Genomic DNA, 113,531 nt, shown 5'->3' on the forward strand with positions numbered 1-113,531 from the left:
GTGTCGAAGGAGGCGGGCGCCAACCTGCGGCCGATGTTCGCGACCCTCGGCACCACGCTGCGGCTGTTCACCGTCGTGGTCGAGCGGATGGGCTTCGCCGAGGAGCGGATGCGCGAGGCGGCCGAGCGGGAGTTCCTCGGCGGCCTCACCCTCGCCAACGAGCTCACCCTGCGGGAGTCGGTGCCGTGGCGCCGGGCCCAGGTCATCGCCGGCCGGTACGTGCTGGCCGCGCACGCCGCCGGACTGCGCCCCCGGCAGACCTCCCCGGACCTGCTGAGCGCGGCGGCCGGCGAACAGGGCGTCACCCTGCGGGCTCCGGCGGAGCTGCTGGCCGCGGCCTTCGACGGTGCCGGCGAGCTGTACCGCAAGACCACCGCCGGGTCGGCGAACCCCGAATCCGTCCGGGCCCTGCTCGCCGAGCAGCACACCGAGTACGAGCGGCTCGCCGGGGCCTGGACCGGGCACCGCGCGCGGGTCGACGCGGGGCTGGCCCGCATCGACGAGCTGCTGGGCCTCTCCGCTCCGGGGAGCCCCGCGTGACCCGTGCCGACGCGGCCGCCGGTACCGCGACGGCGGCCGTCCTGCACGGCACGGGCAGCGCCCCGGGCACCTTCGGCGAACTGCTCCAGGGCGTCACGGCCGAGGAGCGGCTCGACTTCCTGGTGACCCTGCCGATCGACGCCGGGGCGACCGCGACCTTCACCGCCGAACCCGGTGCCGGCACCGTCACCGTGCACCCGCCGCACAAGCACCGCGCCGCGCGGCTGGTGCGGCTGATGCTGGACGCGTACGGGTTCGCCGGCGGCGGGCGGCTGCGGCTGAGCGGCGGACTCCCCGAGGGCCGGGGCCTGGCCAGTTCCTCCGCCGACCTGGTCGCCACCGCCCGCGCGGTGGGGGAGGCCCTCGGGGTGCCGGTCGGCCCCGCCGTGATCGAGGACTTCCTGCGCCGGATCGAACCGACCGACGGAGTGATGTACGACGGGGTGGTCTCCTTCTACCACCGGCAGGTGCGGCTGCGGGAGCTCCTCGGACCGCTCTCCCCGATGGTGATCGTCGGGGTCGAGGAGGGCGGCGCGATCGACACCCTCGGGTTCAACCGGCGGCCCAAGCCCTTCACCCGCGCCCACCGGCTGGAGTACGACGAGCTGCTGGAACGCGTCTCGGAGGCCGTCCGCACCGACGACCTGCCCACCGTCGGACGGGTCGCCACCCGCAGTGCGCTGCTGAACGAGCACCTCCAGCCCAAGCGGCTGCTGCACCGGATGATCGGCCTCTCCGAGGAGTTCGACGCCCTCGGGGTGGCCGTCGCGCACAGCGGCACCGCCCTCGGGGTGCTGGTCGCCGAGTCCGACCCCGAGTGCGCGCGCAAGGTCGCCGAACTGCGGACGCGGGCGGCCGCGCTGGCCGGCCACACCACGCTCTACCGCTCCTGGCGCGGTCCGGGCCGCTGAGGCCCCGCGGCCGCCGTGCGGCCCCACCGGCCACCCCGCTGCGGCGGCCCCCTCGCCGCCCACCTCTCTCCGCCCACCCCTCTCCGAACCGGATGTGATCATGCGTTACGAGAGCGTCGTCGACGCCATCGGACACACCCCGCTGGTCAGACTCGCCTTGGACCCGGCCGCCCCGGTCGAGGTCTACGGGAAGCTGGAGCTGCAGAACCTCTACGGGATGAAGGACCGGGTCGCCCGGCAGGCCGTCCTGGAGGCCCGCCGCACCGGCGCGCTGGCCGAGGGGGCGCCCATCATCGAGAGCTCCTCCGGCACGATGGCCCTCGGCCTCGCCCTGGTCGGCGCGCACCTGGGCCACCCCGTGCACATCGTCACCGACCCGCGGATCGACCCGATCACCCTCGCCAAGCTCCGCGGCCTGGGGTGCCGGGTGCACGTCGTGGAGGCGATGAGCGGCGCGGGCTGGCAGAGCGCCCGGCTGGAACGGCTCGCCGAGCTGATCCGCGACCTCCCGGGCGCCTTCTGGCCGCGCCAGTACAGCAACCCGGACAATCCCGCCGCCTACCGCGCGCTCGCCGACGAACTGCTGGCCGACCTCGGCCACATCGACGTCCTGGTGGCCGCCGTCGGCAGCGGGGGATCGCTGTCCGGGACGGCCCGGATGCTCCGCCGCGCGCTCCCGGACCTGCGGGTCGTCGGCGTGGACTGCGTGGGCAGCGTGCTCTTCGACCAGCCGGACCGCCCGACCCGGCTCCAGGGCGGGCTGGGCAACAGCCTCGTCCCGGCGAACCTGGACCGCACCCTGATCGACGAGGTGCACTGGCTCAACGACCGCGAGGCCTTCCAGTCGACCCGTGAACTCGCCCTGGAACAGGGGCTGTTCGCCGGGAACACGGCCGGCTCGGTGTACCGGGTGCTCAAGGACGTCGCCCGCCGCGCCGCCCCGGGCGCCCGGATCGTCGGCATCTTCCCCGACCGCGGGGACCGCTACGCGGACAACGTCTACGACGACGGGTACTGGGAGCGGCACGCACTCGGCGCGATGCCCGCCGCGGACACCCCGGCCGAGGTCGCCGCCGGCGCCGAGGTCGCCACCTGGTCCTACGCCGCGCAGCACGGCGCGGTCCGGCCCCCGCGCCGGCTGCTCTTCGTCGAGGCGAACACCTCGGGCACCGGCGTGCTCGCCCTCGACCTGACCCGCCGGCTCGGCCTGGAACCCGTCCTGCTGACGGACACCCCGGAGCGCTACGCCGGGGCCGAGGAGAGCGGCTGCGAGATCGTGGTGTGCGACACCTCGACCGAGCGCGCCCTGCGCGAGGTGATCGGCGAGCGGTTCGCCCGCCAGGAGCTCGCGGGGATCACCACCACCAGCGACTTCTACGTCCCCGTGGTCGCCCGGCTGGCCGACTGGCTGGGGCTGCCGGGCAACCCCGTCCAGGCGATGGCCGACACCCGGAACAAGGCCCGGGTGCGCGAGCTGCTGGACGCCGCCGGCGTGGACCAGCCGCGGTTCGCGGCCGTCCGGACGGTGGCGCAGGCCGACGCGGCGGTGGAGCGGGTCGGGCTGCCCTGCGTGGTCAAGCCGGCCGACGACTCCGGCTCCAACGACGTCCTGCTCTGCCACACCCGGGAGCAGGTCCTGGCCCACGTCGAGCACGTGCTCTCCGTGGAGCTGAACGTGCGGGGCCTGCCCACCGCGCGCACCGCCCTGCTGGAGGAGTTCGTCGAGGGGCCCGAGTACAGCGTCGAGATGTTCGGCGAGGGCGGCCGGCAGGTCTGCGTCGGCATCACCGCCAAGACCGTCTCGGACGGGCCGTACTTCGTCGAGCGCCGGCACCTCTTCCCGGCCCCGCTCGCCGACGCGGACGCGGCGGCGCTGCGCGGGACGGTCGGCACCGCGCTGACCGCGCTGGGCGTCGAACTCGGTGCCACCCACACGGAGGTGCGGCTCTCCGCCCGCGGTCCGCTGATCGTCGAGGTCAACGCCCGGCTGGCCGGCGGCATGATCCCCGAACTGATCCGGCTCGCCACCGGCGTCGACCTGCTGGAGCAGCAGCTGCGCGCCGCCTGCGGCCGGCCCGTCGAACTCGCCGGCGAGCGGGAGGGCTTCGCCGGCATCCGGTTCCTGGCCGCGGACCGCGAGGGCGTCCTCACCGGGATCGGCGGCGTCGCGGAGGGCGAGCGCGTCCCCGGCGTCCGCCGGATCGTGCTCACCGCCGCCCCCGGGCGGGCCGTCCGCCCGCCGCGCAACGCCTACGACCGGCTGGGCTACGTGATCGCCGAGGGCGCCACCCCGGAGGCCGTCGTGAAGAGCCTGGACGAGGCCGAGCGGGCCCTGACCGTCGAACTCGGCCCCGCATGACCGCGCCGACGGACCCCGACCACCACCGCCCGAGAGAAAGGAGGAGCGCCATGCCGCCGCAGTCCCCGTCCCCCCGCACCGTCTCGGCCTCCATGGAGCAGATCCGCCAGGACTACGCGGAGCGGTTCCCCGGCTGGACCCAGCAGCTCATCACGCTGTTCTCCGGCAAGGCCGCGGCCGGGCAGCGGCCGCCGTGGTGGGTCACCCCGCCGATCGTCAACTGGTTCCTGACGCTCCTCCAGCTGGCCCTCGCCGTCCTCGGCAGCGCGTACGCGGTGCGGCTGCTCGGCTGGGCCTCCCTCGCCGTGCTGCCGCTCACCTGGCTGACGACCGTCAACGCCGTGCGCAAGCTCCAGATCACCTGGAGCCACCACGCGGTGCACAAGGAGGTCTCGGGCAACCGGCACGTGGACAAGGTGGTCCAGGTGGTCTCCAGCGCCGTCGCGCTGACCTCCAACTACGAGGACATCTTCGAGGACCACGTCCGCAAGCACCACAGCCGCAAGGTCTTCACCACGCTCACCGACCCCGACGCCGGCTACCTCGTCTACATGGGTTTCCGCCCCGGCACCCCGGTCGAGGAGATGCGCGCGCGGCTGCGCTGGATGCCGCTGTCGCCCCGGCTCCACCTGCCCTCGCTGCTCTACCGCGTCCGGACGAACTTCGTCACCGCCACCTGGACCAGGCGGATCGCCTCGACGGTCTGGGTCGCCCTGCTGGTCGCCCTCGGCGTCCTGATGGACGGGGCCGAGTTCACCGCCGCGTTCGTCATCCCGTGGTTCGTGCTGTTCCACTGGTCGGCGCTGTTCCAGACCATCTCCGAGCACCCCTACCTGGCCTTCGACGGGCCGCCCGCCAGCCGCGCCGACTACGTGGCCCGCACCTGGGGCCGGTTCTGCCTGGAGCCGCTGCCCGAACGCGACGCGCCCGCCCTGCGGCGGCTCGGCCAGTGGGGGCGCTGGCTGCTCCGCACGGCCCTCGTCCAGACCCCGGCCCGCTTCGGCGTCCTCGCCTCCGACCTGCCGGCGCACGACCTGCACCACGTCGTCCCCGCCGACCACGCCTGGCACCTGGCCTTCTGGCACCGGCAGACGCACATCGACGACGCCCACGAGAGCCGGATGGAGAAGCGCGAGCTGACCCTCGCCGGAGCGATCCGGCACGTGCTGCACGGCATCAGCGAGTCCCCGCTGGCCCCCGCCGAACCGCCCGCCCGAGCCGCCTGATGAGCCTGCGACAGCTCATCGCCCTGATGCCCCGCACCGACCAGCCGGAGGACCACCCCATGCACGACGCCCACGCACGGCCCGAGCCCGCCCCCGCGGGGCGGCTGCTGGTGCTCGAACCGATGTCCTCCGGGCTGACCCTGCTCGCCACCGCCCGCGAACTCGGCCTCGCCACCCTGGTGTTCTCGCACGACGCCGGTGACCGGGTGGTCCCCGAGGCGGCCCGCCAGGACGTCGACCTGCTCGTCGCCGTGGACACCAACGACCCCGAGGCGCTCGCCGAGGCCGCCGCCCGGGAGCACGCGCGGTCGCCGCTGAGCGGCGTCATCTCCGGCTCGGAGTTCTACACCGACGCGGCCGCCCGGATCGCCCACCTGCTCGGCCTGCCCGGCCTTCCGCTGGACACCGCGGAGGCCGTCCGGGACAAGACCAGGATGCGGGCGATCCTGGAGAAGGCCGGACTGCGCATCCCGCGCTACGCGCCGGTGTCCGACGCCGCCGAACTCGCGGGCGCGGCCGCCGCGGTGGGCTACCCCTGCGTCCTCAAGCCGGCCGCCGGATCCGGCAGCATCCAGGTCAGCCGGGTCGACGACGACGAGCAGCTGCGCGCCGCCTACCGGGCGATCGCCGAGGACGCCCAGTACGTCTTCGACCAGCCGGAGGACGGCCGGGCCCTGCTGGAGGAGTACCTCGACGGGCCGGAGTACTCGGTCGAGGGGTACGTCCACCGCGGCGAGGTCACCGTCGTCTCGGTGACCCGTAAACTGCTCGGCGCGGAACCGTACTTCGTCGAACTCGGCCACGTCGTCCAGGCGGACCTCGCGCCCGCCGCCCGGGCCGCGGTCGTCGCCTACACGGCGGACGCCGTCACCGCCCTCGGCATCAACCTGGGCCTCTTCCACGCCGAGGTGCGGATCACCGCGGACGGGCCCGTCCTGATCGAGGTCGGCGCCCGGCTCGCCGGCGACCGGATCGCCGAACTCATCCACCTCGCCACCGGCGTGTCGATGCGGCACATCGTCGTCGCCGCGCACGCCGGCCTCGACCGGGAGCCGGCCGACGCCACCGGGCAGCCCGTCGCGCGCTACGCCGGGGTGCACTTCCTCACCGAGCCCGGCCTGGAGGTCTTCCACCGGGCCGACGGCCTGGAGGAGGTGGAACGGCACCCCCGGGTGGTCGAACTGCGGACGTACTACCAGCCCGGTACCCCCGTCCCCCCGGCCCGCGACCTCCGCTGCCGGCTGGGCCACGTGATCTTCACGGCGGACTCGCCGGAGGAGGAGGCCGAGCTGCGGTCCTGGATCGCGGCGACCGTCCGCTCCACCTGACGGACCGACGGACCGGCGCATCGACGGACGGGCCGCCCGCGTGGGCGGCCCGTCCGGGCAACGACAAGGAGGAGCAATGGAACTGGTACTGCACGAGGTGGACCTGCCGCTGCGGCATCCGTTCGGCACCGTGCACGCCACCGTCGCCGTGCAGCAGAGCCTGATCGTCGAACTGCGGGACGGCGAGCACCGCGGCTTCGGGGAGGCCGCCGGCTTCACCTTCTTCGGGTTGTCGCTGGCCGAGGTGCGGGAGCCGCTGGAGCGGGCCCGGCGGGTGATCGAGGCGGACCGGATCGACGATCCGGCGGACTTCTGGGACCGGATGTCGAAGCTGCTCGGCAACAGCTTCTCGCTCTGCGCCCTGGACCAGGCCGCCCACGACCTGTGGGGCAAGCGCCTCGGCGAGCCGGTCTGGCGCCTCTGGGGACTGACCGCGGACCGGCTCCCGACCAGCGACTACTCGATAGGCATCGACACCGTCGAGCGCATGATCGCCAAGATGGAGGAGTTCTCCGGCTGGCCGATCTACAAGATCAAGCTCGGGACGCCCGACGACATCGAGGTGGTCCGAGCCCTGCGCCGCCACTCCGACGCGGTCTTCCGGGTCGACGCCAACACCGGTTGGACAGCCGACCAGGCCATCCGGAACGCGGCACAACTCGGCCCTCTGGGAGTGGAGTTCATCGAACAGCCGCTCCCGGTCGGCCGGTGGGAGGACCAGCGCCGGGTCCACCGGGAGTCCGAACTCCCGGTGATCGCGGACGAGAGCTGCCTCACCGAGGACGACGTCGAGCGCTGCGCCGGGGCCTTCCACGGGGTGAACATCAAGCTGACCAAGTGCGGCGGACTGACGCCCGCCCGCCGGATGATCGCGAAGGCGCGCGAGTGCGGCCTCACGGTCATGGCCGGCTGCATGGTCGAATCGACCGTCGGCATCTCCGCCATCGCCCAACTGCTGCCCCTGCTCGACCACGTCGACCTGGACGGCGCGCTCCTGCTGGACCGTGACGTCGCCCGGGGCGTCCGGGTGGAGCTCGGGCGCCCCGTCCTGCCGCGGGAGAACGGCACCGGCGTCACCTGGCTCGGCGACGGGACGCCGCGTTGACCCGAACCGCCGGGGGCGCCCCCGCCGCCGGGGCCGCCGCCGGCCGCCCGGGCCGCTGGGGCCTGCCGTCGATCGCCGGGCACGGCCGGCTGCTCGCCGCCGCGGCCGCGGACAGCACGGGGAACGGGCTGTTCCTGGCCTTCGAGGTGCTCTACTTCCTGGACCGGACCGGCCTCCCCCTGGGCCGGGTGGGCCTGGCGCTGACCCTGACGCACGTCCTCGCCCTCCCGGTGCCGGCCCTGGTCGGCACGCTGGTGGACACCTTCGACCCGCGCCGCGTGGCGGTGCTCGGGAACTGCGTCTCGGCGCTCGGCTTCGCCGGGTGCCTGGCCGCGCACTCGTTCTGGCAGGTCGTCGCGGCCGGCCTCGTCGTCCAGACCGGCATCAACACCTACTGGACCTGCAGCGGTTCGCTCGTCGCACTGGCGGCCGGACCGGGCGAGCGCACCCGCTGGTTCGGCCTGGTCCGGGCGCTGCGCAACGCGGGGATCGGCCTGGGCGGAGCCGTGTCGGCCTTCGCCGTCGGGCTCGGCGGGGTCGGCTCCGTACGGTGGCTGGTGGTGGCGAACATCGCCAGCTTCCTGGCCTCGGCGGCCCTCATCGCCACCTGGCGGCCCCCGCGGGGCGAGCGGCCGGCCGAGCCGGTCACCGACCCGGTCAGCGAGCCGGTCTGCGAGCCGGCCGCGACGGGCGGCTACCTGACGGTCCTCCGGGACGGGCGCTTCCTGCGCCTGGTGGCGGTCAACCTGGTCTTCGTGCTCGCCGCGCTGGTCCTGAACGTGCTCCTCGCCGTCTTCCTCGTCGAGGCGCTGCACCAGTCCGCCTGGACGGCGGGTCTGCTGCTGACCTGCAACACCGTCGGCATCACCGTGCTGCAGACCGCCGTGACGGGATGGGCCGAGCGCTTCGCGCGGACCCGGGTGATCGGCTGCGCCGCGCTGCTGTACGCCCTGGCGTTCGGCGTCTGCGGCGCCCTGGTCGCCGCGCCCGAAGGGGCGGTGCTGCCCGGCCTCCTGCTGGCCGTCCTGGTCTACACGCTGGCGGAGATGCTGCAGTCCCCGCTCATGGCGGACGCCGCCGTGGCCGTGGCGCCGGAGCGGCTCCGCGGGCGGTACCTGGCCCTGATCCAGTCGTCCTGGAGCCTCGGCGGAGCCACGGCTCCCGTCCTGTTCTCCACCCTGATGGCCCGCGGGCCGGTGTGGCCCTGGGTGTGCCTGGTGGCCCTCAACCTGCTGGTGCCGGCGGCCCTGATCGGCCTCGACCCGCGCGTCCCCCCGCTCCCCGCCCGAACCCCGAAGGAAGGCCGACCATGAAGAGGCTGCTGCTGATCGAAGGCAACGGAGTGGCGGGTGAGGACCTCATCGACGCCGCCCGGGAACACGGTGCGGAGGTCCACGTCGCGACGCACGAGGACCTCTACGAGAAGTACCGGCCCGAGCTGGTGGCGAAGATCGCGGGCGTGGTGCTGACGGACTTCTCGGCGCCGGACGCGGCCGTCGCCCAGCTGGCCGGCTACTGCGCCGACAACGGCGTCTCGGGCGTCATCTGCGGCTGGGAGTTCCTCTCGCCGGTCGCGACCAGGGTGGCGGCCGAAGCCGGGCTGCCCGGCAACGACCCGGCACTCGCCGACGCCTGCCGCAACAAGCGCCTGATGAGCCTCGCCTTCGAGGCGGGCGGCGTGCCCGCACCCCGCACCCTGGTGGTCGACTCGCTCGACACCGTGCTCGACCGCATCGCCGACCTGGGGCTCGCCTTCCCGCTGGTGGTGAAGCCCGCGGAGAACGCCGGATCGGTGGGCGTCACCGTCGTCGCGGCCGCCGACGGCCTCGCCGAGGCCTTCCGGCTGGCCCGGAGCCAGCCGTACGAGATCCCGCACCGCATCGCCCTCGAAACCACCGTGGTCATCCAGGAGTACGTCGAGGGGCGGGAGTTCAGCGTCGAGACGATCGTCTTCGAAGGGCGGTTCCACCACCTCGCCGTCACCGAGAAGTTCACCACCACCGGTGCCACCCGCGCCGAGACCGGACACACCACACCGGCCGACCTCGACGAGACCTCCCGCGGCGCCCTCGTCGGCGCCGCCGAACGGGCGCTCGTCGCGCTCGGATTCCGCAACGGCGTCGCCCACGCGGAACTCAAGCTCCTGCCCGGCGGCGGAGCCAAGGTCATCGAGGTCGGGGCCCGGCCGCCGGGCGACCACATCCTCAAGCTGGTCCGCCACGCCACCGGCGTCAGCGAGGCCCGCGCCTACGTCCAGGTCGCGCTGGGCGAGGAGCCCACCGTCGTCGGCGAGCGCTCCGGGGCCGCGGCGATCCGCTTCCTGGCCCCCGACCGCGCCGGCACCGTCACGCGGATCGGCGAGGTGCCGGACTCTCCCGCGGTGATCGGCAGCACCTGGTTCGTCGCCCCGGGCGACGAGGTCGAGAGCGCGCTGGACAACGCGACCCGGCTCGGCTTCGTGATGCTGGCCGCGTCCAGCGCCGCCGAGGTCAACGCGATCGCCGACGAGGTCGTCGGCGCCCTCCGGGTGGACATCGCATGACCGGCCGGTGAGCCGCGCCCCCGGGCCGGATCCCGTCCGCCCCACCCCTACCCCCCGATTTCCCCGCATCCCCAAGGAGCAACCCATGTCCTCAGCACCGCAGTTCTCCGTCATCGGCGGCGACGTCGTCAACGAGGTCCTCGACGACCCGCAGGCGATCGTCGACCTGGTGCGCCGTGCCTACGTCGCCCACGGCGAGCAGCAGAGCGTCAACCCGCCGAGCTACTTCCTGCGCTTCCCCGACCGGCCCGACTCCCGGATCATCGCCCTCCCGGCCTCGCTCGGCGGCGACTTCGGCGTCGACGGCATCAAGTGGATCTCCAGCTTCCCCGGCAACATCACCACCGGCCTGCCGCGCGCCTCCGCCGTGCTCATCCTCAACGACCACGAGACCGGCTACCCGTTCGCCTGCCTGGAGAGCTCCATCATCTCCGCGACCCGCACCGCCGCCTCGGCCGCGCTGGCCGCCGCGGAGCTGCACGCCGGACGCACCCGCCCCCGCACCGTGACCTTCTTCGGCACCGGCCTGATCGCCCGGTACATCGAGAAGTACCTGAACGGCACCGGGTTCGAGTTCGACCGGATCAGCATCTTCGACACCGACGAGCGCTACGCCGAGGGCTTCCGGTCCTACCTGGCCGGCCAGGGCCGTACCGCGGAGATCGTCGTCGTCCCGACCGCCGAGGAGGCGATCCGCAGCTCCGACCTGGTCGTCTTCGCCACCACGGCCGGCACCCCGCACGTCCAGGAGCTCTCCTGGTTCGCGCACAACCCCACAGTGCTGCACATCTCGCTGCGCGACCTGTCGCCCGAGATCATCCTCGGCTCCACCAACATCGTGGACGACGTCGAGCACTGCCTGAAGGCCGACACCTCCCCGCACCTGGCCGAACAGCGCACCGGCAACCGCGAGTTCATCGACGGCACGCTGTACGACGTGCTGACCGGCAAGGTCCGGCCGGGCACCGACCGGCCACTGGTGTTCTCCCCGTTCGGCCTCGGCGTCCTCGACCTCGCGGTCGGCAGCACCGTGTACCGCGAGGCCCGGCAGCGCGGCCTCGTCGCCCCGGTCGAGAACTTCTTCCACGACCTCGCCCGCCACGCCTGACCGATCGGAGAACCGAACACCGTGGACCAGCCCGTCGTCCTCATCGCCGACCCCCTGCCCGCCGAGACCGTCGCCGGGCTGGGCCCCGGGTTCGACGTCCGGCACTGCGTCGGGGCGGACCGCGCTGCCCTGCTCGCGGCCGTCCCGGCCGCCGACGCCCTGATCATCCGCAGCGCCACCCGGGTCGACCGGGAGGTGATCGAGGCCGCACCCCGGCTGCGGATCGTCGCCCGGGCGGGAGTCGGGCTCGACAACGTCGACACCGCGGCCGCGGCCGCGGCCGGCGTGGCCGTCGCCAACGCGCCGGAGTCCAACACCACCAGCGTGGCCGAGCTCGTCGTCGGCCTGATCATCGCCTCGCTGCGCCGGATCCCGGCGGCGACCGCCTCGGTCCGGGCCGGCGAGTGGCAGCGGGCCGCGTTCGGCGGGACCGAACTCGCCGGCAAGACCGTCGGCATCCTCGGGTTCGGCCGGATCGGCCGCCTGGTGGCCCGCCGGCTGGCCGCCTTCGACATGCGGATCGAGTGCCACGACCCCTACGTGAGCGCCGAGGCCGCCGCCGAACACGGCGCGCACGCCGTCCCGCTGGACGAGCTGATGCGCAACGCCGACGTCCTCACCGTCCACCTGCCGCGTACCCCGGAGACGGTGGGCATCGTCGGCGACGCCGAACTGCGCCTGGCCAAGCCCGGGTTGCTGGTGGTGAACACCTCGCGCGGCGGCATCGTCGACGAGGCCGCGCTCGCCCTGGCCCTCAAGGAGCAGCGGATCGCGGGCGCCGCCCTGGACGTCTTCGAGATCGAACCGCCGCTCGGCTCGCCCCTGGTGGGCCTCGACACCGTGCTGGCCACCCCCCACATCGGGGCCGGGACGAGGGAGGCGCAACTGCGGGCCGGCCAGGACGCCGTCCGCGCCGTCCGCGCGGCCCTGTCCGGCGGGCCAGGAGCCGCCGGCCGCTGACCGCGGCGAGCCGCGGGCCCCGGTGCGGGCTCGGGCTCGTTGCGGGATCAGGCCCGGTGCGCGGGCACCTTGAGCAGGTCGCGCACCGAGGCCGAGGGGAGGTAGCAGCGCAGCAGGGACAGGCCGATCCGGGGCAGGTCCGCCTCGTCGCGGTAGAGCAGGTACATCGGCTCGTAGCGGGGCTGGAACTTCGCCTTGAAGGCGTGCAGGGAGCGGAAGCCGTAGTAGGGCTCCATGGCGCCGCCCAGCTGGTCGAGGATCCGGTCCAGGACGGTGGGGCTGTCGGCGGTGCCGGTGCGGGCCAGCGGAGCGCCGGACAGCGAGAGGAAGCGGGCGCCGTCCTCGCGCAGGGCCAGGCAGCTGGAGGCGATCATGAACTCGACGACCGGGCGGAAGCCGTCCCGGCGGCGCATCATGTCCAGCGTCCAACCGCGCGGCGAGGCGTCCTCCCCGTACACGGGCATCCAGGACGTCACGCCGTGGATGTGGTCGTCGGCGTCCATCGCGAGGCCGACCCGCATCCGGGGGTCCAGCGCCTCCTCCACCCCGCCGAGGGTGAAGCCCATCTCCGGCAGGCCCTTGTCGCCGACCCACTCCTCGGAGATCCCCCGGACCTGGGACTGGATCTGCCGGGGCTGGTCGGCCAGGGCGACCAGGCGGAACTCGACGCCCTCCTTCCGGGCCCGGTTGAGCGCGGTGCGCACGTCCTGCCAGGCCTTGCCGCGGAACTCCAGGTCCGGCAGCTCGATCACGGTGTCCTCGGCCACCTGGGCGGCCCGCCAGCCCAGGCGGTCGGTGACGGCCGCGGTCTCCTCGCCGGCCGAGAACAGGCAGGGCACCAGGCCCGCGCGGTCGCACATCTCGGCGAAGCCGGTGATCGTCGCGGCCCGGCCCGGCGCGGCGCCGACCGGGTCGCCGAGCGCCACCGCCACGCCCGCGTGCGTCCGGTAGGCGATGTACCCCTCACCGTCGCCGTCGGTCCCGGCCGGGGCGCCCCCGGCGGGTGCGTTCCCGGGGGACGCGCCCCCGGCGGGGCCGGTCCAGGACGGGACGTCCCGGGGCGGTCCGTTCCCGGACGGGCCGCCGCCCCGGGTGAAGAAGTAGGAGTTGTCCGGCCAGGTGGTCATCCAGGACAGGTTGCCGCCGCCCCGGCGCATCAGCAGGTCCGCGGCCTGCTCCTGCGGAGCGGCCTCCGCCGCGGGGGCCGGCCGGCCGGCGCCGGGGGAGCCGCCCGCCGCGGTGCCGCCCGCCGCGGTGCGGCCGGCCCCGGAACGGTGCGGCAGCCAGCGGTGCGGCCGCCGCGCCTGGAACGCCTCCCGGCCGACGAGCAGGACCAGCAGCTCCGCCGTCCACAACACGGCGGTGGGGACGAAGACGGCCGCACCGGTGACGGTCACCTGCTCGCCGAGGATCTTCCCGATCACGTACACCACGGCCACGACCAGGCCCAGCAGGGCGTTGACCAGACAGAGCAGCACCGTCCACTGCCAGGAGAGCCGGCGCCCCTGGCGCAGCCCGTTGACCAGCAGTGCGATCAGGGCCACCGAGATCAGGACGTTCCAGGCCGATCCGCCCTGCCCCGCGGTGTCGCCGAGCGGGCCGCGGCTCGGCGACAGCCGGACCACCACCAGGATCGTCGCGATCAGCACCAGGCCGGCCACCGCCAGCAGCCGCCACTCCCGGCGGCTGAGGTGCCCGGAGGTCGGATGCGCGCCGGGCACCCTCAGCCAGTGCGTGGCCAGCAGGCCGCCGGCGACGGCGAGCGCGTGCTCCAGCTCGACCAGACCGCCGACGTAGAGCAGCCACACCCCGACGTAGGCGATCAGGCCCAGGCGCAGTCGCTGGCGCCACGGCGAGGCCAGGGCCGCCGACACCACCGCCCCGGCGCACAGCGCACCCGCCGAGAGGCCGACGTCCAGGGCGTGCGACTGCTCGACGGCCCAGGACCAGCCGGTCCGGCGCAGCACCAGCAGGAGCAGCGCGGCCAGCAGGACGGCGCCGAGCTGGCCGGCGACGGTGACCGCCGCGGCCCACCGCGTGCCGAGCCGCGACTCCGCCAGCCCGACCAGCAGCGCCGCCCCGAGCAGTACCAGCAGGTAGTCGACGGGGGTGGCGCACAGTACGGCGCCGGTCACCGGGGTCCACCAGCGGCCCGCCTCGAACGACGGCAGTCCGTAGGCCACGTCCGGGTACCAGGAGCGGTCGGACACCGAGTGCCACAGGCCGCCGACCGCCAGTCCGGTCACCAGGATCACCGCGCACACGGCGACGGTGAAGGGGAACCGCCGGACCGTGGCGGCCGCGGCGGTGCGGGCGGCACGGACCCGCTGCGGTTTCGTCTCTCCGGGCACCTCGCACCTCCGCAACGGCGGGGCCGGTCCGGTCCGGGCCCCGCTCGGGGAGGGCCCCGGAACCTCCCGGCCAGTCTATGGGGATTCGGTGGCCGGGGCCGGGCGGCGGCTCCCGGGTGCCGGTGGGCCCGCCACTCCGATGTTGTCATTGACAACATCGGGGTGGGGTGGCAGCCTGGCGACATGAGCACACGCCCCCGGGCCTGGACCGCCGCGGACCTCCCTCCGCAGACCGGCCGCACGATCGCCGTCACCGGCGCCACCAGCGGAATCGGCGCCGTCACCGCACGGGAACTCGCCGCGGCGGGCGCCCACGTGGTGCTGGCCGTCCGGGACACCGGCCGGGGCGAGGCGCTCGCCCGGACCCTGCCCGGGAGCACCGAGGTGCGGCGGCTCGACCTCGCGGACCTCTCCTCGGTGCGCGCGTTCGCCGCCGGCTGGCAGGGCCCGCTCGACGTCCTGGTGAACAACGCCGGCGTCATGGCGATCCCCGAGGCCCGCACCGTCGACGGCTTCGAGATGCAGTTCGGGACCAACCACCTCGGCCCGTTCGCCCTGACCAACCTGCTGCTGCCGCACATCACCGGACGCGTCGTCACCGTGGCCTCCAACGCGCACCGCAGGCCGGGGGTCGACATCGACTTCGACGACCTCGACTCCCGGAACTCCTACCGCCCCTGGCGGGCTTACCAGCAGTCCAAGCTGGCCAACCTGCTGTTCACCCGCGAGCTCCAGCGGCGGCTCACCGCGGCCGGATCCCCGGTGACCGCGCACGCCGCCCACCCCGGCTACGCCGCCACCAACCTCCAGAGCGGTGCCGCCGGTTCCGGACAGCGCCTGATGATGGCGATCGCCAACCGCGTGATCGCCCAGTCCGAGCAGCAGGGTGCGCTGCCCTCCCTGTACGCGGCCACCCAGCCGCTGCCCGGCGCCAGCTACACCGGCCCCGACGGGCGCGGCGAGCTGCGCGGCTACCCGGCCCCGGCCCGGCTCAGCCCGCGCGCCCTCGACGACGCCGCGGCCCGCCGGCTGTGGGACGTCTCGGAGGAGCTCACCGGTGTGCACTTCCCCGACCTCGCGGGTCGCTGACCGGGGTGCACGCCCCCGGCCTCGCGGGTCGCCGACCGGCCGCTCAGTCGTTCTGCCCGCCGTCGCTGCCGGGCACGGCGGGCTTGGGGAGGTTCCGCTGACCGGTGACGCCGGTGGCCGGAACGCCACCTCCTGCCCGGATCGGTCGGGTTCCGACACCGTGCGCACAGGTTCGGACGATTCGGTGCCAGTACGCGACACCCTGTCTCGAAACAGCCGGAAGTGCGGTGGGATTGCCCGAAATTACCACCACCACTGAGGCAGCTGAGGTCGGCATGACACAGGCGGGCGGGACGGCGGACGATCCGGCCAGAACCGGCAGGGGCACATCGGAGATCGCCGAGGAACGGTGCCGGGGGCTGCTGGAGGCCGCGCCCGACGCCATGGTCATCGTCGACGACACCGGGACGATCAGGCTCGTCAACGCCCAGACGGAGGCGCTGTTCGGCTACCGGCGCGAGGAGCTCCTCGGGCGGCCGGTCGAACTGCTGGTGCCCGGCCGGTTCCACGCGCACCACGTCCGGCACCGCGAGCACTACGCCGCCAACCGCCAACTGAGGCCCATGGGCGCCGGGTTGGAACTGCACGGACTGCGCAAGGACGGCACCGAGTTCCCCGTCGAGATCAGCCTCAGCCCGCTGGAGACCGTCGACGGCCCGCTGGTCTCCGCCGCCGTCCGCGACGTCAGCGAACGGAAGGCCGCGGAGCAGCGGATCAACGAACTGGCCGGGCTGGTCGAGTCCTCCCAGGACGCCATCCTCGCCATCACCCTCGACGGCGACATCACCTACTGGAACGCCGCCGCCCACCGGCTCTACGGGTACACGTCCGCCGAGGCCGTCGGCTGCCACGTCAGCCTGCTGGCGCCGCCGAACCGGCGCGACGAGGTCGGTGCCGTCCTCGACCGGCTGCGCGGCGGGGAGAAGGCCGAGCACTTCGGCACCCTGCGGGCCACCCGGCTGGGCCGGCTGCTGGACGTCGACGTCACGCTCTGGCCCACCCGCAGCGCCGACGGCCTCGTCACCGGTGCGTGCGCCATCATCCGCGACATCAGCGACCTCAAGCGGGTGGAGGCCGAACTCACCGCGCTCTACGAACAGCAGCGGCACATCGCGCTCACCCTCCAGCGCAGCCTGATGGGCACGCCCCCCGCCATCCCCGGCCTCGCCACCGCCCACCGGTACCGGCCCGCCACCCAGGGCGCCGGCGTGGGCGGCGACTGGTTCGACCTCATCCCGCTCGGCGCCGGCCGGGTGGGGATCATGATCGGTGACGTGATGGGCCGCGGCCTTGAGGCGGCCGCCGTCATGGGCCAACTGCGCTCCGCCGCCCACGCGCTGGCCGCGGTCGGGCTGGAGCCGTGGCGGCTGATGCAGGCCCTGGACACCTTCGTCGCCGGCCTGGACGTCCCCGACCAGATCGTCACCTGCTGCTACCTCGTCATCGCCCCGGACACCCGGGAGGTGACGGTCTGTTCGGCCGGCCACCTGCCCGTGCTGGTCACCGCCCCCGGCGAACCGGTCCGGGGGCTGGACGCCCCCGTGAGCGCCCCGCTCGGCGTCGGCGGCGTGCCGCACCAGCAGAACTCCGTCGTCCTGCCGCCCGGCACCACGCTCGCCCTCTACACCGACGGCCTGATCGAGACCCCCGGAAGCGACATCGAGCAGCGCCTGACCGACCTGACCGCGATCCTGGGCGGCGCCCTCACCGGCGGCGACGACCTGGAGGCCGCCGCCGACCACGTCCTCGGCCTCGTGCTCCCGGACGCCGCCCAGCACGACGACGACGTCACCCTGCTGTTGGCCCGGCTGCCGAGGGCGCCCCTCGCCTCCGCCGCGATCGACCTGCCGGCCATCACCGCCTCCGTGCCCGAGGCCCGGTCCTTCGTCGGCAAGGTGATCGCCTCCTGGGGCGGGTCCGACCGGGCCGCGGACGCCCAACTCCTCACCTCCGAGCTGGTGGCCAACGCCGTCCAGCACGCCGAGGGCCCCGTCCGGCTGAGCCTCTACCGGCACACCTGCGAACTCGCCGTGGAGATCGCCGACCGCAGCCCGCAGGTGCCGCACCCCCGGCTGGCCGAGAAGGACGCCGAGTCCGGCCGCGGCCTGTTCCTGGTCAACGCCCTCGCCGACAGCTGGGGCGTGCGCCCCGCCGTCGAGGGCAAGACGACCTGGTTCACCCTCTCCCAGACCCCGACGGACACGCCGCCGAACGGCTAGGGCGCCGCGGACCTAGCGCGAGCCGGGCCGGACCTCCCGATTCCAACCGGCCGGTTGGGTGCTCCGTATCCTGGCCGCATGGCATGGGACACCGCTAGGACGAAGGCGCTGCTGCTCGACGCCGCCGTGGACGAGTTCGCCGCGTACGGGCCCGAGGGCGCGCGGATCGATCGCATCGCGGCCGCGGCCGGGATCAACAAGGAACGGATCTACCCCTACTTCGGCGGCAAGCGGCAGCTCTTCGCCGCCGTCGTCCAGCGCGAGTTGGAGCAGCTCGCGGCGGCGGTGCCGATGGAGGACGAGGCGACCGGCCGGGCGCCGGACCTGCCGGAGTACGCGGGGCGGGTGTTCGACTACCACCTCGCCCATCCGCACCTGCTGCGCCTGCTGCAGTGGGAGGCCCTGTGCGGCGACGCCGCCTCGCCGGTCGCGGGTGAGGAGCTGCGGGCCGCCCACTACGCCGAGAAGGTCGCCGCCGTCTCCCGTGCGCGCGGGGAGGGGGCGCGATCCGCGGGTGCCCCGCTGCCGCCCGAGGAGCTGCTGTACGCCGTCGTGGCGCTGGCCGGCTGGCAGTTCACCGCGCCGCAGCTGGTCCGGATGATCACCGGCCGGACGGCCGACGAGGACCCGGCCGGCCGGCGGGCCGCCGTCGTGGACATGGTGCGCCGGCTCGCGCTCTGATCCCGCTGCAGGGCTCTGATCCTGCACGCCCCGTCTCGCGCGCCGGTCCCGCGCGCTTCGATCCCTCGCGACCCGATTCCAACTGACTGGTTGGAAACGGGTCGCGTTCGCGCTAATCTCCAACTCGTCAGTTGGAGATTTCTGTGCAAGGAGCCCGACCATGACGGTCACGTCCGCACGCCCGAACGCCGCCCTCGTCCTCATCGAGTTCCAGCGCGAGTGGCTCGACCCCGAGCACGGCCGCCTCAACCACCTCGTCGAGGACCGCGACCTGCTCGACACCGCGGTGCGCGGCGCCGCCGCCGCGCTGGCCGCCGCCCGTGCGCACGGCGTGCCCGTCGTGCACGTGCCGCTCCTCCTCGCCCCCGGCGCGCCGGAGCTGCAGAGCTGGACCCCGGCGCGCCTCGGCCTGCGCGCGGCGATCCCCGCGGCCGGCACCTGGATCCAGGGCAGCCCCGGCGTGGAGTTCGCCGACGGCTTCCACCCGGCTCCCGGTGAGCCGGTGGTGCGCGGCCGCGCGGGCGCCAGCGCCTTCGCCGGATCCTCCGACCTCGACCTGATCCTGCGCCGCCTCGGCGTCACCGACCTCTACCTGGCGGGCTTCGCCACCCACGTGTGCGTGGAGTCGACCCTGCGCGAAGCCCACGACCGCGGCTACGGCGCCCACGTCATCCACGACGCGTGCGCGGCCTTCACCCGCGTCCAGCAGGACCACGTCCGCGCCCACGTGATCCACCACTTCGGCGCCGAGACCGACGCCGCCGCCTTCGCCGCACACCTCGGCACCCCGGTCGCCGGCCCCTGCCGGTGAGACGCCCGACTAAGCGGTCCCCGCCGGCAGGGTCGCGGGTGCGGCGTCCTGGGGCGCTCCGGTCGGGCGGACGGCCCTCGTCATGGGGCGGGATCGACGAGGCGGGCAAAGGTCTGATCGATCCCCGACTCCCTGCAGCTGTTCAGGACGGCCAGATGAGTGTGCACGGCCTGCCTCGCCTTCTCGTCGGGAACGCTCCCGCCGAACCAGATCTGGGGATCGTCCTCGGTCATCGCCAGGACCTCGAAGGCCATCGGCTTCAACAGCTCGTTCTCGTTCTCCCTGACGACCTGGCGGGCCTGCCCCCAGTCCGGCGTGGAGAGAAATCGGCGGAATGCGATCATGGTGTCGTCGATCCATTCTATGGACATCTGAAAAATCTCCCAACGGCCGAGGTTGTGGGAACGTTTCCCATCGTTGCGGATCAGCCCCGATCCAGCTCGACGGGGTGCCTATTCATGACGTTGTTGGTGTGACCATCGGCGTCGATTATTTCATCGGTCTGGAGGATATCTGCCGATCTTATTGAACGGTCGGCGTTATTGCGGTCGAGGTATCTCTTGATCCATTCGGAGGCGATATTGACGGTGATTCCCGCCGGTATCGTCAGTGCTATGGTCAACAACTGGACGCCGTCGCCTCTGTGTTCGATCTTCGACGCGCTCAGGCCCACGCCGTTATCGGATACGGGCGCGCGCGTGTCGCCCGCCGCGCCGGCATCCTTCTCGATGGCGGCTTTGAGGCGCTCCGCGGCTTGCGTATCCGAGAGTTTCACCTTGAGTCGGTAGCTCATCGTTCTTCCTCATCGCTCAGGCGGACCGCCGCCCGGTCGTTTTCGCCTTCGGGTCGCCCACGACGAACCAGGGGGACCACCAGGCGGGGTCCGTCGGGTACGCCTCATCGCTCCCCGGGATGAGGGCTTCGACGTCGCGCTCGCGCACCCTGCGACGCATCGTCTGTTGCGCCCAGGCGACCGCCGGACCGACCGTGAGCGGCCGGTCGGGTGCCGGCCACGGACGGTTCGGGCCCGTCCCGCAGAGAGCGGAAACGAAGAGGTCTGCGAAGAGCAGGCCGGCTTCGTCCGGAACGGGGGCCAGACTGACGACGGCGGCCCGGGCCCCGGTCGCGACGATGAGCTGGCGGACGACTCCGAGGAACTCGTTGTTCTCCCTCTGGGAGAAGTCGCCCGTGCTGCATCCGGTCAGGAGGACGACGTCAGCGCCGAACCTGCGTCCGGGAACGCTGAGCAGGTCCGTGGGCCGGGTCCAGGTGCCGTCTAGGGAGAGCAGTAGTCCGTGGGGCTCGGCATGGCATGCCAGATGGAGGAGGCCGACGTCGCAGCCGCCAGTCAGGAACTGTTCACAGTGCGCGGTCACGAAGCAGGCGGACCCGGGCTCGTCGGAGAAGAAATCGCGCCTGGTGATCTCCACTTCCCGGTCGACGAGGCCGAGGGGTTTGTAGTCCCCTCCGTTGCACGCCACGCCGAGGTAGGCGGCCTTCCGCTCGACCTGCATCGCGTACGGGGCGTGGGTGCGCAGATGGCGCAGGACGCCGGCTGCCGGAACGACCGACACGGTGTAGCGCTCGCCGAGCGTGCGGTCGGGCGCGGAGGGAGCGGGGGCGGGCAGCAGGTGCCACGGAAGGCCGATGAGGAGGGAATCGGGGGAGATGATCAGTGTGTCGATCCTGTCCGTGAGCGGACCGATCAACTGCTCTGTGGGGGGAAACCCTCTGCCGTGCAGATCGTCGCCCTCGCGGCCGGCAGCCACGGCCGCATCGACGGCAGCCGTGGTGATGCCTGCCGCGACCTCGACGGTCACGCCGGTGCGGGTCACGGTGGAGCGCAGGGGAGTTCCGTCGTGCCACCGGTAACTGAGGTAGGCCTCCCCCGGGGTCAGGAGCGCCTGGAGCTCATCGGGGCCCACGGGAGGTGAACTGAGCAGCTCAACCCGCTCCGGCTCGTCGTGGTAGAGGCGTTGGAACCGATCGGCGACCTGGTGGTCGAGCGCGTTCAGGCCGTCCTGCTGCAGCTGCAGTTCCTCCTCCATCGCTGGCAGCCGACTGGAGAAGTGCCCTCCGATCAGTGCTCCGGCGATCACCAGCTCGAGATCGTCGCGTTCCCGTGTCAGGTTCTGCCGGCGCGTCATCAGCTCCGACAGCGTGACGTCGTCCGCCGCGACGGAGGTCCAGGTCTCGTCCTGAAGGTGCTGGTCCTGGAACGAGCGCGCCTTCGGAGCCTCGCTGAGCAGCCAGACCAGCTCGTCCCACACCCGGCGGTCACTCACGGACGCAGCCGATCTGATCGCCTTGCCGGCGAGGATGCGAGCACCGTCGGCCACGACGGTCCGGTCGTTGATCTCGCGCTCACTAGGCGCTCGCAGGCTAGGCCGAGCCTGCTCGTACCTCTTCAGGGCCTCGACGGCCGTGTACATCCACTCGTCGCCGCCGGCCTGTGCCAGCGTGACCGCCAGCCCGAAGCTGGCTGCCGCCGCCTCTACGGGGCGGTCTGCATGAGTGAAGGACTCCGCCGCCCGACGGAGCAGGGGGAGGCGGCGCGGATCCGGTGCGCCGCCGGGCCTCTGCGGCCGTAGTACCTGTCCCGCCACGAATTCCGCCATGCCGGCCCCCCACCAGTCGCCGGCGGCTTCGAGATCCTCAACGGCTTTCAGGCACGTCGAATAGCACGTCTCGCGGTACTCCGGACGCGCCAAGCCGAGGAGGCTGTACTCGTACGCGGCCTGGTACCTGGACCGCCCTGCCTCGCCCACCTGGCCGACGGCCTCGAACAGCCCGGCCGCGCGCTCGTACTCCCTCGCGCGTTCGATCCGCAGGTCGAGCAGGGCAGTCAAACCTCCGGACCGCACGGCGCTCTCGTCGGCGTTCTGGCCAAGACTCCGGGCCCGCTGATACCGGCACTGCGCCTCCATGCGGGTGTCTCCGGCATCCGCGTACTCGTTCGCGATCTCGAGGAACCTGTCCGCACAGCCGCCGAGAGTGACGCGCAGTCCGTCCAGGGCCTGTCGTGCGAGGTCTTCGGAGGCCGGAAGGCTACGGGCCAGGGTGAGCGCGATGTCGTACTCGTGGGCGGCTTCGCCGAACTCGCGCAGAATCCGAAGATTGTGCGCGAGAGCAAGCCTGAAGGTCGCCTCGGTGTCCCGGTCGCCCAACTGTCCGACGACGGCTGCGGCCCGCCGCGCCGGATCGACGGCTCCCGTGGGATCCCCCGCCGCCAGCCTTTCCTGCGTCTGGTACCGAAGCGCCACGAGCCGGAGCTTCAGCAGCTGTGGGCTGACTGTGTCCTCGGTTGCGGCAATGAGCCCATCGCTGAGTTCGGTTCCAGTCCATTGGCCGATGTCGGCCAAGACCTCGAGCTTGGCCGCGGAGGCTTCGAGCGCGCCGAACTTGTCTCCGCACGAGGAGAATCGTCTGATGGCCCGGTCGAACCACCAGAGGCTGTCCTCGTGCCGGTCCCCGATGGTCAGCGCGTGCCCGCAGCCGAGAAGTGCTTGGGCTGCAGGGGATGCGAGCCCTTCCTGCTCCAGAATCTCGGCCGCACGGCTGAGCTGTTCGAATGCGGCACTACCGCGCCCCAGCTGGAGCAGGAGTCCGCCCAGCTCGAATCGCGCCGCAGCTTCCGCACCCCGGTTGCCTGCCTCAGTAAAACCCTGGGCGACTTCCGAAAGATCTCGAAGTAATTGATCCGCATGCATAGTATGCGCACTTACATGTGTATCCGTGGAAGGTCGGTGAATCTGGACCGATCGCGACCGTGGGAGGGGATCGGCCATCGGAGGTTTCACCGCAATTCTTACCTTCTCAGGCTATCCACATGTGCCACAACAATCCAGATCCTTCCCGGCAGCTCAGCGGCAACTCGAGGGGCTAAGGCCTTGTCCTATGTGGTGATCTTCGGCAGTCGTCTGTGGCAGGTGATTGACGGCGGCGAGGTCACAGAAGGCCGGGTAGCGTAGGTGGTCGCGTTCGTAGCGGCGGGCGATGCGGCGGTAGCCGGTGAGCCAGGCCATGATCCGCTTGATCACCCAACGGGGGCGGCCCAGGGTCTGGCTCGACTCGACGCCCTTGCGGCGATCCGGGGCAGGATCTGCTGCCTGCGGAGCCATCTCCGCAGTTCGGGGCTGTCATAGGCTTTGACTGCGCGGACCTTGCGGGGGCGGTAGTGCCGGCCCCGTTCCGGGACGTGTTTCATTTGGAGGGCTTGGACCAGCGGCATCAGACCGTGCTGGTCGTGGACGTTGCCGGCGGAGATGCCGACGACGGGGGGGGCGGGCCGCCACGGTCAGACAGGACGTGCACCTTGGAGCCGGGTTTGCCCCGGTCGACGGGGCTGGGACCGGTGTGGTCACCCCTTTTCGCGCGGACGTGCACCGAGTCGACGATCACCCGCGACATGTCGAGCAACTCGAGTTCGAGGCCGTAGACTCGGCCGGGTGATCTTCTGGCGGGGCACGTTTTCGCCACCGGGGAGTGGGTGCGGCTGCAGGGCGGGCCTGCCCGGTAGGAGCGCGCTGGTCGCTCTCGGTAGGCCGACGGCTTCTCGCCGTCCTGCCGCAGCGGAGCGGGGCGGTGGGTTGGTGGGGTGCCGGGCCCGGTGAATAGGGTGGGGGCGATGCTGTCGGCCCGTACCCGTGGAGAATGCGATGACTTCGAGCCCCGCCCCCGACGACGGCCTCCTTCCGATCGGGGTCATCGGGCTCGGTGACATCGCGCAGAAGGCGTACCTGCCGGTGCTGGGCAGGCTGCCGGGGCTGGACCTGCGGTTGATGACCCGGGACGGCGCGAAGCTGGACCGGATCGGTGACGAGTACCGAGTGCCGGCGCAGGCGCGGTTCACCGGTCTGGACGAGCTGATCGGCAGCGGGATCCGGGCCGCCTTCGTGCACGCCGCCACCGACCAGCACGTGCCGATCGTCGAGCAGCTGCTCACGGCCGGCGTCGACGTCTACGTCGACAAGCCGCTCGACTACACCCTCGACGGCGCCCGCCGGCTGGTCGACCTCGCCGACCGGACGGGCCGCTCGCTGATGGTCGGCTTCAACCGGCGCCACGCGCCCGGCTACTCCCAGGCCCTGGAGCGCCCGCGCGACCTGATCGTGCTGCGGAAGAACCGCGAGGGCCTCCCGGAGGCCGCCCGTACGCTCGTCTTCGACGACTTCATCCACGTCGTCGACACCCTGCGCTTCCTCCTCCCCGGCGAGATCGAGCACGTCGACGTCCGCTCCCGCGTGCGCGACGGCCTGGTCGACCACGTCGTCCTCACCCTCGCCGGGGACGGCTTCACCGCGCTCGGCATCATGAACCGCCGCTCCGGCTCCACAGAGGAGGTCCTGGAGGTCTCCGGCGGCGACTCCCTGCGCGAGGTCCACAACCTCGCCGAGGTGGTCGACCACCGCGGCCAGCCCACCGTCCGCCGCCGCGGCGACTGGGTCCCGGTGGCCCGCCAGCGCGGCATCGAGCAGGTCGTCCTCGCCTTCCTGGACGCCGTCCGCACCGGCAAGACCCTCGACGCCCACGACGCGCTGCGCACCCACGAGCTGTGCGAGCACGTCGTGGCCTGCATCGAGGCGGCCTGACGGGGAGGTGTGCGGTCAGGGTCGGCTCAGCGCTGCGTCAGGTGGGGGCCGATGTAGCCGATGTAGATGCGCCCGGATCCCGAGCAGTCGTCGTAGAAGTAGATCCGGAAGCCGTTCGCCCCGGTACCGAGCCTGAGGTGGGCCATCGGCGCGTGGCCCTCCGGGAGGACGTCCCGGGGGAGGGGGAGCAGCCTGCCGAGGTAGGTCTTCTCGGAGACGCCCATGGTGATGCGCCGGTCGGCACGGGCCACCTTCCCCGGGGGGAAGGCCTGACTGCCGGGCGGGGTGTGCTCGCACCACCAGGTGAAGTCGCCGGGCACCCGGCCGCGGACGGCTTCCTCGGCGTACTCCTGAAGGGCCACCAGGCCGTCCCAGCCGGTCCGGACCGGCTTCAGGGATCGGCCGGTGCGGTCGAGGGCCTCGGTGGCGCGCCGGTCTCCGGTGAACTCGATCAGCGGCAGCTCGTCGAGCCTGTCCAGGAGCTCGGTGAACGTCTTCGGGGGCTCCGGGTCGTTCGTGGCCCGCGGCGGCGGGAGCGTCCAGAGGAGGAGGTCCTCTCCGTGCTTGGTGGTGAACGGCACCGATCGGAGCTGACCGAAGGACCGACGGGACCTGTGATCGGCCGCCGCCTCGACGAACGCGTCCTCCGAGAGCCCGAATTCGAACGCCCGTGGTTCGGCGCCGTGCACGGCCGGCCGGCCGACCTGATCGAGGATCCGGGCGGCGGTGATCAGGCCCTCGCCGCTCATGCCCGACGAGGAGAGCGTGACCGCACCGACGTGGACGGCCAGGCGGAGGGAGAGGAAGTGCCGGGGTGAGCGCCGGTTGTGGCTGGCGAGGATGCTGTCGAAGCCCTCGACGACTCCCGCCACGAGCCGACCGGGCGGGAGGTCGCCGGTCAGCAGGATGATGAAGCCGTCGCCGGTGTTTTCGATGATCAGCTCGTCGAGGGGGACTCCGAGCGTCGTGAGCACCTGGTCGGTGATCGAGGCGGTCGTCCGGTGAGCCGACACCTGCCGGGTCGCCTCCATCCCGCCCAAGCCGCGGATGTTGAGCGCGAGGATGAGGATCTCCGGGAGCTCGTCCGCATCCTCCCCGGCCGCCGCGCTCGCGGGCGTCGTCTGCCCGAACGGGAGCTCGTCGGGGTCGACGGGGCGGGTCCCGGTGTCCTCCGGGTCCACCTGGCGGGTCCCGGTGGCCTCGGGGTCGACGGGATCCGGCTCCGGGGCGTCCGGGCGGACCTCGACGGCGGGGAACTCGCCCACCACGACGGGGGACCGGTCGAGGTACGCCGACACCTCCCGCCGGACCAGCTCCTGCACCGCCGTGATGTCCTGGCGGCTCTGGCCGCCGATGAGGGCCTCCCGGACGCCGGGGCGGAACCGGAACGCGTACCCGGTCAGGTCGGTGCCGGGCGGCAGGTCGGCCCAGGGGAGGAAGAGGCCGCCGAGTGCCACCTCGGCCAGGTGCCCGTGGTCGGAGCCCGGGAGCATGGCCCGCCGCACCAGGGTCATCACGGGCAGGGTGAGGGGTACGGCGGCCAGGTAGCCGGCCAGCTGCCGGGCGACGGGGGAGGCCGCGGAGTCGAAGCGCCGCAGCGCGTCGTCCGCGGTGGGCGGCCACCGGTCCCCGGGCGGGGGCGCGGGGTCGGTGGTGCCGTCCGGCCGCCCGACGAGCAGGCAGGCGGTCCGGGTCCACCGGCCGCTGCCGGCGACGAGCGAGGCCAGTGCCGCGACGGAGGACGGCGTCGGGGAGACGACGGGGACGGGCACCCGGTCGTCCGGCCCGGTCCGGCGGCCGGTGACCCGGCGGCGGCCCTGTTCGGCCTTCTGCCAGGTGCGGTTGGGGGCGCCCGGGCGGGGGGTGCGGACGAGGCGGCCCTCGGGGCGGACGGCGCCGCGGTCCCAGAGCCGGCGGGGCAGGACGTCCACGATCGCGACCGGGCCGCCGGCCGCCCAGCGGCTCAGCACCGCGGCCAGGCCGGGACCGGTCCAGCCCGGGCCCGTCAGGTCGGAGAGGACCAGGATCAGTCGGCGTCCGGAGGGGTCCGTGACGAGGGCGGGGCTGCTCGGCGGGCCGCCGGGTGTCCGGGCGACGGTCGGTGCCCCGTCGGCGCCGGTTCCGCCGAGGTGCCAGGTGCGGACGGTGCGGAAGACCCCGGTCTGCCGGAAGGCCCGGACGAGTTCGGTCACCACGTCGTGCCAGAGCACCATGGTGGGGTGGCCGTCCACGACGACGGCGAGGTCCAGCCACCGCTCCCGGGCCGGGCGCAGGACGGGCGTCGGCACCCGCCGTTCGACGGTGGCGTCGACGGTGGCCGGCTCGTCGAGGTCGGGCCGGCCCGAGTGGACCGTCCCGCGGGCGAGCGGTCGCAGGGCCCGCATCACGCCGAGGGCGTCGTCCAGCGCGGGGGCCCGGCGGACCAGGACCGACTCGCCGGCGAGCTCCACCCCGGTACGGGCCCGGTTCTCCGGATCGTCGCGGTAGAGGAGTCCGGCGGGCGCCGCGGTCCGCTCCCGGCCCCGGTGCCGCGGCTCGTCCGTCGCGGTGGCGGCGGCGCCGCCGGGGGCGGCGTCCGGGAGGCCGGTCACGGTGCCGTCGATCATCGTGGCGAGCCAGAGGACGTCGGCCAGCTCCTCGGGGCCGGCCTCGGCCCCCGCCGCCCGGAGCGCCCGGAGCAGACCGTCGATCACGAGGCGCCCGTCACGGCGTCACGGGCCCGTTCAGCCGCTGGAGCACGGTGTCGAGGAAGCGCGAGCGGTCCTCGGGGCTGGTCCAGGCGCCGCTGAGGCGGAGTTGGACGGCGTTGAGCAGCTGGTCGGTGGCGAGGTCGCCGCCGCGCCGCCGGGTGAGGAACTCCCGGACCAGGTCGGCGTGTTCCTGGCCCTCGGCCGGTGCCAGGCCGAGCCGTTCGCAGAGGATGCGGGTGAGCTTGTCCTCGTCCGGCGGCTCCAGGTGGAGCTGGATGCAGCGGCGCAGGAACGGCGGCGGGAAGTCCCGCTCGCCGTTGCTGGTGAAGAGGACGACCGGGAACGCGCGGCAGCGCACCCGCCCGTTCTCGACCAGCGCGGTGACCGTGGGGTCGTCGTGGGTGCCGACGCGTGCCCGCGGCCGGTCGGCGGCGACCCGGGCGAGCTCGGGGATCTCGAACGACCCCTCCTCGAGGACGGTGAGGAGGTCGCCCGGCAGGTCGATGTCGCTCTTGTCGATCTCGTCGACGAGCAGGACCCGTGGCGTGTCCGCCGGGAGGAGGGCCGTCCCCAGCGGGCCGAGGCGCAGGTACCGGGCGATGTCGCCCGCTCCGGGCGCGGTGGCGCCGCCCGGGTCCGGCGCCCGCTCCGGGCCGCCCGCGGCCAGGTGGCGCAGGTTGGCGTCGTGCAGCCGACCGATCGCGTCGTAGTGGTAGAGGCCGTCGCGCAGGCTGCTCCGGCTGGTCACCGGCCAGTGCAGGACGGGGCCGAGGCCCAGGTCGGCGGCGATGCTGTGCGCCAGCGTCGACTTGCCGACGCCCGGCTTCCCGGTGACCAGGAGCGGCCGGCGCAGGTAGAGCGCGGTGTTGACGGCCTCGGTCTCGGCGCGCTCCGGCACGTAGCCGGCCCCGCGGCGCACGGTGTCCCGCCAGGCCTCGCCCGTGGTGTCCGGCGGGGGCCGGTCGGGGTCGGGGACGCCGCTGTAGGTCCGCCACGGGGGCTGCCGCCCGGCCAGCCGGTCGAGCCTGTCCCGGGCCGTCCCCTCGCCCTGGTAGATCCACCAGTCGTTCACCGCTCGCTCGTCCTCTCGTCCGCGCGGGGCGTCACGCCCGCGAACCGCTGTTCGGGTATCCGGTCCGGGTCGTCCCACAGGAGGGCGAGCGGGCGGCCGTCCGGCCACCGGCGCCGCCTGCGGACGGTCAGGGGGAGCTCGCGGACGTCGCGGCAGGCCAGCGAGGTGCCGGTGTCGGTGGCGCCGCTGCCGGTGGCGGCTCCGGTGGTGGCGGGGCCGGTGGTGTCGGTGGCGGGGCCGGTGGTGGCGGGGCGGGCCGCCGGTCGCGGCCAGACGGCGATGGGCACCCCCGCGTCGAGGACGGCCTCCAGGGTGCCGTCGACGTACGGCTCGGAGACCTCGGCGAGCACGGCGACCGGCGACGACTCCTTCTGGAGGAGCAGTCCGAGCTCCTCGCAGACGTCCTGGTCGCGGACCCGGTGGACCGCGGCCGACTGCTCGCCGCCGTGGACCTTGAACCAGCGCCACTTCTGCCGCCACGACTCGGCGGAGGTCCCCACCCGCTCGTCCGGGCAGCGCAGGACGACCTCGTAGTGGTCGCCGAGTTCGCGGGCCGGCCGGCCGGGGCGGCCGAGCGGCAGTCGCCAGGACTCGAAGGCCTCGCCGAGCAGCGGATAGGGGACGTCGAACTCGATCCGGCCGAGCGGGGCGCCCGCCCGGCCCGGGGAGGCGATCAGCGATCGGAGCTGCTCGGTGAGGTGGTCGCGGACCTCCGCCAGGGGCAACGGGCGGTCGGACTCCCAGAGGCTGCGGAACCCGGCCGCGGCCTCGTGGAACCACATCCGGACCCAGTAGCGGTCACCGGCCAGGCTGTCCTCGGTCAGCTTCACGTGCAGCTCCGGCCCCTCGGTGGGCCGTGGCGGCGCGGGCGGGACCGCCGGGGTGCGCGTCCTCGTCACGGTGCCGTCGATCCAGGAGTCGGCGCGCCGGGCCCACGGCCGGTCGTCGCTCCAGGCCGCCAGGTGCCGGAGGAAGGCCGGCACCAGGTGCGGGCGGGCGGGGTTGCCGTGGCGTTGGTCGAGGTCGCGGACGATGTCGAGCAGCTGGGTGGAGGGCAGGGCCCGGGACGGCGGGGCGGCGCAGCCCCCGACCTCGAAGGCCCAGCGGTAGGCGTCGTAGGTGTGGTCGGGGAGCCGGCGCCCCGCGAGCAGGGCGCCGAGTCCGTTCCAGGCCTGCTGGTCGAGGCGGGCGGCCTCGGCGGACGGGCGGGGGGCCGTCCAGCGGTCGCCGAGGACCGGGGACCCGTCCCATCCGCGGTCGACCAGGAACTCGGGGTGCTGCCCGCCGGCGCCGGCCGCCCGGCTCAGCGCGAAGTCGGCCTGGACGGCGCGGGCGATGCCGGGCAGCCCGTGGACGACCTCGCCGAGGCCGCGGCCGGCGAACTTCCCGAGCAGGCTATCGGTGAACCGTCCGGCGCCCCGTTCGGCGTCGTTCCGCGCCTGCTCGGCGGCCCGGCTCGCGTACAGCACGAACTGGCGCCGGTCGGGGTCGGTGGTCGCGCCGCCGTACTCCGTGGTCCCGAAGGTGTACGCGGACAGCGGCCGTTCGTCGATCCGGCAGGCGTCGGCGATCGCGACCTGGTGGCGGAAGCGGCCCGGGGGCGCGCTGCCGGACCGCCACCAGCGGAGCGCGGAACCGAGGTTGAGGTGGCTCGTCCGCTGCTCGGTGGCGTCGGTGTAGGGGAGCATCAGCCGGTCCGTGCCGTCCAGGAACCCGTGGCCGGCCCAGTAGATCCACAGCAGGTCGCCGTCCCGGGCGGGGAGTTCACGGAAGAGCACGCGCAGGACGTTGGCCTCCGTGGCGGCCTCGACGGGGAGTGCGCCGTCTACGGGGTTCGGTGCCCCGGCGGGGTGCGCGCCGCCGGCGGGAAACGGCGCCCCGGCGGGGTACGCGCCTGCGGCGGGCGCGTGGCGGCCGGCCGGGGCCGACAGCAGCAGCCGGACGTTGGCGGCCGGCAGGCCAGCGCACCGGGTGAGCCAGTCGGCGATCCGGGCGGCGTCCCGCCCCGCGCCCGGAAGGTCCCAGTCGGGGCCGGTGTCATAGGTCTCGACGCCCACGACGAGGGCGTGCACCCGGTGCGGCGGGAACTCCGGCAGTGCGTCGAACGGTCCGGTCACCGCAGGGCCTTGGTCTCCTCGGCGATCCGGTCGTACACGTCGTCGATCTTCCAGTAGGCGCTGTGGCAGACCGGGAACGGCTGGCGGCTGTCGATCTCGTGGTCGACGACCTGGTCCGCCCCGGCGAAGACCGGCCGCGCCCGGAAGGCGAGCAGGTCGTTCCGGTCGAAGACGTTCAGCCAGCGGGGGAAGCCGGCCGGCAGGGGAGCGCCCGTGGGCAGCCCGGTGAGGGCGCCGAGCTCGTGCAGGAACGGGGCCTGCGAGCCGACCGTCACCAGCAGGCGGACGTCGCCCAGCGGCTTCCCGCGGAGGGCGGCGAGGGCGAGCAGGTCGACGAGGGCGACACCGCCCAGGCTGTGGCCGATCAGCACGGTGGGACCGTCGGAGGCGGTGACGTGCGCGGCCAGGGTGTCGCGCAGCGGTCCGCCCTTGGCCTGGTAGCGCAGGATGTCGCCCAGCACCGGGACGGAGCCCGCGGTGAGGCGGCCCCGGCCGTGGTCGAGCCACGGTTGCGGGGTCATCCGCAGCGCCGTCGCGCCGAGGAGCCTGGCCGCCCTGCCGACCACTCCGCGGCCGGTGCCGCCGAGGGCGCTCGTCAGGAGCTCGACGAGGCGGTCCCGCTCGGCTCCGGTGCAGAGGGTCGACTCCGCGTGCAGGGAGAGCAGTCGGGCGACGACGGCCCGGCCGGCGGCCGTGACCAGATCGCCGGCGGCGGCCGCGGTGGTGGCCTCGCACGCGCCCCGGAACTCCTCCGACGCGCCCACGGTGTCCAGTGCGGACGGGTACGAGCCGTCGAGGCCGGTGGCGTGCAGGAGCAGGGCGAGTTCGCTCCCGGCCTCCGGGTGCCGGGGGAGTGCGGCGAGCAGGTCGGCGGTCTGGAAGCCGGCCGCGCGGACGCCGGGCATCCCCCGGCCGGCCTGCTCCGGTCCGAGCGCGGCGATCAGGCGCAGCTCGTACAGCGGGTCGACGAGCAGCAACTGCCACTCGGCCGTCGCGCGGTCGGGCGGGGTGGCCGTGGTGCCCGGGTGTCCGGCCGGGCCGGACGGCGGGAAGCCGGGCACCGAGGCGCCGGCGTGGGCGAGGCTCGCCCCGTGTTCGTCGCCCCAGTAACAGGAGTCGACGGCCGCCGTCGGGAACCGCCGGCCCAGTCGCTCGGCGACGAGGCCGAACAGGAGGTCGTGGCGCTCGCGCCGGACGCCAGTGCCGTGAACGAAAACGAACCGCACGTGTGTCTTCCCCTCAGTTCCGCCCCCGGGGACCGAGGGTAGCGGCTCGGGGCGGGTGCTGATCGGTGGTCAGGAAATCCCGGCCGGCCGGTGGCCGGGGCCGGGCGGCCGGGGCCATCGCGGTGGCGTCCGGATCGTCACAGGAGGCCGGATTGTCCCGATCGGCCGCTGTGAGGAGTGCGAAAGTTCACCGTCAAGGTCTTGTCGCGTCATTTTCTACGCGCGTATCTTTGGGTCGCTGCGGGGGGCGGGTGACCGACTCCTGCTCTCTCTACGCGGGTAGCGCACGTTTTGCGCGCATCCGCCCGACCCTCCGTCACGAACCGGCGGCCCCACGCGCGCCGGCCCCCGTGCCACCCCCGACCGTCGCGCCGAACCCACATGCCGCGCGACGAGCTAGGAGTCATGCTCCGGTGACCACCGCCGCTCCCGCCCCCCGTCCCCGCCGGGCCCTGCTGCGCGCCGCGATCCTGCCGGCCGGTCTGGCCGCCTCGCTGGTGCTCGTCCCGCTCCCGGCCGCCTTCGCCGCCGGCCCGGCCGCGCCGACCGAGGCCGGGCCGCTGCGCATCCACGACGTCCAGGGCACCACCCGGATATCCCCGCAGGCCGGCAAGCCCGTCACCGGCGTGCCCGGCATCGTCACCGGCGTGCGCGCGTACGGCAGTTCCAAGGGCTTCTGGATCCAGGACCCGAACCCCGACGCCGACCCGGCCACCAGCGAGGGCGTCTTCGTCTTCACCGGCGGCAACCCGACCGTGAAGGTCGGCGACTCCGTCCTCGTCAGCGGCAAGGTCACCGAGTACTACCCGAGCTTCTCGGGCGGCTCGCAGTCCGTCACCGAGATCACCGGCCCCGCCGTCACCGTGGTCTCCTCCGGCAACCCGCTGCCGGCCCCGGTGGTCGTGGACACCCGCAACATCCCCGGCACCTACGCCCCCACGGCCGGCGCCGACGGCAGCATCGACCAGGTGGCGCTCAACCCGGAGAAGTACGCGCTGGACTTCTACGAGTCGCTCGAGGGCATGCTCGTCGAGGTCAAGGACGTCCGGGTCGTCCAGGCCACGGACAAGTACAACGAGCTGTGGGTCGCCGCCGACAAGCAGGACCAGCGCAGCAAGCGCGGCGGCGTGCTCTACGAGTCGTACGCCGAGCCCAACGTCGGCCGGCTGATGGTGCAGCAGCAGGCCGCCGTCTCCCAGCAGCCCTTCCCGGTCGCCAACGTGGGCGACGTGCTGACGGGCACCACCAGCGGCCCGCTGGACTACAACCAGTTCGGCGGCTACACCCTCGTCGCCGGCACGATGGGCGCGCTGCAGGACAACCACCTCCAGCGCGAGGTCACCGCGAAGGCGAGCGACCGCGAACTCACCCTCGCCACCTACAACGTGGAGAACCTGGCCCCCGGCAACCCGGACTCCAAGTTCGCCGAGCTCGCCCAGGGCGTCGTCACCAACCTGCGCTCGCCCGACGTCGTCGCCCTGGAGGAGATCCAGGACGACAACGGCAGCAAGAGCGACGGCACGGTCAACGCGAGCCAGACCGTCGCCAAGTTCATCGCCGCGATCAAGGCGGCCGGCGGCCCGGCCTACGACTGGCGCTCGATCGACCCGCAGGACGGCAAGGACGGCGGCGAGCCCGGCGGCAACATCCGTCAGGTCTTCCTCTTCAACCCGCAGCGGGTCTCCTTCACGGACATCGCCGGCGGCACCGCCACCACCGCCGTCGGCGTGGCCGGCACCGGCGCCGACACCGCGCTGACCGCCTCGCCCGGCCGGATCGAGCCGAACGACGAGGCGTGGACGAACAGCCGCAAGCCGCTGGTCGGGCAGTTCAGCTTCCGCGGCCAGAAGGTCTTCGTGATCGCCAACCACTTCAACAGCAAGGGCGGCGACCAGGGCATCGACAGCCGCTTCCAGGCCCCGGCCCGCAGCTCCGAGGTGCAGCGCGTCAAGCAGGCCACCATCGAGCAGGCCTTCGTCGCCAAGCTGCTGGCCGCCGACAAGGAAGCGCGCGTCGTCTCCCTCGGCGACTTCAACGACTACCAGTTCTCGCCCGCGCTGGCCGCCCTCACCAAGGACGGCGTGCTGCGCGACCTGGTCAACGAGCTGCCGGAGACCGAGCAGTACTCCTACGTCTACCAGGGCAACTCGCAGGTGCTCGACCACATCCTGGTCAGCCCCGAGGTCGGCTACGCCAAGTACGACGTGGTGCACATCAACGCCGAGTTCGCCGAGCAGGCGAGCGACCACGACCCGCAGGTGGTCCGCATCAAGCCCTGACCGGGCACCCCGCCCGGCCCGCCGTGACCGGGCACCCCTTCCCGGCAGGCCCGGGATGACCCCGGGCTATCCTGCCGTGGTCGGCGGCGACCACCGCCGACCACGGCAACGGGCCACGGGGGATCGAGCGGATGCGGTACCGGATCGAACGGATCGGGGTCGAGGACTGGCAGCGCCTGCGGGAGGTGCGGCTGGCCCAGCTGCTCGACTTCCCGATGGCCTTCGGCGAGACCCACGAGGCCGCCCTCTCGCTGGGCGAGGCCGACTGGCGGGCCCGCGCGGCGGGGCTGGCGCAACTGGACCGGGTCGGCCTGGTCGCGGTGGACACCGACGGCGCGTGGGTCGGCACGATGCTGGCCGTCCCCGAGGAGGATCAGCCCGCCACCGTCGTCCTGATCGGCGTCTGGACGGCGCCCGCGCACCGCGGCCGCGAGCACGGCGTCACCGACGCCCTCCTGGACGCGATCATCGACTGGGCCCGCACCGAGGGCGGCGCGAAGCGGATGCTGCTCGGCGTCCATGAGACGAACGACCGCGCCGCGGCCTTCTACCTGCGCCGCGGATTCACCCACACCGGTGGCGCGAAACCCTACACGCTGGACCCGCGGGCCCGGATCCTGGAGATGGTCCTCCCGCTGGACTGACCGCCGGCGGCCGCGCCGCGCCCCGGGAAGACCCGGTGGCGGACGCCGTGGGCACCGGCGATCATGGCGCGCATGAGCGACGACGCACCCGAGCGGTGGACCAGGGCGACGATCCACCCCGACATGTGGGCCGACCCGGACGACGACCCCCGCGACAACGGCGGGGCCGGTGAGATCGAAGGCGAAGCCGCCACCCTGCAGGGCTTCCTGACGAACTACCGGATCACCCTGCGGATGAAGTGCGAGGGCCTGGACGCGGAGCAGCTGGCCCGCCGGGCGGTGCCGCCGTCCACGATGTCCCTGCTCGGCCTGGTCCGCCACCTCGCCGAGGTGGAGCGGGACTGGCGGACCTGGCTGGACGACGCCGAGCCGCTGCCGAAGCTCTACGGCGCGCGTGACGCGGACTTCGACGGCGCGGTCGGCGACCGGGCCGTGGTCGACGCCGCGTTCGCCGACCTGGAGCGCGAACAGGCGGCGACCGACGCGGCGTTGGCCCCGTTCGACGACCTGGGTGCGCGACTGGTGAAGGACGGCATCGCGGTGCGCGAGCTGCTGGTGCACCGGATCGACGAGTACGCCCGCCACTGCGGCCACGCCGACCTGCTGCGCGAATGCGTCGACGGCCGCGTCGGCCAGTGAGACCGCCCGGCGGCCGCTGAGCCGTGAGGGCGGGCCCTGCCCCCACGGACCAGCGGCCCGCCCCGCCCGCGGTGTCAGAACCAGTGCAGGCAGTGCGGCGGGCGCTCGGCGCGGAAGAGGGCGTCGGCGAGGTCGGCGGCGCCCGGCCGGTGTTCGAGCACGTGCCCGGCGCGCACCAGGGTGCTGGGGGCGGTGCCGCCGAGGTAGACCGCGCCCAGGTCGCGGACGTCCAGGGACAGGTCGGGCTCGCGGTCGGTCGGCACGCACGTGGCCCGGCCGCCGCGGACGGTGAGCAGGTGGCGGCCGTGCTCGCCCAGGAACGGGTCGTCGACGTCGAGGACGAGCTCGCCGTCGGTCGGCCAGCCGCGGGCGGTCAGGGCGCGCGGCACGTCCAGCAGCCGCACCCAGAGCCAGTCGGTGTGCTTGCCCGGCTGGCCGGCGGCGTAGTCCGCGAGCTGCCAGCGCAGCGGGTGCGCGGGCGGGACGTGCTTGAACACGACCTCGGACACCAGGTCGTGCCCGAGCACGAACCGGGCCAGCGCCGTGTGGACGGCGTCGTCGGCGGCGATCGTCTCGTCGACCGTCAGGACGCGGCCGTCGCCGACCAGGTAGCTGGCGTAGCCGTCCGGGACGCCGTCCGCATCGCGGTGGACGGCGACGTGGCGCTTCGCCGGGGCGATCGGGGGCTTCCCCGCGCCCAGCTGCCACCAGCGGTGCGGCCGGGACAGCGCGCCGGGCTGCGCGCGGCGGTAGCGGTCGTACACCGCCTCCAGGACGTCCCCGCAGGCGGAGCGCGGCAGCACCTCGACGGATCCGGCGTCCGCGCCGCCCGCCGCGCCGCCGGCCCGGCCGCGCGCCCTGGACGGGGCGAGGACGGCCCGGTGGTGCGGCACCGTCAGCTGTTCCGTGTACGTCGCGCAGCCGTAGCCGAACCTGCCGTAGATGGTGGCCTCGGAGGCCGTCAGGACCGACAGGACCTCCCCGCGGGCCCGCAGGTCGGCGAGCTGGCGGCGCATCATCGCGGTGAGCACGCCGCGGCGCCGGTGCGAGGGCAGCACGCCGACGGCCGTCACCCCGGAGACGGGGACGATGGCGCCGCCGGGCAGGGTGAGTTCGAAGGAGTACGCGCCGGCGGTGGCGACGGGGCGACCGTCCGCCTCCACCGCGAACAGGCCGCGGTCCATCTCGTACGCCGCCCACCAGCCCCCGTGCCCGGGCTCGACGGGGGGCTCGGGGAAGAACCCGAACGCGGCGTGGAGCGTGTCGACGAAGACGTCGCGGTCCTGTTCGGTGGTGGGACGGATCTCCATCGCTGCGCTGTCTCCCCGGGGTGCCGGCACCACGACCTGTGGTGTCCCGCCACAGTGCACCGCCGCGGACCGGCCCGGTCAAACGGATTTCGGCCGTCGGTGCCGCGGTCGCCCCGGGGCCGCAGCCCCCCCGCCGTAGCCTCTGCGCCGTAGCCCCCCGCCCGCCGCCCGTGCGGTCAGGCGTCGTGGGCGGTGCCCGCCCACACGGCCGGGGTCCGCCCGGCCCAGGGGGCCACTCGTTCCAGCTGTCCGGCGAGCCGGAAGAGGAGGTCCTCGCGCCCGTACCCGGCGGCGAACTGGACGCCGAGCGGCAGGCCGGTGGCCGGGTCGCTCTCCAGGGGGACGGACATCGCGGGGGTGCCCGCGACGTTGAACGGGGCGGTGAAGGGCGAGCGGTGGAGGAGCTGCGCGGTCCAGCCGAGGCCGTCGGCCCCCTCGGCCCCGTCGGCGTAGGTGCCCAGGGGGACGGGCGGTTCGGGCAGGGTCGGGGTGAGCAGCAGGTCGTGGTCGGTGAAGCGGCGGCCGATCGCGCGCGCCACGTCGTTGCGCATCGCGAGCGCGCGGACGAACTCGGTGCCGCTGACCCGCCGGCCGAAGGCGTAGGCGGCCAGCATCTCGGGTTCCAGGGTGGTGGGGTCGACGGGCCGGTCGAAGGCCGCGGCGAAGTCGTCGATCCACGTCACCAGGTTGGTGCTCCAGAGCCGGGCGTTGGCCAGGACGAACTCCTCCCAGTCGACGCCGAGGTCGACCCTGACCTCCTCCACCCGGTGCCCCAGGGACTCGGCGAGCCGTGCCGAGCGCAGCGTGGCCTCGACGACGGCGCCGTCGACGGCGCGACCGCCCCAGGGCCGGGTGAGGAGGCCGATCCGCAGACTGCCAGGGTCGCGGGCGACCTCCTCGGCGTAGGGCCGTTCCGGCCGGGGCGCGGTGTACGGGTCACCGGCCTCGGGGCCGTGGACGAGGTCCAGCAGGGTGGCGCTGTCGCGCACCGAGCGGCTGAGGACGCCGTGGACGGCGAGCCCGTTGAAGACCTCGTCGGCGTCGGGGCCCATGGAGATCCGGCCGCGGGTGGGCTTCAGGCCGAACAGGCCGTTGGCGGCCGCGGGGACGCGGATGGAGCCCGCGGCGTCGGTGGCGTGGGCGATCGGGACGATGCCCGCGGCGACGGCGGCTCCCGAGCCGCCGCTGGAGCCGCCGGGGCTGCGGGTCGGGTCCCAGGGGTTGCGGGTGGGGCCGTACAGGACGCCTTCGGTGGTGGTGCTGTAGGCGAACTCGGGGGTGGCGGTGCGTCCGAGCGTCACCAGCCCGGCGCGGCGGAGGCGGGTCATCAGCGCGGAGTCGGCGGCGGCGACGTGGCCCGTGGCGATCCGGCTGCCCAGTTCCGTCCGCCTGCCGGCCATGGTGACGGCGAGGTCCTTGATCAGGAAGGGCACGCCGGCCAGTGGCGTGCTGCCCGGGGCCGGGGTGTCGTCCGCGGGCCAGGTCTCGACGACGGCGTTGATCAGCGGGTTCACCAGGTCGGCCGCCCGTTGTGCGGTGGCGGCGAGTTCGGCGGCGGTCACCTGGCCGCGGGCCACCAGGTCGGCCAGGCCGACGCCGTCGTGGGTCACGTACTCGGAGAGCTTCATTCGGGTCCGTTCGGGAGGGGGCGGTGCCGGGATCGGGGTCGGGTCGGGTCCGGCGGGATCGGGGACGAGACCGTTGGGTATCTCGCGATACCGATCGGTATCGCATGGGACTGGCCGGTACCGTAACATTGCCGCCGGGGCACCACAACGCCCCGCCCCACCGGACCGACGAGGGATCGAACGGCGAACATGGACAGGGCCGGCAGACAGAGCAGGGTGGCCAAACTGCCGCCCCGGGAGCGGATCCTCGACGCGGCGGAGGAGCTCTTCTCGCGCGAGGGGATCAGGGCGGTGGGCGTCCAGGCGATCGCCGACCGGGCCGAGACCACCAAGATGGCGCTCTACCGCCACTTCGCCACCAAGGACGCGCTGGTCGAGGAGTGGCTGCGGATCGTCGCGGCCGACTACACCGCCGCGTTCGACCGGCTGGCGCAGGCCCACCCCGACGACCCCCGGGCGCAGATCCTCGGACTGGTTCGGTTCATCGCCGACGGACTCCCCGGGATCTCCCACCGGGGCTGCCCGTTCATCAACTCCGTGGCGGAGCTGCCCGACCGCACCCACCCGGCGCGCCGGCTGATCGAGGCCCACAAGGTGCGTCAGCTGCGCCGGCTCACCGACCTGTGCGTCCGGGCCGGGCTGCCCGATCCGCAGGACACGGCGGCGGAGCTCACCTTCCTCCTCGAAGGGGCCCAGGTGAGCGTCCAGAACGGGAGCGTCGAGCGCGCGGGCGAGCGGCTGATGAGGATCGTCGAAGCCGTCCTGGACCGCCACCCGGCCCCCGGTCCCACCGGCTGAGGGGCGGGCCCCGGCGGCCCGGCCGGGCGAAACCGGCGGTCAGGGGCCGCAGTTCAGACGGGCGGCAGCAGATCGCTCCCGCTGACGGTGTACGTCAGCGGGGGGTAGACGAAGTCCGTCTCCTGGTTCTCGCGGCGCCGCAGCCGGTAGAACTCACGCTGCTGCTCCTCGTCGGCCTGAACGAGGCGCGCCCCCTGCGGGAGGTACGGATGCCCGTCCCGGAACCGCAGCGAGGTCCTCGAGGTCCGGAAGGTCACGCCCAGCCACTGGTTGTCCGCCGCCCCGGCGGGCGCGTCCAGGACGATCCGGTGCCTGAGCCGACGGTTCGCGTCGACGGAGAACGCGACGACACCGTGGTGGGTGAGCGGGACCTCGAACCTCTCGCCCCCGGGCCCCTTCGACTCGAAGACCAGCTTCCTCGGCGGGCCTGCGTCGGGGTGCCGGTAGCAGGAGAGGACGGCGACGAACGACCCGTCGGCCAGGTCGAGGGCCTGGTCGGAGTGGCCGCCCATGGTCCGGTAGGCGTTCGTGTAGCACTCGACGAGGGCGTTGTCGAAGTCCACCGGGAGGTCCGCGTGTTCCCGGATCCGCCGGGCCAGCCGCTCGTGCACCGCCCGGAACCGCTGCGCCGGGCGGACGTAGCGCGTGGTGGTGCGGACGAGCGGCACGCCGCCCGACTCGTCGACCCTGGTGAGCGTGGCGCCGCGCCGGCCCTTCCCCAGGTCCTCCAGCCGGGCCGACGCGGACAGCTCCGCGAAGAGGTCCTCCTCCGCGGGGAGCGTGCAGGAGAGGATCCCGTCCGGGAGGCTAGAGGTTGGGGGCACCGTAGTCTCCCGCGTTCATGCTGAAGAGGAACTCCCGGCCGTAGTCGACGAAGGCCGAGGTGCGGTTCTCCTCGGCGTACAGCCGGCGCAGCTCGTCCATTCCGGCCGGGGTGGACGGCTCCAGCGGCACCGGGCCCCCGGGCGTCTTGAGGAACGTCCGGCCGTCCCGGTGGACGGCTTCGGTGCTCGAACAGCGCACCACGTAGCCCAGGCGGGTCGGGAGCAGCTCGGCGTCCAGCGCCGAGGGCCGGATCTCGTGGGTGTACAGGCGGTTGGTGGACAGCGGCATGAAGAACACGGAGCCGGGGTGGAGGGTGAGGGTGAACTGCGGGGGGAGCGCGGGCCCGTCCGGCCCGCCGGCCTGCTCCTTGAGGCGGAAGTGGAGCCTGGTCAGCCCGCTGGTGCCCTTCACGCCGTGGTCGAAGGCGTCGTCGGGCAGGGGCTGCAGCCGGTCGAGCCGGTCGTAGAAGGTGCAGAAGGCCATGATGCCGTTGACGGGCATGTCCTTGGTCTTGTCGGCGTGGGACGAGATCCTGGCCTTGGACTGCCTGCGCTCCGCCGTGGCACGGGTGTTGTGGTAGATCTGCGCGAGGACGTGGTTCAGCGGTGCCTGGCCGCGGAAGACGTCGGCGGCCTCGCGGTTCAGCGCCTCCACGATGTGCGTGTCGGTCGGGCGGAAGTTCTCCGTCGGTCCGGAGAGGTTCGTGGAGCACCGGAGCAGCCGGAAGTGCAGTTCGTCCCGGTCCTGCGTGACGGGCGTCAGGTAGATCCCGCTGCGGTGGGCCGTTCCGGGCTTGGTGGACTCGGTCAGGGACTGGAACGCGTGCTCGGCACGGATCCGTCCGAAGTGGTCGGCGTCGGGCTCGAAGAAGCGCGGGTAGTACACGCCGATGCCGTGCACGCGGACGGGGACCCGGCCGAGGCCGACGGGCGTCCACGGTGCGTCGGCGTCCCCGCGGTAGCCGTGCGACAGCTCCCGGACGACGAACACCCGGGCGGCCGCGCGCAGTCGGTGACGGCTGGTTCCCGACACGTCGCCGCAGAGGTAGACGGTCCTCCCCGCGAGGTCGGCCGCGCCCGCGGCGAGCTCCTCCGGCGTGATCGTGGACCCGAAGAACCCCCTGAGCACCTCGTGGTCCTGCAGCTCCGGGGGCGCGACCAGGACGGTCCCCGAGTCCTCGATGCGGGCTTCCGCCGGCTCTGTCGTGTGCATCGAACGGTCCCTGTCGTGCGCGGGCGGTGTGGATCTCCCACGACCGCGGACATGGCAATGGCCCGCACTCCGCCCTTCACCCCGCGGGGCGTGGACGGCAGGAGACGGACCGTTGGACCCCGATGCTCTCACGGGCCCCGACGGCGGGCAACGGGGTTCCGCACCGGCGACCGCCGGGCGCGGTGGCGGCCCGGCGGCTGCACCGCCGGGCCGCCACGCGCCTCGCTCCGGCCCGGGCAGCCGAGCCGGGCCACCTCGGCCGAGGCATGGGGGATCCACCGGGAACTACCGGAGGCGGGTCGCCGTCCGGACGAGGTCGGCGACGGCTCGGGACCGGCTGTGCGGCGGCCAGGCGATCACCGTGGTGACCTTCGGCGCGTCCAGTACGGGGACGGCGGCGAGGTCACCGTGCAGTCGGTCCCGGCACGACTCCGGTGAGACCGCGCAGGCGCGGCCGAGCGCGACGAGCTGCAGCAGCTGCGCGTGGTCGCGGACCTGCGGGCCGGGCCCGGGCGGGTAGCTGCCGTCGGGGGCGGGCCAGCGCGGCAGGGGCAGGCCGGGCAGCCCGGTGATGTCGGCCATGTGCACATGGGGCCGGACGGTGAGCGGATGCCCGGCCGGCAGGACCACGACCTGGCCCTCCGTGCCGAGTTCCTCGGTGTGAAACCCGGCCGTCGAGTCGTACGGCCGGTGCAGCAGCGCCACGTCGGCCCGGCCCTCGCGCAGCAGTCGTTCCTGCTCGGCCGGACCGCACAGGAGGACCTCGACGGCGGCGGCGCCGGGTTCGGCGGCGTACGCGTCCAGCAGCTCCGCCAGCAGTTCGCGGGACGCGCTGGCCTTCGTGACCAGGACCAGGCCGGGGCGGCCGGCCGGGGGAAGAGCGGCGCGGCGGGTCCGGCGCTCGGCCGCTTCGACCGCGTCGAGGGCCGCCCGGCCCTCGGTCAGCAGCACCGAGCCGGCTTCGGTGAGCGTGACGGTGCGGCTGGTCCGGTCCAGCAGCGCCGCCCCGAGCCGGCGTTCGAGCTGCCGGATCGCCCGTGACAGCGGCGGCTGCGCGATCCCGAGCCGCTGCGCGGCGCGCCCGAAGTGCAACTCCTCGGCGACGGCGACGAAGTAGCGCAGTTCCCTGGTCTCCATCCGGCCACGGTACTCCGGATCGATACCTGGAGGGTATCGATGCCCACCCGATCGGTCTTGGACCCCGGCCGGGGTCCGGGAGCAGCATGGTCTCCATGAGCGAACGAACGATCGCGCTGGTCACCGGCGCGAACAAGGGGATCGGCTACGAGATCGCCGCGGGCCTGGGCGCCCTCGGCTGGAGCGTCGGCGTCGGCGCCCGCGACGATCGGCGCCGCGAGGCCGCGGTGGAGGGGCTGCGCGCGGCCGGCGTCGACGCGTTCGGCGTGCCGCTGGACGTCACCGACGACGTGAGCGCGACCGCCGCCGCACGGCTGATCGAGGATCGGGCCGGGCGCCTCGACGTGCTCGTCAACAACGCCGCCATCGCGGGCGGCATGCCGCAGGAGCCGACTCGGGTCGACCTCGCCACCGTCCGTACGGTCGTGGAGACCAACGTGATCGGCGTCATCCGCGTCACCAACGCGATGATGCCGCTGCTGCGCCGCTCCGCCTCGCCGCGGATCGTGAACATGTCCAGCAGCGTCGGCTCCCTCACCCGGCAGTCGGGGCCGGACGCCGAGCGGACGGCGGGCCCGGTGGCCGCGGCGTACTCGCCGTCGAAGACGTTCCTGAACGCCGTCACCCTCCAGTACGCCCGGGAGTTGAGCGGCACGAACGTCCTGATCAACGCCGGCTGCCCCGGCTACGTCGCGACCGACCTCAACGGTTTCCGCGGCGTGCGCACCCCCGCGCAGGGCGCGGCCATCGCCATCACCCTCGCGACCCTGCCCGACGACGGCCCGACCGGCCGGTTCTTCGACGACGCCGGCGTCGTCCCCTGGTGACGTGTACGGCGGTCCCCACCCGCGCGGCCGCCGGGGTCGGTTCGCCCGGCCCGCGGCGGTCGCGCGGAGGGTGGGAGGAGGCGGCGGAAAACAAGCAGGCATGATTGCTTTTTTCTCAGGCCGGTGCCACGCTGCTGCCCGACGGCGCTCGTGCGGGAGCGCCGCCAACCCACCGGCAGGGGAGGCGCTTTGGCGCGCGCACGCTCGGTACTGCGGATCGGCAACGCCTCGGGCTTCTACGGGGACCGCTTCGACGCGGTGCGCGAGATGCTCACCGGCGGGCCGCTGGACGTGCTCACCGGGGACTACCTCGCCGAGCTGACCATGCTGATCCTCGCCAGGGACCGCATGAAGGACCCCTCGCTCGGGTACGCCCGGACGTTCCTGCGCCAGATGGAGGAGTGCCTCGGGCTGGCGCGCGAGCGCGGTGTGAAGATCGTGGTGAACGCGGGCGGACTCCAACCTGCCGGGCTCGCGCGTGAGTTGCGGAAACTGGTGCAGCGCCAGGGCATCGCGGCGACGGTCGCCCACGTCGAGGGGGACGACCTGCTCCCGCAGCGGAGCGAACTCGGCCTCCCCGAAGGCCTGCTGGCGGCCAACGCCTACCTCGGCGCCTTCGGCATCGCGGCCTGCCTGGAGGCGGGCGCGGACGTGGTGGTCACCGGGCGGGTCACCGACGCCGCGCTGGTCGCGGGCCCGGCGATCGCCCACTTCGGCTGGACGGCGGACGACCTGGACGCCCTCGCCGGAGCGGTGGTGGCCGGTCACGTCCTGGAGTGCGGCGCCCAGGCGACCGGCGGGAACTACGCCTTCTTCCGCGAGCACGACGTCACCCGCCCCGGCTTCCCGATCGCCGAGCTGCACGCCGACGGCTCCAGCGTGATCACCAAGCACCCGGGCACCGGTGGCGCCGTCACCGCCGGCACGGTGACGGCCCAACTCCTGTACGAGACCGGCGGGGTGCGCTATCCGGGCCCGGACGTCACCGCCCGCCTGGACTCGGTGCGGCTCACCGAGGAGGGCCCGGACCGGGTGCGGATCGACGGGGTGCGCGGCGAGGCGCCACCGGCCACGCTCAAGGTGGGACTCAACCGGCTCGGCGGGCACCGCAACGAGGTGGTGTTCGTCCTCACCGGTCTGGACGTCGAGGCCAAGGCCGACCTGGTGCGGCGGCAGTTCGCCGCCGCGCTGGCGCCGGCCGCCCGGCCCGCCGAACTGCGCTGGACCCTCGCCCGCACCGACCACCCGGACGCCCCGACCGAGGAGGCGGCCTCCGCGCTGCTGCGGCTGACCGCCCGCGATCCGGACCCGGCCCGGGTGGGGCGCCAACTGGGCAAGGCCGCCGTGGAGTTGGGCCTGGCTGGCTACCCGGGGTTCCATCTGACCGCCCCGCCCGGGCCGGGCGCCCCGTACGGGGTGTTCACCGCCGCGTTCGTGGACGCCAAGGCCGTCGGGCACACCGCGGTGCTGCCGGACGGCCGCCGGGTCGCCGTCCCGCCCGCGCCCGTGACGGCCCGGCCGGCGCTCCCGGAGCCGGGGACGGTGGCCGGGCCGGAAGCGGGCGCGGAGGCGCGGACGGAGGCGCGGACGGAAGCGGAGCAGGAGCCGGCGGCGCTCCCGCAGCCCCTCCCGGCGGGCCCGGTCCGCCGCGCCCCGCTCGGCCTGGTGCTCGGCGCCCGCAGCGGCGACAAGGGCGGTGACGCCAACCTGGGCGTCTGGGCCCGCTCCGAGGACGGCTGGCGCTGGCTCGCGCACACCCTGACCGTCGAGCTGCTCCGCGAACTTCTGCCCGAGACGTCGGAGTTGCCGGTGACCCGGCACCTGTTGCCGAACCTGCGCGCGGTCAACTTCACCCTCACCGGGCTCCTCGGCGAGGGCGTCGCCGCCCAGCACCGCTTCGACCCGCAGGCCAAGGCCCTCGGGGAGTGGCTGCGCTCCCGCCACCTCGACATCCCGGAGGTCCTGCTGTGACCGTGCTGCCCACCCGCGTCGACCCGGCCGGGCCCGAGTACGCCGAGCACCGCGCCGCGATGCTCGACAAGCTGGCCGGCCTGGACGCCGAGCACGCCAAGGCGCTGGCCGGTGGCGGGCCGAAGTACGTGGACCGCCACCGCGCCCGCGGCAAGCTGTTGCCGCGCGAGCGGATCGAGCTGCTGGTCGACCCGGACTCGCCGTTCCTGGAGCTCTCCCCGCTGGCCGCCTGGGGCAGCGAGTACCCGGTGGGCGCGGCGCTGGTCACCGGGATCGGGGTGGTCGAGGGCGTGGAGTGCGTGATCACCGCCAACGACCCCACGGTGCGCGGCGGCGCCAGCAACCCGTGGACGCTGCGCAAGGCGCTGCGCGCCAACGAGATCGCGCTCGCCAACCGCCTTCCGCTGGTGAACCTGGTCGAGTCGGGCGGCGCCGACCTGCCCAGCCAGAAGGAGATCTTCATCCCGGGCGGCGCGCTGTTCCGCGACCTGACCCGGCTCTCCGCCGCCGGAGTGCCCACCGTGGCCGTGGTGTTCGGCAACTCGACGGCCGGCGGGGCGTACGTCCCGGGCATGTCCGACCACACCGTGCTGGTGCGGGAGCGGGCGAAGGTGTTCCTCGGTGGCCCGCCGCTGGTGAAGATGGCCACCGGTGAGGAGGCCGACGACGAGTCGCTCGGCGGAGCGGAGATGCACGCCCGCACCTCGGGCCTGGCCGACCACTTCGCGGTGGACGAGGCGGACGCGCTGCGGCTGGCCCGCCGGATCGTCGCCCGGCTGGACCACCGCAAGCCCGGCCCGGCACCGGACCGCCTCGCCGAGCCGCCGAAGTACGACGAGGAGGAGCTGCTGGGCATCGTTCCGGGCGACCTCAAGGTGCCCTTCGACCCGCGCGAGGTGATCGCGCGGATCGTGGACGGCTCCGACTTCGACGAGTTCAAGCCGCTCTACGGCACCAGCCTGGCCACCGGCTGGGCCAGGCTGCACGGCTACCCCGTCGGGGTGCTGGCCAACGCCCAGGGCGTGCTGTTCAGCGCGGAGTCGCAGAAGGCCGCCCAGTTCATCCAGTTGGCGAACCAGCGGAACGTCCCGCTGCTGTTCCTGCACAACACCACCGGCTACATGGTCGGCAAGGACTACGAGCAGGGCGGCATCATCAAGCACGGCGCGATGATGATCAACGCGGTGTCCAACTCACGGGTCCCGCACCTGTCGGTGCTGATCGGCGCCTCCTACGGGGCCGGCCACTACGGCATGTGCGGCCGGGCCTACGAGCCGCGCTTCCTGTTCGCCTGGCCGAGCGCCAAGTCCGCGGTGATGGGCCCGCAACAGCTCGCCGGGGTGCTGTCGATCGTCGCCCGGCAGTCGGCCGCCGCCAAGGGGCAGCCGTACGACGAGGACGCCGACGCGGCGATCCGCGCGATGGTCGAGCAGCAGATCGAGGCCGAGTCGCTGCCGGCCTTCCTGTCCGGGCGGCTCTACGACGACGGCGTGATCGACCCGCGGGACACCCGCACCGTGCTGGGCCTGTGCCTGTCCGCGATCCACAACGCGCCGGTCGAGGGCGCGCGCGGCTACGGCGTCTTCCGGATGTGAGGGGACGAGACGACATGATCACCAACCTGCTGGTCGCCAACCGCGGCGAGATCGCCCGACGGGTCTTCCGGACCTGCCGCGCGCTCGGCATCGCGACCACCGCCGTCCACTCCGACCCGGACGCCGACGCCCCGCACGTGCGCGAGGCCGACGCGGCCGTGCGGCTGCCGGGCGCCGCGCCCGCCGACACCTACCTGCGGGCCGACCTGATCGTCCGCGCGGCCCTGGAGGCGGGGGCGGACGCCGTCCACCCCGGGTACGGATTCCTCTCGGAGAACGCGGAGTTCGCGCAGGCGGTGCTGGACGCCGGGCTGGTCTGGGTCGGCCCGCCGCCGGCCGCGATCGCCGCGATGGGATCCAAGACGGCCGCCAAGCGGCTGATGGCCGCGGCCGGCGTGCCCGTCCTGGGCGCCCTGGAGGCGCCGACCGAGGCCGACCTGCCGGTGCTGGTCAAGGCGGCGGCGGGCGGCGGCGGCCGCGGCATGCGGGTGGTGCGCACCCTGGCCGAGCTGCCCGACCAGCTGGCGGCCGCCCGGGCCGAGGCGGCCAAGGCCTTCGGCTCGGACGAGGTGTTCTGCGAGCGCTACCTGCCCACCGGGCGGCACGTCGAGGTCCAGCTGCTGGCCGACGCGCACGGCACGGTCTGGGCGGTCGGCGACCGCGACTGCTCGCTGCAGCGGCGGCACCAGAAGGTGATCGAGGAGGCGCCGGCGCCGGGCCTGCCGGAGGCCGTCCGGGCCGGGCTGCACGCGGCGGCGGTCAGTGCCGCCCGGGCGATCGGCTACACCGGTGCCGGCACCGCCGAGTTCCTGCTCGCCGAGGACGGCCGGTTCCACTTCCTGGAGATGAACACCAGGCTGCAGGTGGAGCACCCCGTCACCGAGGCGGTCAGCGGCCTGGACCTGGTGGCGCTGCAACTCGCCGTCGCGGAGGGGGAGCCGCTGCCCGGTCCGGTCCCGCCGCCGTCCACCGGCTGGGCGATCGAGGCCCGGCTCTACGCCGAGGACCCGGCCAAGGACTGGCAGCCCGCCACCGGCACCCTGCACCGGCTCGAACTCGACGGCCCGCACCAGGAGTTCACCGGCCGTGGGGTCCGGCTGGACTGCGGGGTGGCGGCCGGCCAGGAGATCACCCCGCACTACGACGCGATGCTCGCCAAGGTGATCGCCTGGGCGCCGAACCGGGCGGCCGCGGCCCGCCTGCTGGCCGACGCGCTCGTTCGCGCCCGGATCCACGGCCCGGCCACCAACCGGGAGTTGCTGGTCCGTGCGCTGCGCCACCCGGCCTTCCTGGCGGCCCGGTTGCACACCGGCTTCCTGACCGAGCACGCCGACGACCTCGCCGCCCCCGACGGCGGCGACCCCGCCCGGACCGCCCGCGCCGCCCTGGCCGCGGCGCTCGCCGACGCGGCCGCCCGCCGCCGCACCGGGCCGCACGGCGCGCTGCCCCCGGGCTGGCGCAACCTGCCCTCGCAGCCCCAGCTCAAGCGCTACCGGGCCGAGGACGGCACCGAGCGGGAGGTCCGCTACCGGCTGACCAGGGACGGCCTGCGGGCCGACGGGCACCCGGGGACGGAGCTGGTCGACGCCACGCCCGAGCAGGTCGTCCTGCGCGAGGGGGCCGTCCGGCGCGGCTACCGCGTCGCCCGCCACGGCGACCGGGTCTTCGTCGACGGCCCGGACGGCGCCACCGCACTGACCGCCCTGCCCCGCTTCCCCGACCCGGCCGCCCGGACCGACCCGGGCGCCCTGCTCGCCCCGATGCCGGGCACCGTCGTGCGCACCGCGGCCGCCGTCGGCGACACCGTCACCGCCGGCCAGCCGCTGCTTTTTTTGGAGGCGATGAAGATGGAGCACCGCGTCACCGCCCCCGCCGACGGCGTCCTCGTCGAACTCCGCGCCACCCCCGGCCAGCAGGTCGAACTCGGCACCCTGCTGGCCGTCGTGCAGACCCCCGCCTGACCGGCGGACCGCGGGCCGCGGCACGACCGGAGCGCGGCCCGCACCCGCCGGACCACAGCCTGAGCACCGCCCGAGCCAGGAAGGACCCCGCATGTCCACCATCGGCAGTCAGCTCATCGAGACCCCCGAACGCCGGGCGCTGCGCCAGGCCGTCGCCGATCTCGGCGGCCGCTATGGCTCCGCCTACTACCTCGCCAAGGCCAGGGCGGGCGAACCCGCCGAGGAGCTGTGGGCCGACGCCGCCAAGGCCGGCTACCTCGGGGTGAACCTGCCCGCCGAGTATGGCGGCGGGGGCGGCGGCATCACCGATCTGGCCATCGTGCTGGAGGAGTTGGGCACGGCCGGCTGCCCGCTGCTGCTGCTCATCGTCTCCCCGGCGATCTGCGGCACGGTGATCGCCCGGTACGGCACCGAGGAGCAGAAGCGGCAGTGGCTGCCGGGCCTGTCCGACGGCAGCCGCCGGATGGCCTTCGGCATCACCGAGCCGGACGCCGGCTCCAACGCGCACCGGATCTCCACCGTCGCCCGCCGGGACGGCGAGGACTGGCTGCTGACCGGCCGCAAGGTCTTCGTCTCCGGCATCGACCACTGCGACGCGGTGCTGTTCGTGGCCCGGACGGAGGACGCCCGCACCGGCCGGCTCAAGCCCTGCCTGTTCGTCGTCCCGCGCGACACCCCCGGCTTCGAGTACCGGGCGATCCCGATGGAACTCGTCGCGCCCGAGAAGCAGTTCCAGGTCTTCCTGGACGACGTCCGGCTGCCCGCCGACGCGCTGGTCGGGGACGAGAACGCCGGCCTGCTCCAGCTCTTCGCGGGCCTCAACCCCGAACGCGTGCTGACCGCGGCCTTCTCGCTCGGCCTGGCCCGGCAGGCCCTGCGCAAGGCCGTCGAGTACGCGCGGACCCGCACCGTCTGGTCCACCCCGATCGGCGCCCACCAGGGCCTGGCCCACCCGCTGGCCCAGTGCGCGGTGGAGATCGAGCTGGCCCGGCTGATGACCCAGAAGGCCGGCCTGCTCTACGACGCGGGCGAGGACGTGGCGGCCGGGGAGGCCGCCAACATGGCCAAGTACGCGGCCGGCGAGGCGGCCGCCCGGACGGTCGACCAGGCGGTGCAGACCCTCGGCGGCAACGGTCTGACCCAGGAGTACGGGCTGGGAGCGCTGCTGACGGCCACCCGGGTGGGCCGGGTCGCTCCGGTCAGTCGGGAGATGGTGCTCAACTACGTGGCCCAGCACACCCTCGGCCTGCCGAAGTCCTACTGAGGCAGACCCGCACCGCGGGCGGCGGGCGGCCGCGGGAACACCGCCGGCCGCCCACCGCCCACCGCCCGCCGTCCGCCGGAGCCGGCGACGGCCCCGGCCGGCGGCCGTCGGCGGGCAGGTCAGGACTCGGCGTCGCGTCCGGTGCGGCGGCGCAGCGCGCGGACGCCGAGGCCGACCGCGCCGGCGATCACGGCCGCCCCGCCGAGCACCTGGGCGCTGTTGGCATCGGACGCGCCGCCGCCACCGGTGCCGACCCCGCCGACCGGGCCGGTGGGCGAGGCGCTCGGCGGGCCGCCGGGGGAGGCGCTCGGCGAGGAGCCGGGGGAGGAGCCGGGCGACGGCGAGGCGCTCGGGGAGGGGCTGGTGCTCTGGCCGACCGGCGACGGCGAGGAGGACGGCGACGGGGAGGGCGACGGCGACGGGGAGGGCGACGGAGACGGTGACGGTGAGGCCGAGGGCGAGCTGTTGGCGCAGGACACGTCGAAGACCTTCTGCTTCGCGTTGCCGTTCTCGCCGACGAAGGTCCACTCGAGCTTGTAGTGCCCGTCCGGCAGGCTGTAGTTCGGCGTCGCGCCGGCTCCGGTGGTCAGCAGGATCGACCCGGACAGCACCAGGGCGTTGCCGGTCGGCGGCTGTTGCGAGATGGTCCAGGACACCAGCTGCACGGTGTCGAAGTTGAAGGCGTCCAGGTAGAACCGGCAGACCTTGGGCTCGTCGCGGGTGTCGTTCACCGGCGTGGTGTCGTTGTGGATCTTCACGTCGCCGTTGTCACCGGGAGCGGCCAGCGCGACGGGCGCGCCGCCCAGGGTGAGGGCGGCGGCCGCCGCGGTGGCGGCGAGCAGCCGGCGGGCCGACCGCAGGCGAGGGGAGGTGGGACTCACGGTGGGGGCTCCAGGTGCCGGGGCCGCGTCCGGGGGCGGGCGGCCGTGGTGCAACACCGTCGGCCCGGGCGCCCCCGGCGGCAAACGTGCCACGCGCGCTCCGCCCTTCGTTCCTCACAATGGCGCAACGTCCCGTCGCTGTCCGTATGCTCCTGAACGCGCCCCCGGCCGGCCGCCCGTCCGACCCGCAGCCGGCCCTCGATCCTGCGTCAACTACCTTTGTGGAGGCACACCTTGGTCTTCCGTAGCGAGTTCCCCGACGTCCCCGTGGTCGACCTGCCGATCCATGACGCGGTCCTCGGCGACGCGGCGCGGTACGGCGAGCGCCCGGCCCTGGTCGACGGCGTCACCGGCGAGTGCGTGAGCTACGCGCGGCTGGCCGCCGGGGTCGAACGGGTGGCCGCCGGGCTGGCGGGCGCGGGGGTGCGCCAGGGAGACGTGGTGGCGCTGTTCAGCCCCAACACGATCGGCTACCCGCTGGCCTTCTACGGCGCCACGCGGGCCGGCGCCACCGTCACCACCGTCTCCTCGCTCGCCACCGCCACCGAGCTGGCGGGCCAGCTCCGCGACAGTGGCGCCCGGTGGCTGATCACCGTCTCCCCGTTCCTGCCGACCGCCCGCAAGGCCGTCGACCTGCTGGCGGGCCCCGCCGGTGGCGGGCCGGAGGTGGTCGTCCTGGACGGTGCCGAGGGCCACCGCTCGCTGGCCGACCTGCTGGCCGCCACCGGCCCCGCCCCCGCCATCACCGTGGACCCGGGCCGGGACGTCGCCGTGCTCCCCTACTCCAGCGGCACCACCGGTCTGCCCAAGGGCGTGATGCTCACGCACCGCTCGATCGCCACCAACCTCGCCCAGTGCGACGCGCTCTACCGGCCCGCCGAGGGCGAACGGGTGCTCGCCGTGCTGCCGTTCTTCCACATCTACGGCCTGGCCGCGCTGCTAAACCAGCCGTTGCGCTGCGGCGCCACCGTGGTCGTGCTGCCCCGCTTCGACCTGGAGCAGTTCTGCCGCACCGTCGAGGAGCAGCGGGTGCAGGCCCTGGTGGTCGCCCCGCCGATCGCGCTCGCCCTGGCCAAGCACCCCGCCGTGGACCGCTTCGACCTCTCCTCGGTCGAGTACCTGCTGTGCGCGGCCGCCCCGCTGGACCCGGACCTCGCCGAGGCGTGCGCCCGCCGGCTCGGCCTGCCGCACCTGCTCCAGGGCTACGGGATGACGGAGCTCTCCCCGGTCACCCACGTGGTCTCCCCGCACGACCCGGCGCCGGCGCCGGGTTCGGTGGGCCGGATGGTCCCCTCCACCGAGCTGCGCGTCGCCGCCCTGGACGGCTCCGACCCGGACCTCGGGCCCGGCGCGCAGGGCGAGCTGCTGATCCGCGGCCCGCAGGTGATGCGGGGCTACTTCGGCCGCCCCTCCGACACCGCGGCCGTGATCGACGCCGAGGGCTGGCTGCACACCGGCGACGTCGGCTACGTCGACGAGCGCGGTTACCTGTTCATCGTCGACCGGGTGAAGGAGCTGATCAAGTACAAGGGCTACCAGGTCGCCCCCGCCGAGCTGGAGGCGGTGCTGCTCGGACACCCGCAGATCGCCGACGCCGCCGTCATCGGCGTCCGGGACGCCGACGGCACGGAGTGCCCCAAGGCCTTCGTGGTCCGCGCCCCCGGCGGGGTGCTGAGCGCCGAGGAGGTCGGCGCCTACGTGGCCGAACGGGTGGCCCCGTACAAGAAGGTCCGCGCGGTGGAGTTCGTCGAGGCCGTCCCCAAGTCCCCGGCCGGCAAGATCCTGCGCCGCGAACTGCGCGACCGGGAGGCCGCCCGCGCGGCCGGCGCCGTCGTGGCACCCCGCACGGGCGGCCCCGACGGCGCCCGCCCGGCGGCACCCGAGGCCGCGCACTGACCCCGCCGGAGGAGGACGGCGCCCCCGGAAGCGGCGGGCGGGCCCCCGTCTGTGAAGATCGACCCGCGGGCCGCGCCGGGCCCGCCGAGCGGCCCGGCGCTCCCGGCCGGCCCGCCGCGCCCCCACCGGAACAGGAACCGCCACCCGCCATGACCAGCCACCCCGCCGCCCGCACCCCCCAGCAGGACCGCAGCCGCGCCACCCGGGCCCGGCTGCTCGCGGCCGCCGTGGACTGCCTGGCCGAGCTGGGCTGGCACGGCTCCACCGTCGGGGTGGTGGCCGAGCGGGCCGGTGTCTCCCGGGGCGCCGCCCAGCACCACTTCCCGACCCGCGAGGACCTGTTCACCGCGGCCGTCGAGCACGTCACCGCCGAGCGGCTGGCGGCCGTCCGCGCCCACGCGGACGAGCTGCCGGCCGCCGGCCCCGACCGGACCCGGGCGGTCGTCGACATGATCGTGCGCCTCTACACCGGCCCGCTGTTCCGTGCCGCCCTCCACCTGTGGACGGCCGCGGCCACCGAGGAGGCGCTGCGCGAGCGGATCATCGCGCTGGAGGGACACGTCGGCCGGGAGGCCCACCGGGCCGCCGTCGAGTTCCTGGACGCCGACGAGAAGCGCCCCGGCGTGCGCGAATCCGTGCAGGCCACCCTGGACCTCGCCCGCGGGCTGGGCCTGGCCAACCTGCTCACCGACGACAGCGGCCGACGATCCGGAGTGATCCGGCAGTGGGCGGGCGTTCTGGAGAGTACGCTGCGGCCGGTACGCCCATGACGCCCGTACGACCGGAGCGGCCGGACGAGCCCTGACCAAGGGGTCGCCGGGCGGCCGATGTCCGTGCAGTCTGGAGAAGAACCCCGGCCGGCACGGACCGCGAGGCCGCCCGGCCGGGCACGAGCCGAACCGGGGTGCTGCCTGATCATGCACGGACACGAGTGGGACGCGACCGCCGCCGCCGGCCCCGCACCCGGCGGTGCCCCCGTACGCCCCGACGGCCACCGACTCGTGCCGCTCGCGACGGCCCTGCTGCAGGGCGACGGTCTGATCCTGCACTGGAGCGAGGACGCCGAGGAGCTCCTCGGCTACACCGCGGAGGAGGCCGTCGGCAGTTACGCCGCCCAGCTGCTCACGGACGGCGGGGACCGCCCCGAGGTGCTCGCCCTGTTCGAACGCATCATGGGGGGCACCGGCTGGTCCGGCGTGTTCCCGGTCCGTCACCGGGACGGCCACAAGGTCGACCTGGAGTTCCGCACCTACCCGATCGCCGGCCCCGGCGGCACCCTGCTGCTGCTCGCGACCGCCTCCGACTCGCGGGCCCTGCACGCCATCGAGGCAGACCTCGCCGTCCTCGACGGCATCTTCGGCCGCTCACCGATCGGCATGGCCGTCTACGACACCGACCTGCGCTACGTGCGGATCAACGAGGCGCTGGCCCGGATGAACGGCGTCCCGGCCGCCGCCCACCTCGGCCGCCGGATATCCGCGGTGCTGCCCGGCATCAACACCGCCGAGATCGAGCAGACGATGCGACAGGTGCTGAAGACCGGAAGGCCCGTGGTCGACGCCCGTTCGCACGGCCGCGTCCCCGGCGACCCGAGACGGGACCACGCCTGGTCGGCCTCCTACTTCCGGCTGGAGGACTCCACCGGCCGGGTCTTCGGCGTCTGCTCCTCGATCATCGACGTCACCGAACGCTTCCAGGCGGAGGCCCGGGCCGCCCGGGCCCAGGAGCGCCTGGCCACCATCGCCGAGGCGACCGCCCGGATCGGCACCACCCTCGACCTCCAGCGCACCGCCGAGGAGCTGATCGAGGCCGTCGTCCCCCGGTTCGCCGACTTCGCGACCGTAGACCTGCTGGAGCCGGTGCTGCGCGGGGCCGAGCCCAGCGCCATCCCCGCCGACCGGACGATCACCCTGCGCGCCGTCGCGGTCGGCGAGTCCTACGAGTCGGGCCTCGTGCACGCCGTCGACGTCGTCGGGGAGACCTCCGAGTACGCCCCCGACCGCAGCTACACCCAGTGCCTGCGCAGCGGCCGCCCGCTGGTGCGCGCCAAGGTGACCGAGGAGGTGCTGCGCGGGCTGGTCTCCAGCGAGGACCGGGTGGCCCCCGGCATGGCGGCCGGCATCCACTCGTACCTGATGGTGCCGCTGACCGCCCGGGGCATGGTGCTGGGCGGCTCGGAGTTCATCCGGATGCGCAATTCCGAGCCGTTCAGCGACGCGGACGTCGCACTGGCCGAGGAGCTGGTCGCCCGCACCGCCCTGGCGATCGACAACGCCCGGCTGTACCGGCGCGAGCGGGAGACGGCGCTGACCCTGCAGCGCAGCCTGCTGCCGCAGGAGATCCACCGCACCCTCGGTCTGGAGATCGCCTACCGCTACCTGCCGAGCAGCGTGGTCAGCGAGGTCGGCGGCGACTGGTTCGACGTCGTCCCGCTGTCCTGCGGCCGGGTGGCGCTGGTGGTCGGGGACGTGATGGGCCACGGCATCCGGGCGGCCGCCACGATGGGCCAGCTGCGCACCGTCGCCCGGACGCTGGCCACCCTCGACATGCCCCCGGAGCAGGTCCTCACCCGACTGGACGAGACCGCCTCGGGGATCGGCGAGGGCCAGTTCGCCACCTGCATCTGCGCGGTCTACGACCCGTTGGACCGCACCGTGCAGGTCGCCTCGGCCGGCCACCTGCCGCCGGTGTGGGTCGGCCCGGACGGCACCGCCCGGCGGGTCGAGGTCCCGCCCGGCGTGCCGCTGGGCGTCGGTGGGGTGGCCTTCGAGTCCACCGAGTTCACCCTCCCCGAGGGCGGCATGGTGACCCTCTACACCGACGGCCTGGTCGAGCGGCGGGGCCAGGACCTCGACGACGGCATCGACCTGCTGGCCCGCACCCTCGCCGGGCCAGGCCGGACGCTGGAGGAGAGCGCCGACGCCGTCCTCGCCGCGCTGGTCACCGACGGCACCGACGACGACATCGCGATGATCATGGCCAGGGTGCTGCCGCTGCCCGCCGACCGGATCGCGACCCTCCCGCTCACCGGCGGCGGCCGGCTGCCCGGCAAGGCCCGCCGCTTCACCCGCGCCACGCTGGACGCCTGGGGCCTGTCCGCGCTCTCCGACTACGCCGAACTGCTGGTCAGCGAACTGGTGACGAACGCCCTGCTGCACGCCGGGGCGCCGCGCCGGCTCCGGCTGTTCCGCGACCGCGTGCTCACCGTGGAGGTCTCCGACGCGGGCGGGCAGACCCCGCAGCTGCGCCCGTTCGCCGAGCAGGACGAGGGCGGGCGCGGGATGTTCCTGGTCAGCGAGCTGGCCCAGCGCTGGGGCAGCCGGCTGACCCGGGACGGCAAGGTGGTCTGGGCGGAGCTGGAGCTGCCCTTCGGGACGGTGTAGCCGCCCGTCCCCGAGCCCCGGGAACGACGTTCCCCCGCACCTCCGCGCCGGCGGCGCGGGGGAACGGGGGAACGGTCCGGCCCGATCAGGCGTCCAGCTTCTCCGCTGTCGGGGCGGCTGCCGGGGTAGCCGCCGGAGCGGGGACCGGGACGGGATCGGCCGCCGGCTGGGCGGGCAGGCGCCGCAGCAGCCGCCAGGCCATCACCGCCGCGCCGGTCAGCAGCGCGGCCGCCAGCAGGCCGGCGCTGTTCATGCCGTACACGAAGGACTCCCGGGCGCTCGCCAGCAGCGGCTCCGCGACGGCCTGCGGCAGGCCCTGCGCGGTCTCGACCGCCGAGCCCAGTGACTCGCCGGCCCGCGCCGCGAGCGCCGGGTCCGTCCCGGCCGGCACGGTCAGCCCGCTCGCGTAGATCGAGCCGACCACCGAGCCGACCAGCGCGATGCCGAGCGCGGTGCCCAGCTCGTACGCGGTCTCCGAGACCGCCGAGGCGGCGCCGGCCTTGTCGGCGGGCGCGGCGTTCAGCACCAGGTCGGCGCCGAGCGTGTAGACGACCCCCTCGGCCGTGCCGACCAGCAGGAAGGAGGCGGCCAGCAGCAGGTAGGTGGTGTCCTGCTGGATCCAGCCGAGCGCACCGACGCCGAGGCCCATCGCGAGCAGGCAGGAGGTCAGCGCCGAGCGGGCGCCGAAGCGCCGGGCCAGCCGGGCGGTGAGCAGTCCGCCGACCACCGAGCCGACGAAGGCCGGCAGCTCGGCCAGGCCCGCCCGCAGCGGTTCGTAGCCGCGGACCAGCTGGAGGTACTGCGAGGTCACGAAGACCACGCCGGAGAGCCCGATCAGGGAGATCAGCGAGGCCAGCGCGGCGGCGGTGAACCGCCGGTCGCGGAAGAGCCGGACGTCCAGCAGCGGGGTCTCCAGCCGCAGCTGACGGCGGACGAACAGGGTCAGCGCGGCGGCGCCGAGCAGGAAGGTGAGGGGGACGTCCCAGCGGGCCACCCCGTGCGCGGCGGCCTCCTTGACGGCGTAGACGACGCCGATCACGCCGGCCATCGACAGCACGACGCTCAGCACGTCCCAGCGGCCCGGCTTCGGGTCCCTGGACTCCGGCAGCAGCCAGGCGCCGGTGACCAGCAGCAGGACCAGGATCGGGATGTTCAGCAGGAACACCGAGCCCCACCAGAAGTGCTCCAGCAGCACCCCGCCGACCACCGGCCCGAGCGCGGCGCCCGCGGTGGCGGCCGCGCCCCAGATGCCGATCGCGGTGGCCCGCTCCCGGTGGTCCGGGAAGAGGCTGCGGATCAGCGACAGGGTGGACGGCATGATCGTCGCCCCGGCCACGCCGAGCAGCGCGCGGGCCAGGATCAGCCAGCCGGAGGTGGGCGCGTAGGCGGCCAGCAGCGAGGCGGCGCCGAAGGCGGTGGCGCCGGTCAGCAGCAGCCGCTTGCGGCCTATCCGGTCGCTCAGCGCGCCCATGCTGACCAGCAGGCCGGCCAGCACGAAGGAGTAGGCGTCGCCGATCCAGAGGAGCTGGGTGCCGCTGGGGCGCAGCGTCTCGCTGATGGAGGGGAGGGCGAGGGAGAGGACGGTCGCGTCGACCGCGACCACGGTGACGGCCAGGACGAGGACGGCGAGGCCGGTCCAGCGCTGGCGGGGAGTGCTCTGCAGGGTGGTGCCGGTGTGGACGGTGCTGCTCATGGCGTATCGGTGTCCGGTTTCCGGTCCGGGGCGGGGTGGTGCGAAGGGGGGGTGGGCGCAGGGGGCAGGGGTGCGGGGGGCAGGGGTGCCGGGGGCGCGGGGGCGTCGGAGCGGCGCAGCGCACCGCCGAGGAACAGCTCGGCGAGCGAGAAGGCGGCGTCGCGCGGGGCGAGGCGGCCGTCCTGGATGGACCAGCCGATGCCCGCGACGAGGTCGAAGAAGGCCTCGCTCAGCCAGGCGGCGCTCAGCTCGATGCGGAACACGCCCTGCTGCTGGCCGCGCAGGAAGAGCGCGTGCAGCCGGGCGATCTGGACCTCCCAGAGGTCGTTGATGCTGTCGTCGTCGTAGAGCTGGTTCTCGCCGGCCAGGAAGGCGCAGAGCGAGGCGTCCGGGACGGCGGCGTCCACCAGGCGGCGCAGTGCCGCCGCGCTGTCGCCGTCCTCGACGGCCGCGGTGTCCAGCGCGGCGGCGAAGCGGCGCAGGCCGAGCAGGCCGATCTCGCGGATCAGGGCCTCGCGGCCGGGGAAGAGCCGGTGCAGGGTGGCCCGGCTGATGCCGGCGGCGCGCGCGATCTCGTCCAGGTGGGCGGTGGGGCGTCGGGAGAGCACGCCGACGGCGGCTTCCAGGACGGTGTCACGATCGGTGGCCATGAGTCGAGTGTAGGTCATCTGAGACGTGGATGTCTCATACTTAAGGTCTGCGTCTCGAATGCTGCATGCGTCGGCGGCGTCCGGACGTGAAAAAACCGGGGACGGCGGGTGCCGTCCCCGGTCGGGGTCCTGCGGGGCCGTGCGGCCCGGTCAGCTCTGGTTGTAGAACCCGGTCTCGTCGAGCGGGCGGTCGATCACCATGACCTCGACCTCGGCCGGGGTGAGCAGGAAGACCCGGCGGGCGATCCGCTCGATGCCGCCCTGGGTGCCGAAGACCAGTCCGGAGGCGAAGTCCACCATCCGCTTGGCCTCGGCCTCGTCCATCTCGGTGAGGTCCATGACCACCGGGATGCTCGCCCGGATGTGCTCACCGACCGTCCGCGCCGCCTCGAAACCGGTCGGCCGCAGGGAGACGATCTTCGCGGGGGCGGGGACGGACGAGACCGTCTCCTGCTCGACCCACTCGTCCTCGTACACCGCGGCCGGGTAGTGTCCCGAGGGCATCAGCCACCCGTTGTGGTGCTCGTCGCGAAGTGCTCCCATGCCGCGCCTCCCTGCCTCGTCCCGTCCTGGTCCCCCGGGGGTGGGTGCCCATTTTTGACACGTCATCCACTCGTCGGAACTGTCCGAGTATCGCACTGTTCACCGGTCCCGTGCCCGCTCGCGACCCCCGTACGAGTCGTGCCGCGCCGGAAACCCGGGCGAACCCGGGCAACATCAGCGACGCGGCCGGGCGCCGTACGGTTGCGCGCGTAGACCATATCGGTCTCGGTCACCGCCCAGTTGACTTTCTGTCAACAATGCGGAAACGATTTCACTCGCCGGTGGCGCCGTCCACCAGTTCGCGCAGCAGATCGGCGTGACCGTTGTGCCGGGCGTACTCCTCGATCATGTGGACGAGGATCCACCGGAGCGTCACCTCCTGCCCGTGGCGCGGCCGCTTGCCCACGGTGTCCAGCGACAGGCCGGCGCTCACCCGGCGGGCCGCGGCCACCTCGGCGCGCCAGACGGCGAAGTCGGCCGCCACGTCCGCGGTGTCGACGTGGTCGAAGTCGCCGTCCGGGTCGGCCTCCGTCCAGTAGTGGCCGGTGGTGAACTCCTCGCCGGACAGCACGCCCTGGAACCAGTGGCGCTCCACCTCGGCCATGTGCCGGACGAGGCCGAGCAGCGAGAGCGTGGACGGCGGGACGGAGCGCAGCCGCAGCTGGTCGTCGCTCAGGCCCTCGCACTTCAGGGCGAGGGTGCTGCGGTGGTAGTCGAGCCAGGCGGTGAGCATGGCGGTCTCGTCGGCGGCCATCGGCGGGTCTATCCGCGGGGAGAGTTCGGTCATGCGGGCCATCCTGGCGCCCCGCGCGGACGGGGGCGAGCGAATTCCCGGGCGGGCGTCGGGGCGGCGGGCGTCAGGCCGCCCGGGACCGGCGGCGGGCGGCGGCGGCCCGCCAGAGCCCGACCGCGCTGCCCAGCACCAGCAGGGCGATCACGCCCGCCGACACCAGGAAGGCCGCGGAGCCGGGTTCGCCCGCGCTGGCGGCGGCCGTCACGTACACCGCGGTGGTCGGCACCACGCCGATCGCGGTGGCCGACAGGAACGGCAGGAAGCGGACGCCGGAGAAGGCCGCGCCGTAGTTGGCCGCCTGGAACGGCATGCCCGGCAGCAGCCGCAGCACCAGCACGCTGCGGAAGCCCTGCTCGGTGAAGCGCCGGTCGAGCGGTCCGAGCACCCGCCCGCGCAGGTACGGCCGCAGCGCGTCCCGCCCGAGACCGCGGCCGAGCGCGAAGGCCATCGCGGCCCCCAGCGTGGTGCCGAGCACCGCGAGCAGCACGCCCTGCTGGATGCCGAGCAGCAGCCCGGCGGCGGCGTTCAGTGCGGGCCGGGGGACGAAGGCGAGGGTGCCCACCGCGTAGACGGTGGCGAACAGCGGCGCGAACCAGTACCCGGGCATCCGGTCGGCGAGCCCGCCGTCGAGCAGTGCCGTCGGGCTCCAGAGCAGCAGCGAACCGGCCGCGGCGGCCAGCAGCGCCACCAGCAGCGCGAACCGCCACCACGGCGAACGGGCGGCGGCGGCCGGGGGGAGTTCCTCGGCCGCGGTGGCGGGCGGGTCTGTCACGGGAGCTGGCACCGGCCGAGCCTAACCCGTGGGCGGGGCCGCCCGGCCGCCCGCCCGCCTGGTCCGCCCGGCCCGGTGGAGGCGGAACCGTGCCGTCCGGCCGCGCGGTGGTCGGCGGTGACCCGGGGAGGGGCTCCCCGAGTCACCGGCTCACCGGACGGTGAGGTTCCCGCCGGTGGTGCTCTCCTCCGGCGCCGGGTCGGTGGCCGTCGTGGCGGGACGGCTCCGGTCGGCCGGTGCGTGCGCGCTGCCCGGGCCGTCGGCGTGCTGTTCGGCCCGGCGCAGGGCGCCGGCGCTCAGCAGCAGGGCGAGGGCGAGGGCGGTGACCAGGCCGAAGGAGACGGTCAGCGAGGTGGCCTGGGCGAGGGCGCCGATGACGGCCGGGGCGATCAGGCCCGAGGTGTAGGTGACGGTCGCGACGCCCGCGATGGCCTGGCTGGGGTTGCTGCCGATCCGCCCGGCCGCCGCGAAGGCCAGCGGCACGGTGACCGCGATGCCGACGCCGAGCAGCGCGAAGCCCGGGATGGCCAGCGCGGGGCTGTCGGCGGCCACCACCAGCAGGCCGCCGGCGGTGGCGACGGCGCCGCCGAGCCGGGTGGTGCGGACGGCGCCGAGGCGGCGGATCACCGCGTCCCCGGCGAGCCGGCTGACGGCCATGGTGAGCGAGAAGGCGGTGTACGAGGCGGCCGCGAGGGTGGCCGAGGCGCCGGTGACGTCCCGCAGGTAGACACCGCTCCAGTCCATCGAGGCGCCCTCGGCGAAGACGGCGCAGAAGCCGACCAGTCCGATCACCAGCGAGCTGCGCGGGGGCAGGGCGAAGCGCGGCGGCGCCTCCGCCCCCGCGGCGGCGCGCAGGTCCGGCAGGCCCCGGCAGACCGGCTGGGCCAGGGCGAGCAGGGCGAGCGCGGTGACGGCCAGCTGGAGCCGGGCGTCGAGCGCCAGGTGGGCGGCGAGGATGCCGAAGGCGGAGGCCAGCAGGCCGCCCGCGCTCCACATCCCGTGCAGTCCGGACATGATCGAGCGGCCGAGCCGCTGCTCGATCTCCACGCCCTGGGCGTTCATGGCGACGTCGGCCATCCCGGCGGTGGCGCCGTAGAGCAGCAGGACGGCGCAGAGCACCGGCAGCGAGGGGGCGAGGGCGGGCAGGGCGAGGGCCAGGCACCAGAGCGAGAGCAGGCCGCGGACCGCCGCCCGCCCGCCGTGGCGGTGGGTGATCCGGCCGGCCAGCGGCATCGCGAGGGAGGAGCCGATGGCGGGCATCACCAGGGCCAGGCCGAGCTGGCCGGGGGAGAGGTCCAGGCGGTCCTGGATCCACGGGATGCGGGTGACGAAGCTGCCGCTGACGGCGCCGTGCACGGCGAAGACCAGGGCGATGCTCGCCCTGGCCCGGCGTCGGGCGGCCGGCTGTTCCAGTGGTGGCGTGGCGGTGCTGCTCATCCGACGGTCCCTCCCGGGTCGCGCACTGCGGCGCGACGTCGCCCTGTGGGTGGTCTACGGGCCGGCCGTGCGGGCCGGGCGGCGGCGGGGCCGTTCGGCGGACGGCGCGACCGGCTGGTGGTTCGTCCCTCCGGTAAATTATCAGGAAGGGACCCTGATAGAAACACTCTGGAAGGATGAGCTGCCATGACCACCGCGCGTACGGCCACGCCGAGCACCGCCCGGGCGATCAACGACCGGCTGGCGCTCAACCTGCTCCTCGAACAGGGCCCCCTCACCGCGACCGAGCTGCGCGACCTCACCGGCCTCTCCCGGCCGACCGTCGCCGACCTGCTCGACCGCCTCCAGCGGACCGGCCTGGTGGCCGTCGTCGGCGAACGCGGCGAACAGCGCCGGGGCCCGAACGCGCGGCTCTACGCCCTCGTCGCCTCCCGCGCCCACATCGCCGCCTTCGACGTGCGCGCCGGCGGCGTCACCCTGGTCGTCGCCGACCTCGCCGGACGCACCCTCGCCACCGCCGAGGTCCCCGTCGAGGACGACGCGGCGCCCGGCACCGCCGAGCGGCTCGTCCGCACCCTGCGCGAGACCGCGCGCGGCGCCGGGGTCGAGCAGCTGCACACCGTCGCCGTCGGCGCCCCCGGACTCGTCGACCCCGCCACCGGGCGGCTGCAGAGCACCGGCAAGCTCCCCGCCTGGCACGCCGAACTCCTCGCCGAACTGAGACGGCTGCCCGACACCGAGGTGATCCTCGAGAACGAGGTCAACCTCGCCGGCCGGGCCGAGTACCGGATCGGCGCCGCCCGCGACCGCGACACCTTCGTGCTGATGTGGCTCGGCCACAGCGTCGGCGCCGCCGTCATCCTGGACGGGCGGCTGCGCCGCGGCTTCTCCGGCGGCACCGGCGAGATCTGCTTCCTGCCCGTCCCGGGCACCACCGGCCTGCCCAGCGCCGACAGCAGCGAGGGCGGCTACCACGGGCTGGTCGGCAGCGTCGCCGTCTGCGAGCTGGCCCGCGCCCACGGCCTGCCCGCCGCGCCCGACGGGAACGCCCCCGCCGGCGAGGCCGCCGTCCGCGCCGCCCTGGCCGCGCTCGGCCCCGGCGAGCCCGGCGGGCCGTTCCTGGACGCCCTGGCCGAGCGGATCGCCATCGGCGCGGCCAGCGTCTGCGTCGTCCTCGACCCGGGCTGCGTGGTGCTCGGCGGCGAGATCGGCCGGGCCGGCGGCGCCGAGCTGGCCGACCGGGTCGAACGGCGGCTGGCCGGGCTCTCCCCGCTGCGCACCGAGGTCCGGGCCGGTACGGCGGGCGGCGGGGCGATCCTCGCCGGCGCCGTGCTCACCGCCGGGGACGCCGTCCGCCGGGACCTCTTCGGCGAACCGTAGGGCTCGTCCGACCGACGACCCCCGCCGCGGCCCTCCGGGGGGCGCCGCTTCGCGGGCCCGGCACGCCGTACGGCAGGATGTCGGCGAGGGTTCGGCGCACGCCGGGCCCGTCCCTCCGGAGTCAGCGTCAGGAGTCGCACATGGGCCAGCCCGAGGCGCCGGTCAACCCGTACCGGATCGGCGAGGCCGCGGCGCTGCTCGGCGTCAGCGCCGACACCATGCGGCGCTGGGTGGACGCCGGGCGGGTCGCGGCCCAGCGGGACGAGCACGGCCACCGGATCATCCCCGGCGCCGACCTCGCCGCCTTCGCCCGCGAGCTGGCCCGGCCCGAGAACGCCGAGGCCGAGGGCCGGCCGTCCTCGGCCCGCAACCGCTTCCCCGGGATCGTCACCGACGTGGTGCTCGGCGACGTCGCCGCCCAGGTGGAGGTCCAGGCGGGCCCGTTCCGGGTGGTGTCGCTGATCAGCCGGGAGTCGGCCGAGGAACTGAACCTCGTCCCCGGCGCACCCGCCACAGCCGTCATCAAGTCCACCAACGTGATGATCGAACGGCGCTGAGCCCGGCGACCGACCCCGCCCCCACCGATCCGCACGAGAGGCCCCGCCCGGGATGACCCACCCGCACCCGCCGACCACCCAGCGCGCCGCCCTCCCCGCCCGGGCCGCGGCCGCGGCCGCCCGGCCCGCAGCCGGCCGCGAACAGGCCCCGGACGCCCGCCGACCGGTCCTCGCGGTGGCCCACCGCGGCGCCCCGTACCGCCACCGCGAGAACACCCTCGCCTCGGTCGAGGCCGCCCTCGCCGCCGGGGCCGACGCCGTCGAGGTCGACGTCCAGCTCACCCGGGACCGGGTGCCCGTCCTGCTGCACGACCGCACCCTGGAACGCCTCTGGGGCGACCCGCGGTCGATCGACCGGGTCACCGCCGAGCAGCTCGAGGAACTGCGCCGCGGCCCGCTCGCCGTCCCCACCCTCGCCGAGACGATCAAGGCCCTCGCCGCCCACGAGGGCCGCCGGCTCCTGCTCGACCTCGACGACCCCGGCCCCGCCGCCGCCACCTGGTCCGTCGTCGCCGGGCTCGGCGCCGAACGGCAGGTCGCCTTCTGCGGGCCGGCCACCGCGATGCTCGCCGTCCGCGCGCTGAGCCCGGACGCCGAGATCGCGCTCACCTGGAAGCAGCCCCGGATGCCCGCCCGGGCCCTGCTCGACGACCTGCGCCCGCGCTACCTCAACCCGCCGTTCGGCCTGGTCACCCCCGCCTTCACCGCGGCCGCGGCGGACGCCGGGCTGGAGGTCTCCAGCTGGACGGCCGACCTGCGCCGCACCATGCGCCGGCTGCGCGACTGCGGGGTCTCCTCCATCACCACCAACCGGATCGACGTGCTGCGCGCCGTCCTGGACGGCCGCCGGTGAACGTGCTGACCGGCCGGCAGCTGGGCCGCGCCCTGCTGGCCCGTCAGCACCTGCTCGCCCGCACCGGCCGGGAACCCGCCGAACTGATCCACCACCTCGGCGGGCTCCAGGCCCAGGCGGTGCCGCAGCCGCCCTACCTCGGCCTGCTCAGCCGGATCGACGGCTTCACCCCCGAGCGGCTCACCGCGCTGCTGGAACAGCGTGCCGCGGTGCGGATCGCGCTCCAGCGCGGCACCATCCACCTGGTCACCGCCGAGGACTGCCTGACGCTGCGACCGCTGCTCCAGCCCGTCCTCGACCGGGCCCTGCGCTCCACCTACGGCGCCCGGCTGGCCGGGCTCGACCTGGACGCCCTCGGGGCCGAGGCCCGCGCCCTGGTCGAGGCGGAACCGCGGACCTTCCAGCAGCTCGGCGCGCTGCTCGCCGCCACCCGCCCGGACCGCGACCCGGCCGCCCTCGCCCAGGCCGCCCGCTGCCTGCTGCCGCTCGTCCAGGTCCCGCCGCGCGGGATCTGGGACCGCAGCGGCCCCGCCGCCCACACCACCGCCGAGGCCTGGCTCGGCCGCCCGCTGGAGCGGGCACCGGCCCTCGACGACCTGGTCCTGCGCTACCTCGCCGCCTTCGGCCCGGCCACCGCGGCCGACCTGCAGAAGTGGTCCGGTCTCAGCCGGCTCGGCCCGGTGCTCACCCGGCTGGCGTCCCGGCTGGTCGCCTTCCGCGACGAGCACGGCCGGGTGCTCCACGACCTGCCGGAGGCGCCCCGGCCCGATCCGGAGACCCCGGCGCCGGTGCGGCTGCTCGCCCCCTTCGACAACCTGCTGCTCTCGCACGCCGACCGCACCCGGGTGCTGCCGGAGGAGTACCGGGGCCGGGTGATGACGCAGAACGGGATCGTGCTCGGCACCCTGCTGGTCGACGGGCTGGTCGCCGGGACCTGGCGGCTGACGGGCGGGCAGGAGGTGGCCGTCCGGCCGTTCACGGCGCTGCGGCCCGCCGACGAGCAGGCGGCGCGGGCCGAGGCGCAGCGGGTGCTGGACTTCGCGGGCGGCGGCGGGACGGTCCGCTTCGAGCCGGTGGACGGGGAGCGGTAGCGCTCCGCGTCCCGGGGACGGCCGCCCGGCGCCCCGGCGGCGTCCCGGGACGCCGGGGGACGGCGGGCGGGACGGACGCCGCCGGCCGCCTGCCGGAGCCCGCCGCGGCGCGGGACCGTCCCAGCCCGGACGCGGGCGGCGTCCCTGGGACGGCGAGGGCTCGAGGGACGCCCGCGGGGCCTCCTAGTGTCGTTCGGCGGCGGCCGGTCCCGGCCCCCGCAGTCCACTCCAGGAGCCGTCCATGCTCATGTCCTCGACCGTCAAACGCGCCGCCGTGGTGGTGGCCTCCGCCGGTATGGCCCTCGTCGCGCTGGCCGGTACGGCGAGCGCCAACTCGACCGCCGGCGACATCGCCTACGGCGACACCGGGACGGGCGTCTGGTGCGTCCAGCTGGCGATGAACGCCTCCAACGTGCACGCCGGCCTCCAGGCCGACGGCATCTGGGGCAAGCGCACCGAGGACGCGGTGCGGAAGTTCCAGGCGACCAACCGCGACAAGTGGGGCGGCACGCTCGACGTGGACGGCATCGTCGGCCACAACACCGGCCGCGTGATCCTGGAGGTCCTCGTCCACAACGAGCACGACCAGGCCGAGAAGTGCTGGAACTACCTGCCGACCTGACAGGCGCCCCCCGGGCCCGGCGCGGTGGCGGCCCCGCCGCCGCGCCGCCCACGGCTCCGCCCTCCCTCCCCCTCCGTCACACCCAGTGAGGAACCGTCATGAAGCGCATCCCGGCCGTGGTCGCCGCGATGTTCGCCGCGATTCTCGCGGCCCTGCTGGTCGCGCCCGCCGCGCAGGCCGCGAGCTGGCCCACCGTCCGCAACGGTGACCGCGGCGACAACGTCACCACCGTCCAGTACCTGCTGGCCGCCCACGGCTTCGCCACCGGCGCCGACGGTGCCTTCGGCGCCGGCACCGAGGACAAGGTCAAGGGCTTCCAGCAGTCCGCCGGGCTCAGCCCGGTGGACGGCGTCGTCGGCCCCGACACCTGGTCCAAGCTGATCGTCACCGTCCGCAAGGGCGACAAGGGCGACGCCGTCAAGGCGCTCCAGGTCCAGCTGAACGCCCACGGCGCCGGGCTGGCCGTGGACGGCGACTTCGGCGCCGGCACCGACTCGAAGGTGCGGGGCTTCCAGCAGTCCGCGGGCCTCAACCCGATCGACGGCATCGTCGGCCCGGCGACCTGGGGCGCCCTGCTCTCCGGCGGCGGCAGCACCGGTGGCGGCGGCGGCAGCGGCACCACCCTCACCCAGTCGCAGGCGGCCTCGATGCTCTCGTCCGCCGGGATCACCTGGTCCTCCTCGGGCAACTGCTCCGACCGCGGCAGCAGCAGCTGCACCTCCTTCGACGGGCTGCGCCGCGCCTCGGCGGACGGCGCCATCGCGCTCAAGCGCTCGATCGGCAGCTGCCCGCTGAACATCACCGGCGGCACCGAGACCGGCCACGCCAGCGGCACCTACAGCCACGGCAACGGCTACAAGCTGGACTTCGGCATGTCCGGCTGCCTCACCAACTACATCCACGGCACCTTCACCCACAGCGGCACCCGCGGTGACGGCGCCGACCTGTGGACCGCCGCCTCGGGCAACATCTACGCCAACGAGGGCAGCCACTGGGACGTGACCTTCATGAACTGACCGCCGACGCGGCGGTACCGCCCCGTGACGCGGGTCGGAAGACAGGCCCGAGCGGCCCGGCCGGATCCCCGGCCGGGCCGCCCGGGCGTTTCCGTGCGTCCGGGGCTCCGGAGGTCGGGGGCGCGCCAGGGGGACAAAACCGCCATTCCATCTGATCATCTGCTGAGATGGGGCGGTTCGGACTCATCGACGATCCCCGGCGGAGGTGGCGGTGTCCGTGGAGCGCCCGTCAGACGGTGTACCGGACCGGGACCGGGACCGGGACCGGGGCAAGGACCAGGACCAGCGCCAGGGTCAGGACAGGCGCCGGGCCCCGGACGGCCGGCCGGACCCGCGCCGGCCGTACCTGATGCTGCCGCCCGTGCTGCGGCAGGCGGCGGCCTGGTCGGCGGCGGTGATCCTGCTGATCGCCGTGGCCTCGCTGGTGGTCTTCGCCCTGGTCGAGCTGCGGGCGGCGACCGTGCCCGTCGTGGTGGCGCTGCTCGGAGCCTCGCTGCTCTACCCGGTGGTGCCGTGGCTGGTCCGGCGGGGCGTCGGCCGGGGCCTGGCCGCCGGGCTGACCTGTGCGGTGCTGGTCGCGTTCGTCGGCGGCGTGATCGCCCTGCTGGTCAACTCCCTGGTGCACAGCGCCCCGCAGATCGCCGACTCGCTGCAGGAGTCCGGGCGCCGGATCGCCGACTGGCTGGGGCCGTCCGGAGCGAAGGTCCAGCGCGCGCTCGACAACGCCAAGGGCGAGACCAACTCGCTGCTCTCCGCCCTCACCAGCGGCGTGCTCTCCGGGCTCGGCCTGCTCACCCAGCTCGCCACCGGCGGGGTGCTGGCGCTCGCCCTGGTGTTCTTCTTCCTGCGGGACGGCCACCGCACCGGTGAGGCCATCCGCTCCTACCTGCCCGAGCGCGGCGCCGGGACCGTGGTCGCCTGCGCCGAGCGGGCCTTCGACGCGATGGCGGGCTTCATGCGCGGCACCACGCTGATCGCGCTGATCGACGCCACCTTCATCACCATCGGCCTGGTGGCGCTCGGGGTGCCGGGCGCTCCGGGGCTGGGCGCCCTGGTGTTCATGGGCGCCTACATCCCCTTCGTCGGGGCCTTCCTGTCCGGGGCGGTGGCCGTGCTGGTGGCCCTCGCCGACGGCGGGCTGGGCACCGCGCTGTGGGCGCTCGGCGTGGTGCTGGCGGTCCAGCTGATCGAGGGGAACGTCCTCCAGCCGCTCATCCAGAGCCGCACGGTGGAGCTGCACCCGGCCACCATCATGGTCGCCGTGGTGGCGGGCTCCGGTATCGCGGGCATCCTCGGAGCGCTGCTCGCGGTGCCGATCTGCGCCGCGGGCGTGGGTGTCGTCTCGGTGCTGCGCGGGGTGCCGGGGCCGCGCACGGCCCGCCGTTCGGCGGGCGGTCAGTAGCGGGCGGCGGCGCGAGGGGGGGCAAGTCGCTTGTGGCGGCCCCCGGATGCGTGCGAGGATTCATAACGCGACGAAAGTCGCAATAACTTGGAGGGGGTGGCATGGCACGGACCACGGAGCTGATCGGCGTCGCCGATGCGGGGGCCGGACCGTACGGGATCGCGGTGGGGCCGGACGGGGGCGTCTGGTGCACGCTGGTGCACTCCGGGCGGATCGCCCGGCTGGCGGCGGACGGCACGGTCGAGCGCCACGACCTCGGCGCACCCGACTGCGGCCCGTCGGTGATCACGGCGGGCCCGGACGGCGCGCTCTGGTTCACCCGGATGCGCGACCGCCGGATCGGCCGGATCGCCGTCGACGGGACGACGCGCTCCCACACCCTGCCGGGGGAGGGCTCCGGGCCGTACGGGATCGCCGCCGGGCCCGACGGGGCGCTCTGGTTCACCGAGCCCGACGCCGACCGGATCGGGCGGATCACCGTGGACGGCGAGCTGACGGCGTACCCGCTGCCGCTCACCGGGGCCTTCCCGGCGCTGATCACGGCCGGGCCGGACGGCGCCCTGTGGTGCACGCTCAACCGGGCGGACGCCGTCGCCAGGATCGGCGTCGCCGGTGACGTCACCGTCCACCCGCTGCCCACCGCGGGCACCGCGCCGGTGGGGATCACCGCGGGGGCGGACGGCGCGCTCTGGTACGTCGGCATCGGCGGCGGGCTGGTCGGCCGGATCACCGTCGAAGGCGAGGTCACCGAGTACCCGCTGGCCGACCGGGCGGCCCGGCCGCACGCGATCGCCTGCGGCCCGGACGGCCGCCTCTGGTTCACCGAGTGGGCCGCCGGCCGGATCGGCGTGCTCGCCCCCGACGGCCGGCTCGACGGCCACCCGCTGCCCGGCCCGGACGCCGAACCGCACGGGATCGCCGTCGGACCGGACGGCACGGTGTACGCGGCCCTGGAGCGCGGCGAGGTCGCCCGGCTGACCGTGCGGGACTGACGCTCCGACGGCGTCCGGGCGGCCGGTTCACGGCTGCCGGCGCAGCAGCTCCTCCAGATCGGCGAGCAGGCCGAGGGCGGCGGCGCGGTCGGGGCTGGCCGCCGGGGCGGGGGCCCGCTCGGCGATCACCCGCAGCGCGGCGGCGGCCTGCCGGGCGAACAGCGCGAGCAGGTCCAGTTCGGGCAGGCTGGCCCGGGCCTGCGGGGCCGGGTCGAGCACCTCCAGCACGCCCAGCACCCTGCTGCCGTGCGTCAGCGGCGCCGCCATCAGCGCGTTCGGCACGTAGGCGGTGGACTCGGCGAAGTCCCGGTCGAAGGTGCGGTTGGCGCCCAGGTCGTCGACCACCATCGGCTCGCCGGAGGCCGCGACCCAGCCGGCGATCCCGCGTCCGGCCGGGAAGCGCCGGCCCACCAGGGCCTCCTCCCCGCGCCCCGAGACGGCCTGGAAGACCAGCTCGCCGGCGGCCTCGTCGAGCAGGCAGACCGAACCGGCCTCGGCGCCGAAGATCGCCCGGGCCACGTCCACCACGGACTGCAGCAGCTCGCGGGCCAGCGGGTCGACGGCGGGGTCAGTGCTGAGGGTCATCGGGCGCCTCCGTGAGGGGGGTGGACGGGCGGGGGCCGACCTGGACGTTGGCCGCGGTGAGGTAGAGCGCGCTCTTCAGCTGGAAGGTCGTCAGCCTCGGCCGGCCGGACAGGATGCGGGCGCACAGCCCGGCGACGTAGGGGGTAGCGAAGCTGTTGCCGGTGGTGCGGATGGTCGCCCCGCCGAGCCAGGGCACCCGGACGTTCTGGCCCGGGGCGAAGAACTCGACGGGCGGCGCCGGGTTGTACAGGTGCAGGGCCGGGTCGTCCTCCTGGTGGCTGCCGACCGAGATGACCGAGGAGAAGCGCCACGGATAGCTCTCCACCTGCGTGTTGTGCGCGGAGGCGACGATCGCGGTGCGGGCGAAGAAGGCGTCGTCGGCGATCGCGTGCAGCTCCTCCAGGAAACGGGTCCGGGTGGTGGAGAGGCTGAGGTTCACGACGTCGAAGCCCTGCCCGACGGCCCAGCGCAGCCCGGCGATCAGCATGTCTCCGGTGCCGGTGAAGCGCTCGCCGAGCACCCGGACGCTGTACAGCTCGCAGTCCGGGGCGGTGCGGCGGATGATGCCCGCGCAGGCGGTGCCGTGGCCGCAGGTGTCGCCGGCGGCGTCGGGGCGGACCACCAGCTCCCGGGTGACCGGATCCTTGAGCACCGCCCAGGACCCGTTCAGCGGGCCGACCAGCGGGTGGTCCGGTTCGACCCCGGAGTCCACCACGCAGACCCGCACCCCCTTGCCGGTGCCGCCCTCCCGGGTGCCGCCCTCCCCGGTGTCGTCGCCGTCGGCGAGCACCGGGAGGTCGGCGGCGGACCGCCCGCGCAGGCTCCAGGTGAGGCCGGCCGGGCCGTTCACCGGGCGCCCCCGATCCGTTCGGCCCGCCGCACGCCCGGCAGGTGCCCCTTGGCGGCGAAGCGGTCCCGGGCGGTGGCCGCCGCCGCGGCGGCCTCGGCCGGCCGGTCGAGCAGCAGCAGCGCGTGGGCGCGGTCCAGCGCGGTGAGCGCCTGCAGCAGCAGCGACTCGGTGCGCTCGGCGGCGGCCGCGGCGGCCGCGGTGAGCTCCAGCGCCGGGCCGGCCTCGCCCGCGGCGGCGGCGACCCGGCCGCGCAGCGCGTCCAGTTCGATCGCCAGCACCGGCGCCGGCGCGGCCGTCGCGTCGACGCCCTCCAGGTGCCGGGCGGCCTGACCGGGGCGGTCGGTGTCCAGCAGGACCCGGGCGGTGGTGAGGGCGAGCCGTGGCAGCGGGGCGGCCGAGCCGAGCCGGCGGGCCACCTCGGCGGCGTCGGCGAGCAGCTCCAGGGCCTGCCCGGTCTGGCCGGTGGCCGCCGCGGCCTGGGCCGTCAGAGCCGGCAGCGAGATCATCGCGTCGGCCAGCGACAGCTCGCCGGCCAGGCCGTTGGCCTCGGCGAGCAGCAGCTCGGCCTCGCCGGGGCGGTCCCGCAGCGCGAGCAGCACCGCCAGCGGGCCGTCCAGCGCGACCCGGACCGTCCGCCGGCCGGCGCCGTGCTCGGCGAGCAGGGCGCGCAGCCGGAAGGTGGCGTTCGGGACGGGCTCGGGGCCGGCCAGCAGCGAGGCGGCCAGCGCGGCCAGCACCGCGGCCCGGTCCAGCTCGGCGTCGGTGCGGGAGACGTGGCCGAGGGCCTCGTCGAGCAGCCGGTCGGCCTCGGTGTGCCGGCCGGCCAGCAGGTGCTCCTCGGCCAGCCGCAGCCGGGCCCGGGCCTGGCCGAGGTCGTCCCCGGCGCCGGCGAACAGCGGCAGCACCGCGCGGGCGGTGGCCGCGGGTTGCTCCGGGCCGGGCGGCAGGCCGCGGGTGGCGAGGGCGAGCCGGGCGTGCGCGGCGTCCAGCGGGTCGGCGGCCGCGTCCCGGACCTGCGCCAGCACGGGCAGGGCCTCCTCGGCCCGGCCGAGGGCCAGCCGGGCCTCGCCGAGGCGGCGCAGGACGGGGCCGGCGCCGCGCTCGTTGGGGTAGTGCAGCCGGACGGCGCGCTCCAGCAGGTCGGTGGCGGCGGGCAGGTCGGCGTGCTCCAGGGCCAGGGCGCCGGCGGCGCCGAGGGTGGCCGCCGCGCGGGTGCGCAGGGCGTCCGTCCGGGCGTCCAGCAGGCCGAGTTCGAGCCGGTAGCGGTGGGCCCGCTCCAGGTGGTCGCCGACGGCGGCGCCCCCGGCGGTGCGGACGGCGGGCAGGTCGGCGGCCCGCTCGTGGCGCTCGGCGCGGGCGCGCTTGGACATCGACTGGTACACCGACTCCTGGACCAGACCGCTGCTGAACCGGTAGCCGTCGCCCGCCGGTTCGACCAGGCGGCGCTCGGCCAACCGCTGCAGCGCGGCGTGCAGCCGCGGCGGGGTGTCGTCGCCGCTGCCGCCGGCCAGGCCGGGCAGGCCGTCGAGCGGGCCGGTGAAGACGTCGTCCTCCGGATCGGCGAAGGCGTCCTGGTCGGCGCCGCCGTGGGCGAGCCCGGCGAGTTCGGCGGCGCGGAAGGCCCGGCCGAGCACGGCGGCGAGGTCCAGCGTGGTGCGCTCGTCCCGTTCGAGGTCGTCGATCCGCGCGCTGAGCAGTGCCCGTCCGGTGGGCGGCAGCTCCTCGGCGAGGGCAGGGCCGTCCGCCTCGGTGAGGGCGGCCAGCAGCTCCTCCAGGTGCAGCGGGTTGCCCTCGGCCCGCTCCAGCAGCCGGCCGGGCACGGTGTCCTGGTGGGCGCTCAGCTCGGTCAGCTGGGCGGCCAGCAGAGCCGACTCGTCCCAGGACAGACCGCCGACCGGCAGGGCCGGCAGCTCCGGGCGGGAGGCGGGCAGCTCCGGACGGGCCAGGCACAGCAGCAGCACCGGGGCCGCGCCGAGGGCGGCGACCAGCCGCTCGGCGGCGTCCAGCAGCACCGGACCGGCCCACTGGCAGTCGTCCAGGACCAGGACGGCCGGGCGTTCGACGGTGCGCCCGCGCAGGATCGCCGCCAGCCGGTCCAGGGACTCGGCCGCGCCCACCTCCGGGGCCACCGCGTCCTCCAGCCGGGCCAGCGCCTCGGCGGGCGCGGCGGCTCCGGCGCCGTCGTCCAGCAGGGCCCGGACGGCCTCGGCCAGCGGGGTCAGCACGCCCTGCTCGCCGTAACTGCGGCAGCGCCCGGTGCCGCAGCGGGCGGCACGCCGGCCCACCCGCTCCTGCCACTCGCGCACCAGCCGGGTCTTGCCGATCCCGGCCTCGCCGACCACCAGCAGCAGCTCGGCGCCCCGACCGCCCGCCACCCGTGCGAACGCGGCGTCCAGCAGAGCCAGTTCGCGCTCCCGGCCGACCAGCGGGACGTCGAAGCGGCGCAGCAGCTCCGGGTCGTCCTCGTCCAGCCCGACGAGGCGGTAGGCGGTGACCGGCTCGGCCTTGCCCTTGAGCCGCAGCGGGCCCACCTCGTGCACCTGGGCGGCCGGGCCGGCCGCGCGCAGGGTCTGCGGGCCGATCAGCACCTGGCCGGGCGCGGCCTGGGTCTGCAGCCGGGCGGCGATGTTCACCGTCTCGCCGGAGATCAGTGCCTGGCGCGCCGAGGCGTCCGAACCCGCCACCACCTGGCCGGTGTTGACGCCGATCCGGACGTCCAGACGGACCCCGAGGGTGGCGTCCAGCTCGGTGTTGAGGTCCTCGAGGTCCTCCAGCATGGCCAGGGCGGCCGCCAGCGCCCGGTGGGCGTCGTCCTCGCGGATCACCGGGACGCCGAAGACCGCCATCACCGCGTCCCCGATGAACTTCTCCAATGTGCCGCCGTGCGCCTCGATCTGGCGGTGCATCCGCTCGAAGTAGCGCAGGATCACCTCGCGCAGCGTCTCCGGGTCGAGCGCGCCGGACAGCGCGGTGGAGTCGACCAGGTCGCAGAAGACCACCGTGACCAGTTTGCGCTCCTCGGCGGCCAGGTCGAGGGCGGCGGCCCGGGAGGTGCCGCAGGAGGGGCAGAACTGATCGTTCGTGCCGGCGAGTTGGGCGCATTGTGGGCAGGGCATGGTGGCAGTCCTTCGCTAGGGCTCGTCTGACAATTCCCGCCGCGCCGCGAATTGTCAGACAAGCCCTGGTCCCTCGCGGTGCGGGAGTGCTGTCGGATCCGGGCGTGTCGTCGGGGTGGACGTCGCCGGGCCGTGGGCGTGCCGTCGGACCCGGGAGTGCTGTCGGATCCGGGCGTGCGGGTGTGCCGGGCCAGGCTCCCCGGCCGGGCTTCGGGCCCGGTTCGAGGGCGCCTGGCCGGCGGTATGGCCGCAGCTCGGAGCGGGTCCGCGGGCCCCCCGGCCGGGCCGGCCGGCCGCCCCGGACGCGCCGGCGGCCGCCCCGGCCTGCGGCCATACCGGTGCCGTACCGGTTCCCGGGCCCCGCGCAGCCGGGCCGGCCTAACGTCCTCACCACGGCGGACCACCACCCGCTGCACCCCTACCGATCCACCCAGTGAGAGGAGTTCAGCCATGGCCGAGAACATCGACCCGATCGTCGGCGAGGACGGCGAGGAGACCCCCGAGGTCGAGGCGCACGCCGCCAACATCCTGGACCTGCAGGCGATGAAGGTCCTCCAGGACGCGGCCGACGGCAACTGCTTCAGCCTGATCAGCTACGTCAACTCCGCCGAGACCTCCGGCGCCTGAGGCGCGGCAGGCCGGCGGTCCCGGCACGGGGGCGGGCGCACCACCGCCCCCGGCCGGCACGCCGGACCGCAGGCCCCCGGGGCGGTCCCGTCGGCACGGGACCGCCCCGGCCCGATTCCACCCCCCACCCCGGAGGACGGCCATGGAGCCCACCTCGCTCTCCCGCAACCGGGACTTCCGGCTGCTCTGGGTCGGCGGCCTGCTGGCCTCGCTCGGCTCCCAACTCGCCTCGATCGCCCTGCCGCTGCTCGTCCTGCGGGACACCGGCTCGCCCGCCCAGGCCGGTGCGATCGGCACCGTGTCGGTGGGCGCGCTGCTGCTCACCATGCTGCCCGGCGGCGTGCTCGCCGACCGGATCGAGCGGCGCCAGCTGATGCGGGTCTGCGACGTCGGGAGCCTGCTCGCCGTCACCGCGCTGGTGCTCGCCGTCCTGAACGGGCGCACCCCACTGCCGCTGGTCCTGCTGGTCGCCGCCGCCGGGGCGCTCATCGCCAGCACCTACGGGCCCGCCGCCGGCGGCCTGCTGCGCGCGGTGGTGCCTCGCGACCAGGTCCGCGCCGCCTCCTCCCGGATGCAGGCGCGCGGCGCCGCGGCCCGGCTGATCGGTCCGCTCGGCGGCGGGGCGCTGTTCGCCTGGCACCCGGTGCTGCCGTTCGTCGCCGAGGGCGTCGGGCTGCTGCTCTCCACGGTCTGCGTGGCGCTGATGCGGACGAGGTCGGTGCCCGCCTCCCGGGCCGGGGCGGTGTTCAGCCGCTCCGAGCTGACCGCCGGGCTGTCCTTCATCTGGCACCAGCCCTATCTGCGCACCCTGCTGCTGATCTTCGGCCTCGGGATGAACTTCGCGTTCAGCGCGCTGATGTTCACCACCCTGGCCGTTGCCTCGGACGGCGGACGCTCCGGAGTCGGCGGCGGCACCGTGGTCTCCTTCACCGCGGCCGGGGCGCTGGCAGGCGCGCTGCTCGCCCCGCGGCTGGACGCACCCCCGGCCTGGTGGCCGGGCGGCGCCCACGGCGCGCGCGACGGCAGCCTGGTGGCGCTGAGCTGCTGGGCGGCCGCCGTCACCGCCGGGGTGCTCGTGCTCACCCGGGAGCCGGTGCTGATCGGGCTGCTCTGCGCGGTGTGCATGTGCCTGTCCACGGTGGCCAGCATCGGCTTCGTGTCCGGGATGCTGCTCGCCGCGCCGCCGGACCGGATCGGCCGGGTGCAGAGCGCGGCCGGCTTCCTCTCCACGCTGGTCCAGCCGTTCGGCCCGCTGGTGGGCGGCGCCCTGCTCGGGGCCTTCGGCGGCACCCGGACCTTCGCGCTGCTGGCCCTCGCCATCGCGCTCTGCGCGGCCGTGGTGACCTGGGCGCCGCCGGTCCGCCGCGGGCCGGCCCTGCTGCCCGCCGTCTGACCCCCTGAACCCCCGGGGCCCGTGGGCGCGCCCGGTACCAGCCGTCCAGCGACCGGAAGAGGAGGCCCGCCATGGCCGGCGCCCAGGAGACCCAGCTGTACTGCCTCGCCGACCCGACGTACTACGACACCCCGGGCCGGCTGCGCGACCGCTCCACCCGCTACGCCCTCGGGCTCGGCGCACCGCCCGCCGGGTGGCGGCGCGAGCAGCGCGGGCTGTGGACGGCCCTGCGCCCGGACGGCGTGCGCCCGCCCGAACAGGGCTGGAAGCTCCACGTCTCGACCGTGCCCGAGGAGGCCGAGCAGACGCTGGCCACCGTGGCCCGGATCTGCACGGCGCACCGGGTGACGTTCAAGTTCCTGCGCAGCGACGACGCCCTGCGGGTGGCCAACGGCAAGTACGCGGGGCGCGGGAGCAGCGGCAAGTTCGTCACCGTCTACCCCGGCTCGGAGCGCCAGTTCCTGGCGCTGGCCCGGGAGTTGGCCGAGGCCCTGGCCGGCCGGCAGGGGCCGTACGTGCTCACCGACCTGCGGATCGGCCCGGCCCCGGTGTACGCGCGCTACGGCGCCTTCGTCGAACTCTGGTGCCAGGACGGGGCCGGACGGGCGGTGCCCGCGCTGCGCGACCCCTCCGGCCGACTCGTCCCGGACCGCCGCGAGCCGGTGTTCCGGCTGCCGGACTGGGTCGAGCCCCCGGCGGAGCTGCGCCCGCACCTGGCCGCCCGCGAGGCCGCCGGCGGCGAGCTGCCGTACCGGATCGTCGAGGTGCTGCAGTTCTCCAACGCCGGCGGGATCTACCTCGGGGAGCACCGGACCACCGGGGAGCGGGTGGTGCTGCGCGAGGCCCGCCCGTACGCCGGGCTGGACGCCGCCGGGGACGACGCCGTCACCCGGCTGCGGCGCGAGCAGTGGGCCCTGGAGCGGCTGGACGGCCTGGACTGCGTGCCCCGGCTGCGCGAGGTCCGGACGGTCTGGGAGCACACCTTCCTGGTGCAGGAGCACGTCGAGGGCGTCCAGCTGTTCGCGGAGGCGATCCGGCGCTACCCGCTGGTGCACCAGGACTGCACCGCCGAGCAGCGCGCCGGGTACGCGGCCTGGGTCGAGGAGGTCGTCGCCGGGCTGGGCGGGGCGCTCGCGGCGCTGCACGCCCGGGGCGTGCGGTTCGGGGACCTGCACCCGGCCAACGTGATCGTCCGGCCGGACGGCTCGGTGGTGCTCGTCGACTTCGAGTACGCGGACGAGCTGGCCGGCCGCCGGGTGCCGGTGGCCGGCGCCGGCGGGATCCAGCCCCCGCCCGGGCTCGACGGGGCCGCGGCCGACCGGTACATGCTCTGGGCGACCTGGCTGATGCTGCTGATGCCCGTGATGGAACTGGCCGAGCGCGACGCCGGGAAGCTGGCCGCGCTGGAGCGGCGGGCCCGGGCGTGGTTCGGGCTCGGCCCGGAGGCGGGGCCTCCCCGGCCGGGCACGGCCACCCGGGTGGAGTCGGTGACGGAACGCCGCGGGCGGGAGCTGCTCGGGCGTGTCGGCGACGTCGCGGACCGCGCGGGACGCTGCGAACACGCCCGCGGGCCCGCGGCGGCGGACGGCCCCGATCTCGCCCGGGTGCGCGGCGAGCTGGTCGCCGGGATCCACGCCGGGGCCACCCCCGACCGCTTCGACCGGTTGTTCCCGGGGGATCCGGCCGGCTTCGCCGACGGCGGCACCGGGGTGGCGCACGGCGCGGCCGGCGTGCTCCACGCGCTGCACCGCACCGGGGCGGGCCACCCGCAGGAGTACGCGGACTGGCTGGTCGCCGCGATGCGGCGGCGGGGCCCGCGGCCCGGGGCGGGCGGGCTGTACGACGGCCCGCTCGGGGTCGCCGCGGTGCTGGCCCGGGTCGGACGCGAGGAGGCTGCGGCCGAGCTGGCCGAGCGGGCCCGCCGCGCCCGGCCCGCGCCCACCGTCGCCCTGTACGGCGGCCGGGCCGGCGCGGCCCTGGCCCGGTTGCGGCTCGCCGACGCCCTGGGCGACGGGGCGGGGCTCGCCGACGCGCTCCGGGACGCGCGCGCCCTGGACGCGGCGCTGCACGCGGAGACCGCGGCCGACCCGCTGCCGGCCGGTCTGCTGTACGGGCTGGCGGGCATCGCGCTGGTGCAGCTGCGGCTGTACCGGCGCACCGGCGAGGAGTGGCTGCTGGCCTCCGGGCGGGAGGCGCTGGCCCGGGCGGTGGCCCGGTGCGTCCGGGTGCCGGACGGGTCGGTGCAGGTCCTCGACCGGGGGCGGCGGCTGGCCTACCTGGACCGGGGGAGCAGCGGCATCGCCCTCGTCGCCCGGGAGTACCGGGCGGCGGGGGACGGCGGGTTCGACGGCTTCCTGGCGGACGTGCGGCGGGTGTGCGCGCCCGGGTTCGTCCGCGAGCCGGGGCTGTTCCGGGGCCGGGCCGGGCTGCTGCTGGCCCTGGACCGGCTGGGCGGTCCGGCGGCGCGGGAGGACGTGCTCGGACAGGTCCGCAAGCTCCAGTGGCACCTGGTGGCGCGGCCGGAGGGGCTGCTCGTCCCGGGGATGCGGCTGCGGCGCTTCTCGGCGGACCTGCACACCGGCGCCGCGGGGGTGCTGCTGGCCCTGTGGGCGCTGGAGGGCGGGGACCCGCTGGACGCGCTGACGCTGGGCTGAGCCTCCCCGACCGGGGAGGCCCGCCCTCGCCCGCCGGGGCTCAGCCCAGGCCGTCGGCCGGCACGCCCGCGTGCTCCCGGGCGTGCAGATGGGTGAGCCGGGGCAGCGCGTACAGGGCGGCGTGGGCGGTGACCTCGGCGGTCGGGCAGGTGACGGCTCCGGTGTCGGTGAGCGCCTCCAGGGTGCGCAGCGCGAGCCGCTCGGGGCGGCCGAGGGCGGCGGCGGCCTCCGGGAGGGTGAACAGCAGGGCGAGCGGGAGGGCGGCGAGGCGGGCGAGGGCGAGGCGGCCCTGACCGCCGAGGTCGCGCCAGCCGGAGTCGAGGCGGGCGCGGACGGTGACGTCCCCGGCGACGAGTTCGTCCAGGGCGCCGGCCGGGTCGGCGAGCCGGGCCGCGAACTCGGCGAGCGGGAGGTGGCGCAGCACCGCCAGGCGGGTCCCGGCGACCCGGACGGCGAGCGGCAGCAGCCCGCAGGCCTCGACGACGCGGGCGGCGGCGGCCCGGTCGGTGCCGATCCGGCCGGTGCCGACGATGCGGCCGAGCAGGTCGAGGGCCTCGCCGGGGGCGAAGGGCGGGACGGTGACCCGGTGCACCGAGGCCAGCCCGGCGAGCTGGCTGCGGGAGGTGACGAGGACGGCACTGGGGCCGTGGCCGGGCAGCAGTTCGCGGACCAGGGCCTCGCCGGGGGCGTCGTCGAGGATCAGCAGCATCCGGCGCCCGGCCAGGGAGGCGCGCCAGAGCGCGGCGGCCTGGCCGGGATCGGCCGGGAACGGGCCCGACCGGCCGGTGAGGGAGGCGAGTTCGGCGAGGAGATCGGCGAGCGGGCGCGGGGAGCCGTCCTCGGTGCGCAGCCGCACCAGCAGCCGGCCGTCCGGGAAGCGTTCGGCGAGCAGGTGGCCGGCGTGGACGGCGAGCGCGGTCTTGCCGATGCCGGCCGGTCCGGAGAGCACCGTGACACGCCCGCTCCCGCCCGACTCGTCGATCAGGTCGCGCAGTTCGGCGGATCTCCCGGTGAAGTCGGCGGTGTCGGCGGGCAGCAGGGCGCCGCCGGAGCCGGTGGGCCGGGCCGGGCGGTCGGCGCCGGGCCGGGCCGGCCCGTGGGCGAGCAGCCGGCGGTAGCGGGCGGTCAGTGCGGCGCTCGGCTCCAGGCCCAACTCGCGGGCGAGCAGCTGGCGGTGGGTGTCGTAGACGGCGAGCGCCTCGGCCTGCCGGCCGGACCGGTGCAGGGCGTTCATCCGGGCGGCCTGGAGGCGTTCGCGCAGCGGGTGGCGGTCGGCGAGTTCGGCGAGCTCCTCGGCCACGGCGATGGCGTTGCCGAGTTCCAGCTCGGCCTCCGCCCAGTCCTCGTGGACGCCGAGGCAGCGGCCCTCCAGTCGGTCGGCCTCGGCCTCGACGGCGGGCGAGCAGCGCAGGTCGGCGAGCGGCGGCCCCTGCCACAGGTCCAGGGCCTGGCGCAGCAGCCGGGCGGCGGGGGCGAGCGCGCCGCCGTCGGCGGCGGCCCGGCCGGCCCGGGCGAGGGCGCGGAACTGCAGGAGGTCGAGCTCGGGTTCGGCGACGCGCAGCTGGTAGCCGCCCGCGGTGTGGACCAGCCGGTCGGGCTCCGCGCCGCGTCCGAGCAGGGTGCGCAGGGCGCAGACGTACACCTGGAGGTTCTTGCGGGCGGTGCGCGGCGGCTCCTCGGGCCAGAGCGCGTCGGTGAGCAGGTCGACGGGGACGGCGGTGTTGGCCCGGGTCAGCAGGACGGCCAGCACCAGCCGCTGCTTGAGCGGCCCGAGGGCGAGCGGGCGGCCGTCCGCGGTGCCGGTCAGCGGGCCGAGCACGGTGAAGCGGACCCGGGCGGGGGCGGCGGGCTGGGCCAGGGGCATCGGCGTACCTCCGGGGGCGTGGGCGGGGGCGTGCGGGGGCGTGACCGGTGGTGGTGCGGCGTGGGCGCAGGCTACGGGACGGCCGACCCGAGCTGTAGGGCACGGAATCGGCGGGGTTCCCACACCGGGCCCACACGGGCCGGGCGCCCGGGCGGCGGTGCGGCCGGGGGCGCCCGGTGCCCGGCCGGGCGGTGTCCGGGCAGCTGGGGAGGGGCGCGGGCGGGCGGCGGGCCCGGTGCGCGGCGGCCGGCCGGGGGCGGGCGCCGGCCGGTGCGGCGGGCGTTCCGGGGGTGCGGGTGCCGGGTCGGCTCCGGCGGTTCTCCAGCGGGGCTCGTCGCCGGGGCGAGCGGCCTCCGAGGGGCCCGGGGCAGTGGCCGGGGCCACCGGAGGTCCCGGTCCGGGGGCCGGAACGCGGGTCGAGCGGCCCCGGGTGCGCGGGCCGAACGGCCCTGGGGCGCCGGGCCGGTGCGTTCCGATCATGGATCGCCACCCATTCGCACGAGGTTCCGAAGGAGTGCGTCCTTGAGCGCCACCCAGGCACAGGGCGACCCCATGCCACCGTCAACCGCCGTACCGTCGACGGGAGTCCGGCCGAAACGGCCCGGCTCGGCGGTGGTCAGGCTGCTGACCACCACCGACCACAAGACGATCGGCTCCATGTACCTGGTGTCGGCGTTCGCGTTCTTCCTGATCGGCGGCGTCCTGGCGCTGGTGATGCGCGCCGAACTCGCCCGCCCGGGCACCCAGATCCTCTCCAACGAACAGTTCAACCAGGCCTTCACCATGCACGGTTCGGTGATGCTGCTGCTCTTCGCGATGCCGCTGTTCACCGGCTTCGCCAACTGGATCATGCCGCTGCAGATCGGCGCCCCGGACGTCGCCTTCCCCCGGCTGAACATGCTGTCCTTCTGGCTGTTCGTGTTCGGCTCGCTGATCGCCGCGGCCGGCTTCGCCACCCCGCAGGGCGCCGCGGACTTCGGCTGGTTCCTCTACGCGCCGCTGTCCGACGCCGTGCACTCGCCGGGTGTCGGCGCCGACATGTGGATCATGGGCGTGACGCTCTCCGGCTTCGGCAGCATCTTCGGCGCCGTCAACTTCATCACCACGATCATCTGCATGCGGGCCCCCGGCATGACGATGTTCCGGATGTCCATCTTCTGCTGGAACGTGCTGCTCACCTCGCTGCTGGTGCTGCTGGTCTTCCCGGTGCTCGCCGCCGCGCTGCTCGCCCTGGAGGCGGACCGCAAGTTCGGCGCGCACGTCTTCGACCCCGCCAACGGCGGGGCGATGCTCTGGCAGCACCTCTTCTGGTTCTTCGGCCACCCCGAGGTGTACATCCTGGCGCTGCCCTTCTTCGGCATCGTCTCCGAGGTCATCCCGGTCTTCAGCCGCAAGCCGATGTTCGGCTACGCGGGCCTGATCGCCGCCACCGTCGCCATCGCGGGCCTGTCGGTGACGGTGTGGGCGCACCACATGTACGTCACCGGGCAGGTGCTGCTGCCGTTCTTCTCCTTCATGACCTTCCTGATCGCCGTCCCGACCGGGGTGAAGTTCTTCAACTGGGTCGGGACCATGTGGAAGGGCTCGCTGAGCTTCGAGACGCCGATGCTGTGGACGGTCGGCTTCCTGGTCACCTTCCTGTTCGGCGGCCTGACCGGGGTGCTGCTCGCCGCCCCGCCGATCGACTTCCACGTCTCCGACTCGTACTTCGTCGTCGCCCACTTCCACTACACGCTGTTCGGCACCGTGGTGTACGCGATGTTCGCCGGCTTCCACTTCTGGTGGCCCAAGATGACCGGCAGGATGCTCGACGAACGCCTCGGCCGGATCACCTTCTGGACCCTCACCATCGGCTTCCACGCCACCTTCCTCGTCCAGCACTGGCTCGGCGCCGAGGGCATGCCCCGCCGCTACGCGGACTACCTCTCCACCGACGGCTTCACCACGCTCAACACCGTCTCCACCCTCGGCTCCTTCCTGCTCGGCCTGTCGATCCTGCCGTTCCTCTACAACGTCTGGAAGACCGCCAAGTACGGGGAGCGCGTCGAGGCGGACGACCCGTGGGGCTACGGGCGCTCGCTGGAGTGGGCGACCTCCTGCCCGCCGCCGCGGCACAACTTCGTCACCCTGCCGAGGATCCGCTCCGAGTCCCCGGCCTTCGACCTGCACCACCCCGACATCGCGGCCCTGGACGTGCTGGAGAACACCGGCGAACCGGCCAAGCACCTGGCCGGCGTCACTCCGGCCAAGTACGACCTGCCGCGCGGCGCGACCCGGCGCGCCCGCCCCGAGGGCGACTGACCGGGCCGCCCCCCGACCGCCGTCCCCGCCCGCGCCGCTGCCCCCGGGCGGGCGGGGACGGCCCCACCCTCCCCGCGAACCGGAAGGCCGGGCCCATGAACCACACCGTCCTCGCCATCGGCACCGCCGCCCTCACCGCCAGCGGCTGCGTCTGGTACCTGCCCGCCATCGCCGACCTGCAGGCCGGCCCCGACCGCCCCCGCTCCACCCGCACCGCCGCGGCCGCCTGCGTCCTGTGGTGGGCGGCCCTCGCCCTGGCCGGCGGGCTGCTGCTGGTCCTCCCCGACTGGCGCCCCGCCGCGCAGACCGCCCTGGCCGGGCTGGTCGGCGGCGCCGCGCTGCGGGTGCGCGCCCGCTGGGACCGGCACGGCGAGCAGCGGGAGAGCGTCGCGCGCTGGGCGGCGCTGGACGCCGCTCCGGCGCCGCACCCCCGGCGCCCGGCGGCCCCCGCCCTCGCCGGCTGGCTCCTCGTCGGCGCGGCCGTCGCCTCCCTGGGGGCGGCGGCCGTGCTGCTGTCCGCCGGCGGCGGGCTCGGGCCCCGGGTGGGGCTGGCCGCGGCGAGCGGGGCGGGCGTCGCGCTCGCCTTCCTGCTGGCCGGTCTGGGCAGCGCCCGGCGCCGGTGACCGCGCCCGACGGCGGTGGGCACGCCCGGCGCCGGTGACCGCGCCCGACGGCGGTGGGCGGCGAGGCGCCGGGGGCGGTGGGGCCCTTCGGCCCTGTGCCCGCCGCCGAGCGGTGGGCGATGATGCCCTGGGCCCCGCCGGGAGTGCGCGGGGGTTCGACGAAGGTGGAGCGGCGTGATGGCGACCAGTACGGCGGGTGCCGGGGCACCGGCTCCGGTGCGGGTGTTCCTGCTGGACGACCACGAGGTGGTGCGCCGCGGCGTGCACGACCTGCTGGACGGCGAGCCGGACCTGGAGGTGGTCGGCGAGGCCGCCACCGCCGAGCAGGCCCTCGTCCGGGTGCCCGCGCTGCGCCCCGACGTCGCGGTGCTGGACGTCCGGCTGGGCGACGGTGACGGGGTGTCGGTCTGCCGCGAACTGCGCTCCCGGATGCCCGGACTCGCCTGCCTGATGCTGACCTCCTTCGACGACGAGGAGGCCCTGCTGGACGCCGTGATGGCGGGCGCCGCCGGCTACGTGCTGAAGCAGATCAGCGGCACCGACCTGGTCGCCGCCGTCCGCACCGTCGCCTCCGGCCGCTCGATGCTCGACCCCGGTGCGGCCACCCGGCTGCTGAACCGCCTGCGCAGCGACGCCGAACCGGCGCCGCCCGTCGCCGCCGGACCGGCGCTGACCCAGCGCGAGCAGGAGGTGCTCGCCCTGATCGGGGAGGGCCTGACCAACCGGCAGATCGGCGAGCGGCTCTACCTCGCCGAGAAGACGGTCAAGAACCACGTGTCGCGGCTGCTCGCCAAGCTGGGCGTGGAACGGCGCGTCCAGGCGGCGCTGATCGCCACCGAACTGCGCCAGGCCCAGGCCGCCGCGCCGCACTCCCCGCTGCGTGCCGGGCGGTTCTGACGGCCCGCCCGGCGGCCGGGAACCGGGGACCACGGGCGGGACCATCGGCCCTCGCGGGCGGGCCCCGGCCCGGGCGAGCATCGCTGGCATGAACCGCGATCACGACCCGCAGGAACTGGACCGCGACCGGGCGCTGGGCCTGCTGGCCAGGGCGGTGGTCGGCCGGGTGGTCTACACCGTCGGCGCCCTCCCGGCGGTGCTGCCGGTGCACTTCCGGCTGGAACCGGGCGACGGCGGGATCCTGCTCTCGGCCCCGGCCGGTTCCGAACTGGCCCGCGCCGTGGACGACGCCGTCATCGCCTTCGAGGCCGACGAACTGGACGGCCCGGACGGCTCCGGCTGGTGCGTCACCGTCCTCGGCCGGGCCCAGGTCCGCCCCGTCGCCGGGGCCGTACCCGCCGCCGTCCGGATCCGGATCCGCCCGGAACTGGTCACCGGCCGCCGGCTGCCCCCGCTGCGCCGCGACGCCCGGCCGCCGGCCCGGCTGGGCACCGGCACCTGAGCCCGCCCGGTCAGTGCGGGTCGCCCTCGATCCGGCCGGCCAGGGCGCGGACGGTCGGCGGCAGCTGGCGCCGCCGGGCCACCAGCAGCGGGACGGCCAGCGCCAGGTACACCCAGCTGAGCGCGACCCGGGCGGACTCGCCGGGGAGGGCGAACTGGACGGCGAACAGCACGAAGAGCAGCCCGGCCTTCCACGGGCGGAAGCGCAGGTCGAGCAGGAGGACCACGGCGAGGACGGTCTGCGCGGCGGTCAGCAGCACCTCGTCCACCTGGCGTTCGACGAGCGGCAGCGAGGCCCCGCCGCCGCCCGCCAGGTAGGCGAGCGGGAGGCAGCCGATCAGCAGCGTCCACTGGTTGACCTTGCTGGAGAGCAGCGCGCCGAGGCCGTCGTCCCCGCGCAGCCGCCAGGCGAAGACCACCGCGACGATCAGCTCGGGCGCCTCGGAGGCGAGCGGGGCCAGCCACTGCACCAGCAGGAAGCGGTCGACGCCGAGCGAGGCGCCGGCGTCCACGAGCGAGGTGGCGAACGGCTCGGCGCAGGCGAAGACCACGACCGCGGCCACCGCGAAGACCAGGACGGTGGTCGCCCGGCGGCGCCGCCGCGGGAGCGCGGCCAACCGGGCCGGGACGCCGACGAGCTCCTCCTCGTCGGTCTCGCTGCAGCGGCCGACCCGGAACAGGTAGGTGGCGTACCAGGCGATCAGCACGACCGCCAGCACCCAGGAGATCTGCCGGGTCAGCGGCATCACGAAGGCGAGCAGGGCGGCGACGCCGAGGAAGCCGGTGTCGATCCGGCGGTGCTCCCGCAGGGTGATCCCGGGCTCGACGCCGCGGCGCCGGGCGGCGAGGTAGCCGGCGAGGGCGACCAGCGGCCAGCCGACGCCGACCAGCAGACGGTTGGCGCCGGTCATGTTGGCGGCCGCGTAGGCGGCGTACTCGGGACGGGTGCCCGCCGCGTACGCGAAGTAGAGGTCGACCGCGTACTCGGGCAGCACGGCGATGAACGCCAGCAGGGCCAGTGCGAGCGGCCCGGAGATGTCCGCGCGGGCGGTCTCCGCGGCCCACATCAGCAGCAGCGCCGCCGACAGCACGCCGAGGCCGAACACCGCCATGCCCGTCACCGGGGCCGGGTGCACCCCGGTCAGCCGCAGCACCACGGCGGGGAGCGCACCGGCCACGGCGGCCGCGATCCGCAGGGCCGTCACGGACCCGCTCGGCGGCTGCGCCGACGGCACCGGGGCGGCGTCCTGCGGGGCGGTCAGGGGTGACTTGTGGGCCATCGGCCGTCCTCGTGCTCGGGGAACGCGAGCGGGCTGGGGTCTGTCGTCAAACCCCCGTCGTCCGCCCGGAGGGTGGGCGGGGCGGCGTTGGGGTGGGTGCATCGCAAGGCGGAGGAGGGAGTCCATGCGGAGCATTGGCGACCGACGACAACGCGGCGAGGTGCGTGCCCCGGCGTCGCCCCGCAGACGCGGGTTTGAGGACAGACCCTAGGGCGCGGGGCCGCGGCGGGGCGGGGAACGGCGGTGCGGCGCGGCGGGGTTCCCCCGGACGGCGGCCCCGTCCGGCGTCCGGGGGCGGTGCCCTACGCTGGGCCGCGACACCGCCGACGGAGGGACCACGCGCCATGCTCGACCCCGCGATCGCCGCCCTGTACGAGCGCGACGGGACCTGCCGGATGCTGGGGATCGCCCTGGACGAGGTGTCCGCCGGGCGGGCGGTGGCGCGGATGACGGTGTCCGCGACGATGGTGAACGGGCACGGCACGGCGCACGGCGGCTTCCTCTTCCTGCTGGCCGACGCGGCGTTCGCGTTCGCCTGCAACAGCCACGGCCCGGTGACGGTCGCCCAGGCGGCGCAGGTGGTCTTCCTGGCCCCGGCGCGGCCGGGTGACGAGCTGGTGGCCGAGGCGGTGGAGCGCTCGCGGTCGGGGCGCTCCGGGGTCTACGACGTGACGGTGCGGCTGGCGGACGGCGGGGTGGTCGCCGAGTTCCGCGGGCAGAGCGTGGTGATCGGGGGCCGGCCGCAGACCGGCTGAGCGGCCCGCGGCCCCCGCCGAGCCCCCTGCCCGGCCCGCCCGGTCTCAGGCCCGCGGCCGCTCGTCCAGCACCTGCTGGAGCTTGCCGGTGCGCGGGTTGGTGACCAGCTCCGAGCGCGGCACCCACTCCACGGTGAGGTCGTGGATGCTGCCCAGCGCGACCTCGGCGGGGTAGAGCGGGCGGGCGGTGTAGACGGCCTCCACGAGCCGGTCGGCGAGCTCGGCGAGCTCCTCGGCGGCCGGCCGGTCGGTGTGGCCGAGCCGGATGATCAGGCCGTCGCGCCCGCCCCAGCGGCGCTGGACGAGCTGCATGCCGGCGATCCGCCGGTCCGGGTCGGCGGCCAGCAGGACGGACCGGATCTCCTCGGTCGGCATGGCGACGGTGCCGACCCGGGCGCCCTCGGCGGAGCGGCCGAGCAGGCGGAAGCGCCGGCAGTCGGCGTCGACCCACTCGGCGCGGTCGCCGGTGGGGTAGCGAAGGATCGGCATCAGGGTGCGGAACAGGTTGGTGACCACGACCCGGCCGGGGGTGCCGGGGGTGGTGATGGCCTCGCCGGTGACCTGGTCGACCAGTTCCACCACGGTGCGGTGCGCGAAGGCCTCGTGCACCCGGACGTCGTCGCCTGGCACGGGCGCGCCGACCAGCCCGGCGTCGTTGGAGGCGTAGCCCACCGAGGCGACCGCGGCCCGGGGGAAGGCCCGGGAGAGGATCGGGCGCAGGTCGGCGAAGAGCAGGTCGCCGCCGAACAGCAGCAGTTCGACGCGGTCGGCGACCTCCCCGCGCCGGACCAGGCAGTCGGCGACGGCGCTGAGCTTCATCGGCTCGCCCGCGAGCACGTCGACGCCGAAGCCGGTGATCAGGTCGGCGACGTAGTCGTCCGGGGCGGCGCCGCCGACCGGCAGCCGGACGTTGTCGACCGGCGCGTGGTGCAGGGCGTGCTCGATGTAGAGGAAGCCGCCGTAGAGCTCGCCGGCCATGAACAGGTTGGCCACCCGGTGTCCGGGCCGCAGGCCGGCCCCGACCAGTCCGGCGCCGAAGGCGGTGACCGAGTCGGCGTGCTCCTCGCGGGTCCACGGCGAGAACTTGGGGACGCCGGTGGTGCCGCCGGTCTTGTAGACGCCGGCGTCGCTGAGCGGGCCGGTCAGGACGCGGTTGTCGGGCCAGGCGTTGGCGGCCCAGAACGCGGCCTGGTCGACGACGGGGAGCTGGTCGAGCCGGTCGAGGGAGGCCGGCAGGTCGCGGTAGAGCTCCGCGTAGAACGGGGAGTTCGCCCGGGCGAAGGCGATCAGATCGGGCAGGGGCTTGGCGGACATGGTGGTGGACTCCGTTGCTCAGCAGGGGTGTTCGGGCTGCCCGAGCCAGGTCCGGGCGAGGTCCTGGACGGCGGAGCCGTCGGGGTCGGCGAGTTTGGCGGCCAGGTAGTCGGCGGCCCAGCGGTTGGCGGGCACCCGGAAGGGGGGCCGTTCGGCGAGCAGGGTGCGCACCACGACTCCGGCGACCTCCCGGGCCGGCTGGCCGGCCGACTCCCAGCCCTGGCCGCCCACCCACTCCAGGTAACCGGCGAAGGTGGGCGCGTACGGGCCGGACGCGGCCCGGATGGTGGCGCGGTTGACGTCCGGGAAGATGCCGAACCGGGTGTCCGGGACGAAGCCGGGCACCACCACGGACACCCGGACGCCGTGGGCGGCCGCGACCGGGGCCAGCGCCTCCAGGAACCCCTCGACGGCGAACTTGGCGGCGCAGTACGCCTCGTTGAAGGGCTGGCCGACGACGCCGTGCACGCTGCCGACGGTGACCAGCCGGCCCCCGGCGGCGCGCAGCAGCGGCAGCGCGGCCCGGCTGACGGTCGCCACGCCGAAGAAGTTGACCTCCAGGTTGGCCCGCAGGGCGGCGTCGGTGGACATCTCCAGGGTCGGGTCGTGGTTGGCGACGCCCGCGTTGTTGACCAGGGCGTCCAGCCGTCCGTGGGTGCGGCGCACCTCCTCCAGGCAGTCGGTGACGGAGCCCGGGTCGGTGACGTCGAGCCGGCGCACCTCCACGGCGACGCCGGCCGCGTCGGCGGCCGCCCGCAGCGCCTCGGCGCGGCCGGGATCGCGCATGGTCGCCACCGTGGTGTACCCGGCGCGGGCCGCGGCGACGGCGGTGGCCAGGCCGATGCCGGAGGACGTCCCGGTGATCAGCAGGACCCGGCCGTCGGCGCGGGCGCCGGCCGGCCGGTCCGGTCCGGGTGCTCCGCCGGTGGGTGCACCGTCGGTGGGCGCCGCGCCGCCGGGCGCCGCGCTCACGGGGCGCTCTCCGCGAGCGCGTCGGCCCCGTCGGCCTCGTCCGCTCCGTCGGCCGGGGCGGGCGCGGGCGCGGCGGCGTCGAGCAGCGGCTGGATGCCGAGCGCCGGGAGGAAGGAGCAGGCGGCCAGCAGGGTGCCGCCGGCCATCACCACCCGGGCCGCGTCCAGGATGCCCAGCGGCCCGGTGAGCAGGCTGACGGCCAGGCCGCCGACCAGCGCGGCCAGCGGGATCACGCCCCAGGTGACGGTCCGGAAGGCGGCGTGCATGACGCCCTGGTTGCGGGAGGTCATCCGGGACTGCCGGGCGGGTGCGCTGCACACGTTGATGCAGGACATGAAGAAGCCGTAGCAGCCCATGGTGACCGCGATCACCGGGCCGGCCGGCAGCGCGGGCGCGGCCAGCACGCCGAGGCCGACCAGGCAGTGCAGCAGCAGCGACCAGGCCATCGTCCGGCCGAGGCCGAAGCGCCGGCTGATCCGCGGTGCGACCACCGCGCCGGCCAGCGCGCCGAGTGCCGCGACGGACATGGCCGCGCCGAACACGCCGACCTGGACGCCGAGGCCCCGGTAGGCGAGGACGGGCAGGACGGTGACGAAGACCGGTCCGCCCGAGTTGAGCGTGACGGCGGACAGGACGATCCGGCGCAGCACCGGGTCGGCCCAGTTGAGCCGGAAGCCCCTGGTGAGCCGCTCCCGGACGGAGCCCTCCTCGACCGTCCGCTCGCCCCAGGGGCGCATGGAGCGGAAGCAGACCGCGGAGACCAGGTAGCTGGCCGCGTCGACGAGCAGGGCGCCGACGCCGAGCGCGCCGTACAGGGCGGCCGCGACGGACGGCCCGGCGACCTCGGCGACCGAGCCGCTGCCCTCCAGCCGGGAGTAGGCGCGGACCATGCCGTCCTCGGGCACCACGGCCGGGACGGCGACCAGGTAGCCGACGTTGAAGAAGATGGTCGCGCCGCTGATCACCGCCACGCAGCCGAACAGCAGCGGGGTGGAGAGCACGTCCAGCGCGTACGCGAGCGGGATCGCCGCGACCGCGAGCAGCCGGACCAGGTCGCAGGCGAGCATCGTCCGGCGCTTGTCCCAGCGGTCGACCAGCACGCCGGCGATCGGGCCGAGCAGCGGGATGCCGAGGTACTGGGCCATCGCGACGACGCCGACCTGGAGGGCGGAGGCGTGCAGCACGAAGATCATCAGGGTCGGGACGACGAACACCGTGACCTTGTCGCCGACCAGGCTGACGGTCTGCCCGGCCCAGAACAGCTGGAAGCTCCGCCCGAGCGGCGCCGGCCGGCCCGGCGGCGCCGGGGCCTTCGCCGTCACGACTCCTCCCGGACGACCAGGGCCGCGGTCTTGCCGGTGCGGCCGTTGCTGACCAGCGCGTCCACCGGGCGCACCCGGAAGGACTCCGGGTCGTGCTGGAAGGCGGTGCTGAGCGTGAAGGTGGCGGCGAGCAGTGCCTTGCGCAGCCGCTCGGCGTCGGGCGCGGCGCCCGGCCCGTCGGCGAGCAGCAGGACGTCCACCCCGGTGGCCCGGCCGCGCTGCTCGGTGAGCACCACCTGGGCGCGGGCGACGCCGGGCTCGCGCTCGGCCCGGGTGATCAGCTCGTCCACGTCCAGCCCGAGGCCGCGGACCTGGACGACGCTGTCGCGCCGGCCCAGCACCCGCATCGCCGGGCCCGGGCGGCCGCACGGGCAGGCGGTCAACTCGCCCGCGTCGCCGGTGTGGTAGCGCAGCACCGGGTTGAGCATCTCGGGATCGAGGGTGGTGAAGTCGAGCAGGCCGTCGGCGTCCACGTGGACCAGCTGGTGGGGCAGCGGGTGGAAGGTGTCGGCCGGGCAGTCCGGGGTGTTGGTGCCGACCACCCAGGTCTCGGTGCTGCCGAACATCCCCCAGCGCCGGGCCTGCGGCGCCACCACGGCGAGGTCCTCGTCGAGCTGGGGCTGCCAGGCCTCGCCGAGCCAGAGCACCTTGCGCAGCGAGGGGAGCCGGACGCCGGTGGCGCGGGCGTGCGCGAACCAGAGCCGCAGCACGCTGGGCGTGCCGCCGATCGCGGTGACCCCCCGGTCCGCCAGGAAGGCCAGCCAGTCGCCGTACTCCTCGCGGGTGACGGAGCCGAGCGCGATGATCCGGCAGCCCGAGAGGTCGGCGAGCCCGGCGGCGAGGTAGTGCGCGCCCCACATCCGGCCGGCGCCCCAGGCGTTGGCGAAGACGTCGGTGCGGTCGAGCGGCTGCCAGTGCGCGTGCACGCCGGCCATGTAGAAGCCGGTGGGCGCGTAGCCGACCTTGGGGGCGCCGGTGCTGCCGCCGCTCTGGAACAGCCAGGTGGCGGAGTGCTCGGCGGCCGGCTCCAGGTGGGCGAGGGCGGTGTTGAGGTCGTCCTTGGCGAGCGGGGGCAGCGCCGCGAGCCGCTCCAGGGTGTGCACGTTGACGTGGGCGGCGTAGCGGGCGGCCAGCGCGGGGACGCCGCGCAGCCGTTCCAGGGTGCGCCGGGCGACGTCCAGCCGGGGTTCGGCGGCCTCGGGGGGCAGGGAGAAGGAGGCGGTCATCGGGGGTCCGTCCGGTGGGTCGGGTCGAGGGTCAGCGGGCGGGCGCCGTCGGCGAGCCACTTGGCGTGGCCGTCGCGGTAGGCGGTGAAGCGGGCGCGGGTGACGTCGCGCTGGAGGGTGCGTTCCGGGTCGCTGAAGTCGGGGGCGATGACGCCGTCCGGTTCGAGTTCGGAGAACCAGTACCGCTCGCCGTCGTACAGGAAGTCGACGCAGAAGAACGGGATCGGCAACCGCTCGGCGAACCAGGCGGTGGCGGCGGCGAGTTCGGGCGGCACGGGCGGGAACTCCATGGCGCCGCCGCGGCTGGCGTTGGCGACCGGCGAGCCGGCCTCCGGGGTCCGCTTCATCACCGCGTGGGGCCGGCCGTCGACGACGTAGACCCGGTAGTCGATGGTGCCGTCGCCGAGGTACGGCTGGACGACGAGGGTGGTGTCGCCGCCCTGGGCGAGGCTGGCCAGGCCCCGGATGTCCTCGGGGCCGCGGGCCAGGTTGATCCCGCCGCCGCCGCACCAGCCGGCCGGCTTGACGATGGCCGGGTAGGTCATGCCCCCGAGCGCGACCTCGTAGACGTGCTTGCTGATGTCGCGCCCGGTGCCGATCCGCACGGTCGGGATGGTCGGCACGGGGGATCCCGCCAGGAACAGCAGGGTGGCCAGCTTGTCGTTGCCGATCAGCGAGACCTGCGGCGGGAACGGCAGGTAGAAGCCGGCCTGTTCGAGCACCGCGTAGAGCGCGTACTGGTTGAAGACGTCCATCGACTGGTACGGCAGCGAGTACAGCGCGGTGATGAACAGGGTGTCCTCGGGGGTGACCGGCTCGTCGTCGACGTAGACCCGGGGCCGGCCGGGGCCGGTGGCGTCCACCGTGACGGCCTCCGGGGCGTGCCTGGTCCAGCGCAGCCCGAGGTCGGCGGCGCACTCGGCGTACAGGTCCCAGAAGAAGCCGTGCCACATCCCGGCCATCCGGGAGGACTCCCGGTCGGGGAAGATCCAGCACAGGCGGCGCAGTTCGCCGGCCGGGGCGGGTGTGCTCATCGTGCTCCTCGCGGTGTGGCGGACTGCCCGGACCACCAGCGGCGGCCGGCCTCGGGGAGGGTGTCCACCGGGTCGAAGTAGGGGTGGCGCCGGTCGAGCGGGGCCTGCGGGCCGTCGTCGCCGTCCAGGCTGGTGCGGTAGTTCTTCGTCCAGTACGAGATGCCGCGCTCGCGGTCGTAGGCGACCGCCTGGTGGACCCACCGCTTGCCGACGTCGGGGACGTCGCAGACCAGGCGTGGCGTGGCGTAGCCGGGCAGGTAGCCCATGATCGCCTCCTGGAGGTGCTGCGCCCGGTGCAGCGGGGTCCGCCAGTGCTCCGCGCCGGGGATGACGTCGCAGAGGTAGAAGTAGTACGGCAGGACGTTCGCCTCGCCCTGCAGGGCGAAGCAGAGGTCCAGCAGGTCCTCCGGGGTGTCGTTGACGCCGCGCATCAGCACGCCCTGGTTGCGGACGTCCCGGACGCCCGCGTCCAGCAGCGCCCGGGCGGCCTCGGCGACCAGCGGGGTGACGGACCGCACGTGGTTGGCGTGGGTGTGCACGGCGAGGTTGACGGCGCGGCGGGCGGCAAGGTCGGCGACCCGGGCCACGCCCTCCAGCACCCGGGGCTGCAGCCAGTGCTGCGGCAGCCCGACCACGGCCTTGCTGGCGAGCCGGATGTCCCGGACGGAGCCGAGGTCCAGCAGCCGCAGCAGGAAGGACTCCAGGCGCGGCCACGGGACGTTGGCGAGGTCGCCGCCGGAGACCACGACGTCGCGCACCGCCGGGGTGCGCTTGAGGTAGTCGAGCATCTGCTCCTGCCGGTCGGCGGGGCGCAGCAGCAGCCGGGTCTTGGCGACCTGCGGGGTGGAGGTGCCGACCAGGTCCATCCGGGTGCACTGCCCGCAGTACTGCGGGCAGGTCGCGGTCAGCTCGGCCAGCACCTTGGTGGGGTAGCGGTGCGTCAGCCCCTCGACGGCCCACATCTCGGCCTCGTGGAGGGAGTCCCGCTCGGCCCGCGGGTGGCTGGGCCACCGCGGGTGCCGGTCGGCGCGCACCGGCAGCATGTAGCGGCGCACCGGGTCGGCCAGGAACGCCTCGGTGTAGGCCGCCGGGGCGTCCGGGGCGTCCGGGGCCATGGTGTTCAGCATCTGCGGTGGCAGCAGCATCGGCATGGTGGCGAACTGCGCCTGGTCGGCGGAGAGTCCCTCGTAGAACCGGTCGGTCAGCAGCGGGCCGGTGACGGCCCGCAGCTGGCGGGCCGTCTTGACCGAGTGGGAGCGCTGCCACTGCGGGTCGCGCCACTGGGCGTCCGTCACGTCGCGCCAGCCCGGCAGCCGCCGCCAGTCCGGTTCGACCAGGGGCGTGCGCGTGTACTGGTACGGCTGGCGGATCTCGGGGTGGTCCATGGCCGGCTACTGGCCGGCGGAGGCGGTGAGCAGGCCGGCGAGGCGGGTCCGCAGTTCGCGCTTGAGCACCTTGCCGGTCGGCCCGAGCGGGAAGTCCTCCGGGGTGCGGGCGATCCGGACGGCGGCGAGTGCGGCCAGTCCGGCCCCGGCCAGCGCCTCGTTGGCCGCCGTCCGTACCCGCTCGGTGTCGGCGTCGGCCGCCTCGGCCTGCAACTGGACGACGGCGACGGGGCGTTGGCCCTCGCCCGCGGCGCCGGGCAGGCCGATCACGGAGCAGTCCCGCACCAGGTCGGCGCAGTCGGCGAGCAGCACCTCCTCGATCGGCAGGCTGTGCACCGGGCCGTCGGCGGTGTCGATGACGTCCACCGTGCGGTCGAGGTGGTAGAACCGGCCGTCCGGGTCGCGGCGGGCGAGGTCGCCGGTGAGCCAGTAGCCGGCCAGCTCGAAGCTGCCGGTCAGCCGCGGGTCGTTCCAGTAGCCCGGGGTCCGGGAGGGGGTGACGACGCCGAGCATGCCGACGGTGCCGTCGGGGACCTCGGCGCCGTCCTGGTCGAGCACGGCGGCCTTCAGGACGACCTCCAGCGGCCTGCCGACGCAGCGGTCGTCGCGGGGGCTCTCCGGGGTGGTGACCTGCCCGAACAACGCCATGCCCATCTCGGAGGAGCCGAGGCCGTCGACGAACTGGGAGCCGGGCAGGGCGGGTTGCTCGGCCTTCTCCTGCGGCAGCAGCCAGGGACGGATCAGTCCGGCGGGCCGCTCGCCGAGCGTCACCAGCCGCCGGATGTGGCCGTGGTGCGCGCTGTCGCCGGTGTTGAACCAGGAGTGCACCCGGGCGGCGCCGCGGACGGGGAGCTCGCCGGTGGCGAGTTCCACGAAGGTGCGCGGGAAGGAGGCGACCATCGTCGGCTGGAAGGCCTCCATCACCGGCTCGACGACGGCGCGCCGCCAGTCGGCCATGACCACGGTGGGCAGGCCGAGCAGGGTGGCGGTGAGGAAGTAGCTCAGACCGCCGGCGTGGGTGTGCGGCATCAGTGACATCAGCCGGTCGTAGGGCTCGGCGGGGAAGCGCTCCATGCGCGGCTGCTTGCCGTCCCAGAACTGGCGGTGGGCCAGCATGGTGGACTTGGGCGTGCCGGTGGTGCCCGAGGAGTGGATGAGGGCCACCACGTCGTCCGCGGCGTGCCGGTACGGGTACGCGGCGGGCAGCCCGGCGGACGCGGCGTCGAAGGCCTGCACCTCGGCGGCGAGCGCGACGAAGCGCGGGCGGCGCTGCGGGGCCTCGCGGTAGGCGGCGGCCAGCCGGGTGGGGTCGTCGGCGACGACGCCGACCACGCCGACGTGGTCCAGGTAGCGGACCATCACGTCGTGCCGCATGGCGTCGTTGACCAGCGCGGGGACGGCGCCGAGCGCGGTCAGCGCCAGGAAGTGCAGCAGCGGTTCGAGACCCTCGCCGACCACGATGGCCACCGGCTCGCCGGGGCGCACCCCGTTGGCGTGGTACCAGGCGGCGTAGCGGTCGCGCAGGGCGGCGAGGTCGAGCAGGCTGTGGCCGCGCAGCACCACCTCGCCGCGGTGGTCGGTGCGGTGGGTGAAGGCGAACGGCACGGCGCGGTTGGGGTTGGCCGCGATCGCGTGGTCGAGGAAGTTGCCGGCCCCGAGGGCGGGTTCGGTCATCAGCCGCTGTCGGGCGGCGAGGGGGGCGATGGAACTCTGGTCGCTCATGGCGGTCTCCGGACGTGGGGTGCCGGGCGCGGGTTCTCGTGAAACCGGCGCCGGGTGGGGAGAGGGTCGTGCGTGGGGAGGGGCGGTGCGCGGGGAGGAGGCGGTGCGGTGCGGTCAGCCGCGGGCGAGGACCTCGGCGACGACGCGGTGGGCGGAGCGGATCGCGCCCTCCATCAGCCCGAAGTAGGCGGTGCTGGTCTCGGTGCCGGCCCAGTGCACGCGCCCGTGCGGGGTGGTCAGCGTGGGGCCGAGCCGCGACCAGTCGCCGGGGCCCAGCAGAGCGGCGTAACAGCCTTTGCTGTAGGGGTCGTTGAGCCAGTCGGTGACGTGGCAGTCGATCGGTTCGGGCAGCATCGGGAAGAGCTGGGCGGCCTGTTCGGCGGCCGCCGCGCGCTGCTGGCGGGCGGTGAGTGCGGCGAAGCGGTGCGCCTCGGCGCCGGTGACGAAGCCGGTCAGTACGCCGATCCGGCCCTCGGCGGGGGAGTCGTCGACGGTGGAGAGCAGGGGCCCGCGGGCGTTCACCGACCAGCCGGAGAGGCCGTGGTCGCGCCAGACCGGCTCCGGGTAGACCAGGTGCACCTTGACGGCGCAGCCGCGTGCGGTGCGGTCGCCGGCCCGCGGCACCGGCAGTCCGGGGCGGAAGTCGATCGCGTCGGCGAGCAGCGGCGGCAGGGCGAGGACGGCGACGTCCGCCCGGTGGCTGCCGTGCGCGGTGTCCACGGTGACGGCGTCGGCGTCCTGGTGGACGGCCCGGACGGGCTCGCCGAGCCGCACCCGGGGGCCGAGCCGCTCGGCCAGCCGTTCGCACACCTGGTGGGCGCCGCCGGCGATGCGGTCCTGCTGGGCCCCGCCGGCGAAGGCGTTGAGGTAGCGCAGCCCGCCGCCGGAGCGCAGGTAGAAGGCGAGGTGGAGGACGGAGACGTCGGCCGGGTCGGCGGCGGTCATCTCGCCGAGGAAGAGTGGGAAGAAGAGCCGGGCGTCCGGGTGGCGGAGCTGCTGCTCGGCCCAGTCGGCGGCGGTGAGGGCGTCCAGTCGCTCGGCGTCCGGGGTCAGCCAGGGGGCCTCCGGGTGGACGGCGGCGGTGAGTTCGGCCAGTTGCTCGAACAGGTCGCCGAGGGCGACGGCGTTGAGCGGCGGGAACCGGCCGTCCCGGGTCGCGGCCCGGCCCGGGTCGGCGGACGGGTCGGGGTCGAGGGCGAAGCGGCTGGCGCCGAGCATCGTGGTCGGGGTGGTCTTGAGGCCCAGCTCGGCCATCAGGGCGAGCAGTTCGGTGTGCCGGTCTCCCAGGTAGGCGGCGCCGGCGTCGACCCAGGCGCCGGGGGCGGCCTCGATGCCGTGGGTGCGTCCACCGACCCGGTCGCGGGCCTCCAGGACGGTCACCCGGTACCCGCGCGCGGCCAGCCCGGTGGCTGCGGTGAGCCCGGCGATCCCGGCGCCGACCACGACGGCGGAGGGGCCGGTGCGCCCGCTCATCCGGTGGCCGTGATTCTCTGGGCGAGGCCGGCCGGGGTGGTGGCCTGCAGGAACTCCTCGAAGGTCAGTTCCACGCCGTGGTCGCGGGCGACGGCGCTGAGGACCCGGGTGGCGACCAGGGAGTCGCCGCCGAGCTCGAAGAAGTCCGAGTCGGCCGTCACGTCCTCGCGTTCCAGGACGCGGCGGAAGACGGCCACCAGGGCCTCTGGTGTGGCGGTGGTGGTGAGGTCAGTGCTCAACGGAGGTCTCCTTCGACCTGTCGTGGGCGTAGCGGAGGTGGCAGGCGGCCCGGTCGACCTTGCCGCTCGGGGTGTGGACGAGCCGCGGGACGACGGTGATCCGCCCGGGCACCAGGTGGCCGGGCACCCGGGCCCTGAGGTGGGAGAGCAGCGCGGCGTCCAGGCCGTCGGCCGAGGCGTGGCGGCGGGCCACCACGTACGCGACCAGGGTGGTGCGGCCGGCCGCGGTGGTACCGGTGACGGCCGCGGCGGTGACGTCGGGGTGCGCGGTGAGCTGGGCCTCGATCTCGGCCGGGTCGACCCGGATCCCGCGGACCTTCAACTCGCCGTCCAGGCGCCCCTGGTGGGTGAGCAGTCCGTCCGGGCCGCGGCTCACCCGGTCGCCGGTGCGGAAGTACCGCTCGCCGTCGAGGGTGGTGAACCGGGCGGCCGTCGCCTCGGGCAGGCCGAGGTAGCCGAGCGCGACGCCCGGCCCGCCGATCAGCAACTCGCCGCTGTCGTCGAGGCGTTCGACGACGTGCGGCAGGGCGCGGCCGATCGGTGCGGGGGCGGTGCCGTCCCAGTGCCGCTCGGGTGCGAGCGGGCCGGCGAGGTCGACGGCGTGGGTGATCTGGGTGGTCTCGGTGCAGCCGTAGGTGTTCAGCAGTCGGATCCGCCCGGTGTCCAGCCGGCTCCAGTCGGCCAGCCGGGCCGGGTTGGCGGCCTCGCCACCGATCACCAACAGGCTTAGGCAGGACGGGAGTCGGTCGCCACCGTCGACCAGGTGGTGGACGAGTTCGTGCCAGAAGGCGGTCGGCAGGTCGAGGACGGTGATCCGCTCGCGCTCGACCATCCGCAGGAAGCGCGGGAAGGACCCGCTGTGCGCGTCGGGGTCGAGGACGAGGGTGGCGCCCGCGGTGAGCGCCGGGAGGATCTCCTCGAAGCAGGTGTCCCAGTTGAGCGAGGCGAACTGGAGCACCCGGTCGTCGGGGGTGAGTCGGAAGAGCCCCCGCAGCGCGTGGGCCGCGGCCGCTGCGGCACGGCGGGGGGTGGCGACGGGTTTCGGCTGCCCGGTCGAACCCGACGTGAAGAGAATGTAGGCCGGTTGTTCCGGGCCGTATTCGGCGCGGTCCGGCGGGCGGGTGCCCGGCGGATCTCCGGGGAATTCCAGGAGCGTCGGTAACTCGACTAATCGGAGGTCGAGTTGGGTGGCAGGAGCGTCCCGGCCGGCCACCTGCACCCGACAGTTCGCGGACGCCGACATGGCTTGTCGGCGCACCGTCGGGAATGCCGGATCGACGGGGCAATACACGCCCCCGGCGGTCAGCACGCCGAGAAGTGCGACCACCGTTTCGGCCGTGTGGACGGCCGGCACGGCGACCGTGCCCGGGTCCGGCCCCAGCCGTGTGGCCAGGGTGTTCGCCAGCTCCGCGAGCCGGCCGTAACCGATACTGCGTCCTTGCTGAACCACCGCTGGGCGGTGGGGATTTCGACGTGCCATTTCCGTGAACGCGTCGATCAGGTCGGGAGTGACCTGGAGGGTGTCGCGATTAATTGACATGCCCGCCCCAAATGACGCTGTCGAATGCTCATCCGTGCTCGGCGAACGGCGACTCTACCGTCGAACATGCGTTGCGACAATGGATGTTGGGGATGCAGTTCGAGGGGGGCGTGCTCGAAGTGTGAAGCCACCCGGGCCGGTTCGGTCGTTCGGGTGAGGACGACGTCGCGCCGGGCCGCGGCGGCCCGTACCGACGGCGCCCCCCGGACCGTACCGAAGGCGCCCCCCGGACCATCCGACGGATGGTCAGGAGCCCAGCGGGGCCTCCCAGACCACCCGGGTGCCACCGTCGTCGCCCGGCCCGACCGCGAACGTCCCGCCCACCCGCTCGGCGCGCTCGGCGAGGTTGCGCAGCCCGCTGCGCCGGCCCCCCTCGGTGACCCCCACCCCGTCGTCGGAGACGGTCAGCGCCACCCGCCCCGCCAGCGCCCGCAGCGTCACCTCCACCCGGCTCGCCCGGGCGTGCCGGGCCGCGTTGCTGAGCGCCTCGCCGAGGACGGCCACCACGTGCTCGGCCAGCTCCTGCGGCACGTCGGTGTCCAGCAGGCCCTCCATGCTCAGCCGCGGCGCGAACCCGAGCGTCCCCTGCGCCTCGGCGACGGCCCGGGTGGCCCGGGCCCGCAGACCGCGGTCCGGCTCGCTGTGCGCGCGCAGCCCGAAGATGGTCGAACGGATGATCTTGATCGTCTCGTCCAGGTCCGCCACCGCCCGGGCCACCCGGTCCGCCGCGGCCGGGCTGTCGATCAGCCGTCCGGCGCTCTGCAGCGTCATGCCGGTGGCGAACAGCCGCTGGATCGCCAGGTCGTGCAGGTCACGGGCGATCCGGTCGCGGTCCTCCAGCAGGGTCAGCTGCTCGGCGTCGCGGCGCCGCTCGGCCAGCTCCAGGGCCAGCGCCGCCTGGTCCGCGAAACCCAGCAGCGGCCCGGTCTCGTCCGGCCCGAAACCCGGCTGCCCCGCCGCCCGGGCCAGCAGCAGCACGCCCCGCCCGTACCCCGCTCCGGTGCCCAGCGGCACCGCGACCGCCGGGCCCAGCCCCGCGAACCGCCCAGCCGGCCCGGCCGGGTAGCGGGCGTCGCAGGCCAGCTCGTCACTGGTCACCGGGGACCCGCAGGCGTACGCGGCGCCCGACAGCGTGCCGTCCACCGGCACCGTCACCCCCAGCCGCGCCGACGGCTCCCCGCCCAGCGCCACCTCCACCGTCAGCTCCGCCGCCGGCTCCTGCGGACCGGCCACCGCCACCGAGACGTCCGCCAGGTCGGCGCCCGCGATCTCCCGCGCCCGGCGGGCGATCAGCTCCACCACCTCCAGCCGCGGCGCCCCCGACAGCAGGCTGCGGGAGATCTCCGCGCTCGCCCGCAGCCAGCGCTGGCGCAGCTGCGCCTCCTCGTACAGGCGGGCGTTGTCGATCGCCACCCCGGCCGCGACCGCGAGGGTGGCGATCACGGCCTCGTCGTCGGCGTCGAAGTCCAGACCGCCGCGCTTGTCCGTGAGGTACAGGTTGCCGAACACCTCGCCGTGCACCCGCACCGGGACCCCCAGGAAGGTGTGCATCGGCGGATGGTTCGGCGGGAAGCCCACCGAGGCCGGGTGCTCGGACAGCACCGGGCAGCGCAGCGGCTGCGGATCACGGATCAGCTCGCCCAGGATGCCCCGGCCGGACGGCGGCGGACCGACCTCGGCGATCTCCTCCTCCGACATCCCCACCGTCAGGAACTGCGACAGCGTGTGCCCGTCCGGGCCGATCACGCCGAGCGCGCCGTAGCGGGCGTCCACCAGGTCGACGGCCGCCTCGACGATGCGGTGCAGCGCCTGTGCGAGGTCCAGCTCCCGGCCGACCGCGAGCACCGCCTCCAGCAGGCTGTGCACCCGGTCCCTGGTCCCGCGTGCCGCGTCGATCCGCCACTGGAGCTCCTCCAGCAGCTCGTCCAGGCGCAGCCGGGGCATCCGCGCGCCGCCGCCCGCCGCGCTGCCGTCCGCTCCGCCCACCGGTGTCCTCCTCGTGTCCGCCCCGCGCGCCGCACCCGCTGCCCCGGGTGCCGTCCCACCTGCGGGATCGCCCGGTTCACCGTAGTGCCCGGGTGTCGGCGCACCGCACGCCGGGGTCGGCCGTACGCTCCGTCGGGCGGGCCTTTCGTCCCGTCCCCCGGGGTCCTCGGGCCCCTGTCGCCGGCCGCCGCGCACCGCCAGGGTGGGGGAGGAGCGGACGGGCCGTCAGTGCGCCGCCGCCCGGCGCCGACCCGCCGGACCGACACAGTGGAGGACCTCGTGAGTGAGCGGAGCGCGTACGTCAACGAGAGCGGCGGGCACCCGGTGCCGGCCGTGCTGGCCGGGGTCGACGGCTCGCCGCAGAGCACCGCCGCCGCCCACTGGGCCGCCGGGGAGGCCCGGCTGCGCGGAGTGCCGCTGCGCCTGGTGCACGCCTGGCCGTGGCTGACCGACGGCGAATCGGCCTTCGCCGAGCCCGACGACCTGCCCGCGGCCGCGCAGCGGGTCCTCGCCGCGGCCGCCGGGGAGGTCCGCGAGCGCCACCCCGGCCTGGAGGTGCGGACCGACGGCGTGCTGGACGCGCCGGTCGACGGCCTGGTCGCCGCCGCGGCCGACACCGACCTGCTGGTGCTCGGTTCCCGCGGCCGCGGCGGCTTCACCGGCCTGCTGCTCGGCTCGGTGAGCATGGCCGCCGCCGCCCGCAGCGGCGTGCCGGTGGTCGTGGTGCGCGAACCCGGCACGGCCGGCGGCGGCGACGGGCCCGAGGTCGTGGTCGGCGTCGACGCGCAGGACCCGCAGGACGAGGTGCTCGCCTTCGCCTTCCGCGAGGCGGCCCTGCGCGGCGCCCGGGTGCGGGCCGTGCACGGCTGGGACCTCCCGCCGGTGTTCGGCTACGCGGGCGGTGCCGTACCGGCCACCGAGATCGCCCAGCTGGAGGCCCTGGAGGCCAAACTGCTCTCGCTCGCCGTGGCCGCGGAACGCGAGCGGCACCCCGGCACCGCGGTGGTCGAGGACGTCCGGCTGGGGGCTGCCCGCGGCCTGGTGGACGCTTCTGCCGGGGCCGCTCTGGTGGTCGTCGGCCGGCGGCACCGGCCGATCGAGTTCGGCCCCCGGCTCGGCCGGGTCGCTCACGCGGTGCTGCACCACGCGCAGGCGCCGGTCGCCGTCGTCCCGCACGGCTGACCGGCTGACCGGCTGACCGGCGGGCACCCGGCCCGGGCCCCGGACCGCCGTCGCACCCGCCCGGCGTCCGTCCGGCGGGCGGGTGCGACGACGGGCCGTTGGACCCTGGCGCCCGCCGCGCCCCCGGCGCAGGCTCGGAAGCAGCGAGGTCACGGCGCCCGTCCGGGCGGGCGGACCCCGGGACGGGCCGACGGCCCCCGCCGGGCGCGCCGCGACCTCCGGTCCGGCACGGCACGCGGTCCCGCGGTCCCGCGTTCAGTGTTCCCGCGTCCCCGTGCGACGGCCGGACCCCGGACACGTCCCAGGAGTGGATCACCATGACCGGCACCTCCCTCCCCCTGACCCTCACCCCGGCGGACCTGCAGCTGCTCGCCCTCGCGGGCGGCGCGGCGCCGTCGCTGCACAACAGCCAGCCGTGGCGCTTCACGCCGACCCCGGACGGGCACGGACTCGCCGTGCACACCGACCCCGGCCGCGCGGTGCCGCTCGCCGACCCGACGGGCGCGGCGCAGCACATCGCCGTCGGCGCCGCCGTGTTCAACCTCCGGGTCGCCGCCGCGCGGCTCGGCCGCGACCCGGTGGTCCGGCTGCTCCCGGACGAGGCCGACCCGACCCTGCTGGCCGTCCTCGACCTCGCCGCCCCGGCCCGCAGCCGGCGCCCGTTCGGCCGCGACCTCTACCCCGCCATCACCGCCCGGCACTCGAGCCGCCAGCCGTTCGCCCAGCGCGACGTGCCCGAGGCGGTCCTCGGCGAGCTGATCGGCGCCGCCGGGGAGGAGGGCGTGGTGCTCGTCCCGCTGGAGGAGGCCGGCGTCCGCCGGGTGCTGGCGCTCACCGCCGAGGCCGAGCACCGCAACACCGCCGACCCGGCTCGCTCGGCCGAGACCCGCGACTGGCTGCGCGCCGGGCCGGGCGCGGCGCCCGACGGTACTTCCGGCGCCGCCGGGGACGGCATCCCGTACGAGGCCCTCGGCCCGCAGGACCACGACGCCCGCGTCCCGATGCGGGAGTTCGCCGGCCGCCCGCCGCACCGGCCCGCGCAGCCCTCCCGCCGCTTCGAGGCGCTGCCCCAGCTGTGCACCCTCGCCACCGGCGGCGACGGGCCGGTGGACTGGCTGGCCACCGGGCAGGCCCTGCAGCACGTCTGGCTGCTGGCCACGGTGCACGGCGTACGGCTGACGGTCTGGCACCAGGCCGTCGAGTGGCCGGACACCCGGTGGGCGCTGCGCGACCCGGCCGAGGGGCCGGGGCACGTCCAGCTCGTCCTGCGGGTCGGCTACGGGCCGCCCGGGGCGGCGACCCCCAGGCGGCCGGTCACCGAGCTGCTCGGCGGCTCCTGAGAGGGCGGGCCCCGCTGCCCGCGACGGACCGCGGGCTCAGCGCGGGCGGGAGGCCGGCGGCAGCACCTGGGCCCTGAGCCGCAGCTCCGGGCTGCGGCGGAAGGAGAGGGTGAACTCCACCCACTGGCCGGCCTGCAGCGGCGGCGGGTCGGCGATCAGCAGGTCGGAGTCCTCCGGGGACATCACCAGCTCGCCGCGGCCCGGGACGGGCAGCGCGGCCACCGGCTCCCAGCGGCCCGCCGCACCCTGGTGCAGATGCCGCTTCAGGGTGAGATGACCGCCGAACTCCCAGCGGGCGCCGACCAGTTCGTCCGAGACGTCGCCCGGGTTGCGGACCGTGAAGAAGGCCGCCACCGCCGGGGCGGCGCCGGTCGGCAGCAGCACCCACCCCGGCCCGGCCTCCACCGGCCGGGCCCGGCCGGCACCGCCGACCGCCGTCCACCCGGTCAGCAGGGCGAGCGCCAGCACCGCCGCGCCGACCGGGGGCGCGACCGCCCGGAGGCGCTCGGCGCGCCCGCTCGTCCGCCGTCCGCTGGTCCGCGGCCCGTTCACCCGTCCGTCCGCCCGTCGCCCGCTCATCCGTCGCCCGTCCGCCCGTCGCCCGCTCATCCGTCGCCCGTCCGCCCGTCGCCCGCTCATCCGTCGCCCGTCCGCCCGTCGCCCGTTCATCCGTCGCCCGTTCACCCGTCCGTCCGCCGGTCCGTCGGTCCGTCCGCTCATCGGCCCGGTCCGTCCGTGCGGCGCCGCGCCCGGCCGGGGGCCGTCGGGGCGCCCCGGCCCGGCTGCCAGGTGCGCAGCCGCAGGCTGTTGCCGACGACCAGCAGCGAGCTCAGCGACATCGCCACCGCCGCCAGCATCGGGTTGAGCAGCCCGACCGCCGCCAGCGGGATCAGCACCACGTTGTAGCCGAAGGCCCAGAGCAGGTTGACCCGGATCGTCGCCAGCGTGCGCCGCGCCAGCCGGACGGCGTCCACCACCGCCTCGATGTCACCGCGCACCAGGGTCAGCCCGGCCGCGCCGATCGCGGCGTCGGTGCCCGAGGCCAGCGCCACCCCGAGGTCCGCCGAGGCCAGCGCCACCGCGTCGTTGACGCCGTCGCCGACCACCGCGGTGGTCCGCCCCGCGGCCCGCAACCCGGCCACCACCTCGGCCTTGCGCTCGGGGGAGGCCGAGAAGTGCACCCGCTCGATGCCGAGCTCGCGGGCCACCGCCTCCGCCGCGCCGGGGCCGTCCCCGGTCAGCAGCACGGTCTCCAGCCCCAGGCCGCGCAGCCGGTGCAGGGCGCGCCAGCTGCCCGCGCGCAGCGTGTCACCGACGGCGAGCACCGCCGCGGCCCGCCCGTCCAGCTCCACCAGCACCGCCGTCCGGCCCGCCGCCCCGGCCGCCGTCACCGCGGCGGCCAGCACCTCGGGCAGTGGCCCCGCGGCGTCCGGCCGGACCACCCGGACGGACCGGCCCTCCACCGCCCCCGACACCCCGAGCCCGGCCGTGGCCGCGAACCCGTCCACGGCCGGCAGCGTGCCGCAGCGCTCCCGCGCCGCCGCCGCGACGGCCCGTCCGACGGGATGCTCCGACCGGTGCTCGACCGCGCCGGCCAGCCGCAGCACCGCGTCCCCGGAGGCGGCCCCGGGCCCGTCGGCCACCGTCACCGACGCCAGTTCCATCCGCCCGGTGGTCAGCGTCCCGGTCTTGTCCAGCACCACGGTGTCCACCCGGCGCAGGCTCTCCAGCACCTCCGGGCCGCGGACCAGCACGCCCAGTTCGGCGCCCCGCCCCGTCGCCGCCAGCAGCGCCGTCGGCGTCGCCAGGCCCAGCGCGCACGGGCAGGCCACCACCAGCACCGCGACGGCCGCCGTCACCGCCGCCTGCGCGGACGCGCCCGCGCCCAGCCAGAAGCCCAGCACGCAGACCGCCACGGCCAGCACGCTGGGCACGAAGACCCCGGCCACCGCGTCCGCCAGCCGCTGCGCCCGGGCCTTGCCGGCCTGCGCCTCCGCCACCAGGTCGGTGATCCTGGCCAGCTGGGTGTCCGCGCCGACGGCCGTCGCCCGCACCACCAGCGCGCCGCCGACGTTCACCGTCGCACCCGCGACGGCGTCCCCGGGGCCGACCTCGACCGGCACGCTCTCCCCGGTCAGCAGGCTCAGGTCGAGCGCCGAACCGCCCTCGACCACCACCCCGTCGGTGGCCACCCGCTCGCCCGGCCGCACCACGAACTCCTGCCCCGGAAGCAGCAGTTCGATCGGGACGAGGCGCTCCTCGGCACCCCCGGGAGTCCGGACGCACACCTCCTTCGCGCCCAGCCCGGCCAGCGCCGCCAGGGCGGAACCGCTGCGCCGCCGCACCCGGCCCTCCAGCAGCCGCCCGGCCAGGACGAACAGCGGCACGCCCACCGCCGCCTCCAGGTACACGTGCGCCGCGCCGCCGCCGTCCGCGGTGAGCGAGAACGGCATCCGCATGCCGGGATCCCCGGCGCCGCCGAACAGCAGCGCGTAGGCCGACCAGCCGAAGGAGGCCACCACCCCCAGGCTGACCAGGGTGTCCATGGTGGCCGCGGCGTGCCGCAGCCCCTGCCAGGCCCGCCGGTGGAACCCCGCCGACCCCCAGGTCACCACCGGGACGGCCAGCGCGAAGCAGACCCACTGCCACGCGGTGAACTGCAGCGCCGGCACCATCGACAGCACCACCACCGGGACGGCCGACAGGGCCGTCACCAGCAGCCGCAGGCGCTCCCGCGGCTCCTCCGCCGGGAGCCCGACGCCGACGCCCTCGGGCGCCGGCTCGGCGGTGTAGCCGGCCCGTTCGACCGCCGCCACCAGCTCCGCGACCGGCACCCCGGCCGGGTGCAGCACCCGGGCCCGCCCGGTCGCCAGGTTCACCCCGGCCGTCACCCCGTCGATCCGGGCCAGCCGCTTCTCCACCCGGCCGACGCAGGCCGCGCAGGTCATCCCGCCGACCGCGAGGTCGGTGCTCACCAGGGCCCCGGTGCCGGCCCCCGCGACGGGGCTCACGGCATCCCGCCCATGTCGTGCCCACCCGTCCCGGGCGCGCTGCCACCCGCCGGCGCGGGCCGCAGCCCGGGCGACACCGGCCCCGCCTGGCGCCCCACCGCGAAGGCCACCACGAACACCACCACCAGCAGCAGGGCGAACCCCGCCAGCACACTCGACGGCCGGACACCCGGCGACTTCGCACTCACCCCCCAGCAGTCGGACGGCCGGAGCCGTCGGTTCCCGTACGTTCCGACTTTCGGCATCCGAGGGCGGTTCCGGCGCCGGAGCCCGTGCCGGTGCCGGTGCCGCCCGGCGGTCCCCGGGTACCTTCCGACGCCCTCCGGGAGCCTCCGGGCGGCACCGGCGGGCCGGGCCCCGCGCCGGGGGAGCACCGCCACCCGAACGGGCGCGCAGCTGTCGCCGTCGCGCGGCAACGCGACGAAGCATGGGGTGGGAACGGGCCCTCCGGCCGCGGCCTCCAGCGCCCGGACGTAGAACGCCGAGCGAGAAGAGAGAACCCCGGTGCGCGAACTCCACAGCCTCCCCAGCCCCTCGGCCACCCGCCGCCCGCGCCGCCGGGCCGCCGCCCTGGTGGCGGTGCTCGCGGCCGCCGGGGTGCTGGCGGCCTGCAGCAGCTCGTCGACCAACCCCTCGATCACGGCCTCCGGGCCGGCGCCGTCCGAGTCGGTCGCCGCCGCCGAGGGCACCCCGTCGCCGTCCCCGACGGCCGCCGAGTCGCCGTCCGCGGCGGCCACCGCCGACGCCTCGGCCGCCGCGGCGGCGGCCTCCTTCGCCGCCTCGGTCTCCGCCCAGCAGACGGTGACCGGGGCGAAGGCCGCCACGGTGCTCGCCGCGCTGCCCGGCGGCGGCAACGCCATCGGCTCGGTCACCGTCGACGAGGTGCCGCTGCGCGACTCCGGCGGGCTGCCCGCGGCCGTCGTCACCGTCGAGAACGGGGGCCTGAACCCGGCCTCCTACGCGGTGCAGGTCGACTTCACCGACACCAGCGGCAAGACCGTGGACAGTGCGATGGTCGGCGTCGAGGCCCTGCCGGCCGGCGAGCAGGCCTCCTCGATCGCGTTCAGTCGGACCCCGGCCCAGCAGCGCCTGCTGCCCGTGGTGGTGAAGGCCTACAGCTACTGACGGCGGCACCGGGGCGCGGGCGGTCCCGGAACCGGTCGCCGGACGGACTGTCAGTGGTGCGCCGTAGCATCCCTTCGTGTGCCGAACAGCGGTGCACGGAGGGATTCACCACGTCAGGGGGAACAGTGATGACGCGCAACAGCAGGCGGATCCTGGCCGCAACGGCCGGTGCGCTGGGGGCGGTGCTGGCGCTGGCCGGTCCGGCCGCGGCGGTCCAGGGCGGCATGGGGACGGGCGAGATCCTGCCGCACCCCGGGCCGGACGGCCTGATCTGGATTCCGGACTGGATCGGCGACGGCGGGGCGGTCAGCGCCTCGGTGAACCCGTCGCAGCCCTTCACCGTGACGGTCGGCTGCCGGGGCGGCGGCTCGGTGCAGGTCCACGTCGGGGGCCTCGCCCCGGCCGACTTCACCGTGCGGTGCCCCGTCGACGCCACCGGCATCGGCTCGGTCGAGATACCCGCCCGCCCGGGCCGGGACATCGAGTTCACGGTGACCGCCTCCGACCAGGCGATCCACTGGGGCATGTACGCCACCCAGCCGGAGTGACGCACCGGGCCGTCCGCGTCGGCGGGCGCGGACGGTCCTCAGCGGCGGACGCGGACGGTCCTCAGCGGCGGACGCTGCGCGGGCCGGTGACGTCGGCGCCCAGGGCGGTGACGCGGGCGCGGAGTTCGCGGTCTGCGGTGACGACGAGGCAGCCCCGGTCAGGCCGTTCGGCGCGGGCCGCGCGCACGAGGTCGACGATCCGGTCGTCGCCGCTGCCGGCGGCCGTGACCACCCGCACCTCGGGCAGGCCGGTCACGCCCCGGGCCGCGCCCTCGACGACCAGCAGGACCTCCACCGGGCCGGGGCGGTCCGGCAGGCCGTGCGCGGCGACGGCCACCAGGGCGTCCCGCAGGCGTTCGGCGGCGCCCCGGCGGTCCCGCCACCACCCGTCGGGCACCGAGCCGACGACGTTGGCGCCGTCCACCACCAGCAGCGGCAGCGGGCCCGGGCCGGTCCCGTCGTGCTCTCCCATGGCGGCGGCCTCAGCTCAGCGTGATGCGGATGCCGACGGTGCCGCGCTCGCCGCGGCGCAGCCGGCTGCCGAGCAGGGTGAGCACGCCGAGCAGCCCGTACTTCTGGCGCAGCAGGGTCCGGTAGGCGGCGGTGCGCTCGGGGCCGAGGATCTCGGCGGTGGCCGGGTAGTGCGCCCCGGTCGGCCGGCCCTTGACGTCGCAGGGGCCGACCAGGACGTCGGCGCGGTTGCGGATCCGCTTGACCTTCCAGGAGTCGGTGACGGTCCAGACGCCGAGGGCCTCCCCGTCGCGCACCACCCAGACGGGCGTCGGCACGGCGGTGCCGTCCTTCTTGTAGGTGGTGACGAGCAGGTAGCTCCCGGAGGAGAGGCTGACGATCCGGGCGAGGTGGTCGGGCGTGGTCATGGCCAGGAGTGTAGGGCGTCGGCACCGATCGCCGCTGGTCAGCACGGGCCGCGGGGCGGCGGGCCGGGTGGCCGGTCCGGCGTTCAGCGGTGCCGGCGGGTGCGGGCGGTGACGACCAGGGCCCGCGCGCGGCGGACGAGGCGGCGCCGGCCACGGCCGCCGACCCCGGTGGAGCCGCCGAGCGCGGTGCAGCCGCCGCGGCGGAGGGCGAGCGCCGGCGCGGAGGCCGCGGCGACCGCGACCGCTGCCGCCGGGGCACCGGGGGCGGTGGCGGGCCGGCCGCGGCGGCGGGCCGCGGTGCGCCGTCCGGCGGCGAGCAGGGCGAGGGCGGAGCCGAGGGCGGCGGCCGTCCAGGCGGCTGGTTCGAGGCCGGGGCCGCGGTCGTCGGCGGCCTGCGGTTGCCGGGTGGCGCCGCCCGGGCCCGTGCCGGAGCCGGAGCCGGCGGCGGGGGCCGGCCCGGTGGCGGGCGCGGTGTCCTCCACCAGCTGTCCGACGGGCTGGACCTTGCCGGCTGCGGCGAAGCCCCAGTCGAGCAGGGCGGCCGCCTCGTCGTAGACCCGGCCCTGGGCCTCGGGGTGCATGACGGTGACCAGCAGGGTGCGCCCGCCGCGCTGGGCGGCTCCGGTGAAGGTGGCGCCGGCGTTGGTGGTGTAGCCGTTCTTGACGCCGATCAGCCCGGGGTACTTGCCGAGCAGGCGGTCGGTGTTGGCGATGTCGAAGCTGGTGCGCTGGCCGGTGAGCTTGTCCAGCGCGCCGGGGAAGCGGGCGGTGCGGGTGCCGCAGTAGGAACGGAAGTCGGCGTTGCGCAGCCCGGCGCGGGCGAACAGCGTGAGGTCGTACGCGGAGGAGACCTGCCCGTCCATGTCGTAGCCGTCGGGGGAGACCACCCTGGTGTCGCGGGCCTGCAGCGACCGGGCGCGGGCCTGCATCTCGGTGACGGTCTGCTGGAGGCCGCCGTTCATGTGGGCGAGGACGTGGACGGCGTCGTTGCCGGAGCTGAGGAAGACGCCCCGCCAGAGGTCCTCGACGCGGTAGGGGAGGTTCTCCTTGACGCCGACCAGGCTGCTCCCGGCGCCGAGGTTGGCGAGTTCGGCGGGGGCGACCTTGTGTTCCAGCGTGCGGTCGAACTTGGGCAGCACGGTGTCGGCGAAGAGCATCTTGAGGGTGCTGGCGGGGGGCAGCTGCCGGTGGGCGTCGAGGGCCGCCAGGACCTCGCCGGTGTCGGCGTCGGCGACCAGCCAGGACCGCCCGGTCAGTTCGGCGGGCAGCGCGGGGGCCCCGGCGAGGGGGGCGACCTGGACGGCCGGTCGGGCGAGCCGCTCCCCGCCGGCCGTGCCGGCGGCCTCGGGTGCCGCGGTGGCGGCCGTGGCACCGCCGGCCGGGGCGGCCGTCGCGCCCGCGGCGCCCGCTGCGAGCACCAGCGTGGACGCCGCGGCGGCCGCGAGCCTGCTGACCTGCTGTGACATCTGCTGCACACCGCGAACGTACCCGGGCCCGGGCCGGCCCGCCGCGCCTGCTGCTCCGTCCGGATCCCCGGCGGAGGGAGGGCGCTGCTGATCCCCGGTCAGGGCCGCCGGGGCGCCGGCGGGGCGTTCATGGCGTCGACGGCGGCGACGAGGGGGGCCAGTTCGGGGTTCCCGGCGGCCTCGTCGAGGGCTTCCCGGAGGGCGGTGTCGTTGGTGGGCCGGGCCTCGGCGAGGAGCTCCAGGCCGGCTTCGCTGACGTTGGTGTAGATGCCCCGGCGGTCGGTGGGGCAGAGGTAGCGGGAGAGCAGTCCGCGGTCCTCGAGGCGGCTGACCAGGCGGGTGGTGGCGCTCTGGCTGAGGACGACCGCGTCGGCGACCTGCTTCATCTGCAGGTGGCCGCCCTCGCCGTCGTGCTGGCGGCTGAGGACGTCGAGGAGCGAGTACTCGCGCACGCTCAGGTCGTGCCCGGACTGCAGGGCGCGCTCGATGTGCGCCTCGATCCTGCCGTGCAGCAGGTACAGGGCACCCCATCCGTTGGCGAGGGCGGTCAGCGCGGGGTCCGTGGCGGTCATGCCAGGGCCTCCTTCGAGGGTGCGGCGGGTGTCCAGGGTAAGCCGTGGCCCGAAATATCGGCCAGAGGAGACAGCCAGCGTTTGCATTTATCGCGCGTCTGCAACTATTGTCGAAGCACGTAAGGCGCACTGACAATCGCACGGAGGGTGGCACCATGCCTCTCGCGCTCCTCGCCCTGGCCATCGGGGCCTTCGGGATCGGCACCACCGAGTTCGTGGTCATGGGCCTGCTGCCCGAGATCGCGGGTGACTACGGAGTGTCCATCCCCACCGCAGGTCTGCTCGTCACCGGCTACGCGATCGGCGTGGTCGTCGGCGCACCGCTGATGACGGTGCTCGGCACCAGGATCAGCCGCAAGACGATGCTGATGCTGCTGATGGGCCTGTTCACCGCCGGGAACCTGGTGTCCGCACTGGCGCCGAGCTTCGGGGTGATGCTCGCCGGGCGCATCGTCGCCTCGCTGGCGCACGGCGCGTTCTTCGGCATCGGCTCGGTGGTCGCCGCCGAGCTGGTCGCCCCGGACCGGAAGGCGGGCGCCATCGCCACCATGTTCACCGGGCTGACCGTCGCCAACATCGTCGGCGTGCCGCTCGGCACCTACATCGGGCAGGCCGTGGGCTGGCGGACCACCTTCGTCGCGGTCGCCGCGCTCGGCGTCGTCGGCCTGCTGGGCATCGCCAGGCTCGTCCCCGCCCTGCCGCGCGCCGAGGGCGCCCGCCTGCGCGGCGAGCTGACCGCGTTCCGCAACCCGCAGGTGCTGCTCGCGATGGCGATGACCGTGCTCGGCTTCGGCGGAGTGTTCGCCGCGATCACCTACATCGCCCCGATGATGACCAACGTCGCCGGCTACTCCGACGGCGCGGTCACCTGGCTGCTGGTGCTGTTCGGCGTCGGCATGTTCCTCGGCAACCTCCTCGGCGGCAGGTTCGCCGACCGCAGGCTGATGCCGCTGCTCTACACCACCCTCGGCGGCCTGGCCGTCGTGCTCGCGGTGTTCACCCTCACGGCGCACGACAAGGTCCTCGCCGCCCTGACGATCCTGCTCGTCGGAGCCCTCGGGTTCGCCACCGTCCCGCCGCTGCAGAAGCGGGTGCTGGACCAGGCCCACGGCGCGCCCACGCTGGCCTCCGCCGTCAACATCGGGGCGTTCAACCTGGGCAACGCGCTCGCGGCCTGGCTCGGCGGGACGGTCATCTCCGCCGGCCTCGGCTACACCGCCCCGAACTGGGTCGGCGCCGCCCTGGCAGCCGCGGCCCTCGCCCTCGCGCTCTGGTCCGCCGCGCTGGAGCGCCGTGCCCCGGCGGCCGTGACCGCTGCCACCGGGTCCACCACCGCGCCCACCGCCGCCGGGGCCTCCGCCGCCCGGTCCGTCCCGGGCCTGGCCCACCGCTGAGCCCTCCCGTCCACCACCGGGCCCCCCGACCGCAGCCCCCCCGACCCCCAGACCTCCGCCCCCGACTCCCAGGAGAAGCACCACCATGAGCACCCCCGCCGTGCACCCCACCGCCGTCACCCCGCTCGGCACCGCCGACGCCGAGACCCTGGTCGGTGCCGCCCGCGCCGCCGCCGAGGCGGCCGGGGTCGCCGTCAGCATCACCGTCCTCGACGCCGGCGGCCACCTGCTGGCCTTCCGCCGCGACGACCGGGCCGTGCTGATCTCCGGCGAGACCAGCACCCGCAAGGCGTACACCGCCCTCCAGCTGGACGCCCCGACCGCCGACCTGGTCGACCTCGTCAGGCCGGACGGACCGTTCCACTCGCTGCCGACCGCC

92 protein-coding genes and 2 pseudogenes (2 of these 94 cut by a window edge) are annotated in these 113,531 nt (G+C 75.2%); 50 read left to right on the plus strand and 44 right to left on the minus strand.

The window, feature by feature from the left end:
- The 10 genes from ACIA8Q_RS16450 to ACIA8Q_RS16495 all read left to right on the plus strand — a co-directional run.
- Nucleotides 1–540 carry the 3' portion of a lyase family protein gene (locus tag ACIA8Q_RS16450; RefSeq protein ID WP_360210234.1) on the plus strand. 996 nt of this gene lie to the left of the window's left edge, so only the last 540 of its 1,536 coding nucleotides appear in the window; the start codon falls outside the window, past its left edge; it ends in the stop codon at nt 538–540.
- Nucleotides 537–1,451, plus strand: coding sequence for a kinase (locus ACIA8Q_RS16455; protein WP_360210236.1), 915 nt, complete (start codon nt 537–539; stop codon nt 1,449–1,451). The genes ACIA8Q_RS16450 and ACIA8Q_RS16455 overlap by 4 nt, the downstream gene beginning before the upstream one ends.
- A gap of 100 nt (nt 1,452–1,551) precedes the next feature.
- Nucleotides 1,552–3,810, plus strand: coding sequence for a pyridoxal-phosphate dependent enzyme (locus tag ACIA8Q_RS16460; RefSeq protein WP_360210238.1), 2,259 nt, complete (start codon nt 1,552–1,554; stop codon nt 3,808–3,810).
- Between the two features lie 50 nt (nt 3,811–3,860).
- Nucleotides 3,861–5,036 (plus strand): hypothetical protein, encoded by a 1,176-nt coding sequence (locus ACIA8Q_RS16465; protein ID WP_396317349.1) that lies wholly within the window; start codon nt 3,861–3,863, stop codon nt 5,034–5,036.
- A complete protein-coding gene (locus ACIA8Q_RS16470; protein ID WP_387905408.1) occupies nt 5,036–6,364 on the plus strand; it encodes an ATP-grasp domain-containing protein in 1,329 nt (442 codons plus the stop codon). The genes ACIA8Q_RS16465 and ACIA8Q_RS16470 overlap by 1 nt, the downstream gene beginning before the upstream one ends.
- 76 nt (nt 6,365–6,440) lie before the next feature.
- Nucleotides 6,441–7,469 carry a dipeptide epimerase gene (locus tag ACIA8Q_RS16475; RefSeq protein ID WP_360210244.1) on the plus strand — a complete coding sequence of 343 codons (1,029 nt, stop codon included), beginning with the start codon at nt 6,441–6,443 and terminating at the stop codon, nt 7,467–7,469.
- Complete coding sequence (locus ACIA8Q_RS16480; RefSeq protein WP_360210246.1) at nt 7,466–8,782, plus strand: MFS transporter; 1,317 nt, start codon at nt 7,466–7,468, stop codon at nt 8,780–8,782. Before ACIA8Q_RS16475 ends, ACIA8Q_RS16480 begins: the two co-directional genes overlap by 4 nt.
- Nucleotides 8,779–10,011, plus strand: a complete 1,233-nt coding sequence (locus ACIA8Q_RS16485) for an ATP-grasp domain-containing protein (RefSeq protein ID WP_360210248.1) — start codon at nt 8,779–8,781, stop codon at nt 10,009–10,011. Before ACIA8Q_RS16480 ends, ACIA8Q_RS16485 begins: the two co-directional genes overlap by 4 nt.
- 85 nt (nt 10,012–10,096) lie before the next feature.
- On the plus strand, nt 10,097–11,119 hold the full coding sequence (gene sbnB / locus ACIA8Q_RS16490) for a 2,3-diaminopropionate biosynthesis protein SbnB (RefSeq protein WP_360210250.1): 1,023 nt from the start codon (nt 10,097–10,099) through the stop codon (nt 11,117–11,119).
- 21 nt (nt 11,120–11,140) lie between these two features.
- Nucleotides 11,141–12,079 (plus strand): hydroxyacid dehydrogenase, encoded by a 939-nt coding sequence (locus tag ACIA8Q_RS16495; RefSeq protein ID WP_360210252.1) that lies wholly within the window; start codon nt 11,141–11,143, stop codon nt 12,077–12,079.
- A 47-nt stretch (nt 12,080–12,126) separates the two neighbouring features.
- Here ACIA8Q_RS16495 and ACIA8Q_RS16500 read toward each other — a convergent pair whose 3' ends face one another.
- Nucleotides 12,127–14,430 (minus strand): DUF2156 domain-containing protein, encoded by a 2,304-nt coding sequence (locus ACIA8Q_RS16500; protein WP_360210254.1) that lies wholly within the window; start codon nt 14,428–14,430, stop codon nt 12,127–12,129.
- Between the two features lie 183 nt (nt 14,431–14,613).
- Here ACIA8Q_RS16500 and ACIA8Q_RS16505 point away from each other — a divergent pair, with 183 nt between their 5' ends.
- The 4 genes from ACIA8Q_RS16505 (at nt 14,614) to ACIA8Q_RS16520 (ending at nt 19,230) form a co-directional block, all read left to right on the plus strand.
- Nucleotides 14,614–15,519 carry an oxidoreductase gene (locus ACIA8Q_RS16505; protein ID WP_360210256.1) on the plus strand — a complete coding sequence of 302 codons (906 nt, stop codon included), beginning with the start codon at nt 14,614–14,616 and terminating at the stop codon, nt 15,517–15,519.
- A 275-nt stretch (nt 15,520–15,794) separates the two neighbouring features.
- Nucleotides 15,795–17,738, plus strand: coding sequence for a PAS domain S-box protein (locus ACIA8Q_RS16510; RefSeq protein WP_360210258.1), 1,944 nt, complete (start codon nt 15,795–15,797; stop codon nt 17,736–17,738).
- A gap of 78 nt (nt 17,739–17,816) precedes the next feature.
- Nucleotides 17,817–18,419: a TetR family transcriptional regulator gene (locus tag ACIA8Q_RS16515; protein ID WP_360210260.1), complete on the plus strand. Its 603-nt coding sequence runs from the start codon at nt 17,817–17,819 to the stop codon at nt 18,417–18,419.
- A gap of 160 nt (nt 18,420–18,579) precedes the next feature.
- Nucleotides 18,580–19,230: a cysteine hydrolase gene (locus ACIA8Q_RS16520; RefSeq protein ID WP_360210261.1), complete on the plus strand. Its 651-nt coding sequence runs from the start codon at nt 18,580–18,582 to the stop codon at nt 19,228–19,230.
- Nucleotides 19,231–19,310: 80 nt separating this feature from the next.
- Here the strand turns inward: ACIA8Q_RS16520 and ACIA8Q_RS16525 are convergent, their stop codons facing one another.
- The 4 genes from ACIA8Q_RS16525 to ACIA8Q_RS16540 all read right to left on the minus strand — a co-directional run bounded on the left by ACIA8Q_RS16525 (nt 19,311) and on the right by ACIA8Q_RS16540 (nt 23,497).
- Nucleotides 19,311–19,601 (minus strand): hypothetical protein, encoded by a 291-nt coding sequence (locus tag ACIA8Q_RS16525; RefSeq protein ID WP_360210263.1) that lies wholly within the window; start codon nt 19,599–19,601, stop codon nt 19,311–19,313.
- A 53-nt stretch (nt 19,602–19,654) separates the two neighbouring features.
- Complete coding sequence (locus ACIA8Q_RS16530; protein ID WP_360210265.1) at nt 19,655–20,023, minus strand: hypothetical protein; 369 nt, start codon at nt 20,021–20,023, stop codon at nt 19,655–19,657.
- 16 nt (nt 20,024–20,039) lie between these two features.
- Nucleotides 20,040–22,940: a CHAT domain-containing protein gene (locus tag ACIA8Q_RS16535; protein ID WP_360210267.1), complete on the minus strand. Its 2,901-nt coding sequence runs from the start codon at nt 22,938–22,940 to the stop codon at nt 20,040–20,042.
- Nucleotides 22,941–23,266: 326 nt separating this feature from the next.
- A complete protein-coding gene (locus tag ACIA8Q_RS16540) occupies nt 23,267–23,497 on the minus strand; it encodes a hypothetical protein (RefSeq protein WP_360210384.1) in 231 nt (76 codons plus the stop codon).
- 391 nt (nt 23,498–23,888) lie between these two features.
- Between ACIA8Q_RS16540 and ACIA8Q_RS16545 the strand changes: the two genes are divergently transcribed.
- A complete protein-coding gene (locus ACIA8Q_RS16545) occupies nt 23,889–24,821 on the plus strand; it encodes a Gfo/Idh/MocA family oxidoreductase (protein WP_360210269.1) in 933 nt (310 codons plus the stop codon).
- Nucleotides 24,822–24,847: 26 nt separating this feature from the next.
- Here ACIA8Q_RS16545 and ACIA8Q_RS16550 read toward each other — a convergent pair whose 3' ends face one another.
- The 4 genes from ACIA8Q_RS16550 to ACIA8Q_RS16565 are packed head-to-tail and all read right to left on the minus strand — an operon-like array spanning nt 24,848 to nt 31,926.
- Nucleotides 24,848–27,514 (minus strand): SAV_2336 N-terminal domain-related protein, encoded by a 2,667-nt coding sequence (locus ACIA8Q_RS16550; RefSeq protein WP_396317350.1) that lies wholly within the window; start codon nt 27,512–27,514, stop codon nt 24,848–24,850.
- Nucleotides 27,515–27,524: 10 nt separating this feature from the next.
- On the minus strand, nt 27,525–28,583 hold the full coding sequence (locus ACIA8Q_RS16555) for a MoxR family ATPase (RefSeq protein ID WP_360210273.1): 1,059 nt from the start codon (nt 28,581–28,583) through the stop codon (nt 27,525–27,527).
- Nucleotides 28,580–30,700: a hypothetical protein gene (locus ACIA8Q_RS16560; protein ID WP_396317351.1), complete on the minus strand. Its 2,121-nt coding sequence runs from the start codon at nt 30,698–30,700 to the stop codon at nt 28,580–28,582. Before ACIA8Q_RS16560 ends, ACIA8Q_RS16555 begins: the two co-directional genes overlap by 4 nt.
- Nucleotides 30,697–31,926 carry a hypothetical protein gene (locus ACIA8Q_RS16565; RefSeq protein ID WP_360210277.1) on the minus strand — a complete coding sequence of 410 codons (1,230 nt, stop codon included), beginning with the start codon at nt 31,924–31,926 and terminating at the stop codon, nt 30,697–30,699. The genes ACIA8Q_RS16560 and ACIA8Q_RS16565 overlap by 4 nt, the downstream gene beginning before the upstream one ends.
- Before the next feature lie 413 nt (nt 31,927–32,339).
- On the opposite strand from ACIA8Q_RS16565, the gene ACIA8Q_RS16570 reads away from it, so the two are divergent.
- The 3 genes from ACIA8Q_RS16570 to ACIA8Q_RS16580 all read left to right on the plus strand — a co-directional run bounded on the left by ACIA8Q_RS16570 (nt 32,340) and on the right by ACIA8Q_RS16580 (nt 35,488).
- On the plus strand, nt 32,340–34,205 hold the full coding sequence (locus ACIA8Q_RS16570; protein WP_396317352.1) for an endonuclease/exonuclease/phosphatase family protein: 1,866 nt from the start codon (nt 32,340–32,342) through the stop codon (nt 34,203–34,205).
- A gap of 131 nt (nt 34,206–34,336) precedes the next feature.
- Nucleotides 34,337–34,849 carry a GNAT family N-acetyltransferase gene (locus tag ACIA8Q_RS16575; RefSeq protein ID WP_360210281.1) on the plus strand — a complete coding sequence of 171 codons (513 nt, stop codon included), beginning with the start codon at nt 34,337–34,339 and terminating at the stop codon, nt 34,847–34,849.
- A 63-nt stretch (nt 34,850–34,912) separates the two neighbouring features.
- Nucleotides 34,913–35,488 (plus strand): DinB family protein, encoded by a 576-nt coding sequence (locus ACIA8Q_RS16580; protein ID WP_360210283.1) that lies wholly within the window; start codon nt 34,913–34,915, stop codon nt 35,486–35,488.
- 74 nt (nt 35,489–35,562) lie between these two features.
- Here ACIA8Q_RS16580 and ACIA8Q_RS16585 read toward each other — a convergent pair whose 3' ends face one another.
- Both ACIA8Q_RS16585 and ACIA8Q_RS16590 read right to left on the minus strand, forming a co-directional pair.
- Nucleotides 35,563–36,798, minus strand: a complete 1,236-nt coding sequence (locus tag ACIA8Q_RS16585) for a GNAT family N-acetyltransferase (protein WP_360210285.1) — start codon at nt 36,796–36,798, stop codon at nt 35,563–35,565.
- Between the two features lie 176 nt (nt 36,799–36,974).
- A complete protein-coding gene (locus tag ACIA8Q_RS16590) occupies nt 36,975–38,426 on the minus strand; it encodes an amidase (protein WP_360210287.1) in 1,452 nt (483 codons plus the stop codon).
- Nucleotides 38,427–38,615: 189 nt separating this feature from the next.
- On the opposite strand from ACIA8Q_RS16590, the gene ACIA8Q_RS16595 reads away from it, so the two are divergent.
- Complete coding sequence (locus ACIA8Q_RS16595) at nt 38,616–39,224, plus strand: helix-turn-helix domain-containing protein (protein ID WP_360210289.1); 609 nt, start codon at nt 38,616–38,618, stop codon at nt 39,222–39,224.
- 53 nt (nt 39,225–39,277) lie between these two features.
- Here the strand turns inward: ACIA8Q_RS16595 and ACIA8Q_RS16600 are convergent, their stop codons facing one another.
- The 3 genes from ACIA8Q_RS16600 to ACIA8Q_RS16610 form a co-directional block, all read right to left on the minus strand.
- The gene (locus tag ACIA8Q_RS16600) at nt 39,278–40,048 is read right to left on the minus strand and encodes a hypothetical protein (RefSeq protein ID WP_360210291.1); all 771 of its coding nucleotides are present in this window, start codon (nt 40,046–40,048) and stop codon (nt 39,278–39,280) included.
- Nucleotides 40,032–41,261 (minus strand): hypothetical protein, encoded by a 1,230-nt coding sequence (locus tag ACIA8Q_RS16605; RefSeq protein ID WP_360210293.1) that lies wholly within the window; start codon nt 41,259–41,261, stop codon nt 40,032–40,034. The genes ACIA8Q_RS16600 and ACIA8Q_RS16605 overlap by 17 nt, the downstream gene beginning before the upstream one ends.
- Nucleotides 41,262–41,546: 285 nt before the next feature.
- Nucleotides 41,547–42,398 (minus strand): LysR family transcriptional regulator, encoded by an 852-nt coding sequence (locus ACIA8Q_RS16610; protein WP_360210295.1) that lies wholly within the window; start codon nt 42,396–42,398, stop codon nt 41,547–41,549.
- Nucleotides 42,399–42,493: 95 nt separating this feature from the next.
- On the opposite strand from ACIA8Q_RS16610, the gene ACIA8Q_RS16615 reads away from it, so the two are divergent.
- The 5 genes from ACIA8Q_RS16615 (at nt 42,494) to ACIA8Q_RS16635 (ending at nt 50,016) form a co-directional block, all read left to right on the plus strand.
- Nucleotides 42,494–43,225, plus strand: coding sequence for an SDR family oxidoreductase (locus ACIA8Q_RS16615; RefSeq protein WP_360210297.1), 732 nt, complete (start codon nt 42,494–42,496; stop codon nt 43,223–43,225).
- Nucleotides 43,226–43,492: 267 nt separating this feature from the next.
- Nucleotides 43,493–45,196, plus strand: a complete 1,704-nt coding sequence (locus ACIA8Q_RS16620; protein WP_396317391.1) for an acyclic terpene utilization AtuA family protein — start codon at nt 43,493–43,495, stop codon at nt 45,194–45,196.
- Nucleotides 45,193–46,791, plus strand: a complete 1,599-nt coding sequence (locus ACIA8Q_RS16625; protein ID WP_360210301.1) for a carboxyl transferase domain-containing protein — start codon at nt 45,193–45,195, stop codon at nt 46,789–46,791. Before ACIA8Q_RS16620 ends, ACIA8Q_RS16625 begins: the two co-directional genes overlap by 4 nt.
- Before the next feature lie 14 nt (nt 46,792–46,805).
- The gene (locus tag ACIA8Q_RS16630; protein WP_360210303.1) at nt 46,806–48,752 is read left to right on the plus strand and encodes a biotin carboxylase N-terminal domain-containing protein; all 1,947 of its coding nucleotides are present in this window, start codon (nt 46,806–46,808) and stop codon (nt 48,750–48,752) included.
- A 91-nt stretch (nt 48,753–48,843) separates the two neighbouring features.
- Nucleotides 48,844–50,016, plus strand: coding sequence for an acyl-CoA dehydrogenase family protein (locus tag ACIA8Q_RS16635; protein ID WP_360210305.1), 1,173 nt, complete (start codon nt 48,844–48,846; stop codon nt 50,014–50,016).
- A 119-nt stretch (nt 50,017–50,135) separates the two neighbouring features.
- Here ACIA8Q_RS16635 and ACIA8Q_RS16640 read toward each other — a convergent pair whose 3' ends face one another.
- Nucleotides 50,136–50,897 carry a hypothetical protein gene (locus tag ACIA8Q_RS16640; protein WP_360210307.1) on the minus strand — a complete coding sequence of 254 codons (762 nt, stop codon included), beginning with the start codon at nt 50,895–50,897 and terminating at the stop codon, nt 50,136–50,138.
- A 234-nt stretch (nt 50,898–51,131) separates the two neighbouring features.
- On the opposite strand from ACIA8Q_RS16640, the gene ACIA8Q_RS16645 reads away from it, so the two are divergent.
- From ACIA8Q_RS16645 to ACIA8Q_RS16655, 3 genes are all read left to right on the plus strand, one after another.
- Nucleotides 51,132–52,793 (plus strand): AMP-binding protein, encoded by a 1,662-nt coding sequence (locus tag ACIA8Q_RS16645; protein WP_360210309.1) that lies wholly within the window; start codon nt 51,132–51,134, stop codon nt 52,791–52,793.
- A gap of 149 nt (nt 52,794–52,942) precedes the next feature.
- Nucleotides 52,943–53,563, plus strand: a complete 621-nt coding sequence (locus tag ACIA8Q_RS16650) for a TetR/AcrR family transcriptional regulator (protein WP_360210311.1) — start codon at nt 52,943–52,945, stop codon at nt 53,561–53,563.
- 147 nt (nt 53,564–53,710) lie between these two features.
- On the plus strand, nt 53,711–56,176 hold the full coding sequence (locus tag ACIA8Q_RS16655; protein ID WP_360210313.1) for a SpoIIE family protein phosphatase: 2,466 nt from the start codon (nt 53,711–53,713) through the stop codon (nt 56,174–56,176).
- A gap of 85 nt (nt 56,177–56,261) precedes the next feature.
- Here ACIA8Q_RS16655 and ACIA8Q_RS16660 read toward each other — a convergent pair whose 3' ends face one another.
- The 6 genes from ACIA8Q_RS16660 to ACIA8Q_RS16685 all read right to left on the minus strand — a co-directional run bounded on the left by ACIA8Q_RS16660 (nt 56,262) and on the right by ACIA8Q_RS16685 (nt 62,064).
- Nucleotides 56,262–57,869, minus strand: a complete 1,608-nt coding sequence (locus ACIA8Q_RS16660) for an MFS transporter (protein WP_360210315.1) — start codon at nt 57,867–57,869, stop codon at nt 56,262–56,264.
- Nucleotides 57,866–58,519: a helix-turn-helix domain-containing protein gene (locus tag ACIA8Q_RS16665; RefSeq protein WP_360210317.1), complete on the minus strand. Its 654-nt coding sequence runs from the start codon at nt 58,517–58,519 to the stop codon at nt 57,866–57,868. Before ACIA8Q_RS16665 ends, ACIA8Q_RS16660 begins: the two co-directional genes overlap by 4 nt.
- A gap of 150 nt (nt 58,520–58,669) precedes the next feature.
- Nucleotides 58,670–59,062 carry a cell division protein SepF gene (locus ACIA8Q_RS16670; protein WP_360210319.1) on the minus strand — a complete coding sequence of 131 codons (393 nt, stop codon included), beginning with the start codon at nt 59,060–59,062 and terminating at the stop codon, nt 58,670–58,672.
- Nucleotides 59,063–59,333: 271 nt separating this feature from the next.
- On the minus strand, nt 59,334–59,849 hold the full coding sequence (locus ACIA8Q_RS16675) for a DinB family protein (RefSeq protein ID WP_360210321.1): 516 nt from the start codon (nt 59,847–59,849) through the stop codon (nt 59,334–59,336).
- 70 nt (nt 59,850–59,919) lie between these two features.
- Nucleotides 59,920–60,627, minus strand: a complete 708-nt coding sequence (locus ACIA8Q_RS16680; RefSeq protein WP_360210323.1) for a VTT domain-containing protein — start codon at nt 60,625–60,627, stop codon at nt 59,920–59,922.
- 150 nt (nt 60,628–60,777) lie between these two features.
- Nucleotides 60,778–62,064 carry an MFS transporter gene (locus ACIA8Q_RS16685; protein WP_360210325.1) on the minus strand — a complete coding sequence of 429 codons (1,287 nt, stop codon included), beginning with the start codon at nt 62,062–62,064 and terminating at the stop codon, nt 60,778–60,780.
- 186 nt (nt 62,065–62,250) lie between these two features.
- Between ACIA8Q_RS16685 and ACIA8Q_RS16690 the strand changes: the two genes are divergently transcribed.
- From ACIA8Q_RS16690 to ACIA8Q_RS16730, 9 genes and pseudogenes are all read left to right on the plus strand, one after another.
- Nucleotides 62,251–63,444, plus strand: a complete 1,194-nt coding sequence (locus ACIA8Q_RS16690; protein WP_396317353.1) for an ROK family transcriptional regulator — start codon at nt 62,251–62,253, stop codon at nt 63,442–63,444.
- A gap of 140 nt (nt 63,445–63,584) precedes the next feature.
- Entirely contained in the window at nt 63,585–64,001 is a 417-nt protein-coding gene (locus ACIA8Q_RS16695; RefSeq protein ID WP_360210329.1) for a TOBE domain-containing protein, read from the plus strand.
- A gap of 52 nt (nt 64,002–64,053) precedes the next feature.
- Entirely contained in the window at nt 64,054–64,854 is an 801-nt protein-coding gene (locus tag ACIA8Q_RS16700) for a glycerophosphodiester phosphodiesterase (RefSeq protein ID WP_360210331.1), read from the plus strand.
- Nucleotides 64,851–65,945 carry a winged helix DNA-binding domain-containing protein gene (locus ACIA8Q_RS16705; protein ID WP_396317354.1) on the plus strand — a complete coding sequence of 365 codons (1,095 nt, stop codon included), beginning with the start codon at nt 64,851–64,853 and terminating at the stop codon, nt 65,943–65,945. The genes ACIA8Q_RS16700 and ACIA8Q_RS16705 overlap by 4 nt, the downstream gene beginning before the upstream one ends.
- Nucleotides 65,946–66,186: 241 nt before the next feature.
- On the plus strand, nt 66,187–66,567 hold the full coding sequence (locus ACIA8Q_RS16710) for a peptidoglycan-binding protein (RefSeq protein ID WP_387905338.1): 381 nt from the start codon (nt 66,187–66,189) through the stop codon (nt 66,565–66,567).
- Between the two features lie 128 nt (nt 66,568–66,695).
- Nucleotides 66,696–66,935: pseudogene (locus ACIA8Q_RS16715) on the plus strand (peptidoglycan-binding protein); the annotation flags it as partial.
- Entirely contained in the window at nt 66,909–67,583 is a 675-nt protein-coding gene (locus tag ACIA8Q_RS16720; protein WP_387905429.1) for a peptidoglycan-binding protein, read from the plus strand. The pseudogene ACIA8Q_RS16715 and the gene ACIA8Q_RS16720, both read left to right, overlap by 27 nt.
- Before the next feature lie 217 nt (nt 67,584–67,800).
- A complete protein-coding gene (locus ACIA8Q_RS16725) occupies nt 67,801–68,985 on the plus strand; it encodes an AI-2E family transporter (protein WP_396317355.1) in 1,185 nt (394 codons plus the stop codon).
- A 101-nt stretch (nt 68,986–69,086) separates the two neighbouring features.
- Complete coding sequence (locus ACIA8Q_RS16730; protein ID WP_396317356.1) at nt 69,087–69,977, plus strand: virginiamycin B lyase; 891 nt, start codon at nt 69,087–69,089, stop codon at nt 69,975–69,977.
- Nucleotides 69,978–70,004: 27 nt separating this feature from the next.
- Here the strand turns inward: ACIA8Q_RS16730 and ACIA8Q_RS16735 are convergent, their stop codons facing one another.
- From ACIA8Q_RS16735 to ACIA8Q_RS16745, 3 genes are read right to left on the minus strand one after another with little or no spacing between them, the layout of a single operon-like run.
- Nucleotides 70,005–70,562: a GAF domain-containing protein gene (locus ACIA8Q_RS16735; protein WP_396317357.1), complete on the minus strand. Its 558-nt coding sequence runs from the start codon at nt 70,560–70,562 to the stop codon at nt 70,005–70,007.
- The gene (locus ACIA8Q_RS16740) at nt 70,546–71,412 is read right to left on the minus strand and encodes a S8 family serine peptidase (protein WP_360210342.1); all 867 of its coding nucleotides are present in this window, start codon (nt 71,410–71,412) and stop codon (nt 70,546–70,548) included. The genes ACIA8Q_RS16735 and ACIA8Q_RS16740 overlap by 17 nt, the downstream gene beginning before the upstream one ends.
- Nucleotides 71,409–74,528, minus strand: coding sequence for an adenylate/guanylate cyclase domain-containing protein (locus tag ACIA8Q_RS16745; RefSeq protein ID WP_360210344.1), 3,120 nt, complete (start codon nt 74,526–74,528; stop codon nt 71,409–71,411). Before ACIA8Q_RS16745 ends, ACIA8Q_RS16740 begins: the two co-directional genes overlap by 4 nt.
- A 450-nt stretch (nt 74,529–74,978) precedes the next feature.
- Between ACIA8Q_RS16745 and ACIA8Q_RS16750 the strand changes: the two genes are divergently transcribed.
- From ACIA8Q_RS16750 to lanKC, 3 genes and pseudogenes are all read left to right on the plus strand, one after another.
- Entirely contained in the window at nt 74,979–75,155 is a 177-nt protein-coding gene (locus ACIA8Q_RS16750) for a hypothetical protein (RefSeq protein WP_360210346.1), read from the plus strand.
- Nucleotides 75,156–75,297: 142 nt separating this feature from the next.
- Nucleotides 75,298–76,638, plus strand: a pseudogene (locus tag ACIA8Q_RS16755) (MFS transporter); the annotation flags it as partial.
- A complete protein-coding gene (gene lanKC / locus ACIA8Q_RS16760; RefSeq protein WP_387905329.1) occupies nt 76,620–79,202 on the plus strand; it encodes a class III lanthionine synthetase LanKC in 2,583 nt (860 codons plus the stop codon). The pseudogene ACIA8Q_RS16755 and the gene lanKC, both read left to right, overlap by 19 nt.
- Nucleotides 79,203–79,242: 40 nt before the next feature.
- Here lanKC and ACIA8Q_RS16765 read toward each other — a convergent pair whose 3' ends face one another.
- Nucleotides 79,243–81,066, minus strand: coding sequence for a BTAD domain-containing putative transcriptional regulator (locus tag ACIA8Q_RS16765; protein WP_396317358.1), 1,824 nt, complete (start codon nt 81,064–81,066; stop codon nt 79,243–79,245).
- Nucleotides 81,067–81,618: 552 nt separating this feature from the next.
- On the opposite strand from ACIA8Q_RS16765, the gene ctaD reads away from it, so the two are divergent.
- The 4 genes from ctaD (at nt 81,619) to ACIA8Q_RS16785 (ending at nt 85,389) form a co-directional block, all read left to right on the plus strand.
- A complete protein-coding gene (gene ctaD / locus ACIA8Q_RS16770) occupies nt 81,619–83,367 on the plus strand; it encodes a cytochrome c oxidase subunit I (RefSeq protein WP_396317392.1) in 1,749 nt (582 codons plus the stop codon).
- A 95-nt stretch (nt 83,368–83,462) separates the two neighbouring features.
- On the plus strand, nt 83,463–83,990 hold the full coding sequence (locus ACIA8Q_RS16775) for a hypothetical protein (RefSeq protein WP_360210354.1): 528 nt from the start codon (nt 83,463–83,465) through the stop codon (nt 83,988–83,990).
- A gap of 177 nt (nt 83,991–84,167) precedes the next feature.
- The gene (locus tag ACIA8Q_RS16780; protein WP_360210356.1) at nt 84,168–84,887 is read left to right on the plus strand and encodes a response regulator transcription factor; all 720 of its coding nucleotides are present in this window, start codon (nt 84,168–84,170) and stop codon (nt 84,885–84,887) included.
- An 88-nt stretch (nt 84,888–84,975) separates the two neighbouring features.
- Nucleotides 84,976–85,389: a pyridoxamine 5'-phosphate oxidase family protein gene (locus ACIA8Q_RS16785; RefSeq protein WP_360210358.1), complete on the plus strand. Its 414-nt coding sequence runs from the start codon at nt 84,976–84,978 to the stop codon at nt 85,387–85,389.
- A gap of 10 nt (nt 85,390–85,399) precedes the next feature.
- Here the strand turns inward: ACIA8Q_RS16785 and ACIA8Q_RS16790 are convergent, their stop codons facing one another.
- Complete coding sequence (locus ACIA8Q_RS16790) at nt 85,400–86,668, minus strand: hypothetical protein (RefSeq protein ID WP_396317359.1); 1,269 nt, start codon at nt 86,666–86,668, stop codon at nt 85,400–85,402.
- Between the two features lie 344 nt (nt 86,669–87,012).
- Here ACIA8Q_RS16790 and paaI point away from each other — a divergent pair, with 344 nt between their 5' ends.
- Nucleotides 87,013–87,423 (plus strand): hydroxyphenylacetyl-CoA thioesterase PaaI, encoded by a 411-nt coding sequence (gene paaI / locus ACIA8Q_RS16795; protein WP_396317360.1) that lies wholly within the window; start codon nt 87,013–87,015, stop codon nt 87,421–87,423.
- A gap of 45 nt (nt 87,424–87,468) precedes the next feature.
- Here paaI and ACIA8Q_RS16800 read toward each other — a convergent pair whose 3' ends face one another.
- The 11 genes from ACIA8Q_RS16800 to ACIA8Q_RS16850 all read right to left on the minus strand — a co-directional run bounded on the left by ACIA8Q_RS16800 (nt 87,469) and on the right by ACIA8Q_RS16850 (nt 101,594).
- On the minus strand, nt 87,469–88,737 hold the full coding sequence (locus ACIA8Q_RS16800; protein ID WP_360210362.1) for a phenylacetate--CoA ligase family protein: 1,269 nt from the start codon (nt 88,735–88,737) through the stop codon (nt 87,469–87,471).
- Nucleotides 88,738–88,755: 18 nt separating this feature from the next.
- Nucleotides 88,756–89,709, minus strand: a complete 954-nt coding sequence (locus tag ACIA8Q_RS16805; protein WP_396317361.1) for an SDR family NAD(P)-dependent oxidoreductase — start codon at nt 89,707–89,709, stop codon at nt 88,756–88,758.
- The gene (locus ACIA8Q_RS16810) at nt 89,706–91,031 is read right to left on the minus strand and encodes an MFS transporter (protein ID WP_360210366.1); all 1,326 of its coding nucleotides are present in this window, start codon (nt 91,029–91,031) and stop codon (nt 89,706–89,708) included. Before ACIA8Q_RS16810 ends, ACIA8Q_RS16805 begins: the two co-directional genes overlap by 4 nt.
- The gene (locus ACIA8Q_RS16815) at nt 91,028–92,257 is read right to left on the minus strand and encodes a phenylacetate--CoA ligase family protein (RefSeq protein ID WP_396317362.1); all 1,230 of its coding nucleotides are present in this window, start codon (nt 92,255–92,257) and stop codon (nt 91,028–91,030) included. Before ACIA8Q_RS16815 ends, ACIA8Q_RS16810 begins: the two co-directional genes overlap by 4 nt.
- Nucleotides 92,254–93,291, minus strand: coding sequence for a hypothetical protein (locus tag ACIA8Q_RS16820; protein ID WP_360210370.1), 1,038 nt, complete (start codon nt 93,289–93,291; stop codon nt 92,254–92,256). Before ACIA8Q_RS16820 ends, ACIA8Q_RS16815 begins: the two co-directional genes overlap by 4 nt.
- Nucleotides 93,288–94,676: a KamA family radical SAM protein gene (locus ACIA8Q_RS16825; protein ID WP_396317363.1), complete on the minus strand. Its 1,389-nt coding sequence runs from the start codon at nt 94,674–94,676 to the stop codon at nt 93,288–93,290. The genes ACIA8Q_RS16820 and ACIA8Q_RS16825 overlap by 4 nt, the downstream gene beginning before the upstream one ends.
- Nucleotides 94,677–94,682: 6 nt before the next feature.
- Entirely contained in the window at nt 94,683–96,398 is a 1,716-nt protein-coding gene (locus ACIA8Q_RS16830) for a class I adenylate-forming enzyme family protein (protein WP_360210374.1), read from the minus strand.
- 114 nt (nt 96,399–96,512) lie between these two features.
- Nucleotides 96,513–97,871: a flavin monoamine oxidase family protein gene (locus tag ACIA8Q_RS16835; RefSeq protein WP_396317364.1), complete on the minus strand. Its 1,359-nt coding sequence runs from the start codon at nt 97,869–97,871 to the stop codon at nt 96,513–96,515.
- Nucleotides 97,868–98,110, minus strand: a complete 243-nt coding sequence (locus tag ACIA8Q_RS16840; protein ID WP_360210378.1) for a phosphopantetheine-binding protein — start codon at nt 98,108–98,110, stop codon at nt 97,868–97,870. Before ACIA8Q_RS16840 ends, ACIA8Q_RS16835 begins: the two co-directional genes overlap by 4 nt.
- Nucleotides 98,100–99,650, minus strand: a complete 1,551-nt coding sequence (locus tag ACIA8Q_RS16845; protein ID WP_396317365.1) for an AMP-binding protein — start codon at nt 99,648–99,650, stop codon at nt 98,100–98,102. Before ACIA8Q_RS16845 ends, ACIA8Q_RS16840 begins: the two co-directional genes overlap by 11 nt.
- Before the next feature lie 246 nt (nt 99,651–99,896).
- Nucleotides 99,897–101,594 carry a GAF domain-containing sensor histidine kinase gene (locus ACIA8Q_RS16850; RefSeq protein ID WP_360210390.1) on the minus strand — a complete coding sequence of 566 codons (1,698 nt, stop codon included), beginning with the start codon at nt 101,592–101,594 and terminating at the stop codon, nt 99,897–99,899.
- Between the two features lie 321 nt (nt 101,595–101,915).
- On the opposite strand from ACIA8Q_RS16850, the gene ACIA8Q_RS16855 reads away from it, so the two are divergent.
- Nucleotides 101,916–102,818 (plus strand): universal stress protein, encoded by a 903-nt coding sequence (locus tag ACIA8Q_RS16855; protein ID WP_360210382.1) that lies wholly within the window; start codon nt 101,916–101,918, stop codon nt 102,816–102,818.
- A 317-nt stretch (nt 102,819–103,135) separates the two neighbouring features.
- Nucleotides 103,136–104,158 (plus strand): Acg family FMN-binding oxidoreductase, encoded by a 1,023-nt coding sequence (locus ACIA8Q_RS16860; RefSeq protein WP_360220880.1) that lies wholly within the window; start codon nt 103,136–103,138, stop codon nt 104,156–104,158.
- 36 nt (nt 104,159–104,194) lie between these two features.
- Here the strand turns inward: ACIA8Q_RS16860 and ACIA8Q_RS16865 are convergent, their stop codons facing one another.
- The 3 genes from ACIA8Q_RS16865 to ACIA8Q_RS16875 all read right to left on the minus strand — a co-directional run bounded on the left by ACIA8Q_RS16865 (nt 104,195) and on the right by ACIA8Q_RS16875 (nt 107,357).
- Nucleotides 104,195–104,710 (minus strand): copper chaperone PCu(A)C, encoded by a 516-nt coding sequence (locus tag ACIA8Q_RS16865; protein WP_360220877.1) that lies wholly within the window; start codon nt 104,708–104,710, stop codon nt 104,195–104,197.
- A gap of 164 nt (nt 104,711–104,874) precedes the next feature.
- A complete protein-coding gene (locus tag ACIA8Q_RS16870) occupies nt 104,875–107,169 on the minus strand; it encodes a heavy metal translocating P-type ATPase (RefSeq protein ID WP_360220874.1) in 2,295 nt (764 codons plus the stop codon).
- On the minus strand, nt 107,166–107,357 hold the full coding sequence (locus ACIA8Q_RS16875) for a hypothetical protein (protein WP_360220871.1): 192 nt from the start codon (nt 107,355–107,357) through the stop codon (nt 107,166–107,168). Before ACIA8Q_RS16875 ends, ACIA8Q_RS16870 begins: the two co-directional genes overlap by 4 nt.
- A gap of 316 nt (nt 107,358–107,673) precedes the next feature.
- Between ACIA8Q_RS16875 and ACIA8Q_RS16880 the strand changes: the two genes are divergently transcribed.
- Together ACIA8Q_RS16880 and ACIA8Q_RS16885 are read left to right on the plus strand one after the other, a co-directional pair.
- Nucleotides 107,674–108,294, plus strand: coding sequence for a hypothetical protein (locus ACIA8Q_RS16880; protein WP_360220868.1), 621 nt, complete (start codon nt 107,674–107,676; stop codon nt 108,292–108,294).
- 128 nt (nt 108,295–108,422) lie between these two features.
- Nucleotides 108,423–108,842, plus strand: a complete 420-nt coding sequence (locus ACIA8Q_RS16885) for a hypothetical protein (RefSeq protein ID WP_360220865.1) — start codon at nt 108,423–108,425, stop codon at nt 108,840–108,842.
- A gap of 61 nt (nt 108,843–108,903) precedes the next feature.
- Here the strand turns inward: ACIA8Q_RS16885 and ACIA8Q_RS16890 are convergent, their stop codons facing one another.
- The 4 genes from ACIA8Q_RS16890 to ACIA8Q_RS16905 form a co-directional block, all read right to left on the minus strand.
- Entirely contained in the window at nt 108,904–109,314 is a 411-nt protein-coding gene (locus tag ACIA8Q_RS16890; RefSeq protein ID WP_360220862.1) for an NTP pyrophosphohydrolase, read from the minus strand.
- Nucleotides 109,315–109,324: 10 nt separating this feature from the next.
- Nucleotides 109,325–109,720, minus strand: a complete 396-nt coding sequence (locus ACIA8Q_RS16895; protein WP_360220859.1) for a PPOX class F420-dependent oxidoreductase — start codon at nt 109,718–109,720, stop codon at nt 109,325–109,327.
- Between the two features lie 83 nt (nt 109,721–109,803).
- The gene (locus tag ACIA8Q_RS16900) at nt 109,804–111,186 is read right to left on the minus strand and encodes a D-alanyl-D-alanine carboxypeptidase (protein ID WP_360220883.1); all 1,383 of its coding nucleotides are present in this window, start codon (nt 111,184–111,186) and stop codon (nt 109,804–109,806) included.
- A gap of 98 nt (nt 111,187–111,284) precedes the next feature.
- Nucleotides 111,285–111,758: a MarR family transcriptional regulator gene (locus ACIA8Q_RS16905; protein WP_360220856.1), complete on the minus strand. Its 474-nt coding sequence runs from the start codon at nt 111,756–111,758 to the stop codon at nt 111,285–111,287.
- A gap of 155 nt (nt 111,759–111,913) precedes the next feature.
- Here ACIA8Q_RS16905 and ACIA8Q_RS16910 point away from each other — a divergent pair, with 155 nt between their 5' ends.
- Complete coding sequence (locus tag ACIA8Q_RS16910; protein WP_360220853.1) at nt 111,914–113,152, plus strand: MFS transporter; 1,239 nt, start codon at nt 111,914–111,916, stop codon at nt 113,150–113,152.
- An 85-nt stretch (nt 113,153–113,237) separates the two neighbouring features.
- Nucleotides 113,238–113,531: the 5' portion of a heme-binding protein gene (locus tag ACIA8Q_RS16915; protein WP_360220851.1), read on the plus strand. It continues 144 nt past the right edge of the window; only the first 294 of its 438 coding nucleotides appear in the window; it begins with the start codon at nt 113,238–113,240; the stop codon falls past the right edge of the window.

The organism is Kitasatospora sp. NPDC051705, from assembly GCF_044453265.1.
Taxonomy (GTDB): Bacteria; Actinomycetota; Actinomycetes; order Streptomycetales; family Streptomycetaceae; genus Kitasatospora.

Bases quoted from the DNA above. Each gene is read 5' to 3' on its own strand.
- ACIA8Q_RS16665 (WP_360210317.1), bottom strand. From the start codon at position 58,519: ATGGCCACCGATCGTGACACCGTCCTGGAAGCCGCCGTCGGCGTGCTC.
- ACIA8Q_RS16800 (WP_360210362.1), bottom strand. From the start codon at position 88,737: ATGTCCGCCAAGCCCCTGCCCGATCTGATCGCCTTCGCCCGGGCGAAC.
- ACIA8Q_RS16650 (WP_360210311.1), top strand. From the start codon at position 52,943: ATGACCAGCCACCCCGCCGCCCGCACCCCCCAGCAGGACCGCAGCCGC.
- ACIA8Q_RS16860 (WP_360220880.1), top strand. From the start codon at position 103,136: ATGACCGGCACCTCCCTCCCCCTGACCCTCACCCCGGCGGACCTGCAG.
- ACIA8Q_RS16830 (WP_360210374.1), bottom strand. From the start codon at position 96,398: ATGAGCGACCAGAGTTCCATCGCCCCCCTCGCCGCCCGACAGCGGCTG.
- ACIA8Q_RS16470 (WP_387905408.1), top strand. From the start codon at position 5,036: ATGAGCCTGCGACAGCTCATCGCCCTGATGCCCCGCACCGACCAGCCG.
- ACIA8Q_RS16460 (WP_360210238.1), top strand. From the start codon at position 1,552: ATGCGTTACGAGAGCGTCGTCGACGCCATCGGACACACCCCGCTGGTC.
- ACIA8Q_RS16475 (WP_360210244.1), top strand. From the start codon at position 6,441: ATGGAACTGGTACTGCACGAGGTGGACCTGCCGCTGCGGCATCCGTTC.
- ACIA8Q_RS16910 (WP_360220853.1), top strand. From the start codon at position 111,914: ATGCCTCTCGCGCTCCTCGCCCTGGCCATCGGGGCCTTCGGGATCGGC.
- ACIA8Q_RS16635 (WP_360210305.1), top strand. From the start codon at position 48,844: ATGTCCACCATCGGCAGTCAGCTCATCGAGACCCCCGAACGCCGGGCG.
- ACIA8Q_RS16675 (WP_360210321.1), bottom strand. From the start codon at position 59,849: ATGACCGAACTCTCCCCGCGGATAGACCCGCCGATGGCCGCCGACGAG.
- ACIA8Q_RS16745 (WP_360210344.1), bottom strand. From the start codon at position 74,528: ATGCCCTGCCCACAATGCGCCCAACTCGCCGGCACGAACGATCAGTTC.
- ACIA8Q_RS16660 (WP_360210315.1), bottom strand. From the start codon at position 57,869: ATGAGCAGCACCGTCCACACCGGCACCACCCTGCAGAGCACTCCCCGC.
- ACIA8Q_RS16820 (WP_360210370.1), bottom strand. From the start codon at position 93,291: ATGAGCACACCCGCCCCGGCCGGCGAACTGCGCCGCCTGTGCTGGATC.
- ACIA8Q_RS16620 (WP_396317391.1), top strand. From the start codon at position 43,493: ATGCTCACCGGCGGGCCGCTGGACGTGCTCACCGGGGACTACCTCGCC.
- ACIA8Q_RS16505 (WP_360210256.1), top strand. From the start codon at position 14,614: ATGAGCACACGCCCCCGGGCCTGGACCGCCGCGGACCTCCCTCCGCAG.
- ACIA8Q_RS16765 (WP_396317358.1), bottom strand. From the start codon at position 81,066: ATGCCCCTGGCCCAGCCCGCCGCCCCCGCCCGGGTCCGCTTCACCGTG.
- ACIA8Q_RS16515 (WP_360210260.1), top strand. From the start codon at position 17,817: ATGGCATGGGACACCGCTAGGACGAAGGCGCTGCTGCTCGACGCCGCC.
- ACIA8Q_RS16615 (WP_360210297.1), top strand. From the start codon at position 42,494: ATGAGCGAACGAACGATCGCGCTGGTCACCGGCGCGAACAAGGGGATC.
- ACIA8Q_RS16885 (WP_360220865.1), top strand. From the start codon at position 108,423: ATGACGCGCAACAGCAGGCGGATCCTGGCCGCAACGGCCGGTGCGCTG.
- ACIA8Q_RS16850 (WP_360210390.1), bottom strand. From the start codon at position 101,594: ATGCCCCGGCTGCGCCTGGACGAGCTGCTGGAGGAGCTCCAGTGGCGG.
- ctaD (WP_396317392.1), top strand. From the start codon at position 81,619: ATGCCACCGTCAACCGCCGTACCGTCGACGGGAGTCCGGCCGAAACGG.
- ACIA8Q_RS16735 (WP_396317357.1), bottom strand. From the start codon at position 70,562: ATGACCCTCAGCACTGACCCCGCCGTCGACCCGCTGGCCCGCGAGCTG.
- ACIA8Q_RS16590 (WP_360210287.1), bottom strand. From the start codon at position 38,426: ATGAAGCTCTCCGAGTACGTGACCCACGACGGCGTCGGCCTGGCCGAC.
- ACIA8Q_RS16580 (WP_360210283.1), top strand. From the start codon at position 34,913: ATGGCGCGCATGAGCGACGACGCACCCGAGCGGTGGACCAGGGCGACG.
- sbnB (WP_360210250.1), top strand. From the start codon at position 10,097: ATGTCCTCAGCACCGCAGTTCTCCGTCATCGGCGGCGACGTCGTCAAC.
- ACIA8Q_RS16535 (WP_360210267.1), bottom strand. From the start codon at position 22,940: ATGCATGCGGATCAATTACTTCGAGATCTTTCGGAAGTCGCCCAGGGT.
- ACIA8Q_RS16730 (WP_396317356.1), top strand. From the start codon at position 69,087: ATGGCACGGACCACGGAGCTGATCGGCGTCGCCGATGCGGGGGCCGGA.
- ACIA8Q_RS16895 (WP_360220859.1), bottom strand. From the start codon at position 109,720: ATGACCACGCCCGACCACCTCGCCCGGATCGTCAGCCTCTCCTCCGGG.
- ACIA8Q_RS16690 (WP_396317353.1), top strand. From the start codon at position 62,251: ATGACCACCGCGCGTACGGCCACGCCGAGCACCGCCCGGGCGATCAAC.
- ACIA8Q_RS16610 (WP_360210295.1), bottom strand. From the start codon at position 42,398: ATGGAGACCAGGGAACTGCGCTACTTCGTCGCCGTCGCCGAGGAGTTG.
- ACIA8Q_RS16780 (WP_360210356.1), top strand. From the start codon at position 84,168: ATGGCGACCAGTACGGCGGGTGCCGGGGCACCGGCTCCGGTGCGGGTG.
- paaI (WP_396317360.1), top strand. From the start codon at position 87,013: ATGCTCGACCCCGCGATCGCCGCCCTGTACGAGCGCGACGGGACCTGC.
- ACIA8Q_RS16700 (WP_360210331.1), top strand. From the start codon at position 64,054: ATGACCCACCCGCACCCGCCGACCACCCAGCGCGCCGCCCTCCCCGCC.
- ACIA8Q_RS16575 (WP_360210281.1), top strand. From the start codon at position 34,337: ATGCGGTACCGGATCGAACGGATCGGGGTCGAGGACTGGCAGCGCCTG.
- ACIA8Q_RS16750 (WP_360210346.1), top strand. From the start codon at position 74,979: ATGGCCGAGAACATCGACCCGATCGTCGGCGAGGACGGCGAGGAGACC.
- ACIA8Q_RS16790 (WP_396317359.1), bottom strand. From the start codon at position 86,668: ATGGCCCACAAGTCACCCCTGACCGCCCCGCAGGACGCCGCCCCGGTG.
- ACIA8Q_RS16670 (WP_360210319.1), bottom strand. From the start codon at position 59,062: ATGGGAGCACTTCGCGACGAGCACCACAACGGGTGGCTGATGCCCTCG.
- ACIA8Q_RS16785 (WP_360210358.1), top strand. From the start codon at position 84,976: ATGAACCGCGATCACGACCCGCAGGAACTGGACCGCGACCGGGCGCTG.
- ACIA8Q_RS16595 (WP_360210289.1), top strand. From the start codon at position 38,616: ATGGACAGGGCCGGCAGACAGAGCAGGGTGGCCAAACTGCCGCCCCGG.
- ACIA8Q_RS16465 (WP_396317349.1), top strand. From the start codon at position 3,861: ATGCCGCCGCAGTCCCCGTCCCCCCGCACCGTCTCGGCCTCCATGGAG.
- ACIA8Q_RS16685 (WP_360210325.1), bottom strand. From the start codon at position 62,064: ATGAGCAGCACCGCCACGCCACCACTGGAACAGCCGGCCGCCCGACGC.
- ACIA8Q_RS16655 (WP_360210313.1), top strand. From the start codon at position 53,711: ATGCACGGACACGAGTGGGACGCGACCGCCGCCGCCGGCCCCGCACCC.
- ACIA8Q_RS16845 (WP_396317365.1), bottom strand. From the start codon at position 99,650: ATGTCAATTAATCGCGACACCCTCCAGGTCACTCCCGACCTGATCGAC.
- lanKC (WP_387905329.1), top strand. From the start codon at position 76,620: ATGGCCGGCGCCCAGGAGACCCAGCTGTACTGCCTCGCCGACCCGACG.
- ACIA8Q_RS16695 (WP_360210329.1), top strand. From the start codon at position 63,585: ATGGGCCAGCCCGAGGCGCCGGTCAACCCGTACCGGATCGGCGAGGCC.
- ACIA8Q_RS16630 (WP_360210303.1), top strand. From the start codon at position 46,806: ATGATCACCAACCTGCTGGTCGCCAACCGCGGCGAGATCGCCCGACGG.
- ACIA8Q_RS16835 (WP_396317364.1), bottom strand. From the start codon at position 97,871: ATGAGCGGGCGCACCGGCCCCTCCGCCGTCGTGGTCGGCGCCGGGATC.
- ACIA8Q_RS16815 (WP_396317362.1), bottom strand. From the start codon at position 92,257: ATGACCGCCTCCTTCTCCCTGCCCCCCGAGGCCGCCGAACCCCGGCTG.
- ACIA8Q_RS16510 (WP_360210258.1), top strand. From the start codon at position 15,795: ATGACACAGGCGGGCGGGACGGCGGACGATCCGGCCAGAACCGGCAGG.
- ACIA8Q_RS16525 (WP_360210263.1), bottom strand. From the start codon at position 19,601: ATGTCCATAGAATGGATCGACGACACCATGATCGCATTCCGCCGATTT.
- ACIA8Q_RS16775 (WP_360210354.1), top strand. From the start codon at position 83,463: ATGAACCACACCGTCCTCGCCATCGGCACCGCCGCCCTCACCGCCAGC.
- ACIA8Q_RS16900 (WP_360220883.1), bottom strand. From the start codon at position 111,186: ATGTCACAGCAGGTCAGCAGGCTCGCGGCCGCCGCGGCGTCCACGCTG.
- ACIA8Q_RS16530 (WP_360210265.1), bottom strand. From the start codon at position 20,023: ATGAGCTACCGACTCAAGGTGAAACTCTCGGATACGCAAGCCGCGGAG.
- ACIA8Q_RS16585 (WP_360210285.1), bottom strand. From the start codon at position 36,798: ATGGAGATCCGTCCCACCACCGAACAGGACCGCGACGTCTTCGTCGAC.
- ACIA8Q_RS16520 (WP_360210261.1), top strand. From the start codon at position 18,580: ATGACGGTCACGTCCGCACGCCCGAACGCCGCCCTCGTCCTCATCGAG.
- ACIA8Q_RS16905 (WP_360220856.1), bottom strand. From the start codon at position 111,758: ATGACCGCCACGGACCCCGCGCTGACCGCCCTCGCCAACGGATGGGGT.
- ACIA8Q_RS16485 (WP_360210248.1), top strand. From the start codon at position 8,779: ATGAAGAGGCTGCTGCTGATCGAAGGCAACGGAGTGGCGGGTGAGGAC.
- ACIA8Q_RS16605 (WP_360210293.1), bottom strand. From the start codon at position 41,261: ATGCACACGACAGAGCCGGCGGAAGCCCGCATCGAGGACTCGGGGACC.
- ACIA8Q_RS16545 (WP_360210269.1), top strand. From the start codon at position 23,889: ATGACTTCGAGCCCCGCCCCCGACGACGGCCTCCTTCCGATCGGGGTC.
- ACIA8Q_RS16710 (WP_387905338.1), top strand. From the start codon at position 66,187: ATGCTCATGTCCTCGACCGTCAAACGCGCCGCCGTGGTGGTGGCCTCC.
- ACIA8Q_RS16890 (WP_360220862.1), bottom strand. From the start codon at position 109,314: ATGGGAGAGCACGACGGGACCGGCCCGGGCCCGCTGCCGCTGCTGGTG.
- ACIA8Q_RS16825 (WP_396317363.1), bottom strand. From the start codon at position 94,676: ATGGACCACCCCGAGATCCGCCAGCCGTACCAGTACACGCGCACGCCC.